We start from the raw sequence: 110,853 nt of genomic DNA on the forward strand, positions 1-110,853 counted from the left end.
CGTGGTGTCGCCATGAACCCGGTCGACCACCCGCACGGTGGTGGTGAGGGCAAGACCTCCGGTGGACGTCACCCGGTCAGCCCCTGGGGTCAGGCAGAGGGCCGCACCCGTCACCCCAACAAGGAAAGCGACAAGCTCATCGTGCGTCGCCGGACCGTCGGCAAGAAGCGTAAGTAGGAGTCTTAGAAAATGCCACGCAGTCTCAAAAAGGGCCCCTTCGTCGACGACCACCTGTACCGCAAGGTCGTCACGGCGAATGAAGCCGGTTCCAAGAACGTCATCAAGACCTGGTCGCGCCGATCCATGATCATCCCCGCGTTCCTCGGTCACACGATCGCCGTCCACGACGGTCGCAAGCACATCCCGGTGTTCATCACCGAGACCATGGTGGGTCACAAGCTGGGCGAGTTCGCCCCGACCCGCACCTTCCGTGGCCACGTGAAGGACGACAAGAAGGGCCGTCGCCGCTAACCGCGGCGACGTGAAGGAGGAAGAGAAATGGTGGAGTCGATCGCACGCGTGCGTCACATCCGCGTCACCCCCATGAAGGCCCGTCGTGTCGTCAACCTGATTCGCGGTCGTCAGGCCGTCGAGGCCCTGGCCATCCTGAAGTTCGCCCCCCAGGGCGCTTCGGAGCCGGTGTACAAGCTGGTCGCCTCGGCGATCGCGAACGCCCGGGTCAAGGCAGACGCCGCGAACAGCTACCTGGACGAGCAGGACCTCGTCGTGGCGAAGGCTTTCGTCGACGAGGGCACCACGCTCAAGCGCTTCCAGCCCCGTGCTCAGGGACGCGCGTTCCGCATCAACAAGCGCACGAGCCACATCACGATCGTGCTGGCGACCCCTGACGAGGTCGCTTCGATCGAGGGCGCGAGCAAGAAGGCGAGCAAGTAATGGGCCAGAAAGTCAATCCGTACGGCTTCCGCCTCGGAATCACCACCGACCACGTGTCGCGCTGGTTCTCGGACAGCACGAAGAAGGGTCAGCGTTACAGCGACTATGTCGCCGAAGACGTGAAGATCCGCAACCTGCTGAAGACCAGCCTCGACCGTGCGGGCGTCGCCCGCATCGAGATCGAGCGCACCCGTGACCGAGTCCGCGTCGACATCCACACCGCCCGTCCGGGCATCGTGATCGGTCGTCGTGGCGCCGAGGCCGAGCGCATCCGCTCCGACCTCGAGAAGCTCACCGGCAAGCAGATCCAGCTGAACATCCTCGAGGTCAAGAACCCCGAGGCCGAGGCTCAGCTCGTCGCGCAGGGCATCGCCGAGCAGCTCACTGCTCGTGTGGCGTTCCGCCGTGCGATGCGCAAGGGTCTGCAGGGCGCTCAGCGCGCCGGCGCCAAGGGTGTCCGCATCCAGGTGTCGGGCCGTCTGGGCGGCGCCGAGATGAGCCGTTCCGAGTTCTACCGCGAGGGCCGCGTGCCGCTGCACACCCTCCGCGCCAACATCGACTACGGCTTCTACGAGGCCAAGACGACGTTCGGCCGCATCGGCGTGAAGGTCTGGATCTACAAGGGCGACATCACCAACAAGGAGCTCGCCCGCGAGCAGGCCAACCAGAAGTCGTCGCGCCCCGAGCGTGGCGACCGTGACCGTCCGCGCCGTAACTCCGCCCCCAAGGCGGACGCTCCGGTCGCAGCAGGAGTTGAGGCGTAACAATGCTTATCCCCCGTCGAGTCAAGCACCGCAAGCAGCACCACCCGGGTCGCAGTGGCCACGCCACCGGTGGCACCAAGGTGAGCTTCGGTGAGTACGGCATCCAGGCCATCACCCCCGCGTACGTGACCAACCGTCAGATCGAGTCCGCTCGTATCGCGATGACCCGTCACATCAAGCGTGGTGGAAAGGTGTGGATCAACATCTACCCCGACCGCCCGCTCACCAAGAAGCCGGCTGAAACCCGCATGGGTTCCGGTAAGGGCTCGCCCGAGTGGTGGGTCGCGAACGTCAAGCCGGGTCGCGTGCTGTTCGAGCTGAGCGGGGTCCCCGAGACCGTCGCTCGCGAGGCACTCACCCGTGCAATCCACAAGCTGCCTCTCAAGGCACGCATCATCAAGCGCGAGGAGGGCGACGCGTAATGGCGATCGGTTCCAAGGAGCTCGCCCCGGCGGAGCTCGACACATTCGAAGATTCTCGACTTCTCGAGGAGCTTCGCAAGGCCAAGGAAGAGCTGTTCAACCTGCGCTTCCAGTCCGCGACCGGGCAGCTCGAAAGCCACGGCCGCCTGCGTGCCGTGAAGCGCGACATCTCGCGCATCTACACGGTCATCCGCGAGCGGGAGCTGGGCATCCGTGCCACTCCCGCCCCCGTCGAGGCTCCGGCCAAGACGACCAAGAAGTCCAAGAAGGCAGCCGAGGCCGAGGCCCCCGTTGCAGACGCTGAGGAGGCGAAGTAATGGCTAAGACCGAAGAGAAGGTCGTCGCGGCCGGCCACGAGTCGTCCTCGCACGATGTCAAGGACGAGGCGGCCCGGGGTTATCGCAAGGCTCGTCGCGGCTACGTCGTCAGCGACAAGATGGACAAGACCATCGTCGTCGAGGTCGAGGACCGCGTGAAGCACCCCCTGTACGGCAAGGTCATCCGCCGCACCTCCAAGGTGAAGGCGCACGACGAGACGAACAGCGCCGGCATCGGCGACCTCGTGCTCATCAACGAGACCCGTCCGCTGAGCGCCACCAAGCGCTGGCGTCTGGTCGAGATCCTGGAGAAGGCGAAGTAACATGCTGCAGCAAGAATCACGAGTCAAGGTCGCCGACAACACCGGCGCCAAGGAGCTCCTGACGATTCGTGTGCTCGGTGGATCCGGCCGTCGCTACGCCGGTCTCGGCGATGTCATCGTCGCGACCGTCAAGGACGCCATCCCCGGCGGCAACGTCAAGAAGGGCGATGTGGTCAAGGCCGTCATCGTGCGCACCGTCAAGTCGACCCGTCGTCCCGACGGCTCCTACATCAAGTTCGACGAGAACGCCGCCGTCATCCTGAAGAACGACGGAGACCCCCGTGGTACCCGCATCTTCGGACCGGTCGGCCGTGAGCTTCGTGACAAGAAGTTCATGAAGATCATCTCGCTGGCCCCGGAGGTCATTTAGTCATGGCAAAGATCAAGAAGGGTGACCTGGTTCAGGTCATCTCAGGCGCAACTCAGGCCCGCGGCGGAGACCGCGGCAAGCAGGGGCGTGTCATCGAGGTGTTCGTCGAGCGCAACCGCGTCGTCGTCGAGGGTGTGAACCTGGTCACCAAGCACGTTCGCGTCGGTCAGACGCAGCGGGGCACGAAGACCGGTGGCATCGAGACCATGGAGGCGCCGATCCACGTGTCGAACGTCGCCCTGGTCGACCCCGAGACCAAGAAGCCGACCCGCGTCGGCCACCGCAACGAAGAAGTCACGAAGGACGGCGTCACCAAGACGGTCCGCGTTCGTTACGCGAAGAAGTCAGGAAAAGACCTCTGATGAGCACCGAGACTGCCGCGCCCGCTGGCAAAATCCAGCCGCGCCTGAAGCAGAAGTACAAGAGCGAGATCGTCGATCAGCTCACCAAGGACTTCGGTTTCACGAATGTCCACCAGGTCCCCGGCCTGGTGAAGATCGTCGTGAACACCGGTGTCGGCGAGGCCGCCCGTGACGGCAAGGTCATCGACGGCGCCGTGAAGGACCTCACCGCGATCACCGGTCAGAAGCCGCAGGTCACGAAGGCTCGCAAGTCGATCGCGCAGTTCAAGCTGCGTGAGGGCCAGCCCATCGGCGCCCACGTCACCCTCCGTGGTGACCGCGCCTGGGAGTTCCTGGACCGCCTGCTCTCGCTCGCGCTTCCCCGTATCCGCGACTTCCGCGGCCTGTCGGACAAGCAGTTCGACGGCCGTGGGAACTACACCTTCGGTCTCGAGGAGCAGTCGATGTTCCACGAGATCGACCAGGACAAGATCGATCGCGTGCGTGGCTTCGACATCACCGTCGTCACGACCGCGAAGACCGACGACGAGGGTCGCGCGCTGCTCAAGGCGCTCGGGTTCCCGTTCAAGTCGAACGACTCGGCCTCCAACTAAGCACCATCAACCCACGACGACCCAGGTCGGCATCCTCGTAAAGGGTGTCGAAACCAGGCGCGAAAGGCAACACATAATGACAATGACAGATCCGGTCGCAGACATGCTGACCAGACTGCGCAACGCGAACTCGGCACACCACGACACCGTGTCGATGCCGCATTCGAAGCTCAAGTCGCACATCGCCGAGATCCTCAAGTCCGAGGGTTACATCGCGAGCTGGGACGTCTCGGACGCCAAGGTGGGCCAGACGCTCACCCTGGGTCTGAAGTTCGGCCCCAACCGCGAGCGCTCCATCGCGGGCATCAAGCGCGTGTCGAAGCCCGGCCTCCGTGTCTACGCGAAGTCGACCGAGATCCCCACCGTCCTCGGTGGCCTCGGCGTCGCCATCCTGTCCACCTCCTCGGGACTCCTCACGGACCGCCAGGCGAGCAAGAAGGGCGTGGGTGGGGAAGTCCTCGCCTACGTGTGGTAACCGACAATGTCTCGTATCGGACGTCTTCCCATCGACATCCCCGCCGGCGTCACCGTCTCCATCGACGGCCAGCAGGTTGCAGTCAAGGGCCCCAAGGGTGAGCTCGCGCTCACCATCAAGGCCCCCATCGCGGCCACGGTCGAGGAGAACCAGGTTCTCGTCACCCGTCCGGATGACGAGCGCGAGTCGCGCTCGCTCCACGGCCTCACCCGTACCCTCATCGCGAACCAGATCATCGGCGTCACCACGGGCTACACCAAGAGCCTCGAGGTCGTCGGAACCGGTTACCGCGTCGCCGCCAAGGGCAGCGGCGTCGAGTTCGCCCTCGGGTACTCGCACCCCATCGCCGTCGAGCCGCCCGCGGGCATCACGTTCACGGTCGAGGGCAACAACAAGCTCACGGTGAACGGCATCGACAAGCAGGCCGTCGGTGAGGTCGCCGCCAACATTCGCAAGCTGCGCAAGCCCGAGCCCTACAAGGGCAAGGGTGTGCGTTACGCCGGCGAGGTCGTTCGCCGCAAGGCCGGAAAGAGTGGTAAGTAGACCATGGCTACTGTCATCAGAGGAAAGTCGAAGTCCGCAGCACGCGCACGTCGTCACACCCGCCTTCGCAAGAAGGTGGAGGGTACGCTCGCGCGTCCCCGCCTGGTCGTCACCCGTTCGGCCCGTCACGTCTTCGTGCAGGTTGTCGACGACAGCCAGGGTCACACCCTCGCATCGGCCTCGACTCTCGAGACCGACCTGCGTTCGTTCGACGGCGACAAGACCGCCAAGGCCCGCAAGGTCGGCGAGCTCGTCGCCGAGCGCGCGAAGCTCGCCGGTGTCGAAGCCGTCGTGTTCGACCGCGGTGGCAACCGCTACGCGGGTCGTGTCGCGGCCGTCGCCGATGGAGCACGAGAGGGTGGTCTGAGCCTGTGAGCACCGAAACCAACAAGGAGCAGGACGTGGCAGCAGTTGCCGAAGCCCCCGTGGAGACCGCCGCGTCTTCGGGGTCGAACCAGAGCGAGCCTCGCGAGGCTCGTCGTGGCGGTCGCGAGCGCAGCCCGAGCCGTGGCGACCGTGGAGGACGTGACTCCGACAAGAGCAACTTCCTCGAGCGCGTCGTCACCATCAACCGCGTCTCCAAGGTCGTGAAGGGTGGTCGTCGCTTCAGCTTCACCGCCCTCGTGGTCGTCGGAGACGGCAACGGGCTGGTGGGCGTCGGCTACGGCAAGGCCCGCGAGGTCCCCACCGCCATCTCGAAGGGCGTCGAGGAGGCGAAGAAGAACTTCTTCCGCGTTCCTCGTGTCGGCAACACCATCCCGCACCCCGTGCAGGGTGAGGCGGCCGCCGGTGTGGTCCTCCTTCGTCCGGCTGCCGCCGGTACCGGTGTTATCGCCGGTGGCCCGGTGCGCGCCGTCCTCGAGTGCGCCGGCATCCACGACATCCTGTCGAAGTCGCTCGGCTCGTCGAACACGATCAACATCGTGCACGCCACCGTCGAGGCACTGCAGCAGCTCGAAGAGCCGCGCGCCGTCGCCGCCCGTCGTGGCCTCGCCTTCGACGAGGTCGCTCCGGCCCGCCTCGTGCGCGCCGAGCAGGACGCACTAGCAGCGAAGGCAGGTGCATGATGGCCTCGCGCCTGAAGGTGACCCAGATCAAGTCCAAGATCAGCGAGAAGCAGAACCAGCGGGACACGCTGCGCAGCCTCGGACTGAAGCGCATAAATGACGTCGTCGTGCGCGAAGACAACGCCCAGAACCGTGGATACGTGCGTACCGTCGCACACCTGGTGAAGGTCGAGGAGATTGACTAATGGCTGAAGAAGAAGCCAAGGAGACCGCCAAGGCGGCTCCGAAGAAGGCTGCGGCCCCCAAGGCCGCCGCTCCCAAGAAGGCTGCTGCCCCCAAGGCCGCCGCGTCGACGGAGAAGGCCGAGAAGGCTGAGAAGGCTCCCGCCAAGGCTGCTGCCCCCAAGAAGGCCGCAGCTCCCAAGGCCGGCGCCGCCGAGACGACGGCTCCGGCCGCCGCCAAGGCTCCCGCGGCGAAGGCGGCCCCCAAGGCCGACGAGACCGCCGCCGCCCGTGAGCACGTGCTCAAGGTGCACCACCTCCGTCCCGCTCCCGGCTCCAAGAAGGCGCGTACCCGCGTCGGCCGCGGTGAGGGCTCGAAGGGTAAGACGGCCGGCCGTGGCACCAAGGGCACCAAGGCCCGCTACACGGTGCGGATCGGCTTCGAGGGTGGCCAGATGCCGCTGCACATGCGCACCCCGAAGCTGCGCGGCTTCAAGAACCCGTTCCGCGTCGAGTACCAGGTCGTGAACCTGGACAAGCTCGCGGAGCTCTACCCGGCCGGTGGAGATGTCACCATCTCCGACCTGGTCGCCAAGGGCGCGGTTCGCAAGAACGAGAAGGTCAAGGTTCTGGGCGATGGCGACATCGCTGTGAAGCTGACCGTCGCGGTCGACAAGGTCTCCGGCTCCGCTGAGCAGAAGATCGTCGCCGCGGGTGGGTCCGTCAAGTAACGAGAACCACCGACCGGTGACCCGATTCACGGCCCCGACACAGATGCGACTTCAGAATGAGGTAGCCTGTCGAGGCCACGAATCGGGTCACCGGCTTTCTTGGCATTGAGCCACACGAACGCAGGAGGCCCTTTTTGTTCAAAGCCGTCGCGAGGATCTTCCGTACGCCGGATCTCCGCAGAAAGATTGGCTTCACGCTCGGCATCGTCGCGCTGTTCCGTCTCGGATCGTTCATCCCCGCCCCCTTCGTGGACTTCGGGAACGTCCAGACTTGTTTGGCCGCGAACCAGGGCACCTCGGGCCTCTACGAGCTCGTCAACCTCTTCTCGGGTGGCGCGCTCCTCCAGCTGTCGATCTTCGCGCTGGGGATCATGCCGTACATCACGGCCTCGATCATCGTGCAGCTGCTGCGCGTGGTCATCCCTCACTTCGAGACCCTCTACAAGGAGGGCCAGGCCGGCCAGAGCCGCCTGACGCAGTACACGCGCTACCTCACCATCGCGCTCGGCGTGCTGCAGTCCACCACGCTCATCACCGTCGCCCGGTCGGGTGCCCTCTTCGGCACCTCCACGGTCGCGGAGTGCGGCCAGCTCATCACCAACGACGCCTGGTACGCCATCCTGCTCATGGTCATCACCATGACGGCCGGTACCGGCGTGATCATGTGGATGGGCGAGCTCGTCACCGAGCGCGGCATCGGCAACGGCATGTCGCTGCTGATCTTCACCTCGATCGCCGCCCGCTTCCCCGAGTCGCTCTGGCTCATCGCGCAGACCAAGGGCTTCGAGACCTTCCTTCTCGTGCTGGTGGTCGGGCTCGTGGTCGTGGGCCTCGTGGTGTTCGTCGAGCTCTCGCAACGGCGGATCCCGGTGCAGTACGCCAAGCGGGTCGTCGGCAGGCGAACGTACGGCGGCAACAACACCTACATCCCGATCAAGGTGAACATGGCGGGCGTGGTGCCGGTGATCTTCGCGTCATCGCTGCTCTACCTGCCCGCGCTGATCGCGCAGTTCAACCAGCCCGCAGCCGGGCAGGCCCCGGCCGGCTGGGTGACCTGGATCAACAACTACCTGGTGCGCGGCGATCACCCGCTGTACATGCTGCTGTACTTCCTGCTCATCGTGGGCTTCACCTACTTCTACGTCGCGATCACCTTCAACCCCGAAGAGGTCGCCGACAACATGAAGAAGTTCGGTGGATTCATCCCCGGCATCCGTGCCGGTCGCCCCACGGCCGAGTACCTCGACTACGTGCTCACCCGCATCACGCTGCCGGGCTCGATCTACCTCGGTTTGATCGCTCTCCTACCGCTGATAGCGCTGGTGGCGGTGGGGGCCAACCAGAACTTCCCGTTCGGTGGCGCCTCCATCCTCATCATCGTGGGTGTCGGCCTCGAGACCGTGAAGCAGATCGACTCGCAGCTGCAGCAGCGCCACTACGAGGGCCTGCTGCGATGACGGATGGCGCGAGTAGCGAGACCGGTTCGCTGCGGCTGCTGCTGATCGGTCCACCCGGGGCCGGCAAGGGCACCCAGGCAGCCCGTCTGTCGGCGGCCTACGCCATCCCGGCCATCTCGACGGGTGACATCTTCCGTGAGAACGTGAAGAACGGCACCGAGCTGGGTGTGAAGGCGAAGACCTACATGGATGCCGGTCAGTACGTGCCGGATGCGCTCACCAACGACCTGGTGCGCGACCGGCTCCAGCAGCCAGACACGGTCGACGGATTCCTGCTCGACGGATACCCGCGAACCCTGCAGCAGGTGGAAGAGCTCGACGACATCCTCGGCGTCTCGGGAGCCTCGCTCGACGCGGTGGTGGTGTTGACCGCCGACAACGACGAGGTGGTGCGTCGTCTGCTCAAGCGCTCCGCGGAGCAGGGGCGTAGCGACGACACCGAAGAGGTCATCCGCAAGCGGCTCGACGTCTACACCGAGCAGACGGCTCCGCTCGTCGAGGTATACAGCTCGCGCGACCTCGTGGTGACGGTCGACGGCCTCGGCGAGATCGACGAGGTCACCGGCCGCATCATCGCCGCCCTCGCCGACCGCTGAGCGGTCGATCGATGATCGGACGCAACAAGGGCATCTACAAGACCCCGGCTGAACTGCGCCTCATGGTGGAGCCGGGGCTGGTGACGGCGGCGTCTCTTCGCGCGGTGCGCGAGGCCATCCGCCCGGGTGTCTCGACGCTCGAGCTCGACGCCATCGCCGATCGCACCATCCGCTCGCTCGGGGGAGTGTCCAACTTCCAGATGGTGCCCGGGTACCGCCACACCGTGTGCACCTCGGTGAACGACGACATCGTGCACGGCATCCCGGGCGGTCGCATCCTGCAGCCGGGCGACATCGTCTCGATCGACTCCGGCGCCGACGTGGGCGGCTGGAACGGCGACTCCGCCATCACCGTGGTTCTCGACGATCCCGCCCGCCCCGACGTGGTGGCGGCCCGGCGGCTGCTCTCCGACGTCACCGAGCAGTCGCTCTGGCACGGCATCGCGCGGCTGGCCACCGCCCGCCACCTGAACGAGGTGGGCGAGGCCATCGAAGAGTTCGTCGAGGAGCATCCGTCGACGGCCGACGGGGCCGTCTACGGCATCCTCACCGACTACATCGGGCACGGCATCGGCCGCAGCATGCACGAGGCGCCGCCGGTGTTCAACTACCGCGTGCGTCAGCGCGGGCCCGAGGTGAAACCAGGGCTCGTGGTGGCGATCGAGCCGATGATCACCGCCGGCACCACCGAGACCTACGTGCGCGACGACGAGTGGACGGTGGCTTCGGCCGACGGCAGCATGGCGAGCCACTGGGAGCACTCGGTGGCGGTGCACGCGGGCGGCATCTGGGTGCTGACCGCCGAAGACGGCGGCGCGGCGGCCCTCGCGCCGTTGGGCGTCACGCCCGTGCCGATTCCCTGACACTGGCTGTTTCGAGGCGGGTCAGGTGTCCATGACGTGCACGAGCTCGTCGATGAACGAGGCGAAGTCGGTGGCGCGTCGCACGATGCGCTGCACGTCGTCGCGTTCGGAGAACACCTCGACGAGCTGATCGAACACGGTCTGGAAGGCCTTGCGGCCGCTCGCGCTGAACGCGAAGAGGGCGATCACGTTCACCCGGTTCTCGCCCCAGGTCATCGGTGTCTCGTTGACCACGATGGCGATCGCCGTGCGGCTCGCGCTCATCGCCATGGCGTGCGGCACGGCGATGGTGTCGGTGAAGGCCGTCGACGACATGCGCTCGCGCTCGATCGCGCCATCCACGTATGACTCGTCGATGATGCCGAGCGACACCATCGAGGCCCCGAGCGTGCGGATCATGGCGGCCTCGTCGCCGGCGTGCAGGTTGCGGTGGAAGAGCCGCTCGTCGAAGTACTGCAGCAGCTCGTCCTTCAGCTGCATGCGGCGACGGTGCCGGCGCACGGTGGTGATGGCGCGGCGCACCGCCTCGAAGTCGGCGTCGGTGATGAACGGCTGGATGACCACGACGTTGTCGCGCGGCGCCGGCACCGTGATGGTGGTCACCACGATGTCGGAGGACAGGGCGGCCCAGTCGACGTCGGACCGGGTGATGACGACGTCGACCTGCAGTTCCGACCCGAGCTCGGCCTCGAGCCGCTGGCGCAGGATGAGGTGCATGTCGTAGTAGTTCGGGCACACGATGGCGCAGGTCACCCGCTCCTCGCGCAGGTTCTGGCGCTCGAGGTGCGAGCCGACGTGCAACGCGATGTAGGCGATCTCGTCGTCGTTGATGACGATGCCCTCCCGGCGCTGGATCTGGCTGGCGATGAACACCGCGAGCTCATAGATCATCGGGAACGTGCTCTTGATCGACCGCGTCATCGGGTTGCGTGAGAACGAGTTGCCCTGCGCCCGGGCCACCAGGTTGCGGATGTGCAGGCTCAACCGCACGATGAAGTCGTCGTCGTCGAGGTCGACGAGGTACTCCTGGCTGGCCAGGCGCACGATCTCGCGCATGGCGGTGAGGTCGTCGGGTTCGAGGTAGTTGTCGGCGACGGATGCGGTGGGCTCGTCGTGCCCCGGCGTGAGCACCCGGGTGGTCAGGAGCACCGAGAGATAGGCGAGCTCACGCACGCTCAGCTCCGCGTCGAAGTGGGCGCGCACGAGGCCGTCGAGCTGCGCGGCGATCTCGCGGATGGCATCGGTGACCCCTCGTTCCGCCTCCTCCTCGGCCGGGCCGATCGACTGCTTCTTCGCCACCCGGTCGACCGCGATCGCGATGTGCAGCAGCACGTTGTTGATGGAGTACTCGTTGACGAAGAAGCCGTTGCCGTCGAGCATCCGCACGAGATCGGCCTTGAACGCCGAGAGGTCGCCCGACAGGAATTCGCGCTGGATGTTCTGCAGGTCGAGGAAGCCCTGGGCGCTCTCGTCGCGGAAGATGCGGCTGAGCAGTCGGCGTCGGTTCAGCTCGGAACCGACGAGCGTCGCAACGCTGCCCCGCCGGCCGAGCCGGAGTCCGGCCTCCTCGACGAGCAGCTTGGCCTTGCGGAGATCGGCCTCGACGGTCGACTCCGACACGAACATGCGGGCGGCGAGGTCATAGACGTCGAGGCCGTCGGGGGCGTCGCCGAGACCGCGGATGATGGCGTGCACCCGCTCGCGGGGGCTGCCCGGCTCGGCATCTCGTGACCGCAGATCGGTGACGAACGCGGCGTAGGCATCCCGATTCAATCGATAGCCGCTCGTCGACGACGCGATGACCTCGAGCGGCCGGGCAGCGTTCTTCACGCTCGTGACGTAGCTGCGCACGCTGCGGGTGGTCACCCCGAGACGGTCGGCGAGCTCGCCGGCGGTGACCCAGTCACCGGCTTCGGCGAGGTGCTCCAGCAGTCGCTCGTACTTCGCAGTCATCACCAATCACCCTAGGCGTTCCGCACCGGGCGGGGTCTTCCTAGGGGCAGGAAGGAAAGCTGCTGGATACCGCGACGGCGGTGGCGCAGACTTGCCGGAGATCGAAGCAGGACGCGAGGAGGCGTGCGTGGACAGGGTGCTGATCGTCTGCGGTGCAGGAGCATCGAGCACTTTTCTGGCGGTCCGGCTGCGCCGTGCCGTGCGCGCCCGTGGCCTCGATCTGGTCGTCGAAGCGGGCACGGTGCTCGATCTGGACGCCCAGCTCCCGGCGACGCGCATCCTGCTGGTCGGCCCCCACCTCAGCGCTCGTTTCGACGACGTGCACGAGCGTGCCGCCGAGGCGGGAGCGGTCGCCGCACTCCTTCCCGACAGCGTGTTCGGGGCGGATGGCGCCGAGATCGCCGCCGACATCGTGACCGGGCTGCTCGCAGCCCCGCCCACCCCGATCGTGCCGCTCGCGGCCGAGCAGACACAGGAGAACCACCATGGCTGAACGAACCGTCGAACTGGCATCCAAGCACGGGCTGCACGCCCGGCCGGCCACCATCTTCACGCAGACCGTCGCGAAGTCGGGCCTGCCCGTGCAGATCGCGAAGAACGGCAAGGCCGTGAACGCCGCGAGCATCCTGGGCGTCATCTCGCTCGGCATCGAGCACGGCGACACCGTGACCCTGGTCTCCGAAGCCCCCGAGTCCGACGCCCTGCTCGACGAGCTGGCGACGCTGCTGGGCACCGACCTGGACGCCGAGTGATGGCCGCCTCGACGCTCACCGGCACCGGTATCGGCCGCGGCATCGCTGTGGGCCCCGTGCTCCGGATGCCCGACCCGCTGCCCGAGCCCGACGAGACGCCCTCGGCGCTGACCCCCGACGCCGAGAAGGAGCGCGCCCGCGCCTCGCTCGCGGCCACCGCCGCCATCATCCGCCACCGCGGGGAACGCGCCGGCGGTTCGGCCAAGGACGTGCTCGAAGCGCAGGCCTTCATGGCCGAGGACCCGACGCTCATCGACGACATCGGCGTGCGGCTCGACTCGGGCAAGACGGCCGAGCGCGCCGTGTTCGAAGCGTTCGCCTCGTTCCGCGACCTGCTCGTGAGCATGGGCGGCTACATGGGGGAGCGCGCCACCGACCTCGACGACGTGTCGCAGCGCGTGGTGGCCCACCTCCGCGGTGTCTCCGCTCCCGGCGTGCCCGATCCCGACTATCCCTTCGTGCTGGTCGCCCGCGACCTGGCTCCGGCCGACACCGCGCTGCTGGACCTCTCGAAGGTGCTCGCGCTCGTGACGAGCGACGGCGGACCCACCTCGCACACCGCCATCCTGGCCCGCGAGAAGTCGATCGTCGCCGTGGTGGGCGTGGCCGACGCGCTGTCGCTGGCCGACGGCACCGAGATCGTGGTCGATGCCTCGACCGGCGCCGTGTCGGTCGAGCCGAGTGCCGAGGAGCGGTCTGCTGCTCTCGCGAAGGCGGCGGAGCTGAAGGCGGCCCGCAATGCGGCCACCGGCCCCGGCGCCCTCGCCGACGGCACCCCCGTGCCCCTCCTGGCCAACCTCGGTTCGGCCGACGGTGCCGCCGACGCCCTGGAGAAGGGTGCCGAGGGTGTCGGCCTGTTCCGCACCGAGTTCCTCTTCCTCGACTCGGCCAGCGCGCCCACCGTCGAGGACCAGACGGCGCAGTACACCCGCCTGCTCGAGGCCTTCGCCGGCAAGAAGGTGGTCGTGCGTGCTCTGGATGCGGGGGCCGACAAGCCCCTCAGCTTCTTGAACGACGCACCCGAGGAGAACCCCGCGCTGGGCCTCAGAGGCCTGCGTGCCCTTCGGGCCAACGAGCCCATCCTGCGCGACCAGCTCGCGGCCCTCGCCGCCGCCGACGCGGCGACCGACGCCGACGTCTGGGTGATGGCCCCGATGGTGTCGACGGTCGAGGAGACCCGCTACTTCACCGCCCTCGCCCGCGAGGCCGGGCTGAAGACGGCCGGCGTGATGGTGGAGGTGCCGTCGTCGGCGCTGCTCGCCGACCGCATCCTGACCGATGCTGACTTCGCCTCGATCGGCACGAACGACCTCACCCAGTACACCCTCGCGGCCGACCGGCTGCTCGGCTCGGTCGCCTCGTTCCAGGACCCGTGGCATCCGGCGGTGCTCAAGCTCGTCGGCGAGGTCGGCAAGGCCGGGCGGATCACCGGGAAGCCCGTGGGCATCTGCGGTGAGGCCGCCGCCGATCCTCTTCTCGCCGTGGTGCTCGTGGGCCTCGGCGCCACCACGCTCTCCATGTCGCCGTCGGCCCTCGCTGACGTGCGCGCGGAGCTCGCCCGCTTCACGCTCGCCGAAGCCCAGCACTTCGCCGAGCTGGCCCTCTCGGCGAACAGCGCCGTCGAGGCCCGTGGAGCGGTCACCACCGCAGCAGCAACCAAGTAACACCCTCCCTACACCCACACGAATGGAGCAGTCGTCATGACAACGACGTCAGAAGCAAAGACCGGAGGGGGAGCGCGCGTTCGCGTGCAGCGCTTCGGCACCTTCCTCTCGGGCATGGTCATGCCCAACATCCCGGCGTTCATCGCCTGGGGTCTCATCACCGCCCTGTTCATCGCCACCGGCTGGCTGCCGAACGGCATCCTCGGCGGATTCGGCAATGCCGACGTGATCGGCTGGTCGGGAGCGGCCACCGCGCTCGCCCAGGCGGACGACGGTACGACCTTCCCGCAGTACGTCGGGCTCGTCAGCCCGATGATCACGTACCTGCTGCCGCTGCTGATCGCCAACACCGGTGGCCGCATGGTCTACGGCGCGCGCGGCGGCGTGGTGGGCACCATCGCCACGATGGGTGTGATCGTCGGTGCCGACATCCCGATGTTCATCGGCGCGATGATCATGGGGCCGCTCGGCGCGTACCTGATCAAGCAGATCGACAAGATCTGGGCCGGCAAGATCAAGGCCGGCTTCGAGATGCTGGTCGACAACTTCTCCTCGGGCATCCTCGGCGCCCTCCTCGCCGTCGCGGGCTTCTTCGGCATCGCCCCGGTCATCCAGGGCCTGTCGAAGGCCCTCGAGACCGGTGTGGACTGGCTCATCTCCGCCGGTCTGCTGCCGCTGGCCTCGATCCTGGTCGAGCCGGGCAAGGTGCTGTTCCTGAACAACGCCATCAACCACGGCGTCTTCACCCCGCTGGGCGTGCAGCAGGTGGCGGAGCAGGGCAAGTCGGTGCTGTTCCTGATCGAGGCGAACCCCGGCCCCGGCCTCGGCATCCTGCTCGCCTTCTCCATCTTCGGCATCGGTCTCGCCAAGGCGAGCGCCCCCGGTGCGATCATCATCCAGTTCTTCGGCGGCATCCACGAGATCTACTTCCCGTACGTGCTGTCGAAGCCCATGGTCATCCTGGGCGCCATCGCCGGTGGCGCCACCGGCGTGGCCGTGAACGTGCTCTTCCAGACCGGTCTGCGTGCGCCGGCATCGCCCGGCAGCATCTTCGCGGTGCTGCTGCAGACGGCGCCGGACAGCTACATCGGCGTCATCCTCTCGGTGATCGCCGCGGCGGCGGTGTCGTTCCTGGTGACCGCGGTCATCCTGCGGGCCAGCCGCAAGCGCGACCTCGAGAGCGAGAACGCCGGCGACCTGTCGGCCGCGGTCGCCAAGACCCAGGCCAACAAGGGCAAGGAGAGCTCGGTGCTCGGAACCCTGGGCGCCGAGGGTGTTCCGGCCCGCGACGCCGAGGCGGTGGCCGAGGAGACCTCGCTGCTCACCGACGCCCGTCCGATCTCGAACATCGTGTTCGCCTGCGACGCGGGCATGGGATCGAGCGCCATGGGCGCATCCGTTCTCCGGAATAAGATCAAGAAGGCCGGCATCGAGGGCGTGACCGTGGTCAACAAGGCCATCGCGAACCTCGAGGACGACGTCGATCTCGTGATCACGCAGCGCGAGCTCACGCCGCGCGCCCAGCAGCGCACCCCGAGTGCGGAGCACGTGTCGGTCGACAACTTCATGAACAGCCCTCGTTACGACGAGGTCATCGAGAAGCTGAAGAACCAGCACGCCGCCAACTAGGCGACGCGCACGACGAAGGAGGAGCCCATGTCCGTCATCGAAGCCTCGCAGATCCGTCTCGACGGCACCGCGCGCACCAAGGAAGAGGCCATCCGAGAGGCCGCCGACATCCTGGTGGCCGCCGGTGCGGTGGAGGCCGGCTACCTGGACTACATGCTCCAGCGTGAGGCGACGGTCTCGACGTACATGGGCAACTTCCTCGCCATCCCGCACGGCACGAACGAGGGGAAGGACACGATCCTCGACTCCGCGCTCTCGTTCGTACGGTACGACGAGCCGTTGGACTGGGGTGGCGAGCAGGTGCGGTTCGTCGTGGGCATCGCCGGCAAGGACGGCGGGCACATGGACATCCTCACCAAGATCGCCATCGTGTTCAGCGACGAGGACGAGGTGGCGAAACTGCTCGCCGCCTCCAGCGCCGATGAGGTCCTCCAGATCCTCGGCGACGTGAACGACTAACAGACCTAGGAGCACCAGATGAAGGCCGTTCACTTCGGCGCAGGAAACATCGGCCGCGGATTCGTGGGGCTGATCCTCCACGACGCGGGCTACGAGCTCGTCTTCGCCGACGTGAACGCCGAGCTGATCGACGCTCTCGCCGCCTCGACGAGCTACGACGTGCACGCGGTGGGCGAGAACTCGTCCGTCAAGACGGTGACCGACTACCGTGCGCTGAACAGCGCCGCCGACGAGGATGCGGTGGTCGCGGAGATCGCGACCGCCGACGTGGTGACCACCGCGGTGGGCCCGAACATCCTGAGGTTCGTGGCTCCCGTGATCGCCAAGGCTCTCCAGGCCCGCGACGACGCGCTCGCGCCGCTGACCGTGATGGCGTGCGAGAACGCCATCAACGCCACCGACGTGCTGAAGGGCGAGATCGTGGGCCGGCTCGACGGGGGAGAGGCGTCGGACGCCTTCGCGCGCGCCGTGTTCGCCAACACCGCCGTCGACCGCATCGTGCCCAACCAGGAGCCAGGCCACGGCCTCGACGTGACCGTGGAGGACTTCTTCGAGTGGGCCATCGAGTCCGGCCCGTTCGGCGACCGTCTGCCGACGATCCCGGATGCGCACTTCGTCGCCGATCTGGCCCCCTACATCGAGCGGAAACTGTTCACCGTCAACACGGGCCACGCCACGACGGCCTACCACGGCTGGGTGGAGGGGGCCACGACGCTGGCCGACGCCCTCGCGATCCCCGCGGTGTTCACCGAGGTGAAGGCCGTGCTGGAGGAGACCAAGACGCTCCTCGTGGCCAAGCACGAGTTCGACCCGGCGACCCAGGAGGCGTACCTGGAGAAGAACCTGGTGCGCTTCGCCAACCCGGCGCTCACCGACACCCCGGAGCGGGTGGGGCGCCAGCCGCTGCGCAAGATCAGCCGGCACGAGCGCTTCATCGGGCCCGCGGCCGAGCTCGCCGAGCGGGGCCTGCCGTACGTGGCCCTGCTGCGTGCGGTGCGCGCCGCCCTGCGCTTCGACGCTCCGAGCGACCCTCAGGTGGCTGAGCTCGCCGAGCTGCTGGCGTCGTCGACTCCGGAGGAGTTCGCCGAGCGGGCCTGCGGGATCACACCCGCGCATCCGCTCTTCGCCGACCTCGTCGGTACTATCCGATCGGTCGACGCATTTCGTTGATTGATCGACGGCGATTCGTAGTGTAAGCTCGATCTTTGGTGTTTTCGGCCCATTTTCAGTGGGCTGAACCTCCGCACGACCAGCAGAATCTATTTTTAGTGACAGTGAGGCTATGGCCAAAAAAGACGGTGTTATCGAGATCGAGGGCGCAGTCGTCGAGGCTCTCCCGAACGCAATGTTCCGGGTGGAATTGACGAACGGCCACAAGGTGCTTGCCCATATCTCGGGCAAGATGCGTCAGCACTACATCCGCATCCTTCCTGAGGACCGCGTGATCGTGGAGTTGAGCCCTTACGACCTCACCCGTGGCCGGATCGTCTACCGCTACAAGTAATGCCCACTTCGGTGGCGGCTGGAAAGTAACGGCCCGACGGCACTCCGACGGGTACGAGGACAGCGAAGAAAGAAATCACAATGAAGGTCAACCCCAGCGTCAAGCCCATCTGCGAGCACTGCCGCATCATCCGCCGTAACGGCCGAGTGATGAACATCTGCAAGAGCAACCCGCGCCACAAGCAGCGCCAGGGCTGAACACCCCGCCGTCATCCGTGACGGCGACAACTAATGGCAGTGTCAGATGCCGCCCGGTGAGAACCGGGCGGCGGACACCTTCGGTCGGAGGCCGGAGCACATTCACTGTCACAGACCTCCACTCATCAACAGGAGATAGCCACAATGGCACGTCTAGCAGGAGTTGACATTCCCCGCGACAAGCGCGTGGAAGTTGCCCTCACGTACATCTACGGGGTCGGCCGCACGCGCGCGCTGAAGACCCTCGCCGACACCGAGATCTCGGGCGACATCCGCGTCAAGGATCTCTCCGACGACCAGCTGGTCGCTCTCCGCGACTACATCGAGGGCAACTACAAGGTGGAGGGTGACCTCCGCCGCGAGGTCGCCGCCGACATCCGCCGCAAGGTCGAGATCGGCTCCTACGAGGGTGTTCGCCACCGCAAGGGACTCCCCGTGCGCGGACAGCGCACCAAGACCAACGCTCGCACCCGTAAGGGCCCGAAGCGCACCGTCGCCGGCAAGAAGAAGGCCGGCCGCTAAGCGCGCCGACTGACCAGGATTCCAGGAGATATACATGGCAACCCCCAAGTCGGCCGTTCGCAAGCCGCGCAAGAAAGAGAAGAAGAACGTCGCCGTGGGCCAGGCCCACATCAAGTCGACCTTCAACAACACCATCGTGTCGATCACCGACACCACCGGTGCCGTCATCAGCTGGGCTTCCTCGGGTGGCGTCGGCTTCAAGGGCTCGCGCAAGTCGACCCCGTTCGCCGCGCAGCTCGCTGCCGAGTCGGCCGCCCGCCAGGCTCAGGAGCACGGCATGAAGAAGGTCGACGTCTTCGTCAAGGGCCCGGGTTCCGGTCGCGAGACCGCGATCCGTTCGCTCCAGGCCGCCGGCCTCGAGGTCGGTTCGATCAACGACGTCACCCCCCAGGCGCACAACGGATGCCGTCCGCCCAAGCGCCGCCGCGTGTGATCCTTTCGCACTGAACCACCGACGGGGTGCCCCAGGGCGCCCCGTCGGTGAGGTCGTTCTCCACAACTCAATACCTCTGCACATGAGCGTCATATAGCGGACGCTCAGCCGAAAGGAATAACAGTGCTCATTGCACAGCGCCCAACTCTCACCGAAGAGAACATCTCGGAGTTCCGCTCGCGGTTCATCATCGAGCCGCTCGAGCCCGGCTTCGGCTACACCCTCGGCAACTCGCTCCGCCGCACCCTGCTGTCCTCCATCCCCGGCGCTGCTGTCACGAGCATCCGCCTGGACGGCGTGCTGCACGAGTTCAGCACCATCCCCGGTGTGAAGGAAGACGTCACCGAGATCATCCTGAACGTGAAGGGCCTCGTCGTCTCGAGCGAGCACGACGAGCCGATCACCGCGTACCTGCGCAAGCACGCCTCCGGTGAGGTCACCGCGGCCGACATCTCGGCTCCGGCCGGTGTCGAGATCCACAACCCCGACCTCGTCATCGCGACCCTGAACGACAAGGCGAAGTTCGAGCTGGAGCTCATCATCGAGCGCGGCCGCGGCTACGTCTCGGCGACCCAGAACCGCAGCGAGTTCTCCGAGGCCGGTCAGATCCCGATCGACTCGATCTACTCGCCCGTGCTCAAGGTCACCTACCGCGTCGAGGCCACCCGTGCCGGCGAGCGCACCGACTTCGACCGCCTCGTGGTCGACGTCGAGACCAAGCCGGCCATCTCGCCGCGCGACGCGATCGCTTCGGCCGGCCGCACGCTGACCGAGCTGTTCGGCCTCGCCCGCGAGCTGAACACCCAGGCCGAGGGCATCGAGATCGGCCCCGCGCCGGTCGACGCCGTTCTCTCCTCGGAGCTCTCGGTTCCGATCGAGGACCTCGACCTGTCGGTGCGTTCGTACAACTGCCTGAAGCGCGAAGGCATCAACACGGTGTCGGAGCTCGTCGCCCTCTCGGAGACGCAGCTCATGAACATCCGCAACTTCGGCCAGAAGTCGGTCGATGAGGTGAAGGACAAGCTCGTCGAGCTCGGCCTGTCACTGAAGGACACCGTTCCCGGTTTCGACGGCGCCCACTTCTACGGCGGCTACGACGAAGAGAACGTCTGAGACGTTCTCCCGCCTGCCCCGACTCACCTGATCAACTGACTCACTTCTGGAGATAAGAAATGCCCAAGCCAACCAAGGGACCCCGTCTCGGCGGCGGACCGGCACACGAGCGCCTGCTCCTCGCCAACCTGGCTGCCGCCCTGTTCACACACAAGAGCATCAAGACCACCGAGACCAAGGCCAAGCGCCTGCGTCCGGTCGCTGAGCGCCTGATCACCTTCGCGAAGCGTGGAGACCTCCACGCCCGTCGTCGCGTGCTCGGCGTCATCGGCGACAAGTCGGTCGTCCACGAGCTCTTCACCGAGATCGCTCCGCTCGTCGCGGAGCGTGACGGCGGCTACACCCGCATCACGAAGCTCGGCTTCCGCAAGGGCGACAACGCCTCGATGGTGCAGATCGAGCTCGTGCTCGAGCCGGTGACCCCGAAGCGCAAGTCGGCCAAGCCGGCTGCCGCTGCGGCCCCCGTGGCGGCCGAGCCCGAGGCCGAGGTCGTCGAGGAGGCTCCGGCCGACGAGACCGCCGAGGCGCCCGAGGCGGAGGAGACCGCCGAGGCTGCCGACGCCGAGGCTCCCGCCGAGAAGACCGCGTCGGAGTCCGACGCCAAGTAGTCCTCCGGCTGCCGTACGAAGGCCCCGCACCCGCAAGGGTGGCGGGGCCTTCGTCGTCTAGTCCGGATCGCCTCGACCCAGGATGCTGGTCAGCTCACCCCGGGCGAACAGATCCGCGAGCGCCCGAATCATCCCGTGCAATCCCGCAGACCGGACGATCACGGAGTCCGCGCAGGCGAAGTACCCGCCGTCGTTCGCGTCGCCGGACTCGGCCCAGAGCTGCATCAGCCGCCCGACTTCGTCGTACGTGAACATGGTGGCCGTCCACACGGTGTCATCGGGCAGACGCACCTCGATGTCGACGTTGTCGAGGGTCGTGAGATCCGTATCGGCTCCCGCGATGACTGCGAAGTCCAGTCCCGCCGCGTGGATGCGATAAACCGGCCCATCCCAGACACCGAGCTGCTGAGGAATCGTCATGTGAGCATGGTAGTCGGCCGCGACGTCCAGCCGCGTAAAATACCTCACGTGGTCGAGAACGGAACGGGGCAGTGGCGGCTCCGCCTCGACATCGCGTACGACGGCACCGATTTCGTGGGCTGGGCGAAGCAGCCGGGCCTGCGTACGGTGCAGGGCGTGCTCGAGGAGGTGCTGGCGACGCTGTTCCGTCGCTATCCGCCGGCACCGCAGCTCTTCGTGGCCGGCCGCACGGATGCGGGGGTGCACGCCACCGGGCAGGTCGCGCACCTCGACCTCCACGACGCGCAGCTGCGCAGCCTCCGCCGGCGTGGCGACGACGCCACGACCATGGCGCCCGACGCCCTCGCGCGACTGCTCGGCCAGCGGGTCAACGGCATCCTCGGCGCCGACTCCGACGTGCTCGTGCAGGCCTCCAGCATCGCCCCGCCCGGTTTCGACGCCCGTTTCTCGGCCGTCTGGCGGCGCTACCGCTACCGGGTCAGCGACCCGACGGGGGCCCGCGACCCGCTGTTGCGGCGAACGACCGTGCGGCATCCGGCCGTTCTCGATCTCGACGCGATGGATGCGGCGGCCCAGGCGCTGCTCGGGCTGCACGACTACGCCACGTTCTGCAAGCCACGGGCCTTCTCGACCACGGTGCGCACCCTCCAGTCGTTCGACTGGCGGCGGGACGACGACGGGGTGCTCGTGGCCTCGCTGCAAGCCGACGCCTTCTGTCACAGCATGGTGCGCTCGCTGGTGGGTGGCACGGTGTCGGTGGGCGACGGCTCGTTGTCGGGCGCCGACCTGGTGCGGTTGCGCGACGAACGGATGCGCACGGGGGAGTTCCTGGTGATGCCCGCGAAGGGCCTGGTACTCACCGAGGTGGGGTATCCGGCCGACGACGAGCTGCAGACGCGGGCGCTCCAGACCAGGGCGCGTCGCGAGCTCATTTGACCGCTCGGGTGGTATCGCCTATCCTTGATCTTTGGTGTCCGTGCCTCGTGCCGTTCGCCCGTAGTTGAGCCCTCCATCGGCTGCCTTGCGACTGATCCAGTTCGCAAGACCCACCGGAGCGGGATTCACGAACTCCTCACTCGAACAAGAAAGCAGCACTACTGTGACGCGTACTTACACTCCCAAGGCCAGCGAGGTCCAGCGCGGCTGGGTCGTCATCGACGCCACCGACGTGGTTCTCGGCCGTCTGGCCAGCCACGCCGCAGCGATCCTCCGCGGCAAGAACAAGGCGACCTTCACGCCTCACATGGACATGGGCGACTTCGTCATCATCGTGAACGCCGACAAGGTCGCGCTCACCGGTTCGAAGCTGGCTCAGAAGAAGGCCTACCGCCACTCCGGCTACCCGGGCGGCCTGCGCGCCGTCGGCTACGCCGAGCTGCTCGAGAAGAACCCCGAGCGCGCCGTCGAGAAGGCCATCCGCGGCATGCTGCCGAAGACCTCCCTCGGTCGCGACCAGTTCCGCAAGCTGAAGGTCTACGCAGGTGGAGAGCACCCCCACGCTGCCCAGCAGCCCACCACGTACACCATCGACCAGGTCGCCCAGTAGCGTCCCGCGTTCGTTCAGCAGACTCAGACAAAGGACTCATCACTACCGTGGCGAAAATCGCAGATCAGATCGACGTGGCTCCCGAGAGCTACTCCACCGAGACCCCGGCCGACGAGGCGCCCCGCGCGCCCCGTGCCGTTCTCAACGTCTCCGGCGCAGCCGTGGGCCGTCGCAAGCAGGCCATCGCCCGCGTGCGTCTGGTTCCCGGTGCCGGCACCCTCACGGTCAACGGCCGTGAGTTCGCGCACTACTTCCCGAACAAGCTGCACCAGCAGCTGATCACCGACCCCTTCAAGGTGCTCGACCTGATCGGCTCCTACGACGTGGTCGCCAAGATCACCGGTGGTGGCCCCTCGGGCCAGGCCGGTGCGCTGCGCCTCGCCATCGCCCGTGCGCTGAACGAGATCGACCGCGAGAACAACCGCGCTCAGCTCAAGAAGGCCGGCTTCCTCACCCGTGACGCCCGCGTCATCGAGCGCAAGAAGGCCGGTCTCAAGAAGGCCCGTAAGGCGTCGCAGTTCTCGAAGCGCTAGTCGCTCTTCGGCTCTACGCTTAGCCTATGGCTCGCCTTTTCGGCACCGATGGGGTGCGTGGGCTCGCGAACCAAGACGTCACGGCCGACCTCGCCCTGCGCATCGCGCAGGCGGGCGCCCGCGTTCTTGGTTCCGCGGCCCGGGCCGCCGGTCGACGACCGGTTGCCGTGGTCGCCCGCGACCCCCGTCAGTCAGGTGACTTCATCGCAGCGGCTGTCTCAGCCGGTTTCGCCAGCTCCGGCGTCGACGTTCTCGACGCCGGAGTGCTGCCGACTCCCGCTGCTGCTTTTCTGATCGCCGACATCGGCGCGGACTTCGGCGTCGTGATCTCGGCGTCGCACAATCCGGCGCCCGACAACGGCATCAAGTTCTTCGCCGCGGGTGGCAAGAAGCTCCCCGACGACGTCGAGATCGCCATCGAGGCGGCGCTGGAGCATCCGCAGCTCACGCCGCTCGGTGCCGACATCGGGCGCATCAAGCGCTTCGCCGACGCCGAAGACCGCTACGTGGTGCATCTGCTCACCACGCTGCCGCACCGTCTCGACGGGCTGCACGTGGTGCTCGACTGCGCCCACGGTGCGGCTGCCGGGGTGTCGCCGGAGGCGTTCAACCAGGCGGGCGCCCGCATCACCGTGATCGGCAACGACCCCGACGGCATGAACATCAACGACGGCGTCGGGTCGACCCACCTGGAGCAGCTCGCCGAGGCCGTCGTGGCCGCGGGAGCCGACGCCGGCATCGCCCACGACGGCGATGCCGACCGCTGTCTCGCCGTCGACGCCGACGGCAACATCATCGACGGCGACCAGATCATGGCCATCCTCGCCCTCGCCCAGGCCGACCGAGGAGAACTACGCGAGAACACCCTCGTGGCCACGGTGATGTCGAATCTCGGCCTCAAGGTGGCGATGGCCAAGCACGGCATCTCCATGCTCGAGACCAAGGTGGGCGACCGCTACGTGCTCGAGGCCATCAACGACCGCAACCTCAGCCTCGGCGGAGAGCAGTCAGGGCACATCATCTTCGCCGACCACGCCACGACGGGAGACGGCATCCTCACCGGTCTGCAGCTGCTCAGCCGCATGGCGGCCACCGGGCAGACCCTCGCCCAGCTCGCGAGCGTGATGAAGGTGTACCCGCAGACGCTGGTGAACGTGCGCGGCGTCGACCGCGACGGCGTGGCCACCGATTCCGTGCTGGCCACCGCTGTCGCCGAGGCCGAGGCCGACCTCGGCGAGACCGGGCGGGTGCTGCTGCGCCCCTCGGGCACCGAGCCGCTCGTGCGCGTGATGGTGGAGGCCGGAGACCAGGCCACCGCCGACCGGATCGCCGAGTCGCTCGCCGAAGTGGTGCGTCAGCGCCTGTCGACCGGGGTCGAGCGCCGCATCTGACGGGGCGCTCTACAGCTTGCGGAGCAGCACCTTGCTGACCGTGTGGTCGGCGTCCTTCCGCAGCACGAGGGTGGCGCGCGACCGGGTGGGCCGCACGTTCTCCATCAGGTTCGGCAGGTTGATCGACTTCCAGATGGTGCGCGCCGTCTCGCGGGCCTCGCCCTCCGACAGGCTCGCGTAGCGGTGGAAGTACGACTTCGGGTTCGTGAACGCGCCGCGCTGCAGGTCGAGGAAGCGGCTCTCGTACCAGCTCGCGATGTCAGTGGTGCGCGCATCCACGTACACCGAGAAGTCGAACAGGTCGCTCACCGCCAGCCGGTTGCTCGCGGGCGGCTGCAGCACGTTCAAGCCCTCCACGATCAGGATGTCGGGCTGCCGCACGACGATCTGGGCTTCGGGCACGATGTCGTAGCTGAGGTGGGAGTAGAACGGCGCCCGCACCTCGGGATTGCCGCTCTTCACCGCGGTGACGAAGCGCAGCAGGGCGCGCCGGTCGTACGACTCGGGAAATCCCTTGCGCGACATCAGGCCGCGCCGCTCGAGCTCGCGGTTGGGCAGGAGGAAGCCATCGGTGGTGACGAGCTCGACCCGGGGGGTGTCCGACCAGCGGGCCAAAAGCTCGCGCAGCAGCCTGGCGGTGGTCGACTTGCCCACGGCGACCGACCCGGCCACGCCGATCACGAACGGGGTCGACTTCGCGGTCTCGCCGAGGAAGTCGGTGGTGGAGCGGTGGAGCTGCTTCGCGCTGGCCGCATAGAGGTTGATCAGCCGGGCCAGCGGCAGGTAGACCTCGGTGACCTCACGGAGATCGAGGGGGTTGCCGAGACCGCGCAGCTGCACGATCTCGGTCTCGAGCAGGGGGAGCGGGGTCGTCGGTGCGAGGGCCGCCCAGTGCGCCCGGTCGAACTCGACGAAGGGGCTGAACTGCGCGCTTCCGGATGACGCTGCGGAATCGGGCATAGGGCCCTATTCTGCCCGATCGACGGATGCGGCCGGCACCGGACGCCACGGACCCGGCCGGTCCGGCCTCCTGCCGGGTGCCAGGAACCCTCGGCTAAACTCGGGACCATGTGTGGAATCGTGGGTTATGTCGGCAGCAACAGCAGCATCGAGGTGCTCCTCGGCGGGCTGCGCCGGCTGGAGTACCGCGGTTACGACTCCGCCGGAGTGGCCGTGATCGGTGCCGACGGCACGCTGTCCACCCGCAAGCGCGCGGGCAAGCTGGCGGTTCTCGCCGGCGACCTCGAGGCGAACCCGATCGCCGACGGCCAGACCGGCATCGGGCACACGCGCTGGGCGACGCACGGCGGCCCCACCGACGTGAACGCCCATCCGCATCTCTCGGCCGACGGCCGGATCGCGCTGATCCACAACGGCATCATCGAGAACTTCGCCGGGCTCAAGCAGGAGCTGCTCGACGACGGCTTCGAGTTCGAGAGCGAGACCGACACCGAGGTGGCCGCCAAGATGCTCGGTGCCGAGTACGAGGTGGGAGACGGCCTCGCCGCCGCGCTCGGCCGGGTCGTGTCGCGCCTCGAGGGAGCGTTCACCCTGCTCGCCGTGCACCAGGACGAGCCGAACGTGGTGGTCGGTGCGCGCCGCAACTCGCCGCTCGTGATCGGCCTGGGCGACGGCGAGAACTTCCTCGGCAGCGACGTGGCCGCCTTCGTGGAGCACACCCACCGTGCGCTCGCCATCGGGCAGGACCAGATCGTGGTGATCACTCCCGACGAGGTGACCGTCACCGACTTCGACGGTGAGCCCGTGGAGACCCAGGAGTTCGAGGTGTCGTGGGACGCCTCGGCCGCGGAGAAGGGCGGCTGGTCGAGCTTCATGGCGAAGGAGATCAGCGAGGAGCCCGAAGCGGTGGCCAACACCATCCTCGGCCGCGTGGTCGACGGCGCCGTCGTGCTGCCGGAGCTCGAGGGTCTCGACGAGATGCTCGCCGGCATCGACCGCGTGATCGTGATCGCCTGCGGAACGGCCAGCTACTCCGGCCTCGTGGGCAAGTACGCCATCGAGAAGTGGGCCCGCGTGCCCGTGGAGGTCGAGCTGTCGCACGAGTTCCGCTACCGCGAGCCCGTGCTCAACGAGCGCACGCTGGTGGTGTCGATCAGCCAGTCGGGCGAGACCATGGACACGCTGATGGCCGTGAAGTACGCCATCGCCAATGGCGCCCGCACCCTCTCGATCTGCAACACCCAGGGCGCCACCATCGCCCGCGAATCGGATGCCGTGGTCTACACGCACGCCGGCCCCGAGGTGGCCGTCGCGTCGACCAAGGCCTTCGTGGCCCAGATCACCGCGCTGTACCTGTTCGGCCTGCACCTGGCCCGCGTGCGCGGTGCGCTCGACCCGGAGACCGCGGCGAACCAGCTCGCCGAGCTGCAGAGCATCCCCGACAAGATCGCCCAGGTGCTCACCAACGGCGAGGAGATCACCCAGCTCGCCAAGTGGATGTCGGACAGCCGGGCCGTTCTCTTCCTCGGCCGCCACGTGGGCTACCCCATCGCGCTCGAGGGCGCCTTGAAGCTCAAGGAGCTCGCCTACATCCACGCCGAGGGCTTCGCCGCGGGCGAGCTCAAGCACGGGCCGATCGCCCTGATCGAGCCGGGCCAGCCCGTGTTCGTGATCGTGCCGAGCCCGCGCGACCCGAACTCGCTGCACGCGAAGGTCGTGTCGAACATCCAGGAGATCCGGGCGCGTGGCGCCCGCATCCTGGCCATCGCCGAGGAAGGCGACGTGGCCGTGCTGCCGTTCGCCGACGAGGTCATCCGCATCCCCCTCGCCGCCCCCCTGTTCGAGCCGCTGCTCACGGTCATCCCGCTGCAGCTGTTCGCGATGGAGTTGGCCACGGCGAAGGGGCTCGACGTCGACCAGCCGCGCAACCTCGCCAAGTCGGTCACGGTCGAGTAGGCCGCGGTGATCGTCGGAGTCGGAGTCGATCTGGTCGACGTCGCCCGGTTCGAGCGCGCGCTGGTGAAGACCCCGCGCCTTCGCGACCGGTTGTTCACGCCGGGCGAGCGCGACCTGCCGGTTCGTTCGCTCGCGGCGCGGTTCGCCGCGAAGGAGGCCCTGATCAAGGCCGTGGGGCACTCGACCGCCTTCCGCTGGCACGACATGGAGGTCGTCTCGAACGACGACCGAAACCCGTCGCTCGAGGTGGCGGGCGGCGTGGCCTCGGCCCTCGCCGAGATCGGCGCCGAGCGGCTGCACCTGAGCATGACCCACGACGGCGGCAATGCCATCGCCTTCGTGGTGGCCGAGAGCAGCGGGGCATGACCGCGCCCGCGCTCCGCCGGGCGCACATCGACACGGATGCGCTGCGCCGCAACGCCGCCGCCGTGATCGAGCGGGTCGCCCCGGCCGCCGTGATGGCCGTGGTGAAGGCCGACGGCTACGGTCACGGAGCGGAACGCACAGCCCGGGCCGCGCTCGAGGGCTGCGCGAGCTGGCTCGGCGTCGCCGACGTCGACGAAGCCCTGACGCTGCGGGATGCCGGCATCACCGCCCCGGTGCTCGCCTGGTTGCATGCGCCCGATCCCGACTTCGGCGAGGCGGTGGCCGCCGACGTGACCCTCGGGGTCAGCACCCTCCGGCAGCTCGAGCGGGCGGCCGAGGCCGGCAGCCGGCGTGTGCCGGCGCGACTGCACCTCAAGATCGACACCGGCCTCGGCCGGAACGGTGCCGGACGCGCCGACTGGGCGGAGTTCTTCGCCACCGCGAAGCGGGCCGAGGACTCCGGTGCCGTCGTGGTGGAGGGCCTCTTCAGTCACCTCTCGAACGCGTCCGACGACGACGACCGCGCCCAGCTGACCGCCTTCGAGGAGGCGACCGGCCTGGCGCGAGACGCCGGCCTCTCGCCGTCGCTGCGGCACCTCGCGTCGACCGCGGGCGCCCTGCGGCTGCCGGAGACCCGGCTCGACCTGGTGCGGCTGGGCATCGGGCTCTACGGACTCTCGCCCTACGACGACCGGGCCTCATCCGACCTCGGGCTCGTGCCCGCGATGCGCGTGGAGACGCGACTCATCTCGGTGAAGCGGGTGGCGGCCGGAACAGGGGTGTCGTACGGCTACACCTACCGGCCCGGCTCCGACTCGTGGTTGGGACTGGTTCCGCTGGGGTACGCCGACGGCATCCCGCGGCATGTGTCCAACCGGGGGAACGTGTGGATCGACGGCCAGGTGCACCGCATCGTGGGGCGGGTGGCGATGGACCAGTTCGTGGTCGACCTGGGAGACCACGAGGCGGCCGTGGGTGACCGCGTGGTGCTGTTCGGCGACCCGGCCGCAGGGTACCCGGGCGCCGACGACTGGGCCGAGGCCGCCTCGACCATCAACTACGAGATCGTGACGCGGCTGGGCCGCCGGGTGCAGCGGGTGGAGTCATGAGCGACGACGTGGAGGGCGTGAGCGGCGCCGGGCGCCGGGAGGCTGCTCCACTGCGGCGCGCGCTGATCGATCTCGACGCCTTCCGGCACAATGTGCGCACGCTCTCCGAGCTCGCGCGGCCCGCCGAGACGATGCTCGCGGTGAAGGCGGACGCCTACGGCCACGGCATGGTGCCGCTCGCCCGCGCCGCACTCGAGTCGGGGGCGACCTCGCTCGCCGTGCTCGACATCCCGGCCGCCCTGGTGCTGCGCGAGGCGGGCATCACCGCTCCGATCTTTGCCTGGATGCACGACCCCGACGCCCGGTTCGGCGAGGCCGCCGAGGCCGACATCGACCTCGGCATCTCGGCAGTCTGGCAGCTGGACGCGATCGCCGCGGCCGGGGCGTCGAACGCGCCGCGGGTGCACCTCAAGATCGATACCGGCCTGAGCCGGAACGGTGCCACCGAGGCCGACTGGCCCGACCTGGTGCGCTCGGCGCTGGCGCACCACGAGGCGGGCGCCGTTCGGTTGCACGCCGCGTGGTCGCACCTCGCCGACGCCTCGGCCGCCGACGACGCCGCCGCTCTCGCCCGGCTGCACCGTGCCGTGGCCGTGGCCGAAGAACTCGGCGCGCGCTTCGAGCGGCTGCATCTCGCGGCCAGCTCCGCGGGCATCCGTGAGCCGGAGGCGCGGCTGGACATCGTGCGCTTCGGCATCGCCGCCTACGGCATCTCGCCCTTCGACGACCAGAGCGCGCGCGACCTCGGCCTCCGTCCGGTGATGACGCTCACCGCGCCGGTCGTCTCGACCAAGCGCGTGCCCGCCGAGCACGGGGTGTCGTACGGGCTCACCTACCGCACGGGCGGCGAGTCGACCCTGGCCCTGGTTCCGCTCGGCTACGCCGACGGCATCCCGCGCATCGCCGGGGGCCGCGCCTCGGTGTGGGTGAACGGCCGCCGCTATCCGATCGCCGGGCGCATCGCGATGGACCAGTTCGTGATCGACGTGGGCGACGACGAGGTCGCCCCGGGCGACGAGGTGGTGGTGTTCGGCGAGGGCGATCGCGGCGAGCCGACGGCCGAGGAGTGGGCCGGGTTCGCCGACACCATCGGCGACGAGATCGTGGCCCGGGTGGGCGCACGGGTGCAGCGCGTCTATCTGGAGGGTGACCGGCAAGGAGGCGGGGCGTGAGCGCGGAAGCGGGCGTCGGGTCGTCGCCGGATGCCGTGGCGGACCGCCTCACCGCCCTCGCCGGGTCGCTCGGCGCCGAGGTGCAGGCAGGGGCGATCGAGCTCGCGATCGACGACCCCGAGCGGATGCACGCGTTCGGCATGACCGTCGGCGGCCGGCTCGCCGCGGGTGACGTGGTGCTGCTCACGGGAGACCTCGGGGCGGGCAAGACCACGTTCACGCGCGGTCTCGGCGAAGGGCTCGGCGTGCGGGGGCCCGTGACGAGCCCCACGTTCGTGCTGGCACGCACGCATCCGTCGCTCGTGGGCGGCCCGCCGCTCGTGCACGTCGACGCGTACCGCCTCGGCAGCGCGCTGGAGCTCGACGACCTCGACATCGACTTCGCGCGCTCGGTGGTGGTGGTGGAGTGGGGCGCCGGGATGATCGAGGCGCTCGCGGAGTCGTGGCTGTCGATCACCATCGACCGGCCGCACGGGGCGGGGGAGCCCGGCGACGGTGGTGCCGGCGAGCCCACGGAGGCCGAGGAGGGCGCGGAGCCGATCGAGCCGCGCCAGGTGCGGTTGACGGGAGTGGGGCCTCGCTGGAGCTGAGCCGGGCGGCCCGGTGACGCGGCGAGGGCCGGGGTCGCCGGAGCTGAGCCGGCCACCGTGCCGGCGGCGCGCATCCGTCGCCCGCCGGTCGATGCGCCACGGGCGTTAGGCTCGTCAGGTGCTTCTCGCCATCGACACCTCCGCCGGAACCTCGGTCGCCGTGGTGCGCGGCGACCTCGTGCTCGCCGAGCGGTCGACGGAGGACACGATGCGGCACGCCGAGGTGATCGGCGACCTGATCAGCGGTGTGCTGGCCGATGCCGGGGTCGCCCCGGCCGAGCTCGACGAGGTGGTGGCCGGCATGGGCCCCGGGCCCTTCACGGGCCTGCGCGTGGGCATCGCCGCGGCACGGGCCTTCGCCTTCGGCATCGGCCGGCCGCTCACCCCCGCGGTGAGCCACGACGCCGTGGCGCTCGAGGAGTGGTCGGCCGGAACGCGCGGTGCCCTGCTCGTGGTGACCGACGCGCGTCGCCGGGAGGTGTACTGGTCGGCCTACGACCTCGGTGAGCTCGGCCCGGCCCGCCTCGACGGCCCCGGGCTCTGCAAGCCCGACGAGCTGCCCTACCCCGAGTTCGAGCGCGTCGACGCCACACAGGTGTCGGCCGGTGCGCTGGGGCGGGCTGCTCTGCTGCACCGGGCGCAGGGAACGGCCGTGGAGTACACCGAGCCGCTGTACCTGCGCTCGCCCGACGTGACCGTGCCGGGAGCCCGCAAGCGGGTGACCCGATGAGCGACATCGGCAGCGCCGCTCCCGGTTACCGCCTCCGCCGGGCCGTCGCCACCGACCTCGACGCCGTCATGGCGCTCGAGCGGTCGTCGTTCACCACCGATGCCTGGTCGCAGGAATCGATGGCGAGCGAGCTCGGCAACCCGAACTGCTTCTACCTGGTGGCCGTGGCCGACGAGAGTCCGGATGCGGTGGCCGGCTACGCGGGCCTGCTCTGCCCGCCGGGTTCCGGTGACGGCGACATCCAGACCATCGCCGTGAGCCCGGCCGACCGGGGCAAGGGCCTCGGCCGGGCTCTGATGGCCGCCCTGATGGCGGAGGCGGTGCGTCGCGACGCCCGCCAGATCTTCTTGGAGGTGCGGGCCGACAACCCCGTCGCCCACTCCCTCTACCTCTCGCTCGGCTTCGAAGACCTGGCCGTGCGACCGAACTACTACCAGCCCGACGGCGTCGACGCCGTGGTGATGCGGGCGATGCCCGCGAGGAGGCCGTCGTGACGCGCGAACCCGTGGTGCTCGGCATCGAGACGTCCTGCGACGAGACGGGCGTGGGCATCGTGCGCGGTTCCACGTTGCTGGCCAACGTGATCGCCTCGTCGATGGACGAGCACGCCCGCTACGGCGGAGTGGTGCCCGAGGTGGCGGCGCGCGCGCACCTCGAGGCGATGAACCCCACGCTTCAGGCGGCGCTCGCCGAGGCCGGACTCGGGCTCGACGAGATCGACGCCATCGCCGTGACGAGCGGCCCCGGCCTCTCGGGCGCGCTGATGGTGGGAGTCGGTGCCGCAAAGGCGCTCGCCGTGGCCACCGGCAGGCCGCTCTACGCGGTGAACCACCTGGTGGGGCACGTGGGCGCCGACGTGCTGACCGACGAACCGCTCGAATTCCCCACGATCGCGCTGCTCGTCTCCGGTGGGCACACCTCGCTCCTGCTCGTGCGCGACCTCACCGGAGACGTGGAACTGCTCGGCGAGACCATCGACGACGCTGCGGGCGAGGCCTTCGACAAGGTCGCGCGCATCCTGGGACTGCCCTACCCGGGAGGCCCGCAGATCGACCGGGCCGCAGTGGGCGGCGACCCCGCGGCCATCCGGTTCCCGCGCGGGTTGATGCTGCCGAAAGACCTCGAGAAGCACCGGTACGACTTCTCGTTCTCGGGACTGAAGACGGCGGTCGCCCGCTGGGTGGAGAAGACGACGGATGCCGGCGAGGAGGTGCCGGTTGCCGACGTGGCGGCGAGCTTCCGGGAGGCAGTGGTCGACGTGCTGCTGACGAAAGCGTTCCGCGCCTGCGCCGAGCTCGGGGTGCCGCGGCTGCTGCTCGGAGGCGGCGTGGTGGCGAACGCGCGGGTGCGGGAGGCGGCCGCCGAGCGGGCGGCGACGCAGGGCGTGACCCTGCGCATCCCGCCGTTGTCGCTGTGCACCGACAACGGCGCGATGATCGCGGCTCTCGGCGCCCAGCTGGTGGCCTCCGGTCATCGGCCGAGCGATCTCTCGTTCGGGGCCGACTCCACCCTTCCGGTCACGGAGATCCAGGTCGGGGAGCTGCCGGGTCGCGTCATCTGACGAGCTCGACGTTGACAGATACTCAGAGCCACGCCACGATGGGTGCCGATACTGTCAATCCGCACATCGGAGACCCATGACGAACTACAACCCCACCCCCGCCTATTCGGCCGCCCCCGTCGAGCAGAAGTACAACGTGCTGGCCATCGTCGCCTTCGTGATCTCGCTGCTCTCGTTCAACGTGATCGCGATCGTGCTGGGTGCCATCGCGCTCAACCAGATCAAGAAGACGGGGGAGAAGGGCCGCGGCCTGGCGCTCGCCGGCGTCATCATCGGCGCGGTCAGCATCGTGCTGTACATCGTGCTCTTCATCGTCATCTTCGCCGTCGCGGCAGGGCAGGGCACCGTCACCACCTACTGAGGCTCCGGCGCAGTCGGCATCGGGCCGGCTGCGCCTACTCTGTTGTTACAAGGCTTGTTTGCACAAGATCTGGCAGCTCCGATCGGGCCCTGCCATCGACACGAAAGGGTCAGTCCGTGAGCGACACCAACAACCTCAACCTCGACAAGGGCTCAGGCGAGCCGAGCGTTCCGCCCGTCACTCCGCCGGCCGCGGGCCAGCCGCAGTCTCCGGTCGGCGGGTACCAGTCCGCGCCGCCGCCCCCCGCGCCCGGCTACACGCAGAACCAGCCGCCCGCGGGCTACCCGTCGCAGCCGCCGGCTCCCGGCTACGGCCAGCAGCCCCAGCAGGGTTACCAGCAGCCGCAGCAGCAGCCTTACTACGGCGGCTACCAAGGCCCGGTCGCCCCGCCCATGAACACCCTGGCCATCATCACGATCATCCTGGCGTTCGTGTTCTCGGTGGCCGGCATCGTCACGGGCCACATATCGCTGAAGCAGATCGACCGCACCGGTGAGTCGGGCCGGGGGCTGGCGAAGGCGGGCCTCATCCTGTCGTACGTGTTCACCGGGCTCTGGGTGCTCGGCATCATCGCCTACGTGGTGTTCATCGTGCTGGCCATCGCGTTCGCCGGCACCGCCGCGTACGGGTCGTACAGCACGTACTAGCCGCCAGGGGGCACGAGTCGTTCCGGTTCGTGCCCGCCGGGCGAGGCCGCCGGCCTCAGCCCACCCGGTCGACCAGGAGCGCCTCGTGCGCCCCGCCGACCCGGGTGAGGATGAGGGTGGCGGCCTCGCTGCCTTTCAGTGCCAGCCGGGTGCGCAGCGCGGCCGGGTCGACGTCGGCGCCGCGCTTCTTGATCTCGAGCGTGCCGATGCGCCGCTCCCGCAGCGCTCGCTTCAGCGCGGTCTCGCTCGCCGGGAGCCGCTCCCGCACCCGGAACGCCGACGCGAACGGCGACTCGACGAGGCTGTCGCCGGTGAGGTAGGCGATGCCGGCCGAGAGCATGCCGGTGTCGAGGCGGGCCGCGAGGGCACCGATCAGCCGGGCGCGGATGACCGCGCCATCCGGTTCGTACACGTACTCGCCGAGCTCGCGCACCTCGGCGTCGGGGCTGTCGCCCACCGCCGTGAGCTCGGCCGAACCGTTCGGGCCCACCACCAGAGCCGAACGCCGGATACCGGGGCGGGCCAGTTCGCGCGACCACAGCCCCATCTCGACCAGCTGTCCGTCGACCGACACCCACTGGGCCTCGGCGGCGGCGGGGATGAGGTCGCGGTCGAACCCGGGGCCGAGCTTGACCCCCACGGGCAGCCGCTCGGCGAGGCCGAAGGCGAAGTCGATGGAGGGCGAGTAGTCGTCGGGCCGGGTGAGCCGGGAGGTCTCGCCGGTGCCGGCCGTACGGCGGGCCGGGTCGAGGTAGACGGCGTCGATGCCGTCGAGGGAGAATGTCTCGGCGTCGGCGTGCACCACCTCGGCATCGGGGAACGAGGCGAGGTTGTAGGCGGCGAGGGCGGCCGTGATCTCGTCGCGTTCCACGGCCACCACGGGGATGCCGAGGGCCGCGATGGCGAGGGCATCGGTGCCCAGGCCGCAGCCGAGGTCGGCCACGCGGGTGGCGCCGGCGTCGCGGAAGCGCCCGGCGTGCAGCGCGGCGACCTTCAGCCGGGTGGCCTGCTCGAGCCCGGCCTGGGAGTACAGCAGCCGGTCGGCGAACGCGCCGAACTTGCCGCGGGCCTTCTGGCGCAGGCGTGACTGGGTGAGGGCGGCCGCCACGAGCTCGGGGGAGTGGCCCGCCTTCCGGAGGGCGGCCACCTGCTGCACGGCGTTCTTGGCGGAGTACTCGGGCAGGGAGTCGACCAGTCGAAGGCCCTCGGCGGTCAGCAGCAGCGAGAGCTCGGCGGAATCCATCCGGCAACGCTATCAAGCGCCCTGCCATTGTTGGCACTCGCGTTGCGGGAGTGCCAACGAAGCCTCTAAACTCGATTTAGCACTCTCGTCGTGAGGGTGCTAACCAGACGTTTTGTAACTGAGAAAGAAGAGGTCAACCGTGTCGGTCTCCATCAAGCCGCTCGAGGATCGCATCGTCATCAAGCAGGTCGAAGCTGAGCAGACCACTGCTTCCGGTCTCGTCATTCCTGACACCGCCAAGGAGAAGCCCCAGGAGGGCGAGGTCGTCGCGGTGGGCCCCGGCCGCATCGACGACAACGGCAACCGCATCCCGCTCGACGTCGCCGTCGGCGACAAGGTCATCTACTCCAAGTACGGCGGAACCGAGGTGAAGTACGGCGGAGAAGACCTGCTCGTGCTCTCGGCCCGCGACGTGCTCGCCGTGGTCGTTCGCTGACGCGATCTTCTCGGCGTCGAATCCTCCGCGCTGACTTACGGCGCTGAATCTCGGCGCGTGAACCCCGGGTGGCCTGGCCGCCCGGGGTTTCGTCGTCTCAAGGCGGTCCGCCCGCGGCGGTAGGCTGCTCCGGTGCCCGACCGTCTCTCGCCCTCCCAGCCCCACGGCTCCGCGTCGGAGCGGTTCCGTTCTGGCATCCTCTACGCGGTCGGCGCCTATATCTTGTGGGGGGTCTTCCCGCTCTATTTCCTGCTGATGCAGCCGGCCGGGGCGTTCGAGATCGTGGCCTGGCGCATCCTGTTCTCGCTCGTCTTCTGCGCGCTGCTGCTCACCGTCACCCGGGGGTGGCGGGCGCTCGGCGCCATCGCCCGCCAACCGCGACTGCTGCTGCTGATGGGCCTCGCCGGTGTGCTCATCTACGTGAACTGGCAGACGTACATCCTCGGCACGCTCTCCGGGCAGGTCGTCGAGACGTCGCTGGGCTACTTCATCAACCCGATCGTCACGGTGCTGCTCAGTGTGCTCGTGCTGCGCGAGCGACTCCGGATGCTGCAGTGGGTCGCGATCGCCATCAGCGCCGTCGCCGTGCTGGTGCTGGCCATCGGGCACGGCACGGTGCCGTGGCTCGCCCTCGTCCTGGCCGGCTCCTTCGGTACCTACGGCCTGGTGAAGAAGCATGTCGGGCCTCGCATCGACGCCGTGAGCGGGCTGTCGCTGGAGACCGCATGGCTCACACCGGTGGCGGTGGTGCAGCTCGTCGTCATCTCGGTGCTGCCCGGCGGCATCGTGTTCGGCACGGTGAGCCCACTGCACACGGGATTGATGCTGTTCGCCGGTGTGGCCACGGCGGTGCCGCTGCTGATGTTCGCGTCGGCCACGCGACGGCTGCCACTGGCCTACGTGGGCTTCATCCAGTTCGTCGCGCCCATCCTGCAGTTCGCCATCGGGGTGTTCGTGCTGCACGAGCCGATGCCGCCCGAGCGGTGGGCGGGCTTCGCGGTGGTGTGGGTGGCGGTCGTCGTGCTCATCGTCGACATGGCCCGAGGAGCCCGTTCCGCGCGCCCCGGCGCGTGATCGTCGCCGTCCTGTCGAGTTGGAGTCGGCGTAGGCACCCGGAAATCGGGCCTGAGAGCGCTCCCCAGGTCACTGCGAGGTAACGATTGGCCCGTGTTACACGGCTGTAACACGGGCGTATTGTTCCTGAGTCCTCCACGCCATAGCGTGAATGCACGGCCGATTCTTCGAGTCTGCCGAGAAACTGCACACATTCACATAAGGAGCACCATGAGCGTATTTGCGAAGGCTACGGCCTCGCGCTCGAAGCCCCTCTCGATCGTTGCCGGCATCGCCGCGTTCAGCGCCACGGCACTGCTGCTGGCCTCGTGCGCATCGACGCCTGCGAGCGACGGCGGAGAGACCACCGCTGCGGCAGCCCTCTGCGGGCCCGACGCAGCGACCGCGGCAGCCGACATCACGCCGGCCGCGCCCGAAGCGGCGCAGTCCCGCGCGACGACCCTGAAGCTCGGCTCGATCCTGCCGACCACCGGTTCGCTCGCCTACCTCGGCCCGCCCGAGATCGCCGGTGTCGACCTCGCCATCGACGAGATCAACGCGTCCGCCTCGGGCGTCCTCGGCGGCAACGCCGAGGTCATCCACCGCGACTCGGGTGACACCACCACCGACATCGCCACCCAGTCGGCTACCGACCTGCTCAGCCAGGGCGTCGCAGGCATCGTCGGCGCTGCATCGTCGGGTGTGTCGTTCACCTTCATCGACCAGGTGACCGGTGCGCAGGTCGTCCAGGTGTCGCCGGCCAACACCTCGCCCGACTTCTCCACCTACGCCGATGGCGGGTACTACTTCCGTACCGCTCCCTCCGACGTGCTGCAGGGCCGTGTGCTCGGCAACCTGATGGTGGGCGACGGCGCCACGAACATCGGCATCATCTACCTCAACGACGCGTACGGCTCGGGCCTGACCGAGAACGTCACCAAGTCGGTCGAGGCCGCCGGTGGAACCATCGTGGCCTCCGAGGCCTTCAACGAGGGTGACAGCCAGTTCAGCGCTCAGATCGACGCCGTCGTGGCCGAAGACCCCGACGCCATCGCGCTGATCGCCTTCGACCAGACCAAGGTCATCATCCCCGAGCTCGTGGGCACCAAGGGCTTCGACGGCAGCAAGGTGTACTTCGTCGACGGCAACCTGGCCGACTACTCGGCCGACTTCGACAAGGGCACGCTGAACTGCGCCAAGGGCACGCTGCCCGGCGTTCTGGCTGACGACTCGTTCAAGGCCAAGCTGCTCGGTGTGAACCCCGACCTGAAGGACTTCAGCTACGGCGCGGAGTCGTACGACGCAGTCAACCTGATGGCCCTCGCGGCTGTCGCGGGCGGCTCCGCCACCGGTCCGGTCATCCAGGCGAACATGAAGGCCGTCTCGGAGGGTGGCACCAAGTGCACCAGCTTCTCCGAGTGTGCCGACCTGCTGGCTGCGGGCACCGACATCGACTACGACGGAGTCTCCGGACCCATCACGTTCGATGACAACGGCGACCCGACCGAGGCGTACATCGGTATCTACCAGTACGGTTCCGACAACACCTACGCGCCGCTGAACGTCGAGTTCGGCTCGCTCGCGGAGTAGTCTCCACCGCACGCTCAAGGCCCGGCCCCTCCTCGGAGGGTGCCGGGCCTTCTGCGTTGCGCCGCCTCCGGCGGACGGGGCGCATGCGAAAGGCCCGGACCCCCTGAGGGATCCGGGCCTTTCAGAAGCGCGGCTAGTGGCCCTGGTCGGCGGCCAGGGTGCCCAGGTAGAGCTCGATGACCTTCGGGTCCTTCATGAGCTCACGGCCGGTGCCCGTGTAGGCGTCCCGGCCCTGGTCGAGCACGTAGGCGCGATCGCAGATCTGCAGGCAGCGGCGGGCGTTCTGCTCCACCATGATGACGGAGACGCCGGCGCGGTTGATCTGGTGCACGCGCATGAACGTCTCGTCCTGCCGCACGGGCGACAGGCCCGCCGAGGGCTCGTCGAGCAGCAGCACCGAGGGCTCCATCATCAGTGCGCGGCCCATCGCCACCATCTGGCGTTCACCACCCGAGAGCGAGCCGGCGCGCTGCTTGCGGCGCTTGCCGAGCTCGGGGAAGAGCGTGGTGACGAAGTCGAACCGTTCCGAGAAGATCGTCGGGTTCTGGAACAGACCCATCTCGAGGTTCTCCTCGATGGTGAGGCTGGGGAACACGTTGTTGTTCTGCGGCACCATGCCGACGCCCTTGGAGACGAGCTTGTTGGCTTTGAGGCCCGTGATGTCCTCGCCCTTCAGCACCACCCGGCCACCACGGATCTTGATCTGGCCGAAGATGGCCTTCAGCACCGTGGACTTGCCGGCGCCGTTCGGGCCGATGATGCCGATCAGCTCGCCCGGGAAGGCCTCGATCGTGCAGCCGTTCAGGATGTTCACGCCCGGCAGGTAGCCGCCCACGAGGTCTTCGGTGCGCAGCACCGCCTCGCCGCGGTCGGTCGGGGCCGCGGTACGTGCCGCGGCGCGCTCGGCCGCGAGTTCGTTGGTCTCCTCGTTGATCTCGTTCGGGTTCAGGTCGCTCATCGCTTCGTCTCCTCGGCTCCGGTCGCGGGCGGGGTCGCGTCGCCGTAACCCGCCGCAGCGGCCTCGGGATGCGCCTCGTGCGCCTTGCGCTCGGCCTCGATCACCGGGTTCGGGCCGTCTTCCATCAGGTCACCCAGGTCGGTGTCGTGGTGGGCGCCGAGGTAGGCGTCGATCACGGCCGGGTCTTTCATCACGGACTCGGGCGGCCCCTCGGCCACCACGCGGCCCTCGGCCATCACCACCACCCAGTCGGAGATGTGCATGACCATGTGCATGTCGTGCTCGACGAAGAGCACCGTGGTGCCGTCGGCCTTGAGGTTCTTGATGTGCCCGAGCAGCGACTGCGTCAGCGCCGGGTTCACCCCGGCCATCGGCTCGTCGAGCATGATCAGTTGCGGGTTCGACATCAGTGCGCGCGCCATCTCCAGCAGCTTGCGCTGGCCGCCCGAGAGCGAGGCGGCGTAGTCCTCGCGCTTCGCGTCGAGCTTGAAGCGGGCGAGCAGCTCATCGGCCTTGACCGTGTTCTCCTCCTCCTGCTTCTGCCAGATGGGGCGGATGAGCGAGGCGAAGAGCTTCTCGCCCTTCTGGCCCGTCGCGCCGAGCAGCATGTTCTGCAGCACCGACAGCCGGCCGAGCGACTTCGTCAGCTGGAAGGTGCGCACCATGCCTGCCCGCGCCACCTTGAACGCCGGAACGCCCGCGAGCGACTTGCCGTCGAACTCCCACGTGCCGGTGTTGGGCTTGTCGAAGCCGGTGAGCAGGTTGAACATCGTGGTCTTGCCGGCTCCGTTGGGGCCGATCAGCGCCGTGATCTTGCCACGCGGGATCTCGAGGTGATCGACGTCGACCGCCTTGAGGCCGCCGAACTGACGCGTCACATGGTCGGCGATGACGATGGGGTCGACCTTCGCGCATCCGGGGCCGACCTCGCCCTTGACGAGCTCGTGGGTGGCTGGGGAGACGACCGGGGTGCCGGTCTCGGGGAGGTTAGACACTGAAGGACAGCTCCTTCTTGTTTCCGAAAATACCTTGCGGTCTGAAGATGACGAGCAGCATCAGGGCGACACCCACGAGGATGAAGCGAACCTGGCCCGCCTGGGTGGTCGTGAGGAACCCGAGGGCGCCCGACTCGATGGCGCCGTACAGGATGCCCTGCGTGAGCGAGAGCACGACCCAGAAGATCATCGAACCGATGATCGGGCCGAAGATGGTGGCCGCGCCACCGAGCAGCATGATCGTCCAGATGAAGAACGTGAGGCCGGTGGTGTAGTTCGCCGGCTGCACCGCCCGGGGCAGGATGAAGATGATTCCGGCCACCGAACCGAACACGCCACCGAGCACCAGAGCCTGCATCTTGTAGGAGTAGACGTTCTTGCCGAGGCTGCGCACCGCATCCTCGTCTTCACGGATGCCCTTGACCACACGGCCCCAGGGGCTGCGCATGAGCAGGAACACCAGCACGCTGGCCAGGATCACGATGACCCAGCCGACGATGCGAACCCACCAGTCGTACTCGTTGTAGGTGAACGGGCCGAAGCCGTAGGTGCCCTGCGGGATCGGGTTGATCGCCGCGAAGGTGCCCTTGAAGCCCGAGAGGCCGTTCGCCGCGCCGGTGACATCGGTGAGCCCCGTGGTGGTGACCACGAAGCGCACGACTTCTGCGGCCGCAATCGTGACGATGGCCAGATAGTCGGCCCTCAGTCGCAGCGTCGGTATGCCCAGGATGAACGCGAAGATCACCGAGCAGAGGATGGCCGACAGCACAGCCACCACCAACGGGGCGCCGGCCAGGGTCGGGATCGCGAAGCCGTAGGCCCCGATCAGGAGGAAGGCTGCCTGACCGAAGTTCAGGAGGCCCGTGTAGCCGAAGTGAATGCCCAGGCCGATGGCCGCCAGCGCGTAAGCGGCGGTCGTCGGGCTGATCAGCTCGCCGAGGGCGTTGCCGAAGATGTTTCCCCAGTCCATGAGTCTCTCCTTCCTTAACCGATTCGTTCTTTGCGCCCGAGGATGCCCTGGGGTCGCACGAGCAGCACGACGATGAGCACCACCAGGGCGGCGGCGTATTTGAGGTCCGGCGGGATGAAGAGCGTCGAGAGCTCGACGAACAGACCGACGACGATGGAACCCACGAGGGCTCCGTAGGCGGAACCGAGCCCGCCGAGGGTGACCGCGGCGAACATCAGCAGCAGCACCTGGAAGCCCATGTCCCACGAGACCTGGCGGTACAGCGCCAGCATCACGCCGGCCAAGGCGGCGAGGGATCCGGCGATGACCCAGACCGTGCGGATGATGCGGTCGACGTCGATTCCGGATGCGGCCGCGAGCGACGGGTTGTCGGACACCGCCCGGGTCGCCTTGCCGATGCGGGTGCGGGTGAGGAACAGGCCGACCAGCACCAGAACCACGACCGAGATGACCATGCTGAGAAGCGAGCCGGTGGTGATGCGCACGGGGCCGAGCACGACCGCATCCGAGAGCCCGACGTTCATGGTCTTCGTGTCGCCGCCGATGTTCATCAGGTAGAAGTAACGCAGCGCGATGGCGAGACCGATCGACACGATCATGGCCTGCACGAGCTTGACGCCCTTGCGCCTCAAGGGCTTCCAGAGCAGCCAGTCGTTGAGATAGCCGAACACCCCGCCGAGAACCAGGGCGATCGCCATGGCCACGAAGATGTTGAGGCCGAGCAGCACTGCGAACACCCAGGCCACGATGGCGCCGAAGGTCACCATCTCGCCGTGGGCGAAGTTGTTCAAGCCGGTCGTGCCGAAGATGAGCGTGATGCCGATGGCCGCGAGAGCGATCAGCAGGCCGAAGTTCAGGCCGGCCGCGAGGCGCTGCAGGAACTGTTCGAAGAACCCGGTGGTCTGGCGGGTGTCGGCACCGAGTGGGAACGACCGGGTGATGGTGTTGGTCTGCCACTCGCCGGCGGTCACGACCGCCTCGGCCTTGTCGGCGTCACGCAGCTCCACACCGTCGGGAAGCGTGTCGGGATCGAGGGTGACGGTGTAGTCGCCCTTCTCCGGCACGGCGACCGACCAGCGGCCGGTGTCGTCGGTGGTGGCCACTTCTTCGAAGCCGCCCTCGCCCGCCACGGTGATCTCGGCGCCGGAGACGAGGTTGTCGCCGTCGCGGAGGATGCCTCCGATGGTCAGAGTCGACGTGAAGTCGCTCGTGGGTGTGGGTGTGGGCGCCGGGGCGGTCGCCGCCGACGCCGAGAGGGCGCCGGAGCCCAGCACGATGCCGAGACAGAGGGATACCACCGCCAACAGCATGGTGGCCAGACGTATCCCGTGTCCGGTACGAATTCCTGCGATCAAGACAGCACCTCCTGAAGGAGAACCCCATGTGCAGTGGTGGATTCTCCGCGTCTATGGTCGTAGCGACTCTGCTAGACCATACAGACGATTTGTGTCCACGGTGTTTCATGTGGACTTTCGAATCGTCGGTTATTTCTACACGGAATACCGCCCGGTGCCTAACAGTTACGATTGACCTACACTGCGCGCGAGGGAGAACGATGGACCAGCCGGATCCGTTCGGATTTGTCGGATTGACGTATGACGACGTGATGCTGCTGCCGGGTCACACCGATGTGATCCCGAGCGAGGCCGACACCTCGTCGCGGCTGACGAAGCGCATCGAGGTGGCCACCCCGCTGCTCTCTGCGGCGATGGACACCGTGACCGAGTCGCGTATGGCCGTGGCCATGGCCCGCCAGGGCGGCCTCGGGGTTCTGCACCGCAACCTGTCGATCATCGATCAGGCCGAGCAGGTCGACCGCGTGAAGCGCAGCGAGTCGGGCATGGTCACCGATCCGGTCACCACGACTCCGGATGCGACGGTCGCCGAGGTCGACGCGCTCTGCGGCGTCTACCGGGTGAGCGGGCTCCCCGTGGTCGACGGGCAGGGCGTGCTCGTGGGCATCGTGACCAACCGCGACATGCGGTTCGTGTCGCCGTTCGAGAAGCAGACCACGTTCGTGCGCGACGTGATGACCAAGATGCCGCTGATCACGGCGCGGGTGGGGGTCGACCCGGATGACGCGGTCGCCATCTTCGCGCAGCACAAGATCGAGAAGCTGCCGATCGTCGACGACGCCGGGCGGCTCTCCGGTCTCATCACGGTGAAGGACTTCGACAAGAGCGAGAAGTACCCGAACGCCACGAAGGACGAAGCGGGAAGGCTGCGTGTCGGAGCCGCCATCGGCTTCTTCGGCGATGCCTGGCAGCGCGCCACGAACCTGCTCGACGCGGGCGTCGACGTGATCGTGGTCGACACCGCGAACGGCGACAGCGCGGGCGTGCTCGACATCATCCGTCGGCTGAAGAGCGACTCGGCGTTCGCCGGGGTCGACGTGATCGGCGGCAACGTCGCCACGCGCTCGGGGGCGCAGGCGCTGGTGGATGCCGGCGCCGACGCCATCAAGGTGGGCGTGGGGCCGGGCTCCATCTGCACCACGCGCGTTGTGGCGGGAGTCGGCGTGCCTCAGGTGACCGCGGTGTACGAGGCCTCACTGGCCGCCCGCGAGTCCGGGGTGCCGGTGATCGCCGACGGCGGCCTGCAGTACTCGGGCGACATCGCCAAGGCCCTCGTGGCCGGCGCCGACACGGTGATGCTCGGCTCGCTGCTCGCCGGCTGCGACGAGAGCCCTGGCGATCTGGTGTTCGTCAACGGCAAGCAGTTCAAGAACTACCGGGGCATGGGGTCGCTCGGTGCATTGCAGACCCGCGGAGAGAAGACCTCGTACTCGAAGGACCGTTACTTCCAGTCTGATGTGCCGTCGGACGACAAGCTGATCGCCGAGGGCATCGAGGGTCAGGTGCCCTACCGCGGCCCGCTGCAGAACGTGGCGTACCAGCTGGCCGGCGGGCTGCGGCAGTCGATGTTCTATGTGGGCGCGCGCACAATCCCGGAGCTGAAGCAGAAGGGCAAGTTCGTGCGCATCACGGCGGCAGGGCTCAAGGAGTCGCACCCGCACGATGTGCAGATGGTGGTGGAGGCGCCTAACTACCGGCGGTAGTTCTGGGGTTGCCGCTACGCGCCCCGGTGGGGGTTTCGGTTTCCGTCTTCGGTTGAGCTTCGCCCAAAGGCGACGGAAACCGAAACCCCCACCGGGGCGATTCGCTTCGCATCAGAGGGGGCGCCGCCAGTTCGGCTGGTGGCGTGGGTTACTGGTTGAGGGTGGCGAAGAGGTAGGCGAGGGCGACTCCGATGGATGCTACGGGAGCGGTGATCGCGAGGGCGAGGGCGATCGTGGAGGGCCGGGGAGCGACGAAGGAACCGTCGTGAGTGATGAGCATAGCTCAGCATAACCGGTGGGACGGGGTGTCGGTAGGATGGGGCGTTATGGAAATTGAGATTGGGCGCGCCAAGCGGGGGCGCCGCGTGTATTCGTTCGACGACATCGCGGTGGTGCCGTCGCGGCGCACGCGAGACCCCGAGGACGTGTCGGTCGCGTGGTCGATCGACGCGTACCGCTTCGACATCCCGGTGCTCGCCGCGCCCATGGACTCGGTGGTCTCGCCGCAGACCGCCATCATGATCGGCCAGCTCGGCGGCGTCGGCGTGCTCGACCTCGAAGGGCTCTGGACGCGGTACGAGAACCCCGAGCCCCTGCTCGAGGAGATCCGCAACCTCCCCGAGGGGCGTTCCACGGAGCGCATGCAGGAGATCTATGCCGAGCCGCTGAAGCCGGAGCTGGTGACCGCCCGCCTCGCCGAGATCCGCGCATCCGGAGTCACCGTCGCCGGTGCCCTCTCTCCCCAGCGCACGCAGGAGCTCTACGAGACCGTGGTCGCCGCCGGCGTCGACCTGTTCGTCATCCGCGGCACCACGGTGTCGGCCGAGCACGTGTCGAAGAACACCGAACCGCTCAACCTGAAGAAGTTCATCTACGAGCTCGACGTTCCCGTGATCGTGGGCGGCGCGGCAACCTACACCGCGGCCCTGCACCTCATGCGCACCGGCGCGGCCGGCGTGCTCGTGGGCTTCGGCGGCGGCGCCGCCTCGACCACGCGCGCGACTCTCGGCATCCATGCCCCGATGGCCACCGCGGTGGCCGACGTGGCCGGAGCCCGCCGCGACTACATGGACGAGTCGGGCGGCCGCTACGTGCACGTGATCGCCGACGGCGGCCTCGGCACCAGCGGCGACATCGTGAAGGCCATCTCGGTCGGTGCCGACGCCGTGATGCTCGGCAGCGCCCTCGCGCGAGCCACCGACGCCCCGGGTGCCGGCTGGCACTGGGGAGCCGAGGCGCACCACTCGCAGCTGCCCCGCGGCCAGCGGATGCACGTGGGCCAGGTCGCCTCGCTCGAGCAGATCCTCTACGGCCCCTCGCCGGTCTCCGACGGCACCGCGAACCTCATCGGCGCCCTGCGGCGCTCGATGGCGACCACCGGATACAGCGACCTCAAGGAATTCCAGCGGGTCGAAGTGGTTGTCGCTCCCTACCGGGTTGACTAGCGTGGGCAGGGACGCCGAGAGCGCCTAGCTCCGGCACCGAGGAGGGTTCCATGGCCACGACGACGTCGGTTTCGCACTCCACCAAGATCGGACCGGACGAACGTCGGGCCGCGATCGAGACCCTCAAGGAGAAAGAGCTCGACGTGCTCGTCGTCGGCGGCGGCATCGTCGGCACGGGAAGCGCGCTCGACGCGGTGACTCGCGGTCTCCGGGTGGGCATGGTCGAGGCCAGGGACTGGGCATCCGGAACCTCGAGCCGCTCCTCGAAACTCGTGCACGGCGGCATCCGGTACCTCGAGCAGCTCGACTTCCGGCTCGTGCGCGAGGCGCTGATCGAACGGGGGCTCCTGCTGCAGCGCCTCGCGCCGCACCTCGTGAAGCCGGTGCGGTTCCTGTATCCGCTGAACAAGCGCATCTGGGAGCGCGCCTACATCGGCGCCGGGATGCTGCTGTACGACATCTTCAGCTACTCCGGTGGTCGCCCTCCCGGAGTGCCGCATCACCGCCACCTGTCCCGCCGACAGGTGCAGCAGCTGATGCCGAGCCTGGCGAAAGATGCGCTGATCGGTGGCATCACCTACTACGACGCTCAGGTCGACGACGCCCGCTACGTGTCGACCCTCGCCCGAACCGCCGCCTCCTACGGGGCGCACATCGCCAGCCGCGTGCAGGTCGACGGGTTCATGAAGGTGGGCGAGCGCGTCGTGGGCGTGCACGCCCACGACCTCGAGACCGGCGAGAAGTTCGACATCCGCGCCAAGCAGGTCGTGAACGCCACCGGAGTGTGGACCGACGAGACCCAGGCGATGGTGGGGGAGCGCGGCCAGTTCAAGGTGCGGGCGTCGAAGGGCATTCACCTCGTGGTGCCGCGCGACCGCTTCCAGGGCCATTCAGGGCTGTTGCTGCGCACAGAGAAGAGCGTGCTCTTCGTCATCCCGTGGGGCCGGCACTGGCTCATCGGAACCACCGACACCGACTGGAACCTCGACAAGGCGCATCCCGCGGCCACGGCGGCCGACATCGACTACCTGCTGGAGCACGTGAACAAGGTGCTCGCGGTGCCGCTCACCCGCGAAGACGTCGAGGGCGTGTTCGCCGGGCTCCGGCCTCTGCTCGCCGGTGAGAGCGACCAGACGTCGAAGCTCTCCCGGGAACACCTCGTGGCGCACTCGGTGCCCGGCCTCGTGGTGATCGCGGGAGGCAAGTGGACGACGTACCGCGTGATGGCCAAGGACGCCATCGACGCGGCCGTCTCGGCGCTGGACGGCCGCATCTCTCCGTCGGTGACGCAGGACATCGCCCTGCTCGGGGCCGAGGGGTACCAGGCCGCCTGGAACAAGCGCCACAAGATCGCGCGGAAGTTCGGCGTGCATCCGGTTCGCGTGGAGCACTTGCTGAACCGCTACGGCACACTCACGGACGAGCTGCTCGGCCTGATCATCGACGACCCGTCGCTCGCCGACCCGCTGCCCGGCGCTGACGACTACATCGGCGCCGAGGTGGTCTACGCGGCCTCGCACGAGAGTGCGCTGCACCTCGACGACGTGCTCGCCCGCCGCACACGCATCTCCATCGAGGCCTGGGACCGCGGGGTCTCGGCGGCCCCGGTCGCGGCGCGCCTGATGGCCGGTGTGCTCGGGTGGGATGAGGAGCAGATCGAGCGCGAGGTCGCGGTCTACCTGCAACGGGTCGAGGCGGAACGGGCCAGCCAGTTGCAGCCCGACGACGCCTCGGCCGAGCGCATCCGCTTGGAGGCCCCCGACATCGTGAAGACCGACGTGGTCTGAGTCGGTCGCACGCCGTCCTCTCCTGCACGGGTGCGCCCTGTGCGAACAGTCTCCCCAGGCGGCAGGCCCCGGATGCCCGGCGACTAAACTGGACTCACCCGGCGGTCGACTGCCCGCTCTGAGGTCAGTGCCCCGCGAGGGCAGGAGGAGACGGCAATGGTCGACGTGAAGCGCGTGAAGCTTCCCGGAGTGGGGGTGCTGCACACCTTCAAGACGAGCGACGGCGGCAAGGTGGGTGTGATCGCGCACCGATCCGGCCACAGCGACCTGATCAGCTTCTCCGACGACGAAGACGGCGACGCCACGAAGGTGTCCCTTCGGCTGAGCGACGACGAGGCGCACACGCTCGCCGAACTGCTCGGCGGCACCCAGATCACCGAGTCGCTCACCGCGCTCGACCAGATTCCGGGCCTCAGCATCGACTGGTTCACGGTCGACTACGAAGACCACATCGCCGGCCAGGCGCTCGGGAGCCCGGCCGATCGCGGAATCGCCGGTCTCACGGTCGTCGCCGTGGTGCGCGGCGACTCGGCGAACCCGGCTCCCGCGCCCGACTTCAAGGTCTTCCCCGGCGACACCCTCGTGGTGGCCGGCTCGCCGGAGAAGGTCGCCAAGGCGTTCACCTTCTTCCGCACCGGTGAGCTGAAGGCGAAAGCAGGAGTCGTCGACGGTCCGCCCGGAAGCTGAGGCGGGCGCGTGCATCTCGGCCCCGACCTCCTCGTTCTCGGCGTCCTCTTCGTCATCGCCTACGCCCTCGGCCGTCTCGGCAAGTCCATCGGCCTACCGGCCATCCCGATCTACATGGTCGTGGGGCTTCTGGCGAGCCCGTACTTCGGCTGGTTCCCCATCGACTTCGTGCACGGGGAGTACATCGAGCTGATCGCCGTGTTCGGCCTCATCCTGCTGCTGTTCAACCTGGGGTTGGAGTTCGATCAGGACGAGTTCATCGGCAACGCCGGCAAGCTCATCATCTCGGGCGGTTCGTACATCGCCATCAACATGGTGGTGGGATTCGCCTTCGGTTTCCTGGTGGGCTGGGGCACGCGCGAGGCGCTCATCATCGCCGGCATCACCGCCACGTCGTCGAGTGCCATCGTCACCAAGCTGTTGATCGAGCTGAACCGGCTGGCCAATCGCGAGACGCCCATGATCCTGGGCGTCACGGTGGTCGAAGACGTGTTCATCGCCATCTACCTGGCCATCGTGTCGGTGGTGCTCTCGGGCGAGACCGAGATCTGGCCGGTGGTGGGCAAGCTCGCCGTGTCGTTCCTCTTCCTCGTGGTGATGTTCGCGATCGCCCGGTGGGGCGGCCGATTCGTCTCGCGACTGTTCCGCACCAAAGACGACGAGCTGTTCACCATCCTGTTCTTCGGCCTGGCCATCATGTTCGGCGGCCTCGGCGAGATCCTCGGCGTGACGGATGCGATCGGTGCGTTCCTGATCGGGCTGGTGCTGGGTGCGACCCGGTATCGCAACCGCATCGAGCACATCGCCATCCCGTTGCGCGATGTGTTCGGGGCGTTCTTCTTCTTGAACTTCGGACTGGGGCTCGACCCCTCGAAGTTCCCCGAGGTGATCGTGCCCGTGCTCGCGGCCGTGGGGATGACGGTGGGGCTCAACATCGTGGCCGGGCAATTCGTGGCCTGGCTGAACGGGCTCGGGCCGCAGGCGGGCATCAACACCACGGCCATCCTGCAGAACCGCGGCGAGTTCGCGCTGATCCTGGCCACGCTGGCGTTGGGGGCGGGGCTCGATGAACGCATCCAGCCGTTCGCCGGCCTCTACGTGCTGGTGATGGCCATCATGGGGCCGGTGCTCGCCGTGAACTCGGAGCGCATCGGTGCGGTGGTGCTGGGCACGAAGCGCAAGAAGGCGCGGGCCGCGGCTCTTGCGGCGGCCGCGGCGGGTACGGAAAGCGTGGGCGCGGGGGGTGCCGTAACGGTCGGGGCGGACGGGTTCCGGGCAACGGGGGCCGCGGCCGCGGGTGCCGCGTCAGGTGCCGCGTTGCCGGGCTCCGGCGGTTCGCGAGCCGACCTCGAACGCGCCGAGGCCATCGCCCTGATGGAGGCCGCGACGGCCGCGCCGGGGCCGAGCGGCTCCGGGCGCGGTGCCGCATCCGTCGGGGTGGACGGGGTGGACGAGCTGGGCGAGGTGGACGGCCACGACGTCGCGTCGGAGTTCGACACCGACCGAGCTGCCGCCAACGCGCTCGACAGCGACTACGACGACTACGATCGCTCGAGCCGACTGCCCGCCGCCGGGCGAGGCGACGTCGCCGATCCCTCGGTGGAGCGGCTGATCGAGCAGGCGATGCAGCAGTCCGACGACGAGGGCCCCCGAGTGAGAGACGACGACTATTGAGCACCGCCACCCCCACCTCCCCGCCCACGCTCGGTGGAATCATGCGCCGACCGCGCTGGATCGCGACGCTCCTTCTGGCGCTCGCCGTGGCGGGCGGGTTCGCCGCGCTCGGGCAGTGGCAGCTCGAGCGGGCCGTGTCGACGGGCACCTCGGTGAACACCCAGACCGAGACGATGCGGCCGCTGGCCGAGGTGGCGACACCTCAGCAGGCCGTGATCGAGAAGCAGGCCGCCCAGCGCGTGTCGGTGTCGGGGCGATTCGTGGCGTCGGGCTTCGACTATCTCGGCGGCCGGCTGAACGACGGCGCGCAGGGCTACTGGGTGATCGGGCAGCTCGCTGTGGCCGATGCCCCCGACACGTACCTCGCGGTAGCGCTCGGCTGGACCGACTCGGAAGACCAGGCGCGGGCGACCGCTGAGAGTCTCGCCGGGGCATCCGCCGCGAACCCGGAGTCGCTCGAGGGGCGCTACCTGCCGACCGAGGGCCCGGTGGCGCCGAGCACCGGCTCGACGGCCACCTCGCTCGACGGCGGGCCGCTGTCGACCACCATGTCGGTGGCGGAGCTGATCAACCGGTGGCCGCAGTTCGACGCCGCCGCCGAGGTGTACGGCGGCTACCTGGTGCTCGATTCCGCACCACCCGGTCTCACGGTGATCGACTCGCCGGAACCCGACAGCTCGGTGCAGCTGAACTGGCTGAACATCTTCTACGCGGCCGAGTGGGTGGTGTTCGCCGGTTTCGCCATCTACCTCTGGTACCGCCTGGTGCGAGACGCCTGGGAACGCGAGCTCGAGGAGCTCGAGGAATCGACCGCTCCGGATGCGCGGGTAGGCTAGATCCATGGCTCTCGCACCGAAACCGAAGGACTTCCCGCGCATCCGCGGAGCCCTGAAGTTCTACCAGGTCGCCTCGATCATCACGGGTGTGCTGTTGCTCCTGCTCTGCGTGGAGATGCTGCTGAAGTACACCCCGCTCGCCCTCGAGGTGGAGCTCGGCGGCTCGCGCGGGCTCATCGCGCTGGTGCCGGAGGGAACGGTGACGGCCGTGAACCTCAGCACGGGCATCCTGATCATCCACGGCTGGTTCTACGTCGTGTACCTGTTCAGCGACTTCCGGCTGTGGAGCCTGATGCGGTGGCCGTTCCTGCGGTTCATCCTGATCGCGCTCGGTGGCGTCATCCCGTTCCTGTCGTTCTTCCTCGAGGGGCGCGTCGCCCGCGAGGTCACCACCTATCTGGCCGCCCGCGAAGCGGAGGCCTCGACCACCCGACCTGTGGAGGCATCCCATTAGCGGAGCAGAGACCCCGAACCACGAGGAGTTGACCCGGCCCGTGCTGGTGGTCGACTTCGGTGCCCAGTACGCGCAGCTGATCGCGCGACGTGTACGCGAGGCGAACGTGTACTCCGAGATCGTGCCGCACACCATCACGGCGGCCGAGGTGGCGGCGAAGAACCCGTCGGGCATCGTGCTGAGTGGGGGACCGTCGAGCGTCTACGAAGACGGGGCTCCTGCCTTCGATCCGGCCATCTTCGAGCTCGGGGTGCCCACGATGGGCATCTGCTACGGCTTCCAGGTGATGGCCAAGGCCCTGGGTGGCGAGGTGGCCAAGACCGGCGCCCGCGAGTACGGCTCCACCGACATGTCGATCGACGGCGAGGGTGGCGAACTGCTCGGCGCTCAGCCATCGGCTCAGACGGTGTGGATGAGCCACGGCGACTCCGTGGTGCAGGCGCCGGAGGGCTTCGAGGTTCTGGCGCGCACCTCGTCGACCCCGGTGGCCGCCTTCGCGAACAAGGAGCGCGGGCTCTACGGCGTGCAGTGGCACCCCGAGGTGAAGCACACCGAGTTCGGCCAGGAAGTGATCGTGAACTTCCTGCACCGAGCCGCGGGCATTCCCGCCGACTGGAACCCGGGCAACGTGATCGCCGACCAGGTGGCCGCCATCCAGGCGCAGGTCGGAACCGGCCGTGTGATCTGCGCCCTCTCGGGCGGGGTCGACTCGGCCGTCGCCGGGGCACTCGTGCACAAAGCGGTGGGGGACCAGCTCGTCTGCGTGTTCGTCGACCACGGTCTGCTGCGCCAGGATGAGCGTCGCCAGGTCGAGGAGGACTACGTCAAGTCGACCGGTGTCCGGCTCGTGACCATCGACGCTCGCGAGCAGTTCATGACCGCGCTCGCCGGCGTGAGCGACCCGGAGCAGAAGCGCAAGATCATCGGGCGGGAGTTCATCCGCACCTTCGAGCAGGCCCAGGCCGACCTGCTCGCCGAGGCCGCGGCCGACGGCGACCCGATCCGCTTCCTGGTGCAGGGCACGCTCTACCCCGACGTGGTGGAGTCGGGCGGCGGAAGCGGCACCGCGAACATCAAGAGCCACCACAACGTGGGCGGGCTGCCGGAGGACATGCAGTTCGAGCTCGTCGAGCCGCTGCGCGCCCTGTTCAAAGACGAGGTGCGCGCCATCGGGCGCCAGCTCGGTCTGCCGGAGGAGATCGTCTCCCGTCAGCCGTTCCCCGGCCCCGGCCTCGGCATCCGGATCGTGGGCGAGGTGACCTTCGAGCGGCTCGAGCTGCTGCGCCAGGCCGATGCCATCGTTCGAGCGGAACTGACTTCGGCCGGTCTCGACGCCGAGATCTGGCAGTGCCCGGTGGTGCTGCTGGCCGACGTGAGGTCGGTGGGTGTGCAGGGCGACGGCCGCACCTACGGGCATCCGATCGTGCTCCGGCCGGTCTCCAGCGAAGACGCCATGACGGCCGACTGGACGCGGTTGCCCTACGACGTGCTGGCCCGCATCTCGAACCGCATCACCAACGAGGTCAGCGGCGTGAACCGTGTCGTGCTCGACGTGACATCGAAGCCGCCGGGAACCATCGAGTGGGAGTAGCTTCCCTGCTGTGAGCCGACGCTCGGTCAGTCTGCGTCGTGCCGCCTCCGGCGGGGCCACGGGCGCTGGGTGGTGATGCGGCTGAGCAGCCACTCCAGCGGGCCCTGGGTGAACCGCCGACGGTAGACCCAGGCCAGCGCCAGCGAGGGGATCGCGAGGGCGAAGAACAGCGGCACCGTCTGCCAGCCGAGCCATCCGCCGGCGTAGTCGACGGTCTCGACGACGACGAAGATCACCAGGATCTGAATCGTGTAGAGGGTGAGCGGCAGCGACCCGGCGGCGGCCAGCGGTGACAGCACCAGGCGAGCAGCACGCTGCACGGGCGACCGCACGGTGGGGCTGTCGCAGAGCCAGAGCAGCAGGCCGATCACAGCCGCGGCGACGCCACCGGAGGCGATGACCTCGGCTGTGCTGTCGTCGTGGGCCAGTACGGGCGTCGCGACTGCGGCCGCCAGCGTGTAGCCGAGCACTGCGGCGAGACCTCCGACCCCGACGAGGGCGAACTGGGTGTGCCGGCGACGCACGTCGGAGCGGGCGATCAGGATGCCGATCGCCAGGTAGGCGAGCCAGACGGGCGCCGGGTACGCGTCGATGAGCCAGCGCACCGGGAAGTAGGCCCACGGGCCGTCGAGCGCGGTCTCCACCGGCCCCGTGGCGTTGTCGATCGCCGTGCTGATGGCGTCGACCGCCCAGGGGCCGCCGAACGTCGCGAGCGCGGCGACCGCTGCGACCACCCATCGTGGGGCGTAGAGCAGGGGGAGCGCTACGACGAAGAGGAAGCCGTAGGTGTCGAGGATGATCGCGATCGGAGTCTGGAGGAAGGTGAGCAGCATGCCGAGCAGCACCAGCGCCACGCCCCGCAGCGCGACGATGCGTGCCACCCGGCCGCGATCCCCACGCCGAGGGCGACGGGCCCCGGCGGAGAGGAGCCCCAGCGAGACACCGGCGATGGTGGCGAAGAGGATGGATGACCGGCCGTCCCACACCGCTTCGGCGTCGCCCTCGGGCACGGTGTGGGCGGCGAGCATGCCGAGGAGCGCGAGGCCGCGGGCCGCGTCGAGGCCGACCAGACGACGAACGGGGCCATCCGTCTGGATGACCCCGTTCGTGTGCTGCACCCGATGCGCTGGAGAGCGCGTCAGTTTCGGAAGATGGCGATGATGCGCAGCAGCTCGAGGTAGAGCCACACGAGCGTGAGCACGAGGCCGAACGCCGCCGACCAGCCGTACTTGCGGGGGGCGCCGGCCTTGACGCCGCGCTGGATGGAGTCGAAGTCGAGCACCAGCGAGTAGGCCGCGAGCAGAACCGCGATGAGGCCGATGGCGATGCCGATCCAACCGCTGCGCAGGCCGAACGGGTCGGTGACGACACCGGTGACCATGAGCACGAGGTTGAGCAGCGAGAAGACGCCGTAGCCGACCATGGCGATCAGGAAGACCTTGGTGGCGCGCTTGGAGGCGCGGATCTTGCCGTTCGCGAACAGGGCCAGGGTGACGCCGAACACCGCGAGGGTGGCGAGCACGGCCTGCAGCACGATGCCCGACCAGCGGGCCTCGAAGATGCCCGAGATGCCGCCGATGGCGAGACCCTCGAGGGCGGCGTAGGCCAGGATGAGCGGAACCGACGGCTCGCGCTTGAAGGCGTTGACCAGGCCCAGCACGAAGGCGCCGAGTGCTCCGACGACCACGAGACCGAGGCCGAGCACCGTGGGGATGGGGTACATCGTGAGGAAGGCGACGACAGCCGTGGCCAGCAGGATGACGAACATGCCCGCGGTCTTGATGATGACGTCGTCGTAGCTCATCCGGTCGGTCTGCGAGGGCCCGGCGGCGGGGCGCTCGTACATCTGCTGCAGACCGTCAGCGGAGATGGTGGGCGTCTGAGGCGTCACCTCCTTGCCGTTGAACACCGGATTCCGGGCGAAGGCGGGGTTACTGGAGGACGCTGCCATGTCAGTCTCTATCTGTGAAGTGAGGGTGATCGTGGTTGCTACAAACGTAGTGCACCATTCACATGAAATTGCTGGGCACAGGCCTCATTCCGGCCGGAAGCGGCTCCGGTTCGCTCACGGCGCACGGTCGCTCGGCGTACCGTGAGCAGGTGACCTCTGCTGCCGACGCCCGCCCCCTCGTGATCGGCCATCGGGGTGCCAGCGGCTATCGCCCCGAGCACACCGCTTCGGCCTACGAACTCGCCTTCGCCCTCGGCGCGGATGCCGTGGAGCCCGACGTCGTGCTCTCGAAAGACGGGGTCGCCGTCGTGCGGCACGAGAACGAGATCTCGGGCACCACGGATGTGGCCGCGCACACGGAGTTCGCCGACCGCCGGGCCACCAAGTGGATCGACGGCCAGGAGACCACCGGGTGGTTCACGGAGGACTTCACCTGGGCCGAGCTCAGCACGCTGAAGGCCCGGGAGCGCCTGCCCGGAGTGAGACCGGCCAGCGCGACCTTCGACGGCCGGTTCGCGCTGCTGCGCCTGACGGACGTGCTGGGCATCGTGGAGCGGGCCGGCACGGATGCGGGGCGTGCGCTGTCGGCCGTGGTGGAGCTGAAGCACGCCGCTTACTTCGACTCGATCGGGATGTCGCTCGCCGAGCACGTGGGCGCGGCGCTCGCCGACGCCGGGTGGGCCGACCGGCCGGAGCAGCTCGTGGTGGAGTCGTTCGAGAAGTCGGCCCTGGGAGCGCTTCGCGACCGGGGCGTTGCGGCGCGGTGGATCTACCTGCTCGAGGCTGCTGGTGCGCCACCCGACCTGGTGGCCCGCGACGGGGACCGGGCCCGGGACTATGCCTCCTACCTCACAGACGACGGACTCGCCGAGCTGGCTGCCGAGGTCGACGGCATCAGCCTCGACAAGGCGAGCATCATGCCGCGCGACCTCACCAACGCTGCGCACCGGGTGAGCGACGTCGTGGCTCGAGCCCATGCCGCGGGGCTCTCGGTCTTCACGTGGACGCTCCGGGCCGAGAACCGCTTTCTGCCTCGCAACTACCGGATCGGGCGCGACGCCGGCTCGTTCGGGGAGTGGGAGAAGGAGTTCGCGGCCGTGCTCTCCTCGGGCGTCGACGGGGTGTTCGCCGACCAGCCCGATCTCGCTGTGCGGGCGAGGGAGAGCGTCGGTGGCGCGACCTAGAATTGCCTGAGCATGAGCGACATCACCGATTCGACCACTCCGGGGCTGAAGCCCGTCATCGTCGACGGTGCCGGCCCGTCGGGCTCCTCCGCCGGTGCTCCTGAGGAAGACGAGCTGCTCGAGGGGCTGAACCCCGAGCAGCGGGAGGCCGTGGTCTATCGGGGCCCGGCGCTCCTGATCGTGGCGGGCGCCGGCAGTGGCAAGACCCGGGTGCTCACCCATCGAATCGCCGGCCTGATCCGCAGCGGCGAGGCCTGGCCGAGCCAGATCCTGGCCATCACGTTCACCAACAAGGCCGCCGCCGAGATGCGGGAGCGGGTGGCGCACCTGCTCGGGCGGGTGGCCGAGGGAATGTGGATCTCGACCTTCCACTCCGCCTGCGTGCGCATCCTCCGGCGCGAAGCCGAGAACTTCGGGTTCACCAAGAGCTTCACCATCTACGACTCGCAGGATTCGCGCGCGCTGGTGAAGCGCATCATCAAGGAGCTGCAGGCCGACACCTACGGCTTCACGGTGGCCCAGGTGCTGGGCAAGATCTCCAAGCTCAAGAACGAGCTCTCCGACGCCGACAGCTACGCCCGCCAGGCGAACTTCAACGACCCGGCCGAGGCGATGTTCGTCGAGTGCTTCCGCGCCTATTCGCGCGCACTGCGCGAGGCGAACGCCTTCGACTTCGACGATCTGATCAGCCAGACGGTGTTCCTGTTCCGCGCGTTCCCGCAGGTGGCCGAGAAGTACCAGCGCCGGTTCCGGCACATCCTGGTGGACGAGTACCAGGACACCAACCACGCGCAGTACGCCCTCATCCGCGAGCTCACCCGGCCGCCGGAGTCGAACGAGCTCACGGGAATCGCCGGCTTCGGCGGAGGCGGGGCGTCGCTCACCGTGGTCGGCGACTCCGACCAGTCGATCTATGCCTTCCGCGGCGCCGACATCCGAAACATCGTGGAGTTCGAGCGCGACTTCCCCGGGGCACGGGTGGTGCTGCTCGAGCAGAACTACCGATCGACCCAGAACATCCTGTCCGCGGCCAATGCCGTGATCTCGAACAACTTCGACCGCAAAGACAAGAAGCTCTGGACGGCGGTGGGCGACGGCGACAAGATCATCGGCTTCACCGGGTACTCCGGGCACGACGAGGCCCAGTTCGTGGCCGACGAGATCGCGAAGCTCCGAGACGGCGGTATGCCGTACAACCAGATGGCCGTGTTCTACCGCACCAACTCGCAGACGAGGGCGCTGGAGGAGATCTTCATCCGCTCGGCGCTGCCGTACCGGGTGCTGGGCGGCACGAAGTTCTACGAGCGCGCCGAGATCAAGGACGCCATGGCGTACCTGACGGCCGTCGCCAACCCGCTCGACCAGCTTGCTCTGCGGCGCATCCTGAACACGCCGAAGCGCGGCATCGGGCCGGCCACCGAGACGGCGCTCGCCGCCTTCGCCGAGCGCGAGGGCGTGACGTACCGGGAGTCGATGCGCCGTGCGAAGGAGCTGAGTCTCGGGCCGAAGGTGACCGGCGCGATCCTGCAGCTGGCAGCGCTGCTCGATGAGGCGGGCGAGCTCGTCGACCCCGAGCGCGCCGGAGGAGAGGCCACCGTCAGCGAGGTGCTGCAGCTGCTGATGGAGAAGAGCGGGTACGTCACCGCGCTGCGGGCCAGCCGCGACCCTCAAGACGAGGCACGCGCCGAGAACGTGGAAGAGCTGCTGGCGGTGACGAAGGAGTTCAACCGCAACAACCCCGACGGCACGCTGCTCGACTTCCTCACCGAGGTGTCGCTCGTGGCGGCGGTCGACGACCTCGACGACACCAGCGGCACGGTGTCGCTGATGACGCTGCACACCGCGAAGGGCCTGGAGTACGACGCGGTGTTCCTCACGGGTGTGGAGGAGGATCTGCTGCCTCACCGCATGTCGGCCGGCGAGCCCGGTGGGCCCGCGGAGGAGAGACGACTCTTCTACGTGGGCATCACCCGCGCGAGGAAGCGACTGTTCATCTCGCTGGCGATGACCAGGGCGCAGTTCGGTGAGACCGCCGTGGCCATGCCGAGCCGGTACTTGCAGGAGATCCCCGCCGAGCTGGTGGAGTGGATCCAGTCGCCGGGCATGGCCACCTCGCGGAACGGAACCGAGCCGCGAGCCCTGAACGCGTCTCGTGGCGGGTACGGATCGCGCAGCAGCTCGAACTCGCGCTGGAGCACCGACGGAGGCTTCGGGCTGCCGCCGGCGCCCCCGAAGCCGAAGACGGAGTGGGCCAACCGGGTCACCGGCCAGGTGCGCGACAACGGCGACCTCGAACTCGTGCCGGGTGATCGCATCCGCCACACCGACTTCGGCGAGGGCCGGGTGAACCAGGTGACGGGCACCGGCCCGAAGCGCGTGGCCCACGTGACGTTCGATTCGCCCGCGGGAGCGAAGAAGCTGCTGATCAAGATCGCGCCGATCGAGAAGCTCTGAACCGACCGGTCGCCGCGCCGGCGAGGTCATCGGCGGCGGCGCGACGTGAGGTGCGAGCCCGCCAGGCCGGCGATCGCGAGACCCACGGCGACCATGGACACTTCCGCGGCGATCGCGACCGCACCGGAACCTGACCGGCCCGTCTGGGCGAGAGCGGCCGCCACCGGCGGCGCGGACGGCACGGACGTCGCCGGAGGCGTGGGCGTGGGCGTCGGAGTCGGCGTCGGCGGAGGCGGTGACGCCGCCGGAGGCGTGAGGACGACCGACTCCGCCTCGTGCACCCGGAGGTCGCTGAACGGCGGTACGAGCTGTTGTCCGCCGTCTGCAGTCGTGCCGGCCGCGGCGAAGGTGCCGTCGCCGTCGACGGTCGGGCTGCCGTCGGAGGAGACCGTGAAGTAGTAGTGGCCAGGTTTGGTGACCTCGATGCACGGCGACCGGTGCTCGCCGTCGGCGGCCACCTCGGTGACGACGCTTCCGGCTTCGGGGAAGCTCTGCCAGTCGTCGGGTACCGAGCCGGGTTCGGGCAGCCGGGGCAGGGGACCCAGCAGCGTCGACTGAACCTGGATCGGCTCCGAACCCGGCGGGAGCCCGGTGACCGACAATCGATCGAAGACGCATCCCGGTGCGGCGAGCAGATCACTCGACGCCACTGTCTCGATGAGGACGGTCGCGGGCACCAGCGTGGTCTCGGTCGCCACCCCGAACCGCGACTGCCAGGCCTGCAAGCGATCGCCGCCCTGCTCCGGCGGGGTGCGGTGGGGATCGATCGAATCCGTCCACACGTAGTGGCCGGCCGCCGGCAGCACGCATTCCGGCGTCTCGTACCGGCCTGGCCCGGCCTCGACGAGCGTCTCCACCCGGCAGACGACCGGCCCATCGGCGGGAGCGACCTCGCTCTCGAGGGGCCGCACCGGGAAGGGGCCGTGGAGCACGCTCTCGATGACGACCGGGATGGGTGCTTCCGCCCCGGTGTCGGTGCGGTACACACCCCACTCCGTGCCCGTCGCGGATTCGGGGTGCGTGTCGACGATGAGGTCGTCGCCGAGGAGGGCTCCTGCCTCGGCGACCGCAGCGCTCGTCTGGGTCTCCACCCGGGGACGGAAAGGCAGCTCGTTCGGGCCGCTCCGGCTGGCCGAGGCGTGCGCATCGCGGGTGTACGGGTGATCGACGAGGAGGTCCTGGCTGGCGCCGGTGTTGCGCCCGAACCGGAACCCTGGCCCGAACGGCAGGTCACGGAAGTCGACCTGCACCGAGACGGTCTCGGTGGCTCCCTGCTGGTCGGGGGCGATGCGCAGGGTCTCCCCGTTGCGCACGGTGCGCGATCTCGAACCGTCGTCGAAGGCCGCGCCCTCGAGCGTCATCGTGCCGGCGAACGATCCGGCGGGAACCGTCTGGCTGCCGGCCAGGTAGTCGACCGCGAGGTCGGAGTGCACGCTCCCACCGGCACCGGCGAGCTCGAGGTTCACCGAGGCCGACACCCCCGTTGAGGCACCACCCGGAGCGCTAGCCCAGCCCAGGATGCGGTTGGCGGCGGCGAGCACATCACCGGCGGCGGCGTTCGCCCGGCGGGCGAAGTAGGCCTGGTCGTGGCCGCCGAGGCCGGTCACCGTCCACGTGGCCAGCTGCGCCGAGGCGGCGGTGAGCGGGTCGGTCGGCGACCCGAAGTTGCGCGAGATGAATGCCAGCAGCGCCGAGTCGTGCAGGGAGTACCGCCCGGTGGTCGACCCGTCGACGTACTCGAGCTCGGTGCCGGACGGCTGTGGTCGCTCGACGTCGGTGCAATAGCCGGAGTTGCCGTCGTCGAGCGCGTACGAGCCGATCCAGGAGGTGCGGTCGCCCGACCAGAGCACGCCGTGGCCGTGCGAGACGGCGCGGACGGCCAGCGCGGGCCCCGCGCTCGCGAGGGTGACGATGCCCGCCACGACGGCGGCGAGGAGGGCGGAGAGGATGCGGATGCGTCGGTTCATGCCCACAGCGTGCAGGCCGGGCATCCGGGATCTCGCCCTCGGCCGGGATCTGTGGACAGTTGGGCGCGAACGCCGCCTGGGGAGGAGTGGTTCTGCCGTGAGCGTGCGCAGGAGCGCGTCGCCGGGCGGGGGTAAGGTGCTAATGGTGTCCGGAGCGACGAAGCGGAACATGCCCTCCGTCGCGCCGTGAGTCATGTCCTGAGTGACTGCCAGGACGACGAGTTGAAAGCGGATTGGAAGACCAGCGTGGATCTATTCGAGTACCAAGCCCGAGACCTGTTCGAGAGCTACGGCGTGCCGGTTCTGCCGGGCATCGTCGCCGACACCCCGGAAGAGGTGCGCGCGGCGGCCGAGAAGCTCGGCGGTGTGACGGTCGTCAAGGCCCAGGTTAAGGTCGGCGGCCGCGGCAAGGCCGGCGGCGTGAAGGTGGCCAAGGACGCCGATGCGGCGGAGGAGGCAGCCAAGGCCATCCTCGGTCTCGACATCAAGGGTCACGTGGTCAAGCGCGTCATGGTCGCCGGTGGCGCCCGTATCGCCCAGGAGTTCTACTTCTCCGTGCTCCTGGACCGGGCCAACCGCTCGTACCTCTCGCTCACCAGCTACGAGGGCGGCATGGAGATCGAGCAGCTCGCCGTGGAGCGCCCCGAGGCCCTCGCCCGCATCGAGGTCGACCCCATCGCGGGCATCGACCTCGAGACCGCGAAGCAGATCGCCGTCGACGCGAAGTTCCCGGCGGAGCTGATCGAGAAGGTCGCTCCCGTGTTCGTGAAGCTCTGGGAGGTCTACAAAGGCGAGGACGCCACTCTCGTGGAGGTGAACCCCCTCGTGCTCACCGAGGAGGGCGACATCATCGCCCTGGACGGCAAGGTCTCGCTCGACGAGAACGCCGACTTCCGTCACCCGGGCCACGAGGCCCTCGAAGACGCGGAGGCGGCCGACCCGCTCGAGGCCAAGGCCAAGAAGCTCGGCCTCAACTACGTGAAGCTCGACGGCCAGGTGGGCGTGATCGGCAACGGAGCGGGCCTGGTGATGTCGACGCTCGACGTGGTGTCGTACGCCGGCGAGAGCCATGACGGCGTGAAGCCGGCCAACTTCCTCGACATCGGGGGCGGAGCATCCGCTCAGGTGATGGCGAACGGGCTCGACGTGATCCTCGGCGACGAGCAGGTGAAGAGCGTGTTCGTGAACGTGTTCGGCGGAATCACCGCCTGCGACGCCGTGGCCAACGGCATCGTCGGCGCGCTCGAGGTGCTCGGCGACACCGCCACCAAGCCGCTCGTGGTGCGCCTGGACGGCAACAAGGTGGAGGAGGGCCGTCGCATCCTGCAGGAGGCCGCCCACCCGCTGGTGACCCTGGCCCTCACGATGGACGAGGGCGCCGACAAGGCCGCCGAGCTCGCCGCGGCAGCGAAGTAAGTAAGGACGAGAGAGCATGTCGATTTTTCTGAACAAGGATTCCAAGGTCATCGTCCAGGGCATCACCGGAGGCGAGGGCACCAAGCACACGGCCCTGATGCTGAAGGCCGGCACGCAGGTGGTGGGCGGCGTCAACGCCCGCAAGGCCGGCACCGTCGTGAGCCACACGGACAAAGACGGCAACGCCGTCGAGTTGCCGGTGTTCGGCACGGTGAAGGAGGCCATCGAGGCCACCGGCGCCGACGTGTCGATCGCCTTCGTGCCGCCGGCATTCTCGAAGGACGCCATCATCGAGGCCATCGACGCCGAGATCCCGCTGCTCGTCGTGATCACCGAGGGCATCCCCGTGCAGGACTCGGCCGAGGCCTGGGCCTACGCCAAGTCGAAGGGCAACACGACCCGCATCATCGGGCCGAACTGCCCGGGCATCATCACCCCCGGCGAGGCGCTCGTGGGCATCACGCCGGCGAACATCACCGGCAAGGGCCCCATCGGCCTCGTGTCGAAGTCGGGTACCCTCACCTACCAGATGATGTACGAGCTGCGTGATCTGGGCTTCTCGACCGCAATCGGCATCGGCGGCGACCCCATCATCGGCACCACGCACATCGATGCGCTCGCCGCGTTCGAGGCCGACCCGGAGACGAAGGCGATCGTCATGATCGGCGAGATCGGCGGCGACGCCGAGGAGCGTGCCGCCGACTTCATCAAGGCCAACGTCACCAAGCCCGTCGTCGGTTACGTGGCGGGCTTCACCGCGCCCGAAGGCAAGACCATGGGCCACGCCGGTGCCATCGTCTCCGGCTCGGCCGGCACCGCTCAGGCGAAGAAGGAGGCCCTCGAGGCCGCCGGCGTGCGCGTGGGCAAGACCCCGAGCGAGACCGCCGCTCTGCTGCGCGAGGTGTTCGCCGCCCTGTGATGTTCGCGGGGAGGCCGTGCTCCACGGCCTCCCCGGCTGGCACACTGCTGGGAGGAGGGTGCGATGGGTGAAGGTGCGCAGGGCGTGGCGGCGGATGCGCGCGGCGGGGTGCTGCCCCTGCATCGACGGCTGCGGGCCGAGCTGGTCACCCCCGAGTCGATCTACGGCACCATCATCGCCGCCGCACTGATCGTGGTGCTGGAGGACGACAACGACTTCGACCTCCTCGTGAGCGTCGGCACCACCACCTTCGTGTTCTGGATCGCCCACGTGTTCGCCTTCACGGTCGCGCACCACGGCAAGTCGGGCACCACCGAGATCACGCTCACCGACGCCCTCGGCCGGGCGCTCACCCACTCCTCGGGCCTGCTGCTCGCCGCGGTGCCGCCGATGCTCGTGCTCGGGCTCGGAGCCGCCGGGGTTCTCGACGAGGGCGTGGCCTACCTTCTCTCGCTCGCGATCGGTGTGATCGTGCTGTTCCTGCTCGGGGTGATGGCCTTCGCGGAGCGCGAGGCCGCCTGGTACGCCCGCCTGGCCGGCGGCATCGTCACCGCGCTGCTCGGCCTCGCCGTGATCGCCCTCAAAGCCGTCTTCCACTAGACGGCAGCCACCAGCCGTAGCCGCCGCGCGCACCGAGCGCGGCGTCAGCCGATGCCCCGCCCCGGCCGGTACGCTGGGCACCGCATGAACCGCCCAGCCACCGCCCTCCTCGCCGCGCTCGACGCCGTCATCGTCGTAGCCATCGGAGTGGGGATCCCCCTCATCCCGCTCACCGTGCTCTGGGCCACCCAGTTCGGGCTGGCGATCGACTGGCTCGTGTTCTGGCGGGCATCGGCCGACATCTGGCTGGCCGGCAACGGCGTCGACCTGCTCCTCACGATCGACCCGGCGCTGGCGCTGCGGCTCGGCCTGGCCGGCGCCGACCAGCCCTTCGAACTGGGGCTCGCGCCGCTCGGCTTCGCCCTCGTGACGGTTCTGCTCGGCCTGCGCAGCGGCCGGCGACTCGGCCAGACCCGCTACCCGATCACGGGCGGCGCCGTGGGTGTGCTCGTCTTCGCGCTGCTCGCGCTCGCCGTGTCGCTGAGCGCCCGCGATGCCGCGGCTCTCCCCTCGATCGCGCAGAGCATCCTCTTTCCGGCGGCCGTCTACGCCCTGGGTCTGCTGCTGGGCTACGGATGGGCGCAGCGCCGCGTCGAACCGGTCGAGCTCGGCCGCACGAGTCGTGCCCGCCAGGCTCTCGCCCGGCTCGTCGACCGGGTCGACCAGGGGGACCGCGGGCTGGTGGCGCTGGCATTGCGGGCGGGCGCGATCTCGGCCGCGGGCATCGTGGGGTTCGCCGCGGTGGCGATGGCTCTCGTGCTCGTGTTCAACTTCAGCTCGATCGTCGGGCTCTACGAGAGCCTCCAGGCCGGCGTTCTGGGCGGCATCACCCTCACCCTGGGGCAGCTCGCCCTGCTGCCGAACATCGTGCTCTGGACGGTCGGCTGGTTCGTCGGACCGGGATTCGCGCTGGGCACCGGCTCGTCGGTGTCACCCCTCGGCACGCAGCTCGGGCTCGTGCCGTCGCTGCCGATCTTCGGGGCCCTGCCCGACGGCACCCCCGCGTTCGGGTTCGTGGGTCTTCTCGTGCCGATCGTGGTGGGGTTCGGCACGGCGGCCCTGCTGCGGCCCGCCTATCTCGACCGCATCCGCGGCACCGGATCGCGCGGGCGCATCGTCCGTCTGCTCGCCACTGCGATCGGCGGCGCGGCGGTCGGCTCGAGCATCCTGGCGTTGCTCACCGTCTGGGCGGGCGGCGCCGCCGGCCCGGGCCGCCTCGCCGACGTGGGCGCAGACCCGGGGCTCGTGTGGCTCTGGTCGTTCATCGAACTGGCCGTCGCGATGCTGCTCGGCCTGGTGGGCGGAGCAACCTGGCGCACGAGCACCGTCACGGTCGCCAGCGCCCGCCGTCCCCCGGCCGATACACTGTGACGGTGCTCTCGCTCCTGGTTCTGATCTCCGGGGGTGGCTCCAACCTCCGGGCGCTCCTGGAGGCATCGCGAGACGCCCGCTACCCCGCTCACGTGATCGCCGTCGGATCGGACACCGATGCCGCGGGGCTCGCCCACGCCGAGGAATTCGACATCCCCACCTTCACCGTCGTGCCCTCGGCCTTCGCCGACCGCGAGGCCTGGGGAACAGAGCTGCTCGAGCAGATCGACCGCTGGTCGCCCGACCTGGTGGTGTGCGCCGGCTTCATGCGCATCCTGCCGCCCGTGGTGGTGTCGGCGCTCACCCCGCGACTCATCAACACGCATCCCGCCCTGCTGCCCGCCTTCCCGGGTGCGCATGCCGTGCGCGACGCGCTCGCCGCCGGGGCTCTCACCACCGGCGTGACCGTGCACGTGATCGACGAGGGCGTCGACACGGGCCCGGTGATCGTGCAGCGCGAGGTGGCCATACGGCCGGGCGACACCGAGCACGACCTGCACGAGCGCATCAAAGTCGTCGAACGCGAGCTGCTGGTGCAGGCCGTGCGCGACATCGCCACCGGAGAAGTCGATCTCGAGGAGACAGCAGCACGATGAGTGGTCCGCAGCACGATCCGAACCTCTACAGCCACCGCGACACCGTGCCGGTGCGCCGTGCCCTCATCTCGGTGAGCGACAAGACCGGCCTGCTCGACCTCGTGGGGGCGCTCGCCGCCTCCGGGGTCGAGATCGTGTCGACCGGGTCGACCGCCAAGACCATCGCAGAGTCAGGCGTCGCCGTGACCGAGGTCTCGTCGGTCACCGGCTTCCCCGAGTCGCTCGACGGTCGTGTGAAGACCTTGCATCCGGGAGTGCACGCGGGCATCCTCGCCGACCTGCGGCTGGAGTCGCATCGCCGCCAGCTCGACGAGCTCGGCATCCGCCCGTTCGATCTCGTGGTGGTGAACCTCTACCCGTTCCGAGAGACCGTGGCCTCCGGAGCCGCTCCCGACACGGTGATCGAGCAGATCGACATCGGCGGCCCGGCCCTGGTGCGCGCCTCGGCCAAGAACTTCGCGAACGTCGCCATCGTGGTGTCGCCCGACCGCTACGACGACGTGATCGCCGCCGCAGCCACCGACGGCACCACCCTCGACCTGCGCCGCGCGCTGGCCGCCGACGCCTTCACCCACACGGCCTCCTACGACACCGCCGTCGCCGGCTGGTTCGCCGAGCAGCTCGGCGGCGGTCAGAGCGAGGCGCTCGCCGACGCAGAGGCGAGCGAGGCGGTGCAGGCGGCCGAGGCGGCACCGGATGCGCGCCCCGCCTTCCCCGACACCCTGCAGGTCTCCGCCGCGCTGGCCGCGACCCTGCGCTACGGCGAGAACTCGCACCAGCAGGCTGCCGTGTACGCCCGCGCCGACGGACACGGCATCGCCCAGGCCGTGCAGCTGCACGGCAAGGAGATGTCGTTCAACAACTACGTCGACGCCGATGCCGCCGTGCGGGCGGCCTACGACTTCACCGAGCCCGCCGTCGCCATCATCAAGCACGCGAACCCCTGCGGCATCGCGGTGGCCGACCCGAGTGCCCCCGACGCCATCGCCAACGCCCACGCGAAGGCCCACGCCTGCGACCCGCTCTCGGCGTTCGGCGGCGTGATCGCGGCCAACCGCACGGTCACCCTCGCGATGGCCGAGGCCGTGAAGGACATCTTCACGGAGGTGCTGATCGCCCCGGGCTTCGAGGGCGAGGCGCTCGAAGTGCTGAAGACCAAGAAGAACCTGCGCCTGCTCACGCTGCCAGAGGGCTACGGCCGCGAGGCGCTGGAGCTGCGGCAGATCTCCGGCGGTCTGCTCGCCCAGACCCCCGACGGCTTCGACGGCCTCGACACCGCCGGCTGGACGCTCGCGGCCGGTGCGGCCGCCGACGACGCCACCCTCGCCGACCTCGAGTTCGCCTGGAAGGCGTGCCGGTCGGTGAAGTCCAACGCCATCCTGCTCGCCTCCGGCGGCGCCTCGGTGGGCGTGGGCATGGGCCAGGTGAACCGGGTCGACTCGTGTCGGCTGGCCGTCACCCGGGCCGGTGACCGGGCCGCGGGCTCCGTCGCCGCATCCGACGCCTTCTTCCCGTTCGCCGACGGGGCCGAGATCCTGATCGCGGCGGGCGTGAAGGCCATCGTGCAGCCGGGCGGGTCGGTGCGGGACGCCGAGGTCATCGAGGCGGCCGAGAAGGCCGGGGTCACCATGTACTTCACGGGAGAGCGGCACTTCTTCCACTAGTCCGACACGTCGCACGGCGATCGGGCATCCAGGTCGCTCGCCGAAAGCGCCCAGGAAACCTGCCTTAAGGTCGTCTCTATGTCTTCGTTCCGCCTCCGGTCGCTCACCGCGTCGGTGGTCGCCGCTGCCGCCGTCGCCCTGGTGGCGATCGCCTCCGCCGACCTCGCCTATTTCGTGGCGAACCAGCAGAACCCGCAGGTCTTCCCGGTCTACAGCGAGTACTTCCTCAACGCGACGCTGCTGCTGTTCGTGTTCACCGCGGTGTTCGGGCTCGTGGGGGCGTACCGCCGGTGGTACACGGCCCTGATCGCCGGCGTCGTCTCGGGTGCGGTGGCCGCCCTGGTCGGAACCGGCCTGTCGGCCCTGGTGGCCGGCATCGCCTTCGACGCCATGCTCGCGCCCCTGTTCGGCACCCTCGTGGGCAACAATCTCGTGTTCGTGATCGCCGCTGTTCTGGCCTCGGTCACGATCGCCCCGCGCATCCATTCGCGCATCGCCATCACCGAGCAGCAGGAGGTGCTGCGCAAGAAGTACGTGCTGGTGCGCCGCCCGCCGTCGACGATGGACGATGGCATCGTGACGCACATCGAGCGCGAGAGCGTCGACGTCGAGCTTGCCGAAGATCAGTGGGAGGCCTACCTCGCCGCGCTCACGGGTGCCGGCTGGGTGCCGGTGGAGGTTCCCGCGGCCGACGACCTGCCCGACTCGGTCTTCGTCGAGGATGCCGTGGTGATGTTCGGCGCACTGGCCGTGTTGGCGAGCCCCGGTGCCGAGTCGCGCGAAGGCGAGATCGCGGGCGTCGAGGAGAGCGTGCGCTCGCTCGGCCTCGAGGTGCTGCGCATCGAGAAGCCGGGAACCCTCGACGGTGGCGATGTGCTGAAGGTGGGCATGACCGTGTTCGTCGGCAAGGGCGGGCGCACCAACTCCGAGGGAATCCGGCAGCTGCGCAAGATCCTCGCGCCCCGCGGCTACTCCGTGGTGGCCGTGCCCGTCACGAAGGCGCTGCACCTGAAGAGCACCGTCACCGCCCTGCCCGACGGCACGGTGATCGGCTACCGCCCGCTCGTCGACGACCCGTTCGTGTACGACCGCTTCCTCGAGATGCCCGAGCCGAGCGGCGCCCATGTGGTGGTGCTCGCCGACGACACCGTGCTCGTGGCGGCTTCGGCGCCCGAGTCGGTGCGCGCGATCGAGGGTCTCGGCTACCGTGTGATCTCGGTCGACATCTCCGAGTTCGAGAAGCTCGAAGGCTGCGTGACCTGTCTGTCGGTACGGGTTCGCTGACCGGGTTCCGGATGCCTGTTCCACCGTCTTGCGCGTCGCCGACCCGCGCGGCTAGTCTGTAAGGCTGCCGCGACACCGGCGCCCTGATCGGGCGGCCGACCTCTCCCCACCACTCCCCGGGGGAATCCCTGCGAGCAGCGTCACGTTGTGCCACGAGCACGACGCTCAGCACGTGAGGACAGACATGCAGAACCCGCAGAACGACGGCCCCGCCACCGGCACGGTGGCCACGCTCGCGCGCCTGCGCCCCTATGCCGCAGCGGCGCTTCCGCGCATCTACACGGCCATGGCCGTCTCGCTGCTGGCGAGCCTCGTGGCGCTCGCCATCCCGCAGGTGCTGCAGTGGATGGTCGACGGGCCGCTCGCCGACGGCGACGCCTCGCAGATCTGGGTGGCGGCCGGAATCGTGCTGGGTCTCGGCGTGCTCGAAGCCGTGCTGATCGGCCTGCGGCGTGCGCTCGTGCTCACGCCCGGCACCCACGTCGAAGCCCGGATGCGAAACGCTCTCTACGCCAAGCTGCAAGACCTGCCGGTGAGCTTCCACGACCGCTGGCCGAGCGGGCAGCTGCTCTCGCGGGCGGTGAGCGACCTCAACCTCATCCGGCGCTGGCTCTCGTTCGGGCTGGTGCTGCTGATCGTGAACGTTCTCACCCTGGTGGGCGGCCTCGTCATCCTGATCGTGATGAATTGGGTGCTCGGCCTCATCTTCGCGGCCGCCGCCATCCCGGTCATCGCGTACGGGTTCTCGTTCGAGCGCAAGTACTCCTCCGTGGCCCGGCGCAGCCAGGACCAGGCCGGCGACCTCGCGACGAGCGTGGAGGAGTCGGTGCACGGCATCCGGGTTCTGAAGGCCTTCGGGCGGTCGCGTTACGCGCTCAAGCGCTTCGAGTCGCAGGCCGAGGAGCTGCGGGGCACCGAGATCGAGAAGGCCAAGGCCATCGCCGGCATCTGGCTGTACCTCACGCTCATCCCCGACCTCGCGTTCGGGGTGTGCCTGGTGGTGGGCGTGTGGCTCGCCTCGGTGGGTCAGTCGTCGGTGGGCGAGCTCGTCGCGTTCTTCGCCACGGGCACGGTGCTGCTCTTCCCGATCTGGTCGATGGGGTACTTCCTCGCCATGACGCTCGACGCCAAGACGGCGACGCTGCGCTTCTTCGAAGTGATGGATGCGCCCAACACCATCGTCGACCCCGAATCGCCGGCGAGTATCGCGGGCGGGCGCGGCGAGCTGGTGTTCGACGACGTGCACTTCCGCTACCAGGATGCGCCGGAGTCGTTCCCCGACCTGATCGACGGCGTCACGCTCACCGTGCGCCCCGGCGAGACGATGGCGCTCGTGGGCCTGACGGGCTCGGGCAAGTCGACGCTCACCGCGCTCACCACCCGGCTGTACGACGTCACCGGGGGAGCGGTGCGGGTCGACGGTGTCGACGTGCGCGATCTGACCAGGGAAGATCTCCGGTCTCGCGTGGCGATGGCCTTCGAGGAGGCCACCCTGTTCAGCAAGACGGTTCGCGAGAACGTGCTGCTCGGGCGGCCCGACGGCACCGAGGCCGAGCTGCTCGAGGCGCTGGAGATCGCTCAGGCGGCCTTCGTCGACGACCTCCCGCAGGGCCTGGACACCAAGGTGGGTGAAGAGGGCCTCAGCCTCTCGGGCGGTCAGCGCCAGCGACTCGCTTTGGCCAGGGCCATCGCGGCGAAGCCGAGCATCCTGGTGCTGGACGACCCGCTCTCGGCCCTCGACGTCGACACCGAGGCGCTGGTGGAGGCGGCCCTCCGGCGCGTGCTCGCCACCACGACCGCGTTGATCGTGGCCCATCGGCCCTCGACCGTGGCGCTGGCCGACCGGGTGGCGCTGCTGGAGAACGGGCGGGTCACCGCCGTGGGCACCCACTCCGAGCTGCTCGCCACGAGCGAGCACTACCGATTCGTGATCTCCAGCCTCGAGGCCGAGGTACGCGAACTGACAGCCGAGGAGCTGAACTCATGACCGATTCCTCCGTGCGGGGCGTCGAGGGCGAGGAGCGCGACGACCTCAACCGTGCCGAGAGCACGCAGATCCGCGCGCGCTCGCTGCGACTGCTGGGGTCACTCGTGCGGCCCCTGCGCGGCCGGCTCGTGGTGGCCGTGGTGGCGGTGATCATCAGCACCATCTCGCAGGTGGCGGGCCCGTCGATCATCGCCTACGGCATCGACACCGGTCTGCCCGCGCTGCTCGACCAGAACTGGATGCCGGTGGCGCTGGCCGGTGCGGCGTACCTGCTCGCCGGGGTCACCGGCGCGCTGCTGATCGCGTGGTTCACGGTGCTCTCGGCCCGGATCAGCCAGGAGATCCTCTTCGACCTGCGTCGACGGGTGTTCCTGCACACGCAGAAACTGAGCCTGGAGTTCCACGAGAGCTACACCTCGGGGCGCATCATCTCGCGACAGACCAGCGATCTCGACGCCATCCGGGAGCTGCTGGACTCGGGCATCAACCAGCTCGTGCAGGGTGTGCTGTACATGGCGTTCACCGCGGTGGCGCTGTTCCTGCTCGACGTGGAGTCGGGCTTCATCCTGCTCGCCGCCCTCGTACCGCTCGGCGTGCTCACCCGGTGGTTCCAGGTGCGGTCGCAGCGGCTGTTCCGCCGCACGCGGGTGGCTTCCGCGCGGCTGATCGTGCAGTTCGTCGAGACCATGACGGGCATCAGAGCGGTGAAGGCATTCCGCACCGAGAAGCGCAACGAGGGCGAGTTCGGCGCCGTGGTCGAGGACTACCGGGAGTCCAACGCGAAGGCCATCCGGCTGTTCGGCATCTACGACCCGGGGCTCGTGCTGATCGGCAACGTGGCGGTGGCGGTGGTGCTGCTCGTCGGCGCCTTCCGGGCGCTGGACGGGAGTCTCGAGATCGGTGTGCTGCTGGCGGCGGTGCTCTACACGCGGCGCTTCTTCGACCCGATGGAGGACATGGCGATGTTCTACAACGGTTACCAGAGCGCCACCGCTGCCCTCGAGAAGATCTCGGGTGTGCTCGAGGAGCGCCCGAGCGTTCCCGACCCGGAGAAGCCGGTCGACCTCTGGCACTCGTCGGGCAACGTGGCGTTCGAGGGCGTGGAGTTCGGCTACACGGCCGACCGTCCCATCCTGCCCCGCTTCGACCTCGACATCCCGGCCGGGCAGACCATCGCGCTGGTGGGCTCGACCGGGGCCGGCAAGTCGACGCTCGCCAAACTGATCTCGCGGTTCTACGACCCGACGGCCGGCCGGGTGACGCTCGACGGCATCGACCTGCGCGACCTGCACCCCAAAGACCTGCGCCGCGCCATCGTGATGGTGACGCAGGAGGCGTACCTCTTCTCCGGTACTGTCGCCGACAACATCGCCATCGGCAAGCCGGAGGCGAGCCGCGACGAGATCATCGCGGCGGCTGCCGCGGTGGGGGCGGACTCGTTCATCCGAGGGCTGCCGAACGGGTACGAGACCGATGTGAACAAGCGCGGCGGACGGGTGTCAGCCGGCCAGCGACAGCTCATCTCGTTCGCGCGCGCATTCCTGGCCGACCCCGCCGTGCTCATCCTCGACGAGGCGACCGCCTCGCTCGACATCCCGAGCGAACGCCTGGTTCAGGATGCGCTGCAGACCCTGCTCGCCGACCGGACAGCCGTGATCATCGCGCACCGCCTCTCGACGGTGTCGATCGCCGACCGGGTGCTCGTGATGGAGCAGGGGCGCATCGTCGAGGACGGCACGCCCGCGGAGCTCATCGCCGGCGACGGGCGGTTCTCGCAGCTGCACGCGTCGTGGCGCAGCTCGCTGGTGTGAGGGCAGCGGCGCTCGCGTCGCTACCGAACCGCGGTCGCGGCGTGGTTCCTACTTCTCTTCGGCGTCGGTCGCGTTCTTCCACGCGAAGTACTGGATTCCCCCGGCCACGAAGATGTGCCAGTCGCCATCGCAGACCACCTGGTCCATCGGGATGGAGCGGGGCCACCAGGTGTCGATCATGGTCGACTGCTGGTCGGCCATGGATGCATCGCAGGGAGCTCCGATGGGAGTCGGCGGGGGAGTCGGCTGACCGAACTGCATGATGCTCTCGCCCGTGGCCTGGTTCTCTTTGATCTGGATGTTGAGGGCATCGGCCGGCACCCAATCGGGGATGGCGATCGTGGCGTCAGGTGCGTCGGCGTCGGCGACGGTGGGGTAGATCTCGGCCACGATCGGCGGAGTGATCGCATCGGCCAGTGTGCAGCCCGACAGCGACATCGCGAGGCCGGCTGCGGTGACCACCGTGAGGATTGCGCGTCTGTTCATCTGCTGTGGGTGGTCCTTCCGAGTCAGGCGGCCGGGTGCGGCGGCCGCCACCGAGCTACAGCGTACTCGACGGCGTATCCCGGATCCCGCGAGATCGCTCGGAGAGGCGTGCCCTCGGCCTCGTAGCGGATGCGCGCCGCGACCTCGTGCCCGGAGGGCGGAAGACCGCCCGCCCGAACCACCCGCCACCACGGATGCCCGCTGCCGTAGAGCCGCATCACCGTACCCACCGCGCGGGCGGCGCGGGAGCCCAGCAGGGCCGCGACGTCGCCGTAGGTCAGCACCTGTCCGGGAGGTATGGAGTCGACCACCTCGAGCACGTCGTCGACGAAGCCGCGTGGAGCGGGGTCGTTCAGGGCGGGGTCGTTCAGAGCCGGGTCGTTCAGAGTTCGAGCGCCGCGACGGTCTCGCCGTAGGGCGTCTCGCTGTACGGGGTGAAGCCGAGCTTCTCGAAGAAGGCGGCCGGGCCGGCCTCTCCCGGCTCGTAGATCACGGTGATGCGTTCGAGGCCGCGGCGGCGGGCCTCGTCGGCCACCGACAGCACGGCGAAACGGCCGACACCGTGGCCCTGCGCGTCGGCGTCGACGTTGATGCGCCAGATGCAGGCCTTGAACTCCTCCTCCTGCGCTTCGGGGTCGAAGTTGCCCATGATGAAGCCGACGACCTCGCCGTCTTCACGCACGACACGAGGCCAGGCGGTGGCCGGGTTCACGTAGGCCTCGGCGATGGAGTGCGACACCGGGGCGACGAACTGCTCCTGCCCCGGCTTCAACGTCAGGGTGTTGGCCGCGACGATGTTCGACGCCGACAGCTCCTCGAGGCTCAGTTCGCTCATGGCCCCAGGCTAATGGCTCGGGGGAGCGGTGCGCCAGCGCCCCGACGAGCGCAACTATCTCGACGTCGAGATATCTGCCGCAAAGGGTAAACTGGTCAGCGGCCCGATTTCCGGCGGCTGATGAGGAGCTGAATTGTCAAAGATCAAGGTTGAAGGCACGGTCGTCGAACTCGACGGCGACGAGATGACCCGCATCATCTGGCAGGCCATCAAAGACACGCTGATCCACCCCTATCTCGATGTGAACCTCGAGTACTACGACCTCGGCATCGAGCACCGCGACGCGACCGACGACCAGGTCACCATCGACGCGGCCCACGCCATCCAGAAGCACGGTGTCGGCGTGAAGTGCGCCACCATCACGCCCGATGAGGCGCGGGTGGAGGAGTTCGGCCTGAAGAAGATGTGGAAGTCGCCCAACGGCACCATCCGCAACATCCTCGGCGGCGTCATCTTCCGCGAGCCCATCATCATCTCGAACATCCCTCGCCTGGTGCCGGGCTGGAACAAGCCGATCATCATCGGCCGTCACGCCTTCGGCGACCAGTACCGCGCCACCGACTTCGTGTTCAAGGGCAAGGGCAAGCTCACGGTCGAGTTCACCCCCGAAGACGGCTCCGAGCCGATGAAGTTCGACGTCTATGACGCTCCGGATGACGGCATCGCCCAGGTGCAGTACAACCAGGACGCGTCGATCCGCGACTTCGCGCGTGCCTCGCTGAACTACGGCCTCACCCGCAACTACCCGGTGTACCTCTCCACGAAGAACACGATCCTGAAGGCCTACGACGGCCGCTTCAAGGACATCTTCCAGGAGATCTTCGACACCGAGTTCAAGGAGCAGTTCGACGCCGCCGGTCTCACCTACGAGCACCGCCTCATCGACGACATGGTCGCCTCGGCGATGAAGTGGGAGGGCGGCTACGTCTGGGCCTGCAAGAACTACGACGGCGACGTGCAGAGTGACACCGTGGCCCAGGGCTTCGGCTCGCTCGGCCTGATGACGAGCGTGCTCGCGACTCCGGATGGCAAGGTCGTCGAGGCGGAGGCCGCGCACGGCACCGTCACCCGGCACTACCGCCAGCATCAGGCCGGCAAGCCCACGTCGACCAACCCGATCGCCTCGATCTTCGCCTGGACCCGAGGGCTCGCCCACCGCGGCAAGCTCGACGGCAACCAGGAGCTGATCGACTTCTCGCTCGCCCTCGAAGACGTCGTGATCAAGACGGTCGAGTCGGGCAAGATGACGAAAGACCTGGCACTCCTGGTCGGCCCCGACCAGCCGTACCAGACCACCGAGGAGTTCCTGGCGACGCTGGACGCCAACCTCCAGGAGCGCATGGCGGCCTGACCCGCCCGCTCCACCCGAAGGCCCCCGACCGCCCAGCGGCCGGGGGCCTTCGGCGTCCCACCCGCGCGCGGCTGGGGCGGGGCGAAAACGACGGAGGCCCGGCCGAACGACGGGCCCGGCCTCCGTCGTTCCCCGGCCGCCCACCCATACCCCGTCGTCACCGGCCGCCCCGAAGGGTGGGTCAGGGCGGGTCAGGGGAGGGGTCGGCCGGCCGCCCAGACGTGGCGCACGTGGAAGGTGTGGGTGAGGAGCACCAGGTCGGCAGCCAGGCCCGGGCGGAGACGGCCGAGGTCGGGCCGGCCGAGAACGCGGGCGGGTGTGGCGGTGAGGGCGGTGACCGCCGCGACCGGGTCGACACCCGCGGCCACGATGGCGCGGAGGGCCGCGTCCTGCGTGAGTGTCGAACCGGCGATGGTGTCGGTGCCCGTGAGGGTGGCGACACCGTCGGCCACCGTGACGTCGAGTGTGCCGAGTCGGTATGCGCCGTCGGGGGCGCCGGCGGCGGCCATCGCGTCGGTGACCAGCGCGATGCGGTCGGGGGCGGCAGCGAACGCGAGTGCGAGCACGGCGGGGTGCACGTGCACCCCGTCGGCGATGAGCTCGAGCGTAACCCGAGGGTCGTCGAGGGCTGCCGTCACCGGCCCGGGGTGGCGGTGGTGGATGCCCGGCATCGCGTTGAAGGCGTGGGTGAGCAGGGTGGCGCCCCGGTCGAACGCCCGGCGGGTGAGCGCGTAGTCCGCATCCGTGTGGCCGATCGCCACCACGGCACCCGAGGCGGCGAACGTGTCGATCGCCTCGAGCGCGCCCGGCAGCTCGGGCGCGATGGTGACCTGGGCGAGTCGCCCCTCCGACGCCTCGAGCAGCTGCTTCAGAACGTGATGGGTGGGCACGCCGAGGAAGTCGACGTTGTGCGCGCCCTTGCGAGCCGGCGCGAGGAACGGCCCTTCGAGGTGCGAACCGAGCACGAGCGGGTCGTGGGCGGCAAGGCGGGCGATGGCGTCCAGGGACGCGGCCAGTACGTGCGGAGGGTTGGCCACGAGCGAGATCACCGAGCGGGTGGTTCCGTGCGTGCGGTGCACGGCGAGGGCCGAGCGGATGGCGTCGGTGCCGTCGTCGAACGAGAAGCCGCCGCCGCCGTGCGCGTGCAGGTCGATGAATCCCGGGGTGAGCCAGTCGCCGCCGGCGTCGACCACGATCGGGTCGGCCTCGGGCGACGGCGTTTCAGGGCCGGACGAGGGAACGTCGGAGCGAGCCTCCGTCGTCGCCCCGAAACTCCGTCGTTCGCCGACGTGCGTGCGCCAGCCGTCGCCGGTGCCGGTCGCCACGACGGTGCCGCCGTGGGTGAGGAGCCAGAAGTCGTCCAGCACGCCGTCGGCGTCGAGTTTGCGGGCGCCGTGCACCAGCAGCGGATGCGCGGAGCCCGCCGGGTTCATGCGAGCTCCCGGCGCCCCGCGATGACACCGCTCACCGCGGCCACGACTCCGAACACCAGGGCCACGATCGGCTGCTCGAGCATCAGCCAGGCCAGCGCCGCCGACCCCAGCAGCACGATCTCGACCAGGGCGCGCCCGAAGGAGTCGAGGTGGATGACCGAGCGCGGTGACAGGAACAGCGCCCAGACGAGGATGGCGAACAGTGGCGTCACGATGCCGAGCGCGATGTTCCAGGGGAAGGGCCAGGCCACGATGCCCCAGAAGGCGAAGGTGAACACGGCGAACAGCTCCACGAGGAGCCGGACGACGTCGTTCACCTGGAGGCGGGGCGGGGTTGTGCTCACACAGCAATGCTAGACGCCCGTGTTTCGAGTTTGTAAAGATCGCAAACGAATACCCCGCAACCCTTGATGCGAGTTAGTTCGTACGCTTTACTAACCCCATGACAGCGCTCCGTCCCCTCCGCCCTTCATCGAAGGTGCTGCCGGTCGACGCCCGCGGGCACAACCGCTCGCTGGTGCTGCAGACCCTCTACCGCGACGGGCGGCGCAGTCGCGCCGACATCGCCCGGGAGACCGGCCTGACCCGCGTGACGGTGAGCGCTCTCGTGGCCGACCTGATGGCCGACGGACTGGTGGTGGAGCTCGGGCAGCGCGAGGAGATCCGGCCCGGAAAACCCGCCACCCTGCTCGACCTCGACCGATCGGCCTTCGTGATCGTGGGGCTCGACCTCTCCGAGCACTCCGGCTTCACCGGGGCGCTGCTCGACCTCGACGGCGCCATCAGCGCCCGGGCCGAGGTGCCCCTCGACGGCAGCACCGGCGACGCGGCGGTGCAGAAGGTCGTCGCCCTCGCCCATGACCTGATCGGGCAGGCCACGGCTCCGGTGCTCGGCATCGGGGTGGGCTCGCCCGGTGTGGTCGACCTCGGCGGAACCGTGCTCTCCGCGCCCAACCTCGGCTGGAACGGGATGCCTCTGCAGAGCATCCTCGCCGAGCGCTTCGGCGTGCCCGTGCTCGTCGCGAACGACGCCAACGCCGCAGTGCTCGCCGAGCACAGCTTCGGCGGTGCCGACAGCGACGCGATGCTCATCACTGTCGGTCACGGTGTCGGCGCGGGCCTCCTGCTCAACGGCACCCCGCTCTACGGCAGCCGCTTCGCCGCCGGCGAGATCGGCCACGTGGTGGTGGGCACCGACGGGGGCGCGGTCTGCGCCTGCGGAAAGCGGGGGTGTCTCGAGACGTGGCTCAGCATCCCGAACCTGATCGTCCGGCTCGAGGGGGAGGAGGGCGCCGCGCGAACGGCCGTCCTCCGGGAGGCGGGCCAGCGGCTCGGCATCGCCCTCGCGCCGGTGGTGGGAGCGCTCGACCTCAGCGAGGTCATCCTGAGCGGCCCCACCGACCTGCTCGGCGGGCCGCTGATGACAGCGACCCTCGAGACCCTGCGCAGCCGCACGATGGCCGAGTTCCACGGCTCACTCACGCTGCGCATGACGACGCTCGGGCAGGACATCGTTCTGCGCGGCGCCGCCGTGATGGTTCTCTCGGGCCAGCTCGGCGTGTCATAACCCACCACCAGAGAAGCACTCCATCGCCCTAGGAAAGGCAGAACACCATGAGGAAGACGACACTCGCGGTCACCGCGCTCAGCGTCACCGCAGCCCTCGCGCTCGCCGGTTGCGCCGGAGGCTCGTCGGGAGACAGCGCCGGCGGCAGCGACGAGGCAGCCGACATCCGGGTCTGGCTGAACGGCACCGACACCCCGCAGGATGCCCGTGACTACCTGGTCAGCACGTTCGAGAAAGACCACCCCGGCTCCACCCTCACCATCGAGGAGCAGTCGTGGACGGGGCTCGTCGACAAGCTGACGACGAACCTCTCGGGCTCCGACAGCCCCGACGTGGTGGAGGTGGGCAACACCCAAGCGGCGGCCTTCACCTCGGCGGGCGCCTTCGCCGACCTCTCCGGCGTCGAGGACGAGCTCGGCGGCGACGACCTCCTCCCCGGGTTCGTCGAGGCGGGCAGCTACGACGGGAAGCTCTTCGCAGCCCCGTACTACTCGGGCGCGCGACTGGTGTTCTACAAGAAGGACCTGCTCGCGAACGCGGGCCTCACGGTTCCCACCACGCTCGACCAGTACGTCTCGAACGGTGTGGCGCTCGCCGCGGCCAATCCCGGCGTCTCGGGCATCTACTTCCCGGGCCAGGACTGGTACAACGCGCTGCCCTACATCTGGGAGGCCGGTGGCGAGATCGCCACGCAGAGCGGCGACACCTGGACGTCGAGCTTCTCCAGCCCCGAGTCGATCGCGGGCCTGAAGCAGGTGCAGGAGGTCATGACGAAGGCGAGCGTCGCCCCGAAGGACGGCAACGAGACCGACCCGCAGGTACCGTTCTGCGAGGGGACGGTCGCGAACCTCAGCGCCCCCAGCTGGGTGAAGGGCTCCATCCTGGCCCCGGCCGACGCGGATGCGCCCGGCTGCCCCGATCAGGAGGCCAACCTCGGCGTCTACGCGCTCCCGGGTGCGGACGGCGGCGCGGCGCACGTGTTCGCGGGTGGCTCGAACATCGCGGTGTCGGCGAACTCGGCCCATCCGGAGCTCGCCACCGATGCCCTGGAGATCATGCTGAGCGACGAGTACCAGACGATCCTCGGCGAGAACGGGCTCGTGCCGGCCAAGATCTCGCTCGCCTCGACGCTCGGCACCGACGAGGTGGCCACGGCCATCGCGGAGGCCGCGGCCAACGCCAAGCTCACCCCGGCCTCGCCGAAGTGGGCCGACGTGGAGGCCTCGGGCGCCCTGCAGGACTTCTTCGTCAGCATCGCCCAGGGCGGTGACGTGGAGGAGCTCGCGAAGGCCCTCGACGAGAAGATCGACGGCATCCTGAACTCCTAGAGCTCGAGCCGTCGAACCAGACGGTGGCCGGGGCGGCGCGCGAACACCGCCATCGGCCACCGTCGGCCCCGTGCCCATCGCCCTAGGAAGGTGATTGGCGCATCCGCAATCGTAGTAGGAGTACCGTCTGATGACCTCGCCAGTGCTGCTCGTGCGCGAGCACGAGTCCGGGGGTGTGCAGGAGCTGCCGCCCGATCCCGGAACCGCGAAGCGCCCACGCGCCCGGTTCACCCCGATCCTGCTGCTCGTCCCCGCCCTGATCGTGCTCGCCGCGGTGATCGGCTGGCCTCTGGTGCAGCTGTTCGTGATGTCGTTCCAGGAGTTCGGACGCGCCCAGGTGTTCGGGGCGCCGGCTCCGTTCATCGGGCTCGACAACTACACGCGGGTGCTCGGCGATCCGCAGTTCTGGGCGGTGCTCGGCCGGAGCCTGCTGTTCTGCGTCGCCAACGTGGTCACGGCGATGGTGCTCGGCACCTCGGTGGCGCTGCTGATGAAGCGCACCAATCGCTTCTTCACCGTGCTGGTCTCGGTGGGCCTGCTGCTCGCCTGGGCGATGCCGGCGCTCACCGCCACGATCGTGTGGGGCTGGATGTTCGACACCCAGTACGGCGTGGTGAACTACCTGATGGAAGCCGTGTCGGGCCAGGACTTCACGAACCACTCCTGGCTGATCGACCCGTTCTCGTTCTTCGTGGTGGCCACCATCATCGTCACCTGGGGTGCCGTGCCGTTCGTGGCGTTCACGATCTACGCCGGACTCACCCAGGTGCCCGACGAGGTGCTCGAGGCGTCTCAGCTCGACGGCGCCGGGGCGTGGCAGCGGTTCCGCCTGATCGTGTTCCCGTACCTGCGGTCGATCTTCGTGGTGGTGGTGATCCTGCAGGTCATCTGGGACCTGCGGGTGTTCACCCAGATCTTCGCGTTGCAGGGCATCGGCGGCATCAAGGAGCAGACCTCGACGCTCGGCGTCTACATCTACCAGACCTCCATCGGCGGCGGCGATTACGGCACCGGCGGTGCCATCGCGGTGATCATGGTCGTCCTGATGGTGGCCATCTCGCTGTTCTACGTGCGCCGGAGCCTCAGGGAGGAGGAGCAATGACCAAGAAGCGACTCACGGGCGTCCTGCTCGGCACCGCCTCGATCGTGGTGTTCGCCTGTTCGGTGTTCCCCGTGTACTGGATGGTGAACACCTCGCTGCAGCCCAACAACGAGATCCGCGGCAGCGTGCCGAACTTCTGGCCCCAGCACCTCACCACGGCCAACTACGAGACGGTGATCTTCGATCCGGGTCGGGCGCCGTTCCTGCCGGCCCTCGGCAACTCGCTGCTCGTGACGGTGTCGACTGTGGTGATCGCGCTGGTGTTCGCCTTCCTCGCGTCGCTCGCCGTCACCCGTTACCGGTTCCGCAGCCGTAAGGCGTTCATCTTCGCCATCCTGATCATCCAGATGATCCCGGCCGAGGCCATGATCGTCTCCACCTACCGTGTGCTCGACGGCTGGAACCTGCTCAACACCATCGCCGGGCTCACCCTGGTCTACGTGGCGACCGTGCTGCCGTTCACCATCTGGACCCTGCGCGGTTTCGTGAACGGTGTTCCCATCGAGCTCGAGGAAGCCGCCATGATCGACGGCTGCTCGCGCACCGGCGCCTTCTGGCACATCACCTTCCCCCCTGCTCGCGCCCGGGCTCGTGGCCACCGGTGTGTTCGGCTTCATCCAGGCCTGGAACGAGTTCTTGCTGGCCCTGGTCGTGAACTCGCGCCCCGAGATGATGACGCTGCCGGTGTGGCTGCGCACCTTCCAGCAGGTCACCGGCACCACGAACTGGGCGGCCATCATGGCGGGCTCGACGCTCATGGCCATCCCGGTGATCGTGTTCTTCCTGCTCGTGCAGGGGCGCATGACGTCGGGTCTCGTGAGCGGGGCGGTGAAGGGATGAGCCGCTCCGCCGTGCTCGGCACCCTGCTGCCCGGTTTCGAGGGCACCACCCTGCCGGCCTGGGTCGAACGGATGCTCGGCGAAGGCCTCGCCGGGGTGTGCCTCTTCGGCGAGAACGTCGAGTCGCCGGAGCAGCTCCGCGCCCTCACCGCCGCCGTTCTGGCTGCGAACCCCGAAGCTCTGATCGCCATCGACGAGGAGGGCGGCGACGTCACCCGGCTGTTCTACGACCGCGGGGCCCCGTATCCCGGCAACGCGGTGCTCGGCCGGCTCGACGACGTCGAGATCACGCGGTCCGTCGGGTCTGCGGTCGGCGCAGCCCTCCGCGACGTGGGAGTGAACCTCGACTTCGCCCCCGACGCCGACGTCAACTCCAACCCGCTGAACCCCGTGATCGGTGTGCGGAGCTTCGGTGCCGATCCCGCGCTCGCGGCCCGGCACACCGTCGCGTGGACCGAGGGACTCCAGTCGCGCGGTGTCGCGGCGTGCCTGAAGCACTTCCCGGGGCACGGCGACACCGCGCAGGACTCGCACCTCGCCCTCCCTCACGTCGATGCGCCGGCCGAGGTGCTGCGCGAGCGCGAGCTGGTGCCGTTCGCCGCCGGAATCGCCGCCGGGGCCCGCACGGTCATGACGAGCCACATCGTCCTCGACCGCCTCGATCCCACGCGGCCCGCCACGTTCTCGCCGGACATCCTCACGGGCATCCTGCGCGGCGAGCTCGGCTTCGACGGCGTCGTGGTGAGCGACGCGCTCGACATGGCCGGCGCGAGCGGCAGCATCGGCATCCCGGCAGCGGCGGTGGCGGCGCTCGCCGCGGGCTGCGACCTGCTCTGCCTCGGCACCGGGAACACGGCCGCGCAGCTCGACGGCATCGTCGACGCCGTCGAGGCCGCACTCGAGAGCGGCTCGCTAGACCCCCGGCGTCTCGACGGCGCGCAAGCTCGCAACCGGCAGCTCGCCGGCTGGTTGCGCTCGGCTGCCGTCGACGACTCGTCTCCCGCCACGGTTCCGGATGCCCGTACCGTCGCCACCGCGTTCTCCTGGACGCCCGAGGCCGCCGACCTCCTGACCGGCCCCGGCTGGCACGTGGTGCGCATCGACACCGCTGCGAACAGCGCCATCGGTGTGGTGCCCTGGGGGCCGTTCCGCTCCCTCGGAGATCGGGGCGTGCACCTCCTCGGGCAGGAGATGCTGGAGGACGACTGGCGCACTTGGGTCGGTGACATACCCCGTGAGGCATATGTCCTGGTGATCGGCAAGGACAACGAGCGACGGCCCGAGGTGGTGGCCCTCGTCGACGAGCTGCGGCGACGGCAGCCGCGTGTGGTCACCGTCGACATGGGGTGGCCGGGATCCGACGAACGCTACGCGGGTGTGGCCACCTACGGCGCCTCGGCGCTGGTGGGGGAGGCGCTCGCCGAGGTTCTCGTCGAACGGGCGGTGCGCACATGAGGCTCGGTCTCGACATCGGCGGCACCAAGACGGATGCGGTGGCCGTGGACGACCAGGGCGACGTGGTCGAACGCGTGCGCCTGGCCACCGGCTTCGGCGCCGAAGCCGTGGTGGACACCGCCCTGGAGGGCATCGCCCGGGTGGCGCGCCTGACCGGACGCGACCCGGCGGAGTTCGACTCGATCGGCATCGGCATCCCGGGGCAGGTGGACGCCCGGGCCGGCGTGGTCTCGCACGCCGTGAATCTCGGTTTCGACGAACTCGAGCTCGGTCGCATCGTCACCGACCGCATCGGCTGTCCGGTGAAGGTGGAGAACGACGTCAAGGCGGCGGCGCTCGGCGCCTATCACCTGATGACGGCCCAGCCCTCGCTCACGGCCCGGTCGATGGCCTACCTCAACCTCGGCACGGGCCTCGCCGCCGGACTCGTGATCGACGGCGAGCTCTGGCGGGGCGCCCGCGGAGCGGCCGGCGAGATCGGCCACATCCCCGTCGACCCGAACGGAGTGCTCTGCCCCTGCGGCCAGCGGGGCTGCCTCGAGACGCTCGCCTCGGGCACCGCCATCGCGCGCCGCTGGTCACCCCACGACGCCACCGGCGACGAGATCCCGGCGCGCTCGCTGATGGCCGCTGCGGATGCCGGAGACCCGGAGGCCGTGGCCATCCGGGGGCTGCTGGTCGACAACGTGGCCGCCGCGGTGCGCGTGCTCGTGCTCACCGTCGACGTGGAGGTGGTGATGATCGGCGGCGGTCTCAGCAACCTCGGGCAGTGGCTGCTCGACGAGGTGCGTCGGGTTCTGGCATCCTGGGCCGAGGAGTCGCCGTTCTTGGCGTCGCTCGGGCTCGAGAGCCGGGTTCTGCTCGTACCGGCCGGCTTTCCCGCCGCTGCGGTGGGGGCGGCGCTCGTGGGAGCGCCGGCCGGCCGAGGCGGCCGGAGCGAGAGGGTCGGCGCATGGCAGAAGTGATCGTGGTGGGCTCGCGAACGGCCGCGGGCGCTCTCGTGGCCGAGGCCGTCGAGCGCCTGGTGCTGCAGAAGCCGGATGCGGTGCTCGGCCTGGCCACGGGCGACACCCCGCTGCCGGTGTACCGCGCCCTCGCCGAACGGGTGCGGGCCGGGCTCGACCTCTCCGGCGTGCGGGGCTTCGCGCTGGACGAATACGTCGCTCTCCCGGCCGACCACCCGCAGAGCTACCGCACGGTGATCACCCGTCAGGTGGTGAAGCCGCTCGGGCTCGACCCGGCGGCCGTGCACGTGCCCGACGGGCGCCCGCTCGGCATCGAGACCGCGGGCGAACGCTACGAAGACGCGATCCTGGCCTCGGGCGGGGTCGACCTGCAGCTGCTCGGCATCGGCACCGACGGGCACATCGGGTTCAACGAACCCGGCTCGTCGTTCGCCTCGCTCACGCGGGTGAAGACGCTCACCCGGCAGACCCGGGAGGACAACGCGCGCTTCTTCGACTCGATCGACGACGTGCCGGTGCACAGCATCACCGAAGGGCTCGGCACCATCCTGCGGGCGCGGCGACTGGTGCTGCTCGCGTTCGGGCGCGGCAAGGCGCGGGCCGTGGCGGCGGCGGTGGAGGGCCCGCTGTCGGCGAGCGTGCCGGCGTCGGCCATCCAGCTGCACGCCCGCGCCACGGTGGTGGTCGACGAGGAGGCGGCTTCCGAGCTCGCCGAGCTGGAGTACTACCGCGACGCCTTCGCGCAGAAGCCCATCTGGGACCCGGTCATCCTCTAGCCGAGGTGGCCGGGCGGGTCAGCGGAAGATGATGGTGCGGGCCCCGTCGAGCAGCACGCGGTCCTCCGCGAACCACTTCACCGCGGTGGTGAGTGTGCGGCTCTCCTCGTCTTGCCCGATGGCCACGAGCTCGGCCGGAGTGCGGGTGTGGTCGACCCGCACCACGTTCTGCTCGATGATCGGCCCCTCGTCGAGGTCGCTCGTGACGAAGTGGGCGGTGGCGCCGATGAGCTTGACACCTCGCGCGTGCGCCTGCTTGTAGGGGTTCGCACCCTTGAAACCGGGGAGGAAGGAGTGGTGGATGTTGATCATCCGGCCGGCCAGCCGCTCGCACAGCTCGGGCGAGACGATCTGCATGTACCGGGCGAGCACCACGAGCTCGATGTCGTACTCGTCGACCGCCTCGATCACGCGACGCTCGAACGCGGCCTTCGACTCCGCATCCGTCACCGGCAGCGACTCGAACGGCACGTCGTAGAAGCCGGCGAGGTCGCGGAGCGATCCGTGGTTGGAGAGCACGAGCGGGATCTCGACCGGCAGCTGCCCGGCCCGGCGGCGGAACAGCAGGTCGTTCACGCAGTGCGCGGCCGTGGAGGCGAGCACGAGGGTGCGCAGCGGCCGGCCCACCGTGTCGAGCCGCCACTGCATGCCGTAGCGCTCCACCACGGGCGCGAGCGCCGCCTCGAACACCTCGCGGCCGGCCTCCGACTCCACCTGCAGGCGCATGAAGAACCGGCCGGTGTCGGAGGAGGAGAACTGCTGGCTCTCGGTGATGTTTCCGCCCGACTCCACCACCGCTCCGCTCACCGCGTGCACGATTCCGGGCAGGTCGGCGCAGACGAACGTGAGCACCCAGTGATTCCGCGGCAACGACATGTTCTCTCCTCTTGCCTGTCTCAGGCTCTCCGCTAGAATAGTCAGTGGTCGCGCGGTCATCGTTCGGCCACGGGCATGTACGAAGTCGTCGCCGTCTGCGAGACGCTTTTTTCGCCACGGTGCTTCAGGTCGTCAGGAACCGGCACTCGAGCCTCCTCTGTCCGCCGAATTTCGAGATGTCTTCGAATGGTGCGCACTGCTGTGACCACATTTCTGCCTCAGACCGGGTCGGTGCCGGTCGTGAAACGCTTCCCCTGGGGCGGCCTGATCGTTCTGGCGACGGCCGTCTTCCTCTCGGTGACCGCCGAGATGATCCCCACCGGCCTCCTGCCCGAGATGAGCTCCGGCCTCGGCGTCACCGAGTCGCAGACCGGTCTGCTGATCAGCTTCTTCGCCTTCGCCGTGGTGCTCACCAGCGTGCCGCTCAGTCTGCTGTTCAAGCGCATCCCGCGTCACCTGCTGCTGGTGGGCGTGCTGATCGTGGTGGCCGTCACGAGCGTTCTGGCCTCCCAGGCCCCGAGCTACGAGTTCCTCGTGGTGGTGCGCATCATCGGCGGCATGGCGCACGGCGTGTTCTGGGGCGTGGTGGGCGCCTACTCGGCGCACCTCGTTCCGAAGGAGCAGATCGGCCGGGCCGTGGCGCTCACCACCGGCGGCGGAACGCTCGCGTTCGTGCTGGGCGTGCCGCTGGCCACCACCGTGGGCCACGCGTTCGGCTGGCGCATCCCGTTTCTCGCCGTGGGCCTGCTGGCGCTGCTCGGCGCGGTGCTGCTGTGGTTCATGCTGCCCCGGGTCGACCACCTCCAGCACACCGCTCCGGATGCGGGGCTCACCGCGAGCGGTCGCCGTCGCCGCTTCGTGTGGAACGACAGCATCCCGGCCGTCGCCCTGGTGTGCATCTTCGCCGCCGTGGTGACGGTGGGCCACTACAGCTTCTACACCTACATCGCCCCCTTCATGATCGACCGCATGGGGGTGGCCGAGGGTGAGGTGGGTCTGCTCCTGCTGGTCTACGGCGTCGCCGGCGCCGTCGGCCTCGTGATCGCCGGAGCGCTCTTCGGCAAGCGCCCGTCGACGGGGCTGGTGCTCGCGCTCGTCACCACGGCCGTCTCCGTGCTGCTGCTGGCGGTGTTCACGGCGAACCCCGTGGTCGCGGTGGGGGCCTTCGCGCTGTGGGGCGTGGTGTTCGGCATCATCCCGACGCTCATGGCCACGCGGTTGATGCACGTGGCCGACCCCGCCATCCGTGACTCGGCCAGCGCGTTCTACTCCACGGCCTTCAACGTGGGCATCGGCCTGGGAGCCGTCGTGGGTGCCTTCTTCCTCGACACCTTCGGCCTCGAGGCGCTGCCCTGGGTCGATCTCGTGGCCATCGCGATCTCGGGTGCGCTCCTGCTCGCGACGCCGGCTCTCACTCGCCGTGGCCGCCGCTCCTGAGGTAGGCTGACGGCGTCGCAACTGGCGTTCAGATGGTCACCATCGGGAAGCGACGGACAGGGATTCGGCCGCGCGCCTGGGTCGATACAGATCCCGACACTCTGTCCGTCATGCCGAAAAGGAGCCACCCGTGTCCGACACCTTCAACTCGCCCCTCAGTGAAGTCGATCCCGAGATCGCGGAGGTGCTGAAGCTCGAGCTCGGCCGCCAGCGCGGCACGCTCGAGATGATCGCCTCCGAGAACTTCGTGCCTCGCGCCGTGCTCGAGTCGCAGGGCTCCGTGCTCACCAACAAGTACGCCGAAGGCTACCCGGGCCGCCGCTACTACGGCGGCTGCGAGTTCGTCGACATCGCCGAGGAGCTGGCCATCGCCCGCGCCAAGTCGCTGTTCGGCGCCGAGTACGCCAACGTGCAGCCGCACTCGGGAGCCACGGCCAACGCGGCCGTGCTCTCGGCCATCGCGACGCCCGGCGACACCATCCTGGGCCTCGAGCTCGCGCACGGCGGGCACCTCACCCACGGCATGAAGCTCAACTTCTCGGGCAAGCTCTACAACGCGGTGTCCTACGGCGTCGACCCCGAGACCTTCCTCGTCGACATGAACGTGGTGCGCGACAAGGCGCTCGAGCACAAGCCGCAGGTCATCATCGCCGGTTGGTCGGCCTACCCGCGTCAGCTCGACTTCGCCGCCTTCCGTGCCATCGCCGACGAGGTGGGCGCCAAGCTCTGGGTCGACATGGCGCACTTCGCCGGCCTCGTGGCCGCGGGTCTGCATCCCTCGCCCGTTCCCTTCGCCGACGTCGTCTCGTCCACGGTGCACAAGACCATCGGTGGCCCCCGCTCCGGCTTCATCCTGAGCCGCGACACGGCGCTGGCGAAGAAGCTCAACTCCAACGTCTTCCCCGGCCAGCAGGGCGGCCCGTTGATGCACGTCATCGCGGCCAAGGCCACCGCCTTCAAGCTCGCCGCCACCGATGAGTTCAAAGACCGCCAGGTTCGTACGCTGAGCGGCGCCCGTCTGCTCGCCGAACGCCTGGTGGCCGACGACACCCGTGCCGCCGGCGTCGACGTGCTCACCGGCGGCACCGACGTGCACCTCGTGCTCGCCGACCTGCGCACCAGCGAGCTCGACGGCCAGCAGGCCGAAGACATCCTGCACGAGGTGGGCATCACGGTGAACCGCAACTCGGTGCCGTTCGACCCGCGCCCGCCGATGGTCACCTCCGGCCTCCGCATCGGCACGCCGGCGCTCGCCACCCGCGGCTTCGGCGACGTCGAGTTCACCGAGGTGGCCGACATCATCGCCACCGCCCTCAAGCCGGCTCCGGATGTCGAGGCGCTCCGCGCCCGCGTTCTGACTCTCACCGACGGCTTCCCGCTCTACCCGGGCCTCGAGCAGTGGTAGCCGTTCGGCTCGACGGCGTCGCGACAGCGTCGGCGCTGAAGGCGGAGATCGCCACGCGCGTCGAGGCGCTGCGGGCGCGCGGCATCCGCCCCGGGCTCGGCACGCTGCTCGTCGGCAGCGACCCCGGGTCGATCTCCTACGTGGCCGGCAAGCACCGCGACTGCGCCGAGGTGGGCATCGAGTCGGTTCGGGTCGATCTGCCCGACACCGCCACCGAGGGCGAGGTGCGCGCCGCGATCGAGCAGCTCAACGCCGACGACTCGGTGACCGGCTACATCGTGCAGCTGCCGCTGCCGAACGGCATCGACGAGAACGCGATGCTCGAGCTGATCGACCCGGCGAAGGACGCCGACGGCCTGCACCCCACCAACCTCGGGCGTCTCGTGCTCGGGGTGGCCGGCGAACTGAACTCGCCGCTGCCCTGCACTCCGGCGGGCATCGTCGAGATGCTGCGGCGCTACGACGTGCCGCTCGCGGGCAAGCACGTGGTGGTGGTGGGCCGCGGCCTCACCGTGGGCCGCCCGCTCGGGCTGCTGCTCACCCGCAAGGGAATCGACGCCACCGTCACGCTCACGCACTCCCGCACGGCCGATCTGGCCGCCGAGGTGCGCCGGGCCGACGTGGTGGTGGCTGCAGTCGGCGTGCCCGGTCTCATCCAGCCCGACTGGGTGAAGCCAGGAGCGGCGGTGCTCGACGTGGGCATCACCCGCGTGGTGATCGAGGAGACCGGCAAGGCGCGCCTCATCGGCGACGTCGACCCCGGAGTCGCCGAGGTCGCCGGCCACCTCTCACCGGTTCCCGGGGGAGTGGGCCCGATGACCCGCGCGATGCTCCTGGCCAACGTGGTCGACGAGGCCGAGCGCCGCGCCCGCTGACCCGTTCGGCCCCGCCGAGTTGCGCCGAATCGCCCCTTCCTGCCCCGCCAGAGGGCGATTCGGCGCAACTCGGCGGGGGCGATTTAGGGTGGAGTCATGAGTGCTCCCACCGGTGACCAGTACCCGCTCGCCCTCGAGTCCGAAGGGCGTTCGGTGGCCGCCGTGGTCACCGAGGTGGCGGCGGGCATCCGGTCGCTCTCGGTCGACGGGGTCGACCTCGTGGAGCCGTTCGCCGAGTCGTCGACGCCGCCCGGGGCAGCGGGCATCGTCCTGATGCCCTGGCCCAACCGGGTGGCGGGCGGCCGCTGGATGCTCGACGGCGCCGTGCAGCAGCTCGACATCACCGAGCCGAAGTACGGCAACGCCAGCCACGGGCTGCTGCGGTACACGGCCTATCGGGTGGTGGCTCAGGAGCCCTCGCGGCTGCTGCAATCCGCATCCGTCTTTCCGCAGCACGGTTACCCGTTCCGCCTCGACACCACCGTCGAGCACGCGCTCACCGCCGAGGGCATGACCGTCACGCACACGGTGCTGAACGCGTCGGCTGAGCCGGCTCCGGTGGCCGTCGGCGCGCATCCGTATCTCCGCATCGGCGACGTGCCGGTGGAGGAGCTCACGGTCACCGTCGATGCGACGACCCGTTTCGTCACCGACGAGCGCCAGATCCCCGTGGCCGAGGAGCCCGTGGTCGGCACGGAGTACGATCTCGCCCACGGTCGCCGCATCGGCGATCTGGCCATCGACGACTGCTACGGCGGGGTGGCGATGACGGATGGCCGCAGCCGGCAGCGGGTGCAGGCCCCCGACGGCCGTGCGGTCGAGCTCTGGGCCGACGCCGACTTCGGCTTCGTGCAGGTGTTCACTCCGCCGGCGTTCGCCTCGATCGACGGTCCGCGGAAAGCGATCGCCATCGAGCCGATGACGGCTCCCGCCGACGCCTTCAACTCGGGCCGGGGACTGCGCTGGCTGCAACCGGGGGAGCGCTGGGAACTGCGGTGGGGCATCCGATTCCTGGCCGAACCGTCTGGCCGCTGAGCCGGGATCTCGGCGGGCGCGGCGCACCCGCGCATCGTCATCTGCACCACGATCGGGCCGGCCGGCCGCATCCGCTCATCGGTATGCTCGCCTCATGACTGACGCGCGGCCCGTTCCTCGACCGCGGCGGCGCTGGCTGGTACCCGTGGCCGTGCTCGTGGCGGTGGCGGTGTACGCGGTGGTCGTGCTGCTCTACGCGGGCAGCTACCGGGTGTCGAGCGATGCGTGCCATACGGTCGTCGAAGGAACCGACGGCGCGACGGTGGTACTGCAGCCTTCGGCGGTGCACGCGACCAATCAGCGCATCGAGTTCCAGCTCACGCCGCAGCTGTCCGGCGCACTTCTGTCCAACGACAACTTCACCCCGAAGAACGACCTTTCGGTGTTGATCTCCCCGGTGGACGGGTCGCAAGTTCTGACGTTCAAGGGCGGGGACGCCCTCGCGGGGTCGACTCAGTCGGTCTACGCCGAGGGAGTCGTCGAGGAATGGCCGTTCGACACCTACCGTGCCGAGGTGACCGCGGTGGCGTTCACGGGGCAGGGCGACGACAAGGTGACCATCCCTACGACAGTGTGCCTGCACGACAGTGTGCCAGGGTGGCAGTTGAGCACCGAGATGGTCTCGGACACCGACAATACCGTCGAGACGACGGCGGGCACGGTGCCCCTGCCGAGTGTGGCCATCACGGCCACACGAACCGCCAGTACGGTGGCGTTCGGCATCGTGCTGCTTGCCTTGATGGCGCTGATTCCGGCGCTCGTGCTGTTCGTGGCGATCAGCACCTACACCGGCCGCCGCAAGGTCGAGGCCACTCTCACGAGCTGGATGGGGGCGATGCTCTTCGCCACCATTCCGCTCCGCAACTTCTTGCCGGGATCGCCGCCCGTGGGGTCGTGGATCGACTACCTGATCGTGCTGTGGGTGATCGTAGGGCTCGTCGCCGGGCTGACCATCTACGTCCTGGCGTGGAACCGATGGGGAACGCGGGTGGCACCGCGAGGCTCTGCGCCGCCGCCCGATCCGCTCGACTGACCCGACTGCTGACCCGCCGGGTTGATCCTGTCGATCGGCCGCCGACCTGGAGCTCAGCGGAGTGTGGGCAGGATCCCCAGCAGCACGGCTGCGGTCACGGCGCAGGCGGCGGTGACGGCCACGAAGGCCGCCACCCACACGACCGCGGGGATGTGCGTGAGCCGGGCGAGCGCATCCGCGTCTGAGGTGCCCCGGCGACTGTGGCGCCGGGTGAACCCGAGTTCGACGGCCGAGCGCACCGACCCGGCGACGAGCACCAGGCAGAGCAGCAGCGGCAGGGCCGATCCCACGCCGCTCGGCAGCAAAAGGATGCCCGCCACCAGCACCGCGCCCACAGCCAGCACCACGGCGCCGCCCACCACGTTGCGCACGAGCACCAGTGCCAGCAGGAGCAGCACCACGAGCCCGATCACCACCGCGACGGCCTGACCCGCTACGGTGGCCCACACCCCCGCCAGCCCGATCAGGGCGGGGCCCGGATAGCCGGCGGCGAACGTGAGCACCACGCCGAGGCCGGTGGGCCGCCCGCGCGACACCGTGAGACCGCTGGTGTCGGAGTGCACCCGGATGCCGCCCAGCCGCCTCCCGGCCAGCGTCGCCACGATGGCATGCCCGCCCTCGTGCGCCAGCGTCACCGCGAACCGCGCGACGCGCCACACGGGAGTCACGGCCACGATCACGAGCGCCACCCCCACGGCGACGAGTGCCGACACCACCGACGGTGCGGCCGCCCGCTCGATCAGCAGCGCCCACGTCTCCGAAACCCACTCCACCCCAGCACGCTACCGGCTCCGCCTCCGAGCCCGCCCGGCGACCGGCCACCCGGCGCCGGATGCCAGGCGCCGCGAGGTCTTGTCCTGCACAGGGATGCCATACAAAGCTCGCCGACTCGTGCCGTGCAGTGAGCCCTCGGCGGTCGTCCGACAGGTAGTCTTGTGTCAAGTGGATCGGGAATGCTCGATCGGCGTCAGGCCTCTGGGAATCCCGGAGGCTTTTCGCTTGTCACGGATAGACCTTCAATCCGAAACCTGCCGTCTTGCCACTCGGTGACCGCACTATCTTCGACGCGATGATCGACCAGGAGCGGTTCGACTGTTCGCCTCTCACCACGGAGAGACCGATCGGCCGCGCGATCATGTCGGCCAGCTGTAGGCCGGTGCTGTTCGCGGACTTCGGAGCGCACTTGAAGGCCAAGGTCTGGGCCAGACCGCGAATGCGCGTGGTGTCGAGCACGCGCCGGAACTCGAGTTCCAGCAGCCGGTCCTCCTGCTTGCCACGGCTCTCGAAGACGACGTGGGTCGTGCGTCCGACCTGTTTCCTCGCCTGCAGTTGGAAGAAGACGCGCTCCAACCCGTACTCGAGCGCCACGTGGTAGGGATTCTCCTGCAGACCGCGCCGTGCGATGAACTCGTGCTTGTTGATCACACAGGACACGACCCCGAACCGAGCGCGATCGATGATGCCGCTCAGTTCGTCCATGAAGCGGGCACGCACGTCCGCACGGAGAAGGATGTCGAAGGGCGGGAGAGACTTCCGGATCTCACGTTCGTGCAGCACGACCATGTCATGGCCGAAGTGACGGAACTTGAGGCGTTGTACCGCCGGGACGATCTGGTCGACGTAGTCCTGGACGGGGAAGATGCAGAAGGCCAGAACAAAGACCGGAAACTCGGGGTTGACCTTCCTGAGCTCATGGTCGCCGCTCTCATCTACGTAGACGACGTAATCTCCGAACCGCATCGCACTCCTTCTTGCATGAGAATAGCTCAGGTAAGAGTGTGGTGGGATGCAGAGGAGCGGCTACCCCTCGATGTCGTCGAAGTCGCTCGCCGAGCAGGTGACGAACGCGAACTCGCCGGTCGCCGTCTGAGTGGAGACGACCTCGCCGTCGACCGTGATGGTGCAGGTGATGGTGGCCGACTCTGAGCCCGAGTTACCGCTGAGGAAGAACGTGTTGAAGTCGAACGTGCCGCCGGTCTCGACGGTGAAGTCCTTCACGAAGGGGGCCGCGACCGCCGTGCTGGACTCCGTGCCGGAGTTGCCGCTGGTGTACGTCGAGTACGTGACGTCGACCGTGGGGAGCGTGCTGGTGACTTCGTACGTCACGTCGACGGGCGCCGCAGCCGCGGCGGAGTTCGACGCCTGTACGTCCTTGATGCCGTCGCTGACCGCGCTGGCGAACCCGGCGGTGTACACGATCGCCAGGATGATCGACAGGATCGCGGCCACGACGCTCACGATGAGGCCCGCGATCGCGATTCCCTTGGCCTTGCCTTTCAGCACGAGCCCGATGACGCCCAGCACGATGCCGATGAACGCGAGGAAGCCGGTGCCGTAGTTCAGGAACGGGACGAACGCGCCGAGAAGGGCGAGCCCACCCACGATGAGCGAGGCGATGCCGACGCCATTCGTTCGGGATGCAGCCGGAGGTGCCGGCTGGTACGGGGCCTGCGGCGGGTAGTAGGGAGGCTGCTGTGAGTTAGTCATGTGTCGATCATGACAGAGGAGGCCCGCTTACCGACGCCGATGTCTCACGCGAGGTGGGCCCGGAGGGGCTCGAACCCTCGACCCGCGGATTAAAAGTCCGATGCTCTGCCAACTGAGCTACAGGCCCTCGGGTCAAGGCTATCGCGAATTGGAGGCGGCCCGCGGCCTGCCGGGTGTTCCCTGTGCGCAGAAGAGGTGCGGGAACGGATGGGGGATGCGTAGCGTTGGACTCCTCGAATGCCCGCACCCCGGCAGAACGGCAGGTTCCCCACCGCATGGCTGACGACTTCCATCGCCCCGCCCTCTTCGACAACTCGGCCTTCGAGGCCTTCCAGGGCGGAGACGACCCCGCCACCATCAATCGCGTCGCCCACGAGACGGCCGGTGCCCTGCTCAGCCGGGTGCGCGACGACCCGCAGCCCGACGTGATCGAGCGCCTGCTCGCCTTCACCGACGACCACGGTATCGACGCGATCGCCGAACTCTGGGCCCGCGCCTCCGCCCACAGCCTGCCGGGGAGCCTCTGGCGCATCTATCTGCTGCGCGTGCTCATCCGGCAGGACCCGGAGCTCGCGAGCTATTTCTTCGAGCGCGGCTCCAACCTCATCCAGAGCATCGACCCCGTGGTGGCCGGCGCGGAGTCGCCGACCGGCCCGAAGGAGATCACCGAACTCGCCGACCGCATCCTCACCGGACTGTTCACCGGCGATTTCGCGGTGGCGCTCGACCGGGCGGCATCCTTCTGCCGGATCATGGCGCAGGGCTGCGTGAGCATCGCGGATGACGCCGAGATCGGCGCACCCGAGACGGCCACCACCCTCACCACCCGGGCCCTGCGGTTCGAGACCATCGGCGGCGACCTGGCGGAGTCGGCGTCGCTCTGGCGGCACGACAGCCTCGAATGACCGGCTAAAATAGGAGAGTCGGGCCGCAGTAACCCCGGGCTCCAAAATTCGCCGCTCCGAGCGGCCTTCCGCCGAGAGGCGTTTCTGCGGCCCGGCACCTCCCACGAAGCTCCCCGGCGAACCGGCAGAATGCCCCCGATCGCAAACCGGATGCCGCCGTGTTCCGAATAACGATTGTGGACATCGACCGAGGCACCCAGGCTCTCCTCCAGCCGCGAGGTGTCATGCTAGAACTCGTGACCACCGATCGAGACCGCCGAGACGACGACGGCGGTGACCCGGCCAGCACGCTCGACCAGCTCCTCGTGCAGGTGGCCCAGGGTGACCAGCAGTCGTTCTCCGAGCTCTACGACCGCGTCGCACCACGCATCCTCGGCCTCGTGCGCCGCGTTCTCGTCGACCACGCCCAGAGCGAGGAGGTCACCCAGGAGGTGATGCTCGAGATCTGGCGCACCGCCACCCGCTTCGAGGCCGGCCGGGGCAGCGCGATGGCGTGGATGCTCACCATGGCCCACCGCCGTGCGGTCGACCGAGTGCGTTCCTCGCAGGCCGGTCACGACCGCGACGAGCGCATCGGTCTCCGCGACATCGAGCCCGACTACGACCACGTGAGCGAGTCGGTCGAGATCCGCATCGAGCACGAGCGGGTCAAACGCGCCATGACGCAGCTCACCGACCTGCAACGCGAAGCCATCTCGTTGGCCTACTACGGCGGCTACAGTCACAGCGAGGTGGCCGCTCTCCTCTCTATCCCGGTGGGCACGGTCAAGACGCGATTGCGCGACGGGATGATCAGACTTCGAGACGCCCTGGGGGTGACGGCATGACGAACGACAACAGCACCACGGACGGTGGCGACGACTTCGACGCCCGCCTGCTCACGGGCTCCTTCGCTCTCGACGCACTGAGTGCCGAGGAGGCCTCGGCGCTCGAGAGCCTGCTCGGCAGTTCCGACTCGCTCCGTGAGGAGACCGACGAGCTCGTCGAGACCGCTGCGCTTCTGGGGTTGTCGATCGCTCCCATCGAGCCCTCGGCGCGGCTGAAGAGCGAACTCATGGCGAAGCTCTCCCTCACTCCGCAGCTTCCGGCGCTGCCGCATCAGATTCCGGATGCGCCGGCAGCCGCCGAGCCGGTCGCCGCCGAGCCGGCAGCGGCCGAGCCGGCAGCAGCGGCGCCTTCATCCGCCGAGTCCCGCGCCCGGACACGGTGGTTCGCCCGTCCGGCCGGCGCGCTGGCCGCGGTCGCGGCGGCGGCGGCCTTGTTCGTGGGCGGCGGCTTCGTGGGCAGCGCCATCGTGAACGGTACCGGCAGCTCGAACGTGGCCGATTCGTCGGCGGCCGAGCTCGCTCGCATCACGGCCGCGGCGGACGTGCAGCGCGCATCCGTCGACGTCGCGGGGGGCGGAACCGCCACCGTGGTGTGGTCGAACGAGCTGGGCCGCTCGGCGGTGCTCGCGGAGGACCTGCCCGAGCTGCCCGAGGGCAAGGTCTACGAGGCCTGGTACATCGATTCGAAGGGCCCGGTTCCGGCCGGCACGTTCGACGCGGCGGCCTCGGGAACCTCGTGGCACGTGCTCGACGGCTCGTTGACGGCCGGCGACGTGGTGGGCGTGACGGTGGAGCCGGCCGGAGGCTCCCAGCAGCCCACCACCGAGCCCATCTTCGCGGTGCAGTCGGCCTAGCCCGACAATCCCAAAAGGCCCGAAAAGCGGCGGCGTGTACGTCGCTTTTCGGACCTCGGGGCGGCCGAATCGGTCAGGGCCTCTAACCGGTCGCACCGTGCGCCGCAGGGGCGGCGGCGCACCAGAAAATCAGCGGCTTTCGATCAACCGAAGCGGCCCGAGACGTAGTCTTCGGTGTCTTTCACGGTGGGGTTCGAGAAGATCGTGGTGGTGTCGTCGTACTCGATGAGCTTGCCCGGCTTGCCGGTGCCCGCGATGTTGAAGAACGCGGTGCGGTCGCTCACTCGCGACGCCTGCTGCATGTTGTGCGTCACGATCACGACCGTGTACTCCGCCTTGAGCTCCTCGATCAGGTCTTCGATGGCGAGGGTGGAGATGGGGTCCAGCGCCGAGCAGGGCTCGTCCATCAGGATGACGTCGGGCTGCACCGCGATGGCACGGGCGATGCAGAGGCGCTGCTGCTGGCCGCCCGAGAGGCCGGAGCCGGGGAGGCCCAGGCGGTCCTTCACCTCGTTCCAGAGGTTGGCGCCGCGCAGCGACTTCTCGATCAGCGCGTCGGAGTCGGACTTCGACATGCGCTTGTTGTTGAGCTTCACGCCGGCGAGCACATTCTCACCGATCGACATGGTGGGGAACGGGTTCGGTCGCTGGAACACCATGCCCACCTGGCGGCGCACGAGCACGGGGTCGACACCCTGGCCGTAGAGGTTGTTGCCGTCGATCAGCACCTCACCCTCGACGTGGGCGCCGGGGATGACCTCGTGCATGCGGTTGAGCGTGCGGAGGAAGGTGGACTTGCCGCAGCCCGACGGGCCGATGAAGGCGGTGACCGTGCGGGGCTCGATCTTCAGGGACACGCCTTCGACGGCGAGGAAGTTGCCGTAGTAGACGTTGAGGTCGTTGACTTCGATGCTCTTGGACAAGCGAGTTCCTTCGGTTTCAGAGTCCGCGGTCAGCGGCCGAGTTTGGGAGAGAAGACTTTGGCGACCACGCGGGCCACCAGGTTCAGCGCCATGACGATCAGGACGAGGGTGAGCGCACCGGCCCAGGCGCGGTCGATGTAGGCCTGCGCATCCGTGCCCTGGTTCGCGTACTGGGTGTACACGAACACCGGCAGCGTCATCATGCGCTCGTTGAAGAGGTTGTAGTTCATGCTCTGGGTGTAGCCCGCGATGATCAGCAGCGGAGCGGTCTCGCCGATCACCCGCGAGATGGCGAGCATCACGCCGGTGGTGACGCCGGCGATCGAGGTGGGCAGCACAACCTTCACGATGGTGAGCCACTTCGGCACACCGAGGGCGTAGGCGGCCTCGCGCAGCTCGTTCGGCACGAGCTTGAGCATTTCTTCGCTCGAGCGCACGACCACGGGGATCATGAGGACCGAGAGTGCCACTGCGCCACCGAAGCCGAACCGGATGCCCGGCTGGTTGAGGATGAGCGCGAAGAACGCGAACGCGAACAGACCGGCGACGATCGACGGGATGCCGGTCATCACGTCGACCAGGAAGGTGATGGCCCGAGCCAGGTGACCGCGGCCGTACTCCACCAGGTAGATGGCGGTGAGCAGACCCACCGGCACCGAGATGAGCGTCGCCATTCCGGTGATCTCGAGGGTTCCCACGATGGCGTGCAGGGCGCCGCCGCCCTCGCCCACCACGTTGCGCATCGACTCGGCGAAGAACGAGAGGTCGAAGCGCGGGATGCCGTTGGAGATCACGGTGTAGAGCAGCGAGATCAGCGGCAGCAGGGCCACCAAGAAGGCCAGCGACACCAGCGAGGTGACGAACCGGTTCATGGCGGGGCGAGAGCCCTCGTAGGAGCGGGAGACCACGTAGTTCACGATCACCCAGAGCACGGTTCCGAAGAACGCGGCACCGACGACGTTGAAGTTCTCGTTCACGCCGGCGGCCATCAGGATGACGAAGACGGAGCCGACGATCACCCAGCAGGTGACGAGCAGCAGCCACGGCACGTACTTGGGCAGGATGCCGGTGGTGAGGGTGTTGGCGATGGGCGCCGCGGGCTTCGTGGGAGGAGTGGTGATCGTCGTCATGACTAGTTGGCTCCCGAGAAGGCCTTGCGGCGGTTGACGATGGCACGGGCGATGAAGTTCACCGCGAAGGTGATGACGAACAGGATGAGCCCGGTCGCGATCAGCACGTTAACGCCGACTCCGTGCGCCTCGGGGAAGTTGAGGGCGATGTTCGCGGCGATGGTGGTGGGGTTCGTCGACTGCAGCAGCGCGAACGAGATGAGTACCTGGGGCGAGAGCACCATGGCCACGGCCATCGTCTCGCCGAGCGCGCGGCCGAGGCCGAGCATCGAGGCCGACACGATGCCGGGGCGACCGAACGGCAGCACCGCCGTGCGGATCATCTCCCAGCGGGTGGCGCCGAGGGCGAGAGCGGCCTCCTCGTGCAGCTTCGGCGTCTGCAGGAAGATCTCCCGGCAGAGGGCGGTGATGATCGGCAGGATCATCACCGCGAGCACGATGGCCACGGTGAGGATGGTGCGTCCGGTGCCCGACACGGGCCCGGCGAAGAGCGGGAACCAGCCGAACAGGTCGACCAGGGTCGACCAGAACGGCTGCACGAAGGGGGCCAGCACGGTGATGCCCCAGAGCCCGAACACCACACTGGGAACGGCGGCGAGCAGGTCGATCACGTAGCCTAGGCCCTGGGCCAGCCGGCGCGGTGCGTAGTGCGAGATGAAGAGTGCGATGCCGATGGCCAGCGGAACGGCGATCAGCAGGGCGAGGAACGCGGCCCAGATGGTTCCGAACACCAGGGGGCCGACGTACATCCAGAAGTTCTCGGCACCGCCCTTGAGGTCGCTGGGCTGGGCGCTGAAGGCCGGGATGCTCTGGGCGATCAGGAAGATGGTGACGGCTGCGAGCGTGACGAGGATCAGCGATCCCGCCACGACGGTGGCCGTGGAGAAGATCCGGTCACCCGGCCGTTGCTTGGCCTTCAGCCGCGGCGGTGCGGCGGGCTTGGCGGGAGCGGTGGTCATGGAGCTCGTCTCCTGTCGTCCTGGTGAGGAGTCTTCGTCGGGTCGGTCCGGGTGTCCCCGAACCCGGCTCTGTCCGGTTCCCGCTCCGCGAGGGAGCCGGAACCGGACAGAGAGGGTGGAGCGGTGTTACTTGATGGTCTCGATCGCCGCGGCGACCTTCGACGACAGGTCGGCCGACAGCGGCGCGGCACCGGCCGACTCGGCGGCGACCGTCTGGCCGTCCTCCGAGGCGATGTAGCCGATGTAGGCCTTCACGAGCTCGGCCTGAGCGGCGTCGGCGTACTCCTGGCACACGATGGCGTAGGAGACGAGCACCAGCGGGTAGTGGCTCGGGTCGGTGGTCTTGCGGTCGAGGGCGATCGCGATGTCGTTGGCCTCGCGACCCTCGACCAGCGGCGACTCCTCGACGACGGCGGCAGCGCCCTCGGCGGTGTAGGCCACGAACTCCTCGCCGACCTTGATCTTGGCGACGCCCAGGTCGCCGGCCTTCGACGCGTCGGCGTAGCCGATGGTGTTCGAGCCGTTGGTCACGGCCTGGATGACGCCGGAGGTGCCCTGCGCGCCCTCACCGGTCTGGAAGGGGAAGGCGTCAGCGGCCTTCTCGGTCCAGGCCTCAGGAGCGACCTTGCCGAGGTAGTCGGTGAAGTTCTTGGTGGTGCCCGAGTCGTCGGAGCGGTGAACGGCGGTGATCGGAGCCGAGGGCAGCGTGGCGTCGGCGTTCAGCGCGGCGATGGCCGGGTCGTTCCAGGTGGTGATCTTGCCGCTGAAGATGTTGGCCAGCGTGGCAGCGTCGAGGTTGAGCTCGGTGACGCCCTCGACGTTGAACACGACGGCGATCGGGGAGATGTACACCGGCAGGTCGATGGCCTTGGTGTCGGGAGCGCAGCTGGCGAAGGTGCCGGCGAGCTCGTCGTCGCTGAGGGCCGAGTCGGAGCCGGCGAAGGCGGCGGCACCCGAGATGAAGCTCTCGCGGCCGGCGCCGGAGCCCTGCGGGTCGTAGTTGACGGTCACGCCGTCGTTCGCGGTCTGGAACGCAGCGATCCAGGCCTCCTGGGCCGAGCCCTGCGAGGAGGCGCCGATGCCGGTGAGCGTGCCGGTGAGCGTCGAAGCTGCAGCGGTGCTGTCGTCGGCGGCGGGGGTGCCGCCTTCGTTCGAGGCGCACGCGCTCAGGGCGAGGGCGGCGGTGATGGCGATGACCGCGGGGGCGGCATAGCGCTTGAGCTTCACGAGGAATCCCTTTCGGAGTGATTGCAGATCGGGCCGGTGCGGGCCCGTCCTAGACGCTAAGCGCCACTCCTTAAGAGCCTGCCGCCCGGGGGTGAACGGAAGGTGAACAGCGGGGGCTACAGCGGAACGTGGGTCTCGATGGCGATGATTCCGGAGCCCGGCCGGTCGACCGAGAGGTGCAGCACCGAGAACCCGGCCACGGGCAGGTCGCCGGCGCGCGACGCGCTCACCCTCGTGGCGGTGCCTGTCGCGAGCGCGACCTCCCGCACGATCTCCGGCAGCACGGGGCCGTGACTGCAGAGCACAGTGGTGACCCGCTTGCGTACGCGCTTGCCCACCAGATCACGGATGCCCGTTCGGTCCTCGCCGGCTTCGAAGGAGTCCTGACTGATCGCATCCGTCGTCTTCACCGTGAGGTCGAGGGCCTTGGAGAGCGGCTCGACGGTCTGCCGGCATCTCTTGGCCGTCGAGCTGACCACCCGCGCCGGGCCGAAGCTCCGCAGGGCGGGCACGATCGAACGCGCCTCGCCCCGTCCGCGCTCCGTGAGGGGGCGCGAGGCGTCGGGGCCGTCGAACTGGTAGGGCGGGGTGGCTTTGGCGTGACGGAGCGCGATCAAGGCGAAGGTGCGGGTGACGCCCTCGTCGACGAGCATCCGGAATCGTTCGACGATCTCGGCGTCGCGTTCGTAGGTGAGGGCCGAGAGCGCCTTGCGCATCGGGAGCCACTCGAGGGCGGCCACCTCGCCGTTGGGCAGGAACGATGAGGCCAGCGCCGCCTCGTCGGTGACCTCGGCGGCCCAGTAGTGCACGACCTTCTCGCGGCCGTTCGGCATGGTGTAGTTCGTCATGCCGAGCGGCACGCCGAGGGTCACCGCGAGGCCGGTCTCCTCCGCCACCTCGCGCACCGCGGTCTCCGGCAGGGTCTCGCCGGGGTCGACCTTGCCCTTGGGCAGCGACACGTCGCGGTGCGCGGTGCGGTGGATGACCAGCACCTTCACCTTGCCGTCCACCATCCGCCAGCACACCGCCCCCGCGGCGAAGACCGTCACCGCGTGGTGCCCGGTCGTTTGCGCTTGCTCACGATGTGCATGAGCTCGTCCTGCAGATCGATCAGGGGCTCGCCCTCGGCGTCGACGTCGTTCCTCGTCCACGCGCCCTCGGCGTCGAGCGACCACGACGAGGTCCCGTCGCTCATGGCCATGTCGAACAGGCTGTCGATCTCCTTGAGGTGTCCGGGATCGACCAGACGCACCAGGGCCTCGACGCGGCGGTCGAGGTTGCGGTGCATCATGTCGGCGCTGCCGATGTACACCTGCGGATCGCCGTCGTTCAGGAACGAGAAGATGCGGGAGTGCTCGAGGTAGCGGCCGAGGATGGACCGCACGCGGATGGTCTCGCTCAGCCCCTCCTGGCCCGGCTTCAACGAGCAGATGCCGCGCACCCACAGGTCGATCGGCACCCCCGCCTGGCTGGCGCGGTACAGCTCGTCGATGATGGCCTCGTCGACGATGGAGTTCAGCTTGATGCGGATGCCGGACGGCAGACCCTTTCGGGCGTTCTCGGCCTCGATGGCGATGCGCTTGAGCAGCCCCTTGCGCAGGTGCAGCGGAGCGACCAGCAGGCGCTTGAACTTCTTCTCGATGGCGTAGCCCGAGAGCTCGTTGAACAGCCGTGTCAGGTCTTTGCCCACCTGGTCGTCGGCGGTCAGCAGCCCCAGGTCTTCGTAGATGCGCGAGGTCTTGGGGTTGTAGTTGCCGGTGCCGATGTGGCTGTAGCTCTTCAGCCGGCCCTTCTCCTGGCGGATCACGAGCGCGAGCTTGCAGTGCGTCTTCAAGCCCACCAGGCCGTACACCACGTGCACGCCGGCCTTCTCGAGCTTGCGGGCCCAGGAGATGTTGGCCTGCTCGTCGAACCGGGCCTTGATCTCCACCAGGGCGAGCACCTGCTTGCCGGCCTCGGCCGCGTCGATCAGCGCCTCGACGATGGGGCTGTCGCCCGACGTGCGGTAGAGCGTCTGCTTGATCGCGAGCACGTGCGGGTCGGCGGCGGCCTGCTCCAGGAAGGCCTGCACGCTCGTGGCGAAGGACTCGTAGGGGTGGTGCAGCAGGATGTCGCCGCGCGAGATGGCCTTGAAGATGTCGGGCTTGGCGTTCGGCTCCGGCGGCAGCAGCGCGGCGGCCGTGGTGGGCACGTGCTTGGGGTACTTCAGGTCGGGGCGGGCGATGCGCGTGAGGTCGAACAGTCCGCCGAGATCCAGCGGCGAGGGCAGGCTGTAGACCTCCTGGTCGGTGATGTCGAGCTCGCGCACGATCAGCTCGAGGGTCACCTGATCCATGTCGTCGCTCACCTCGAGCCGGATGGGCGGCCCGAAGCGCCGCCGCAGCAGCTCCTTCTCCAGCGCCTGGAGCAGGTTCTCGGTCTCGTCCTCCTCGACCTCGACGTCTTCGTTGCGGGTGACGCGGAACACATGGTGCTCCACGATCTCCATGCCCGGGAAGAGGTCGCCGAGGTGGTTGGCGATCAGGTCTTCCAGGGTGATGAAGCGCACCTCGTTGGCGCTCTCGCGCTGATCCACCCGGATGAAGCGGTCGAGCACCTGCGGCACCTTGAGTCGCGCGAACTCCTCTTTGCCGGTCTTGGCGTTGCGCACGCGCACCGAGAGGTTGAGCGAGAGGCCGGAGATGTACGGGAACGGATGCGCCGGGTCGACTGCCAGCGGCATCAGCACGGGGAAGATCTGGTTCGAGAAGATGTCGCGCAGGTTCACGCGGTCGGCCTCGTCGAGCTCGTCGTAGGTGGCGATGCGGATGCCGGCCTCGGCCAGTGCGGGGCGCACCAGGTCTTGGTAGGCGGCCGCGTGCCTGGCCTGCAGCTCGTGGGCCTTCACCGAGATGTCGTCGAGCACATCCATCGGCCGGCGGCCCACGTTGGTGGGAACCGCGAGGTCGGTGAGGATGCGCCGCTTCAGTCCGGCGACGCGCACCATGAAGAACTCGTCGAGGTTCGAGGCGAAGATGGCGAGGAAGTTCGCCCGCTCGAGCACCGGGACGGTGGGGTCTTCGGCGAGCTCGAGCACGCGGGTGTTGAAGGCCAGCCAGCTGAGCTCACGGTCGAGATAGCGGCCCTCGGGCAGCGGTGTGCCGGGGAGCTGCGTCACGGCTTCGTCGTAGTCGTCGTCGAAGTCGGTGACGACCCCGGCGTCGAGCGAGATGATGTCGTCGTTCATGCAGCCATCATGTCACCCGCGGTGTGTCCGGCGGGTGAACGAGCTTCCGCCGGCGACCACGATCACCCCGGGGCGACCACGAAGCCCCGCAGCGCCTGCTCGGTGGCCGCGGAAACCGAGGCGGTGCCGCCGAGCAGAACGATTCGGGCGGGCCGGAGGCGCGAGAGCTCGGCCGCGATCGCCGCCGGCACGGTGTCACGCGTGACCAGGAGTATCGGGGCCGAACCGCTGATCGCGGCGGCTCCGCCGGAGAGCGCGTCGGGGAAGGTGGCTCCGGATGCCACATACACCGTCGTGGTGCCGGGCGAGGGGAAGGTGCGGGCCGAGACCGCGGCGGCCACCGCGAAACGGTCGACCCCCGCGACACGGGTGACCGGGGCGATGCCGCCCAGGGCGCTCGCCGTGCTCTCCGAGACCGAGTTCGGGCCGCCGAGCAGCACGATGGATGCCGGTTGCAGCCGGCGCAGCTCGTCGGCGATCACCTCGGGCACCCCGTCGCGGCGCACCAGCAGCACGGGGCCGCCGTCGTGACCGGCCGCGGCCGACCCCGACAGCGCATCCGGGAACACCTCGCCGGAGGCGACGTAGACCACAGCCCGGCCCGGCTCGAAGGCTCTGCGGGAGACCGCGGCCGAGACGGCGAAGCGGTCGGAGCCGGCGAGGCGTTCGACGGTGTCGGCGTAGCCGCCGAGCGCCGTCTCCACGGAGGCGCTCACCGTGGCCGGGCCGCCGAGCAGCACGATGCGCGCCGGTGCCAGCCGGGTGAGCTCGGCCGCGACCGTGACCGGGATCGCGTTCTTCTGCACCAGCAGCACCGGTGCGCCCTCGGCCCCGGCCGCCGCGGAGGCCGAGAGTGCGTCGGGGAACACCTCGCCGCTGGCGACGTAGACGGTGGGCACCCCCGAGGCGAACGTCGTGGCCGAGACCGCCGCCGAGACCGCGAACCGATCGGCGCCGGCGATGCGCTGCACGCCGGTGTCGGCGTGGGTGGTGGGCGGCCAGCTGTTGTTCGACAGCAGCAGCATCACCTGCAGCCGCAGCGAGTCGGAGTAGTACCCCGCCCTGGGCCCGGTGCGCAGGGCGGTCCACGCGGCGTCGACGAAGCCCTGCCGGCTGGATCGCACTGCGGCACCCGCGGCGAGCGGCGCCAGGAACGCCGGGTCGGAGTACGACACGAGCGGGCTGCCGTCGAGCTGGTAACCGGCCCGGATGCCCGCGGGGTCGCCTTTGGTCGACGACACCGCCCAGGCGCCCATCCGGTCGGCGGCCGACCGGGCCGCGTCGTCATCGGAGAGCAGCCCGCCGGCGGCGAGCCGCCACGGTGTGCGGCAGGCGTTCCAGGAGAACCGGCCGTCGTTCGCCGACTCGAGAAAGCCGGGCGACGCCGGACGGGGCGCGGTGGTCTGGGTGTCGACGGCGAAGTCGGGCAGCAACCCCGTATCCGGGGCCGCGGTGCTCTGCAGGGCGGTGACGAGAGCGGTCGACGCGGTGGAGACCTCGCCCCAGAACGGGTCGCCGGTGGCCGTCTCGAAGGCGTCGAAGTGGTCGACCATCAGGTCGGAGGTGCGCACGCCGTACCGGTGGCTGTCGCCTGTCCCCACCCAGTCGCCGAGCTTCGGAAGGCGGGTGTCGGGCTCGATCTCGCTGCGCTTGACGGCCGCGATCACGCGGAGCGCCTCGGTGGCGTAGTCGATGGCGCCCGTCGAGCCCCACTGCGTGTCGGCCAGCAACAGGCCGAAGGCGATGTCGAGATCACCGTCGGTGGCCGAGCTGGCGCTGCCCGGGGTGCTGGAGCAGGTGGCGTCCTGGCGCCACGACATGAGCTGTGGGTCGGTCTCGCTGGGGTGATCGAGCACGTAGCGGTAGAGGCCGTCGAACACGGTGCGTGCCGCCGGATCGTGGCCCGCCATGAGCGCCGTGATCACCATGCCGTAGCCCTGGCCCTCCGACACCACCATCGAGGAGGTGGAGCTCGAGGCGTCGACGTAGTACCGGCCGGTTCCGCAGCCGGCCCTCACGTAGTCGGCCTTCCAGCGGTCGTAGACGGCGGCCGTGGCGGCGTCGGCGGATGCCATGCCGCCGGGCGGGGTGGCGGCTCCGGCGGCGGGCGCGACCGGGTGCGACCCGAACGGCCGCGCGACGCCGGCCGCCGCGGCCGTGGCGTCGACGGGTGTCGGGGCCACGGCGGTCGCGGGGGAGGCTCCGGTGGCCACCGAGGCGACGAGGGCCGCCGTCAGCGCCCAGCCGACCTGCCGGTGCGGGCGCATCCGTCGCTCACCGGCAGGCACCGGGATGCCCGATCTCACGCAGAGTGCCGACGTCGTCCACCATGCAGCCATCATGGCACCGGGCGCCGACTTCGCCGCCGGGTCCCGATGCCATGGTGTTCGAGCCACTGGCACAGATGCCACTGGTGTGCGCACTCTGTCCTCCAAGACATGCGGCCGGTAAGCATGAGGCGTGAATCCGACCGTGTCCGAGGCTGCGCGCCTGCTGGGCTCCCGCATCCGGATCGAACGCCAACGATTCGCGCTCAGTCAGATGGAGCTCGCCGAGCTCTCGGCCGTGCACTTCACGAACCTGGGCCGCATCGAGCGCGGTCAGGCGAATCCGTCGCTGCACACCATCGTCCGCATCGCGGGGGCGCTCAACCTCGACCCGTCGGTGCTCGTCGCCGGTCTGACGCCCGACCTCGTCCCGGCGCCGACCCACCGCGTCACGGTCGCCGACCTCATCCGCGCCCGCGAGGCCCAAAACGGCGCCTGAGCGTCAGCGGGAGATGCTCTGGGCGGTGCGCTGGGCGTACTGCACGTCGATGGTGTGATCGGTGAAGCCCAGGGAGCGGTAGAGCGCCACAGCGCGGGTGTTGTCGGCGTCGACGTAGAGCGCCGCGTGCGTGCAGCCGCGTTCGGCGAGCCGCTCGAGACCGAGGTTCATCAGGTGCCGGCCGAGGCCCTGGCCCGCGTGGCCCTCCTCGACACCAACCACGTAGATCTCGCCCACCGAGTCGCCGGGCTCGACCTTCAGCCAGTTGTAGCCGACGAGGCGGCCGTCGGAGTCGCGCAGCAGGAGGAAGTCGTCGGGGTCGAACCACGCCTCCGAGAGTCGGAAGCTCAGGTCTTCCGCGGTGATCGAGCCCTGCTCGTCGTGCTCGGCGAACACCCGGGCGTTCAGGTCGACCCAGTCGTCGGCGTCGCGCCCGCCGCGGAAGGTCGACACCGCGAAGCCGGCCGGGAGAGCGGAGGCGGCCGGGGCCGAATCGGGGGCTGAGGCATCCGTGGCGGGGGAGAGCTCGCGGCGCAGCTGCAGCAGCGTGCGCACGGCGTCGAACCGGTGCGTGGCGGCGAGGCGGCGGCTGGCCGGGTGGTCGCCGTGCGCCCAGGCGAGCAGCGGCCCCTCCCCGTTGTTTCGCAGCACGATCTCCAGCAGCTGCCGCCCGAGACCCTCCTGGCGCCATTCGGGGTCGATCACGAACTCGAGCTCACCCTGGCCCACGATCGCCGCGCCCACCACCGAGGCGTTGCGCTCGGCCAGCAGCAGCGACCGCGTGCCCTTGCCCGCGTCGATCTGGGCCTGGTCGTTGAACGGGTGCTGGCCGTCGACCAGTGCCGCGCGCGCCACCAGCCTCAGAAAAGGCTCGCGCGCCTCATCGGGGCTACTGACCGAGAGTGTGAGCGAGTCGCTCATTGTCGTCCTCGAAGAAGTTGAAGCGGTACCCCACGTTGCGAACGGTGCCGATCAACGACTCGAGGTCGCCGAGCTTCGCGCGCAGCCGCCGCACGTGCACGTCGACTGTGCGGGTGCCACCGAAGTAGTCGTAGCCCCACACCTCGCTGAGCAGCTGCTCGCGAGTGAACACCCGGGAGGGGTGCATGGCGAAGAAACGCAGAAGCTCGAACTCCTTGAAGGTGAGGTCGAGCGGCCGGCCGTGAACGCGGGCCGAGTAGCTCGCCTCGTCGATCACCACGCCCGAGGCCTGGATCTTCGACGACGACTGGTCCTGCACCTGCCGGCCGATGGCGAGACGGATGCGCGTGTCGACCTCGGCGGGCCCGGCCGATTCGAGCACCACGTCGGCTGCACCCCATTCGGCGCTGACGGCCGTGAGCCCGCCCTCGGTGAGGATGAGCACGACCGGCACACCGATGCCGGTGGTGCTGAGGATCTTGCAGAGCGAGCGGGCCGAGGCCAGGTCGTGGCGGGCGTCGACGAAGATGAGGTCGCTGTTGGGGGTGTTCACCAGCTGCGAGGGCTCGGCAGGGATCTGGCGGGTGCGGTGACTGAGGAGCGAGAGTGCCGGAAGCACCTCGCGGTCGACCGCAGAGGTCAGGATCAACAACTGCGCCACGTAAGATCCTCCAGAGAAAGCCTGCGCTTCATACTACTCGGGCAGAATGGCGGGTATGAGTCTGCTGATGAGAAGCGTAGTGCCGGTCTGGATCCTGTCCGCGCTCGCGGTCGTCGCCGTTGGTCTGTTCGTGCCCGCGTCGAGCTACCTGGTCTTCCTGCCGGTGGTGCTGGGGCTCGCCCTCGTGGTCACCTTCGGCATCCAGCTCATCGTGCCCGTGCGCAAGGGCTTCGTCGACCGGGTCTCCGCCAGCCTCGGTGGGGCGGTGGTGGTGCTCGCCCTCGCGACCGCCGTGCTCGCGCCCCTCGCCTTCGTGGCGGGGGCTAAGATCTAGTCATGTCCTACGTAGCGCTCGAACTCCTGTTCATCGGCCTTCTCGGGCTTGCGAGCCTCGCAATCGCCTGGACCTCCGGGGTCGTCATCTACAAGCTCTTCCGCGGTCAGCGCTGACCTCGAGCTCGAGATGATCGAGATCCCCACGGGCCTGCCCTCCGAACTCGTCCCTCTGTCCTGGCTCATCGGGGTCTGGGAGGGCACCGGAGTCATCGACTACGCGCTCGACCCGGCGAACGAGGGCGACGAGCCCCAGCGGGTCTCTCGCGAGTTCGGGCAGCGCATCAGCTTCAGCCACGACGGCCTGCCCTACCTGAACTACAGCTCCTACACCTGGTTGCTGCCCGAGGTCGACGGCGGCTCCGTGTCCGAGGCCCCGAAGCTCTCCACCGACGAGCCCACAGCACCGGATGCGCCTGACGCCCCCGATTCCACCGATGGCGAAGCGGCCCCGGTCGTCACCCCCCTCACCGCCGAGACCGGTTACTGGCGCCTCAGCCGTCTGCACATCGAGGGCGATGTCGGCCCCGGCATGCTGCCCGGCGTCGGCCCGCGCCCCTTCAACACCGCCCAGTCGGTCGAGACCCTGCGCAACTCCGCCGAGGGCTTCGACATCGAGGTGTCGATCGTGCACCCCTCCGGTGTGAACGAGCTCTACCTCGGGCAGGTCAAGGGCCCGCGCATCGACCTCGCCACCGACGCGGTGGTGCGCAGCCGCTCGGCCAAGGAGTACACGGCAGCCACCCGCATCTACGGCCTGGTCGATAACCACCTGCTCTGGGCCTGGGACATCGCGGCCCTCGGCCAAGACCTGCGCACCCACGCCTCGGCGCGGCTGGCCAAGGTCGACTGACGGCCGCCGACGTGACGGCCCGCGAACCCTCTCCCTTCCTCACCCTCCCCGGCGCAGTCGCCACCACCGGGGCCGATTCCGGAGTCGCCGCCCATTACGGCAACCCGGTGGCCGAACAGCGGATGCTGGACGCCCCGCGTTCGGGCCGGCCGAACGCCCTCCCCACCGTCGTCGATCTCTCGGGCCGCGGTGTCATCTCGGTGACCGGCCCCGATCGGCTGAGCTGGCTCGACTCCGTCACCAGCCAGCGCCTCACGGGCCTGGCTCCCGGAGACTCGGCCGAAACCCTGCTGCTCTCGGCCAATGGCCGCATCGAGCACGCCATCCGGGTGGTCGACGACGGCAGCACCGCCTGGCTGCTCGTCGATGCGGCCGAGACCACCGAGCTCGAGCAGTGGCTGCAACGGATGCGCTTCATGCTGCGCGTGGAGATCGCCGACCGCAGCGACGAGTTCGCCACGATCGGCTGGCTGGCGTCGGGGCGTGGCGTGCTCGACGCGGTGGCGCCCGCACTGGAGCCGGCCCTCGCGCGCGTCGACGGCCATCCGCTCGTCTGGGCCGACCCGTGGCCGGAGATCGTGGCCGGGGGCGTGCAGTACGCGGCGGTCGACGAGCATCCGGGTGCCGACTGGTTCTGGCGCGAAGGGCTGGTGCCGCGGGCGGCGCTCATGCAGCTCGCCGACGCCGCGCTCCGCGGCGAGCTCGCGCCCGCCGGCGTGCTCGCGGCCGAGGCCCTGCGCATCGCCGCCTGGCGGCCGAGGCTCTCGACCGAGGTGGACGAGAAGAGCATCCCGCACGAACTCGACTGGATGCGGTCGGCCGTGCACCTCGCGAAGGGGTGCTACCGAGGCCAGGAGACCGTGGCCAAGGTGCACAACCTCGGGCACCCGCCGCGGCGCCTGGTGCAGCTGCAGCTCGACGGCTCCGACTCGGTGCTGCCGGCGCCGGGAGACGGTGTGTTCCTCGCCACGACCGAAGCGTCCGACGACGCCGAGCCGCTCGGGGTCGTGACCTCGGCGGGCATCCACCACGAGTGGGGCCCCATCGCCCTCGCGGTGCTGCGCCGTCAGACGCCCCAGGGCGTCGATCTCGTGGTGCGCACCGAGGCGGGCGACGTGGCGGCGTCGGCCGAGACGATCGTCGCTCCGGATGCCGGCGCCGCCGTCGGCCGGGTGCGCCTGCCCCGTCTCGGCGCCCGCTCCCGCTGACCCCGCGTCGTCGCCACGACCGGTCTCCGGATTGGGTAACTTAGTCCCATGCAGATGCGAAAGCTCGTTCCCCTCACCATCTCCGCCGCGGCCTTCGCACTCGTGCTGACCGGCTGCACCATGACGGGCCCCACCCAGAACTTCAACGGCCTCCCCGACGAAGAGGAGATCGTCACCGAGTCGGAGGGCGGCGCCGACCAGGGCCTCCAGGCCTTCTGGCTACAGGAGGGCTCACAGATCGCCGTCGCCATCTCGGGCAGTTCGGTCTGCCCGGTCGTGGGCTCCGACATCAAGGTCATCGAGCCCCGGGGCGAGGGAAACGTGGTCGAGATCACCACCCGCCCGGTCTCCGACGGCCCGTGCACGATGGACTTCGTGCCGCACACCTCCGTGTTCTGGACGCCGCAGAACGTCACCACCTCCGAGCCGCTGGTGGTGCGCGTAGGCGACCAGGAGGTCGAGCTGCCGATCAAGTAGCGGCGAGCGGAGCCACGTCGGCCCAGTCGACCGTGAGCTCGCCGAGCCGCCTCCGTCGCAGCGGCGTGCGCACCGACCAGCCGGCGTCGGCCATGGCGGCCACGGTGGCGAGCCACCGTTGCACCGGGCCGTAGATGCCGAGACCGGCGTTGTGCTGCCAGAACCGGTCGAGGTCGGCGAGGAACCGGTGCACGTTCTCGCCC

At 69.0% G+C, this 110,853-nt stretch carries 118 protein-coding genes, 1 tRNA gene and 1 riboswitch (2 of these 120 running past the window's edge); of the genes, 87 read left to right on the top strand and 32 right to left on the bottom strand.

Annotation, left to right across the window (positions count from 1 at the left end; all coding sequences use genetic code 11):
• The 19 genes from rplB to map all read left to right on the top strand — a co-directional run.
• Positions 1-177: the final stretch of a 50S ribosomal protein L2 gene (rplB, locus tag ACEXOR_RS03100; RefSeq protein WP_092547978.1), read on the top strand. 663 nt of this gene lie to the left of the window's left edge; the window shows 177 of its 840 coding nt (coding positions 664-840); its start codon lies beyond the left edge, outside the window; the stop codon is at positions 175-177.
• Positions 178-189: 12 nt separating this feature from the next.
• On the top strand, positions 190-471 hold the full coding sequence (gene rpsS, locus ACEXOR_RS03105; RefSeq protein WP_137837176.1) for a 30S ribosomal protein S19: 282 nt from the start codon (positions 190-192) through the stop codon (positions 469-471).
• A gap of 27 nt (positions 472-498) precedes the next feature.
• Positions 499-894, top strand: a complete 396-nt coding sequence (gene rplV / locus ACEXOR_RS03110) for a 50S ribosomal protein L22 (RefSeq protein WP_374847929.1) — start codon at positions 499-501, stop codon at positions 892-894.
• Positions 894-1,658, top strand: a complete 765-nt coding sequence (gene rpsC, locus ACEXOR_RS03115) for a 30S ribosomal protein S3 (protein ID WP_290806346.1) — start codon at positions 894-896, stop codon at positions 1,656-1,658. The genes rplV and rpsC overlap by 1 nt, the downstream gene beginning before the upstream one ends.
• 2 nt (positions 1,659-1,660) lie before the next feature.
• Positions 1,661-2,080, top strand: a complete 420-nt coding sequence (rplP, locus tag ACEXOR_RS03120) for a 50S ribosomal protein L16 (protein ID WP_374847930.1) — start codon at positions 1,661-1,663, stop codon at positions 2,078-2,080.
• Positions 2,080-2,397 carry a 50S ribosomal protein L29 gene (gene rpmC / locus ACEXOR_RS03125; protein WP_374847931.1) on the top strand — a complete coding sequence of 106 codons (318 nt, stop codon included), beginning with the start codon at positions 2,080-2,082 and terminating at the stop codon, positions 2,395-2,397. The genes rplP and rpmC overlap by 1 nt, the downstream gene beginning before the upstream one ends.
• A complete protein-coding gene (gene rpsQ, locus ACEXOR_RS03130; RefSeq protein ID WP_374847932.1) occupies positions 2,397-2,720 on the top strand; it encodes a 30S ribosomal protein S17 in 324 nt (107 codons plus the stop codon). Before rpmC ends, rpsQ begins: the two co-directional genes overlap by 1 nt.
• Before the next feature lies 1 nt (position 2,721).
• Positions 2,722-3,090, top strand: a complete 369-nt coding sequence (gene rplN / locus ACEXOR_RS03135; RefSeq protein ID WP_137837171.1) for a 50S ribosomal protein L14 — start codon at positions 2,722-2,724, stop codon at positions 3,088-3,090.
• A gap of 2 nt (positions 3,091-3,092) precedes the next feature.
• Positions 3,093-3,452 (top strand): 50S ribosomal protein L24, encoded by a 360-nt coding sequence (gene rplX / locus ACEXOR_RS03140; RefSeq protein WP_374847933.1) that lies wholly within the window; start codon positions 3,093-3,095, stop codon positions 3,450-3,452.
• A complete protein-coding gene (gene rplE, locus ACEXOR_RS03145; RefSeq protein WP_374847934.1) occupies positions 3,452-4,045 on the top strand; it encodes a 50S ribosomal protein L5 in 594 nt (197 codons plus the stop codon). Before rplX ends, rplE begins: the two co-directional genes overlap by 1 nt.
• Positions 4,046-4,121: 76 nt before the next feature.
• Positions 4,122-4,520, top strand: coding sequence for a 30S ribosomal protein S8 (gene rpsH, locus ACEXOR_RS03150; RefSeq protein WP_374847935.1), 399 nt, complete (start codon positions 4,122-4,124; stop codon positions 4,518-4,520).
• Positions 4,521-4,526: 6 nt separating this feature from the next.
• Positions 4,527-5,063, top strand: coding sequence for a 50S ribosomal protein L6 (rplF, locus tag ACEXOR_RS03155; RefSeq protein WP_374847936.1), 537 nt, complete (start codon positions 4,527-4,529; stop codon positions 5,061-5,063).
• A gap of 3 nt (positions 5,064-5,066) precedes the next feature.
• The gene (gene rplR / locus ACEXOR_RS03160; protein WP_374847937.1) at positions 5,067-5,438 is read left to right on the top strand and encodes a 50S ribosomal protein L18; all 372 of its coding nucleotides are present in this window, start codon (positions 5,067-5,069) and stop codon (positions 5,436-5,438) included.
• Complete coding sequence (rpsE, locus tag ACEXOR_RS03165; RefSeq protein ID WP_374847938.1) at positions 5,435-6,130, top strand: 30S ribosomal protein S5; 696 nt, start codon at positions 5,435-5,437, stop codon at positions 6,128-6,130. The genes rplR and rpsE overlap by 4 nt, the downstream gene beginning before the upstream one ends.
• On the top strand, positions 6,130-6,315 hold the full coding sequence (gene rpmD / locus ACEXOR_RS03170; RefSeq protein ID WP_374848048.1) for a 50S ribosomal protein L30: 186 nt from the start codon (positions 6,130-6,132) through the stop codon (positions 6,313-6,315). Before rpsE ends, rpmD begins: the two co-directional genes overlap by 1 nt.
• Positions 6,315-7,022, top strand: coding sequence for a 50S ribosomal protein L15 (rplO, locus tag ACEXOR_RS03175; protein ID WP_374847939.1), 708 nt, complete (start codon positions 6,315-6,317; stop codon positions 7,020-7,022). The genes rpmD and rplO overlap by 1 nt, the downstream gene beginning before the upstream one ends.
• A 134-nt stretch (positions 7,023-7,156) precedes the next feature.
• Positions 7,157-8,479 (top strand): preprotein translocase subunit SecY, encoded by a 1,323-nt coding sequence (secY, locus tag ACEXOR_RS03180; RefSeq protein WP_374847940.1) that lies wholly within the window; start codon positions 7,157-7,159, stop codon positions 8,477-8,479.
• Positions 8,476-9,075 carry an adenylate kinase gene (locus ACEXOR_RS03185; protein WP_374847941.1) on the top strand — a complete coding sequence of 200 codons (600 nt, stop codon included), beginning with the start codon at positions 8,476-8,478 and terminating at the stop codon, positions 9,073-9,075. Before secY ends, ACEXOR_RS03185 begins: the two co-directional genes overlap by 4 nt.
• Positions 9,076-9,086: 11 nt before the next feature.
• Positions 9,087-9,938, top strand: a complete 852-nt coding sequence (gene map / locus ACEXOR_RS03190; RefSeq protein ID WP_374847942.1) for a type I methionyl aminopeptidase — start codon at positions 9,087-9,089, stop codon at positions 9,936-9,938.
• A 21-nt stretch (positions 9,939-9,959) separates the two neighbouring features.
• On the opposite strand, the gene ACEXOR_RS03195 is transcribed toward map, so the two are convergent.
• The gene (locus tag ACEXOR_RS03195; protein ID WP_374847943.1) at positions 9,960-11,891 is read right to left on the bottom strand and encodes a BglG family transcription antiterminator; all 1,932 of its coding nucleotides are present in this window, start codon (positions 11,889-11,891) and stop codon (positions 9,960-9,962) included.
• A 127-nt stretch (positions 11,892-12,018) separates the two neighbouring features.
• On the opposite strand from ACEXOR_RS03195, the gene ACEXOR_RS03200 reads away from it, so the two are divergent.
• From ACEXOR_RS03200 to rplQ, 12 genes are all read left to right on the top strand, one after another.
• On the top strand, positions 12,019-12,384 hold the full coding sequence (locus tag ACEXOR_RS03200) for a PTS sugar transporter (RefSeq protein WP_374847944.1): 366 nt from the start codon (positions 12,019-12,021) through the stop codon (positions 12,382-12,384).
• On the top strand, positions 12,377-12,643 hold the full coding sequence (locus ACEXOR_RS03205) for an HPr family phosphocarrier protein (protein ID WP_374847945.1): 267 nt from the start codon (positions 12,377-12,379) through the stop codon (positions 12,641-12,643). The genes ACEXOR_RS03200 and ACEXOR_RS03205 overlap by 8 nt, the downstream gene beginning before the upstream one ends.
• Entirely contained in the window at positions 12,643-14,307 is a 1,665-nt protein-coding gene (ptsP, locus tag ACEXOR_RS03210; RefSeq protein ID WP_374847946.1) for a phosphoenolpyruvate--protein phosphotransferase, read from the top strand. Before ACEXOR_RS03205 ends, ptsP begins: the two co-directional genes overlap by 1 nt.
• Before the next feature lie 36 nt (positions 14,308-14,343).
• Entirely contained in the window at positions 14,344-15,936 is a 1,593-nt protein-coding gene (locus ACEXOR_RS03215; RefSeq protein ID WP_374847947.1) for a PTS mannitol transporter subunit IIBC, read from the top strand.
• A gap of 27 nt (positions 15,937-15,963) precedes the next feature.
• Positions 15,964-16,395, top strand: a complete 432-nt coding sequence (locus ACEXOR_RS03220; RefSeq protein WP_374847948.1) for a PTS mannitol transporter subunit IIA — start codon at positions 15,964-15,966, stop codon at positions 16,393-16,395.
• 18 nt (positions 16,396-16,413) lie between these two features.
• Positions 16,414-17,565 (top strand): mannitol-1-phosphate 5-dehydrogenase, encoded by a 1,152-nt coding sequence (locus tag ACEXOR_RS03225; protein ID WP_374847949.1) that lies wholly within the window; start codon positions 16,414-16,416, stop codon positions 17,563-17,565.
• A gap of 112 nt (positions 17,566-17,677) precedes the next feature.
• Positions 17,678-17,899: a translation initiation factor IF-1 gene (infA, locus tag ACEXOR_RS03230; RefSeq protein ID WP_022883252.1), complete on the top strand. Its 222-nt coding sequence runs from the start codon at positions 17,678-17,680 to the stop codon at positions 17,897-17,899.
• 80 nt (positions 17,900-17,979) lie between these two features.
• Positions 17,980-18,096 (top strand): 50S ribosomal protein L36, encoded by a 117-nt coding sequence (gene rpmJ, locus ACEXOR_RS03235; protein WP_066041129.1) that lies wholly within the window; start codon positions 17,980-17,982, stop codon positions 18,094-18,096.
• 144 nt (positions 18,097-18,240) lie between these two features.
• A complete protein-coding gene (gene rpsM / locus ACEXOR_RS03240; protein WP_066041126.1) occupies positions 18,241-18,618 on the top strand; it encodes a 30S ribosomal protein S13 in 378 nt (125 codons plus the stop codon).
• A 34-nt stretch (positions 18,619-18,652) separates the two neighbouring features.
• Complete coding sequence (gene rpsK / locus ACEXOR_RS03245; protein WP_022896808.1) at positions 18,653-19,051, top strand: 30S ribosomal protein S11; 399 nt, start codon at positions 18,653-18,655, stop codon at positions 19,049-19,051.
• 123 nt (positions 19,052-19,174) lie between these two features.
• Positions 19,175-20,164, top strand: a complete 990-nt coding sequence (locus ACEXOR_RS03250; RefSeq protein WP_374847950.1) for a DNA-directed RNA polymerase subunit alpha — start codon at positions 19,175-19,177, stop codon at positions 20,162-20,164.
• Between the two features lie 59 nt (positions 20,165-20,223).
• Positions 20,224-20,772, top strand: a complete 549-nt coding sequence (gene rplQ / locus ACEXOR_RS03255; RefSeq protein WP_374847951.1) for a 50S ribosomal protein L17 — start codon at positions 20,224-20,226, stop codon at positions 20,770-20,772.
• A gap of 57 nt (positions 20,773-20,829) precedes the next feature.
• On the opposite strand, the gene ACEXOR_RS03260 is transcribed toward rplQ, so the two are convergent.
• Positions 20,830-21,192: a hypothetical protein gene (locus tag ACEXOR_RS03260; protein ID WP_374847952.1), complete on the bottom strand. Its 363-nt coding sequence runs from the start codon at positions 21,190-21,192 to the stop codon at positions 20,830-20,832.
• 48 nt (positions 21,193-21,240) lie between these two features.
• On the opposite strand from ACEXOR_RS03260, the gene ACEXOR_RS03265 reads away from it, so the two are divergent.
• The 4 genes from ACEXOR_RS03265 to glmM all read left to right on the top strand — a co-directional run bounded on the left by ACEXOR_RS03265 (position 21,241) and on the right by glmM (position 24,662).
• Positions 21,241-22,128: a tRNA pseudouridine synthase A gene (locus ACEXOR_RS03265; protein ID WP_374847953.1), complete on the top strand. Its 888-nt coding sequence runs from the start codon at positions 21,241-21,243 to the stop codon at positions 22,126-22,128.
• Positions 22,129-22,291: 163 nt separating this feature from the next.
• Positions 22,292-22,738 carry a 50S ribosomal protein L13 gene (gene rplM / locus ACEXOR_RS03270; protein ID WP_374847954.1) on the top strand — a complete coding sequence of 149 codons (447 nt, stop codon included), beginning with the start codon at positions 22,292-22,294 and terminating at the stop codon, positions 22,736-22,738.
• Positions 22,739-22,785: 47 nt separating this feature from the next.
• The gene (gene rpsI / locus ACEXOR_RS03275; RefSeq protein ID WP_374847955.1) at positions 22,786-23,271 is read left to right on the top strand and encodes a 30S ribosomal protein S9; all 486 of its coding nucleotides are present in this window, start codon (positions 22,786-22,788) and stop codon (positions 23,269-23,271) included.
• Positions 23,272-23,297: 26 nt separating this feature from the next.
• On the top strand, positions 23,298-24,662 hold the full coding sequence (gene glmM, locus ACEXOR_RS03280) for a phosphoglucosamine mutase (protein WP_374847956.1): 1,365 nt from the start codon (positions 23,298-23,300) through the stop codon (positions 24,660-24,662).
• 9 nt (positions 24,663-24,671) lie between these two features.
• Here the strand turns inward: glmM and coaA are convergent, their stop codons facing one another.
• Positions 24,672-25,622: a type I pantothenate kinase gene (gene coaA, locus ACEXOR_RS03285; RefSeq protein WP_374847957.1), complete on the bottom strand. Its 951-nt coding sequence runs from the start codon at positions 25,620-25,622 to the stop codon at positions 24,672-24,674.
• 108 nt (positions 25,623-25,730) lie between these two features.
• On the opposite strand from coaA, the gene glmS reads away from it, so the two are divergent.
• From glmS to ACEXOR_RS03335, 10 genes are all read left to right on the top strand, one after another.
• Positions 25,731-27,578: a glutamine--fructose-6-phosphate transaminase (isomerizing) gene (gene glmS, locus ACEXOR_RS03290; protein ID WP_374847958.1), complete on the top strand. Its 1,848-nt coding sequence runs from the start codon at positions 25,731-25,733 to the stop codon at positions 27,576-27,578.
• Positions 27,579-27,584: 6 nt separating this feature from the next.
• A complete protein-coding gene (locus ACEXOR_RS03295; RefSeq protein WP_374847959.1) occupies positions 27,585-27,944 on the top strand; it encodes a holo-ACP synthase in 360 nt (119 codons plus the stop codon).
• The gene (gene alr, locus ACEXOR_RS03300) at positions 27,941-29,053 is read left to right on the top strand and encodes an alanine racemase (RefSeq protein ID WP_374847960.1); all 1,113 of its coding nucleotides are present in this window, start codon (positions 27,941-27,943) and stop codon (positions 29,051-29,053) included. Before ACEXOR_RS03295 ends, alr (ACEXOR_RS03300) begins: the two co-directional genes overlap by 4 nt.
• On the top strand, positions 29,050-30,225 hold the full coding sequence (gene alr / locus ACEXOR_RS03305; RefSeq protein WP_374847961.1) for an alanine racemase: 1,176 nt from the start codon (positions 29,050-29,052) through the stop codon (positions 30,223-30,225). Before alr (ACEXOR_RS03300) ends, alr (ACEXOR_RS03305) begins: the two co-directional genes overlap by 4 nt.
• A 125-nt stretch (positions 30,226-30,350) precedes the next feature.
• Entirely contained in the window at positions 30,351-30,815 is a 465-nt protein-coding gene (gene tsaE / locus ACEXOR_RS03310; RefSeq protein WP_374848049.1) for a tRNA (adenosine(37)-N6)-threonylcarbamoyltransferase complex ATPase subunit type 1 TsaE, read from the top strand.
• A gap of 118 nt (positions 30,816-30,933) precedes the next feature.
• Entirely contained in the window at positions 30,934-31,545 is a 612-nt protein-coding gene (tsaB, locus tag ACEXOR_RS03315; RefSeq protein ID WP_374847962.1) for a tRNA (adenosine(37)-N6)-threonylcarbamoyltransferase complex dimerization subunit type 1 TsaB, read from the top strand.
• Complete coding sequence (rimI, locus tag ACEXOR_RS03320) at positions 31,542-32,039, top strand: ribosomal protein S18-alanine N-acetyltransferase (protein ID WP_374847963.1); 498 nt, start codon at positions 31,542-31,544, stop codon at positions 32,037-32,039. The genes tsaB and rimI overlap by 4 nt, the downstream gene beginning before the upstream one ends.
• Positions 32,036-33,106: a tRNA (adenosine(37)-N6)-threonylcarbamoyltransferase complex transferase subunit TsaD gene (gene tsaD / locus ACEXOR_RS03325; RefSeq protein ID WP_374847964.1), complete on the top strand. Its 1,071-nt coding sequence runs from the start codon at positions 32,036-32,038 to the stop codon at positions 33,104-33,106. Before rimI ends, tsaD begins: the two co-directional genes overlap by 4 nt.
• Before the next feature lie 76 nt (positions 33,107-33,182).
• Positions 33,183-33,467, top strand: coding sequence for a DUF4190 domain-containing protein (locus tag ACEXOR_RS03330; protein WP_374847965.1), 285 nt, complete (start codon positions 33,183-33,185; stop codon positions 33,465-33,467).
• 116 nt (positions 33,468-33,583) lie between these two features.
• Complete coding sequence (locus ACEXOR_RS03335) at positions 33,584-34,114, top strand: DUF4190 domain-containing protein (protein ID WP_374847966.1); 531 nt, start codon at positions 33,584-33,586, stop codon at positions 34,112-34,114.
• 55 nt (positions 34,115-34,169) lie between these two features.
• Here the strand turns inward: ACEXOR_RS03335 and ACEXOR_RS03340 are convergent, their stop codons facing one another.
• Positions 34,170-35,357: a THUMP-like domain-containing protein gene (locus ACEXOR_RS03340; RefSeq protein WP_374847967.1), complete on the bottom strand. Its 1,188-nt coding sequence runs from the start codon at positions 35,355-35,357 to the stop codon at positions 34,170-34,172.
• A 139-nt stretch (positions 35,358-35,496) separates the two neighbouring features.
• Here ACEXOR_RS03340 and groES point away from each other — a divergent pair, with 139 nt between their 5' ends.
• The 3 genes from groES (at position 35,497) to ACEXOR_RS03355 (ending at position 38,436) form a co-directional block, all read left to right on the top strand.
• Positions 35,497-35,793, top strand: coding sequence for a co-chaperone GroES (groES, locus tag ACEXOR_RS03345; protein ID WP_173183376.1), 297 nt, complete (start codon positions 35,497-35,499; stop codon positions 35,791-35,793).
• A 132-nt stretch (positions 35,794-35,925) separates the two neighbouring features.
• Positions 35,926-36,867 carry an EamA family transporter RarD gene (gene rarD / locus ACEXOR_RS03350; protein ID WP_374847968.1) on the top strand — a complete coding sequence of 314 codons (942 nt, stop codon included), beginning with the start codon at positions 35,926-35,928 and terminating at the stop codon, positions 36,865-36,867.
• Positions 36,868-37,077: 210 nt separating this feature from the next.
• A complete protein-coding gene (locus ACEXOR_RS03355) occupies positions 37,078-38,436 on the top strand; it encodes an ABC transporter substrate-binding protein (protein ID WP_374847969.1) in 1,359 nt (452 codons plus the stop codon).
• A gap of 133 nt (positions 38,437-38,569) precedes the next feature.
• On the opposite strand, the gene ACEXOR_RS03360 is transcribed toward ACEXOR_RS03355, so the two are convergent.
• From ACEXOR_RS03360 to ACEXOR_RS03375, 4 genes are all read right to left on the bottom strand, one after another.
• The gene (locus ACEXOR_RS03360) at positions 38,570-39,394 is read right to left on the bottom strand and encodes an ABC transporter ATP-binding protein (RefSeq protein ID WP_374847970.1); all 825 of its coding nucleotides are present in this window, start codon (positions 39,392-39,394) and stop codon (positions 38,570-38,572) included.
• On the bottom strand, positions 39,391-40,290 hold the full coding sequence (locus ACEXOR_RS03365; protein WP_374848050.1) for an ABC transporter ATP-binding protein: 900 nt from the start codon (positions 40,288-40,290) through the stop codon (positions 39,391-39,393). Before ACEXOR_RS03365 ends, ACEXOR_RS03360 begins: the two co-directional genes overlap by 4 nt.
• A gap of 91 nt (positions 40,291-40,381) precedes the next feature.
• Entirely contained in the window at positions 40,382-41,359 is a 978-nt protein-coding gene (locus ACEXOR_RS03370) for a branched-chain amino acid ABC transporter permease (RefSeq protein ID WP_374847971.1), read from the bottom strand.
• 14 nt (positions 41,360-41,373) lie between these two features.
• Entirely contained in the window at positions 41,374-42,666 is a 1,293-nt protein-coding gene (locus ACEXOR_RS03375) for a branched-chain amino acid ABC transporter permease (RefSeq protein WP_426983545.1), read from the bottom strand.
• 248 nt (positions 42,667-42,914) lie between these two features.
• Here ACEXOR_RS03375 and guaB point away from each other — a divergent pair, with 248 nt between their 5' ends.
• On the top strand, positions 42,915-44,417 hold the full coding sequence (gene guaB / locus ACEXOR_RS03380; RefSeq protein WP_374847973.1) for an IMP dehydrogenase: 1,503 nt from the start codon (positions 42,915-42,917) through the stop codon (positions 44,415-44,417).
• 148 nt (positions 44,418-44,565) lie between these two features.
• On the opposite strand, the gene ACEXOR_RS03385 is transcribed toward guaB, so the two are convergent.
• Positions 44,566-44,697: a hypothetical protein gene (locus ACEXOR_RS03385; protein WP_374847974.1), complete on the bottom strand. Its 132-nt coding sequence runs from the start codon at positions 44,695-44,697 to the stop codon at positions 44,566-44,568.
• Between the two features lie 46 nt (positions 44,698-44,743).
• Between ACEXOR_RS03385 and ACEXOR_RS03390 the strand changes: the two genes are divergently transcribed.
• The 7 genes from ACEXOR_RS03390 to guaA all read left to right on the top strand — a co-directional run bounded on the left by ACEXOR_RS03390 (position 44,744) and on the right by guaA (position 52,891).
• Positions 44,744-45,862, top strand: a complete 1,119-nt coding sequence (locus tag ACEXOR_RS03390; protein WP_374847975.1) for a GuaB3 family IMP dehydrogenase-related protein — start codon at positions 44,744-44,746, stop codon at positions 45,860-45,862.
• 50 nt (positions 45,863-45,912) lie between these two features.
• On the top strand, positions 45,913-47,649 hold the full coding sequence (locus ACEXOR_RS03395) for a glycerol-3-phosphate dehydrogenase/oxidase (protein ID WP_374847976.1): 1,737 nt from the start codon (positions 45,913-45,915) through the stop codon (positions 47,647-47,649).
• Positions 47,650-47,805: 156 nt separating this feature from the next.
• A complete protein-coding gene (locus ACEXOR_RS03400) occupies positions 47,806-48,336 on the top strand; it encodes a cation:proton antiporter regulatory subunit (RefSeq protein WP_374847977.1) in 531 nt (176 codons plus the stop codon).
• 9 nt (positions 48,337-48,345) lie between these two features.
• A complete protein-coding gene (locus ACEXOR_RS03405) occupies positions 48,346-50,010 on the top strand; it encodes a cation:proton antiporter (RefSeq protein WP_374847978.1) in 1,665 nt (554 codons plus the stop codon).
• Entirely contained in the window at positions 50,007-50,846 is an 840-nt protein-coding gene (locus ACEXOR_RS03410) for an SURF1 family cytochrome oxidase biogenesis protein (RefSeq protein ID WP_374847979.1), read from the top strand. Before ACEXOR_RS03405 ends, ACEXOR_RS03410 begins: the two co-directional genes overlap by 4 nt.
• A 4-nt stretch (positions 50,847-50,850) precedes the next feature.
• Entirely contained in the window at positions 50,851-51,300 is a 450-nt protein-coding gene (locus tag ACEXOR_RS03415; protein WP_374847980.1) for a DUF3817 domain-containing protein, read from the top strand.
• 28 nt (positions 51,301-51,328) lie between these two features.
• Entirely contained in the window at positions 51,329-52,891 is a 1,563-nt protein-coding gene (gene guaA / locus ACEXOR_RS03420; RefSeq protein WP_374847981.1) for a glutamine-hydrolyzing GMP synthase, read from the top strand.
• Positions 52,892-52,917: 26 nt separating this feature from the next.
• On the opposite strand, the gene ACEXOR_RS03425 is transcribed toward guaA, so the two are convergent.
• Together ACEXOR_RS03425 and ACEXOR_RS03430 are read right to left on the bottom strand one after the other, a co-directional pair.
• The gene (locus tag ACEXOR_RS03425; RefSeq protein WP_374847982.1) at positions 52,918-54,009 is read right to left on the bottom strand and encodes a DUF418 domain-containing protein; all 1,092 of its coding nucleotides are present in this window, start codon (positions 54,007-54,009) and stop codon (positions 52,918-52,920) included.
• 20 nt (positions 54,010-54,029) lie between these two features.
• Positions 54,030-54,842, bottom strand: a complete 813-nt coding sequence (locus ACEXOR_RS03430) for a Bax inhibitor-1/YccA family protein (protein WP_374847983.1) — start codon at positions 54,840-54,842, stop codon at positions 54,030-54,032.
• Between the two features lie 149 nt (positions 54,843-54,991).
• On the opposite strand from ACEXOR_RS03430, the gene ACEXOR_RS03435 reads away from it, so the two are divergent.
• Both ACEXOR_RS03435 and ACEXOR_RS03440 read left to right on the top strand, forming a co-directional pair.
• Positions 54,992-56,026 carry a glycerophosphodiester phosphodiesterase family protein gene (locus ACEXOR_RS03435; RefSeq protein ID WP_374847984.1) on the top strand — a complete coding sequence of 345 codons (1,035 nt, stop codon included), beginning with the start codon at positions 54,992-54,994 and terminating at the stop codon, positions 56,024-56,026.
• A 12-nt stretch (positions 56,027-56,038) separates the two neighbouring features.
• Positions 56,039-58,480: an ATP-dependent helicase gene (locus tag ACEXOR_RS03440; RefSeq protein WP_374847985.1), complete on the top strand. Its 2,442-nt coding sequence runs from the start codon at positions 56,039-56,041 to the stop codon at positions 58,478-58,480.
• 26 nt (positions 58,481-58,506) lie between these two features.
• On the opposite strand, the gene ACEXOR_RS03445 is transcribed toward ACEXOR_RS03440, so the two are convergent.
• Positions 58,507-60,447, bottom strand: coding sequence for a hypothetical protein (locus ACEXOR_RS03445; RefSeq protein ID WP_374847986.1), 1,941 nt, complete (start codon positions 60,445-60,447; stop codon positions 58,507-58,509).
• A 246-nt stretch (positions 60,448-60,693) separates the two neighbouring features.
• Here ACEXOR_RS03445 and sucC point away from each other — a divergent pair, with 246 nt between their 5' ends.
• From sucC to ACEXOR_RS03490, 9 genes are all read left to right on the top strand, one after another.
• A complete protein-coding gene (gene sucC, locus ACEXOR_RS03450) occupies positions 60,694-61,863 on the top strand; it encodes an ADP-forming succinate--CoA ligase subunit beta (RefSeq protein WP_374847987.1) in 1,170 nt (389 codons plus the stop codon).
• A gap of 16 nt (positions 61,864-61,879) precedes the next feature.
• Complete coding sequence (sucD, locus tag ACEXOR_RS03455; RefSeq protein WP_374847988.1) at positions 61,880-62,782, top strand: succinate--CoA ligase subunit alpha; 903 nt, start codon at positions 61,880-61,882, stop codon at positions 62,780-62,782.
• Positions 62,783-62,845: 63 nt separating this feature from the next.
• The gene (locus ACEXOR_RS03460) at positions 62,846-63,382 is read left to right on the top strand and encodes a hypothetical protein (RefSeq protein ID WP_374847989.1); all 537 of its coding nucleotides are present in this window, start codon (positions 62,846-62,848) and stop codon (positions 63,380-63,382) included.
• Positions 63,383-63,466: 84 nt separating this feature from the next.
• Positions 63,467-64,753 carry a cell division protein PerM gene (locus ACEXOR_RS03465; protein ID WP_374847990.1) on the top strand — a complete coding sequence of 429 codons (1,287 nt, stop codon included), beginning with the start codon at positions 63,467-63,469 and terminating at the stop codon, positions 64,751-64,753.
• Between the two features lie 2 nt (positions 64,754-64,755).
• Positions 64,756-65,349, top strand: a complete 594-nt coding sequence (purN, locus tag ACEXOR_RS03470) for a phosphoribosylglycinamide formyltransferase (RefSeq protein WP_374847991.1) — start codon at positions 64,756-64,758, stop codon at positions 65,347-65,349.
• Complete coding sequence (gene purH, locus ACEXOR_RS03475) at positions 65,346-67,013, top strand: bifunctional phosphoribosylaminoimidazolecarboxamide formyltransferase/IMP cyclohydrolase (RefSeq protein WP_374847992.1); 1,668 nt, start codon at positions 65,346-65,348, stop codon at positions 67,011-67,013. The genes purN and purH overlap by 4 nt, the downstream gene beginning before the upstream one ends.
• Before the next feature lie 78 nt (positions 67,014-67,091).
• Positions 67,092-68,297 carry a dimethylargininase gene (gene ddaH / locus ACEXOR_RS03480; RefSeq protein ID WP_374847993.1) on the top strand — a complete coding sequence of 402 codons (1,206 nt, stop codon included), beginning with the start codon at positions 67,092-67,094 and terminating at the stop codon, positions 68,295-68,297.
• A 184-nt stretch (positions 68,298-68,481) separates the two neighbouring features.
• Positions 68,482-70,284: an ABC transporter ATP-binding protein gene (locus tag ACEXOR_RS03485; RefSeq protein ID WP_374847994.1), complete on the top strand. Its 1,803-nt coding sequence runs from the start codon at positions 68,482-68,484 to the stop codon at positions 70,282-70,284.
• On the top strand, positions 70,281-72,095 hold the full coding sequence (locus ACEXOR_RS03490) for an ABC transporter ATP-binding protein (RefSeq protein WP_374847995.1): 1,815 nt from the start codon (positions 70,281-70,283) through the stop codon (positions 72,093-72,095). The genes ACEXOR_RS03485 and ACEXOR_RS03490 overlap by 4 nt, the downstream gene beginning before the upstream one ends.
• Positions 72,096-72,143: 48 nt before the next feature.
• Here ACEXOR_RS03490 and ACEXOR_RS03495 read toward each other — a convergent pair whose 3' ends face one another.
• The 3 genes from ACEXOR_RS03495 to ACEXOR_RS03505 form a co-directional block, all read right to left on the bottom strand.
• The gene (locus ACEXOR_RS03495; protein ID WP_374847996.1) at positions 72,144-72,581 is read right to left on the bottom strand and encodes a hypothetical protein; all 438 of its coding nucleotides are present in this window, start codon (positions 72,579-72,581) and stop codon (positions 72,144-72,146) included.
• Between the two features lie 23 nt (positions 72,582-72,604).
• A complete protein-coding gene (locus tag ACEXOR_RS03500) occupies positions 72,605-72,901 on the bottom strand; it encodes an MGMT family protein (protein ID WP_374847997.1) in 297 nt (98 codons plus the stop codon).
• Positions 72,902-72,963: 62 nt separating this feature from the next.
• Complete coding sequence (locus tag ACEXOR_RS03505; protein ID WP_374847998.1) at positions 72,964-73,416, bottom strand: GNAT family N-acetyltransferase; 453 nt, start codon at positions 73,414-73,416, stop codon at positions 72,964-72,966.
• 133 nt (positions 73,417-73,549) lie between these two features.
• On the opposite strand from ACEXOR_RS03505, the gene ACEXOR_RS03510 reads away from it, so the two are divergent.
• Positions 73,550-74,767 (top strand): NADP-dependent isocitrate dehydrogenase, encoded by a 1,218-nt coding sequence (locus tag ACEXOR_RS03510; protein ID WP_374847999.1) that lies wholly within the window; start codon positions 73,550-73,552, stop codon positions 74,765-74,767.
• Positions 74,768-74,958: 191 nt separating this feature from the next.
• Here ACEXOR_RS03510 and nagA read toward each other — a convergent pair whose 3' ends face one another.
• Together nagA and ACEXOR_RS03520 are read right to left on the bottom strand one after the other, a co-directional pair.
• Positions 74,959-76,200, bottom strand: coding sequence for an N-acetylglucosamine-6-phosphate deacetylase (gene nagA, locus ACEXOR_RS03515; RefSeq protein ID WP_374848000.1), 1,242 nt, complete (start codon positions 76,198-76,200; stop codon positions 74,959-74,961).
• Complete coding sequence (locus ACEXOR_RS03520) at positions 76,197-76,544, bottom strand: YrdB family protein (protein ID WP_374848001.1); 348 nt, start codon at positions 76,542-76,544, stop codon at positions 76,197-76,199. Before ACEXOR_RS03520 ends, nagA begins: the two co-directional genes overlap by 4 nt.
• Before the next feature lie 98 nt (positions 76,545-76,642).
• Between ACEXOR_RS03520 and ACEXOR_RS03525 the strand changes: the two genes are divergently transcribed.
• The 6 genes from ACEXOR_RS03525 (at position 76,643) to ACEXOR_RS03550 (ending at position 84,232) form a co-directional block, all read left to right on the top strand.
• Complete coding sequence (locus ACEXOR_RS03525) at positions 76,643-77,767, top strand: ROK family transcriptional regulator (protein WP_374848002.1); 1,125 nt, start codon at positions 76,643-76,645, stop codon at positions 77,765-77,767.
• 47 nt (positions 77,768-77,814) lie between these two features.
• Positions 77,815-79,095, top strand: coding sequence for an extracellular solute-binding protein (locus tag ACEXOR_RS03530; protein ID WP_374848003.1), 1,281 nt, complete (start codon positions 77,815-77,817; stop codon positions 79,093-79,095).
• Between the two features lie 130 nt (positions 79,096-79,225).
• The gene (locus ACEXOR_RS03535) at positions 79,226-80,197 is read left to right on the top strand and encodes a carbohydrate ABC transporter permease (protein ID WP_374848004.1); all 972 of its coding nucleotides are present in this window, start codon (positions 79,226-79,228) and stop codon (positions 80,195-80,197) included.
• Entirely contained in the window at positions 80,194-82,491 is a 2,298-nt protein-coding gene (locus ACEXOR_RS03540) for a glycoside hydrolase family 3 N-terminal domain-containing protein (RefSeq protein ID WP_374848005.1), read from the top strand. Before ACEXOR_RS03535 ends, ACEXOR_RS03540 begins: the two co-directional genes overlap by 4 nt.
• Entirely contained in the window at positions 82,488-83,456 is a 969-nt protein-coding gene (locus ACEXOR_RS03545; RefSeq protein WP_374848006.1) for an ROK family protein, read from the top strand. The genes ACEXOR_RS03540 and ACEXOR_RS03545 overlap by 4 nt, the downstream gene beginning before the upstream one ends.
• Positions 83,444-84,232 (top strand): glucosamine-6-phosphate deaminase, encoded by a 789-nt coding sequence (locus ACEXOR_RS03550; RefSeq protein ID WP_374848007.1) that lies wholly within the window; start codon positions 83,444-83,446, stop codon positions 84,230-84,232. The genes ACEXOR_RS03545 and ACEXOR_RS03550 overlap by 13 nt, the downstream gene beginning before the upstream one ends.
• 18 nt (positions 84,233-84,250) lie before the next feature.
• Here the strand turns inward: ACEXOR_RS03550 and purU are convergent, their stop codons facing one another.
• Complete coding sequence (gene purU, locus ACEXOR_RS03555; protein ID WP_374848008.1) at positions 84,251-85,108, bottom strand: formyltetrahydrofolate deformylase; 858 nt, start codon at positions 85,106-85,108, stop codon at positions 84,251-84,253.
• A 240-nt stretch (positions 85,109-85,348) separates the two neighbouring features.
• On the opposite strand from purU, the gene ACEXOR_RS03560 reads away from it, so the two are divergent.
• From ACEXOR_RS03560 to ACEXOR_RS03580, 5 genes are all read left to right on the top strand, one after another.
• A complete protein-coding gene (locus tag ACEXOR_RS03560) occupies positions 85,349-86,545 on the top strand; it encodes an MFS transporter (protein WP_374848009.1) in 1,197 nt (398 codons plus the stop codon).
• Positions 86,546-86,552: 7 nt separating this feature from the next.
• Positions 86,553-86,634: riboswitch (ZMP/ZTP riboswitch) on the top strand.
• 41 nt (positions 86,635-86,675) lie between these two features.
• Positions 86,676-87,950 (top strand): serine hydroxymethyltransferase, encoded by a 1,275-nt coding sequence (glyA, locus tag ACEXOR_RS03565; RefSeq protein WP_374848010.1) that lies wholly within the window; start codon positions 86,676-86,678, stop codon positions 87,948-87,950.
• Positions 87,944-88,825 (top strand): bifunctional methylenetetrahydrofolate dehydrogenase/methenyltetrahydrofolate cyclohydrolase, encoded by an 882-nt coding sequence (locus ACEXOR_RS03570; protein ID WP_374848011.1) that lies wholly within the window; start codon positions 87,944-87,946, stop codon positions 88,823-88,825. Before glyA ends, ACEXOR_RS03570 begins: the two co-directional genes overlap by 7 nt.
• 96 nt (positions 88,826-88,921) lie before the next feature.
• Positions 88,922-89,860 (top strand): aldose 1-epimerase family protein, encoded by a 939-nt coding sequence (locus ACEXOR_RS03575; protein WP_374848012.1) that lies wholly within the window; start codon positions 88,922-88,924, stop codon positions 89,858-89,860.
• A gap of 94 nt (positions 89,861-89,954) precedes the next feature.
• A complete protein-coding gene (locus ACEXOR_RS03580; protein ID WP_374848013.1) occupies positions 89,955-90,893 on the top strand; it encodes a DUF8686 domain-containing protein in 939 nt (312 codons plus the stop codon).
• 53 nt (positions 90,894-90,946) lie between these two features.
• Here the strand turns inward: ACEXOR_RS03580 and ACEXOR_RS03585 are convergent, their stop codons facing one another.
• The 4 genes from ACEXOR_RS03585 to ACEXOR_RS03600 form a co-directional block, all read right to left on the bottom strand.
• The gene (locus ACEXOR_RS03585; protein ID WP_374848014.1) at positions 90,947-91,666 is read right to left on the bottom strand and encodes a M50 family metallopeptidase; all 720 of its coding nucleotides are present in this window, start codon (positions 91,664-91,666) and stop codon (positions 90,947-90,949) included.
• Positions 91,667-91,895: 229 nt separating this feature from the next.
• Complete coding sequence (locus ACEXOR_RS03590; protein WP_374848015.1) at positions 91,896-92,633, bottom strand: DUF3800 domain-containing protein; 738 nt, start codon at positions 92,631-92,633, stop codon at positions 91,896-91,898.
• A 60-nt stretch (positions 92,634-92,693) separates the two neighbouring features.
• Complete coding sequence (locus ACEXOR_RS03595; RefSeq protein ID WP_374848016.1) at positions 92,694-93,380, bottom strand: MmpS family transport accessory protein; 687 nt, start codon at positions 93,378-93,380, stop codon at positions 92,694-92,696.
• 54 nt (positions 93,381-93,434) lie between these two features.
• Positions 93,435-93,507 (bottom strand) — tRNA-Lys (locus tag ACEXOR_RS03600).
• 148 nt (positions 93,508-93,655) lie between these two features.
• On the opposite strand from ACEXOR_RS03600, the gene ACEXOR_RS03605 reads away from it, so the two are divergent.
• From ACEXOR_RS03605 to ACEXOR_RS03615, 3 genes are all read left to right on the top strand, one after another.
• Positions 93,656-94,285, top strand: coding sequence for a DNA-directed RNA polymerase subunit beta (locus ACEXOR_RS03605; protein ID WP_374848017.1), 630 nt, complete (start codon positions 93,656-93,658; stop codon positions 94,283-94,285).
• A 224-nt stretch (positions 94,286-94,509) separates the two neighbouring features.
• Positions 94,510-95,112: a sigma-70 family RNA polymerase sigma factor gene (locus tag ACEXOR_RS03610; RefSeq protein WP_374848018.1), complete on the top strand. Its 603-nt coding sequence runs from the start codon at positions 94,510-94,512 to the stop codon at positions 95,110-95,112.
• Complete coding sequence (locus ACEXOR_RS03615) at positions 95,109-95,966, top strand: anti-sigma factor (RefSeq protein ID WP_374848019.1); 858 nt, start codon at positions 95,109-95,111, stop codon at positions 95,964-95,966. Before ACEXOR_RS03610 ends, ACEXOR_RS03615 begins: the two co-directional genes overlap by 4 nt.
• A 143-nt stretch (positions 95,967-96,109) precedes the next feature.
• Here the strand turns inward: ACEXOR_RS03615 and pstB are convergent, their stop codons facing one another.
• The 7 genes from pstB to ACEXOR_RS03650 all read right to left on the bottom strand — a co-directional run bounded on the left by pstB (position 96,110) and on the right by ACEXOR_RS03650 (position 105,737).
• Positions 96,110-96,889: a phosphate ABC transporter ATP-binding protein PstB gene (gene pstB / locus ACEXOR_RS03620; protein WP_374848020.1), complete on the bottom strand. Its 780-nt coding sequence runs from the start codon at positions 96,887-96,889 to the stop codon at positions 96,110-96,112.
• Positions 96,890-96,918: 29 nt separating this feature from the next.
• Entirely contained in the window at positions 96,919-98,019 is a 1,101-nt protein-coding gene (pstA, locus tag ACEXOR_RS03625) for a phosphate ABC transporter permease PstA (RefSeq protein WP_374848021.1), read from the bottom strand.
• A 2-nt stretch (positions 98,020-98,021) separates the two neighbouring features.
• Complete coding sequence (gene pstC / locus ACEXOR_RS03630; protein ID WP_374848022.1) at positions 98,022-98,978, bottom strand: phosphate ABC transporter permease subunit PstC; 957 nt, start codon at positions 98,976-98,978, stop codon at positions 98,022-98,024.
• 126 nt (positions 98,979-99,104) lie between these two features.
• A complete protein-coding gene (gene pstS / locus ACEXOR_RS03635; protein ID WP_374848023.1) occupies positions 99,105-100,205 on the bottom strand; it encodes a phosphate ABC transporter substrate-binding protein PstS in 1,101 nt (366 codons plus the stop codon).
• 116 nt (positions 100,206-100,321) lie between these two features.
• Positions 100,322-101,254: an NUDIX hydrolase gene (locus ACEXOR_RS03640; protein ID WP_374848024.1), complete on the bottom strand. Its 933-nt coding sequence runs from the start codon at positions 101,252-101,254 to the stop codon at positions 100,322-100,324.
• Positions 101,251-103,431, bottom strand: coding sequence for an RNA degradosome polyphosphate kinase (locus tag ACEXOR_RS03645; protein WP_374848025.1), 2,181 nt, complete (start codon positions 103,429-103,431; stop codon positions 101,251-101,253). Before ACEXOR_RS03645 ends, ACEXOR_RS03640 begins: the two co-directional genes overlap by 4 nt.
• Positions 103,432-103,493: 62 nt before the next feature.
• Positions 103,494-105,737 (bottom strand): glycosyl hydrolase family 8, encoded by a 2,244-nt coding sequence (locus tag ACEXOR_RS03650; protein ID WP_374848026.1) that lies wholly within the window; start codon positions 105,735-105,737, stop codon positions 103,494-103,496.
• Positions 105,738-105,891: 154 nt separating this feature from the next.
• Here ACEXOR_RS03650 and ACEXOR_RS03655 point away from each other — a divergent pair, with 154 nt between their 5' ends.
• Positions 105,892-106,197, top strand: a complete 306-nt coding sequence (locus ACEXOR_RS03655; RefSeq protein WP_374848027.1) for a helix-turn-helix domain-containing protein — start codon at positions 105,892-105,894, stop codon at positions 106,195-106,197.
• A 3-nt stretch (positions 106,198-106,200) separates the two neighbouring features.
• Here ACEXOR_RS03655 and mshD read toward each other — a convergent pair whose 3' ends face one another.
• A complete protein-coding gene (gene mshD, locus ACEXOR_RS03660) occupies positions 106,201-107,118 on the bottom strand; it encodes a mycothiol synthase (RefSeq protein ID WP_374848028.1) in 918 nt (305 codons plus the stop codon).
• A complete protein-coding gene (locus tag ACEXOR_RS03665) occupies positions 107,087-107,779 on the bottom strand; it encodes a response regulator transcription factor (RefSeq protein ID WP_374848029.1) in 693 nt (230 codons plus the stop codon). Before ACEXOR_RS03665 ends, mshD begins: the two co-directional genes overlap by 32 nt.
• Before the next feature lie 67 nt (positions 107,780-107,846).
• Between ACEXOR_RS03665 and ACEXOR_RS03670 the strand changes: the two genes are divergently transcribed.
• The 4 genes from ACEXOR_RS03670 to ACEXOR_RS03685 all read left to right on the top strand — a co-directional run bounded on the left by ACEXOR_RS03670 (position 107,847) and on the right by ACEXOR_RS03685 (position 110,650).
• The gene (locus ACEXOR_RS03670; protein WP_374848030.1) at positions 107,847-108,113 is read left to right on the top strand and encodes a hypothetical protein; all 267 of its coding nucleotides are present in this window, start codon (positions 107,847-107,849) and stop codon (positions 108,111-108,113) included.
• Positions 108,114-108,242: 129 nt separating this feature from the next.
• On the top strand, positions 108,243-108,965 hold the full coding sequence (locus tag ACEXOR_RS03675; protein ID WP_374848031.1) for a nitrobindin family protein: 723 nt from the start codon (positions 108,243-108,245) through the stop codon (positions 108,963-108,965).
• Between the two features lie 11 nt (positions 108,966-108,976).
• Complete coding sequence (gene ygfZ / locus ACEXOR_RS03680) at positions 108,977-110,173, top strand: CAF17-like 4Fe-4S cluster assembly/insertion protein YgfZ (RefSeq protein ID WP_374848032.1); 1,197 nt, start codon at positions 108,977-108,979, stop codon at positions 110,171-110,173.
• 48 nt (positions 110,174-110,221) lie between these two features.
• Entirely contained in the window at positions 110,222-110,650 is a 429-nt protein-coding gene (locus tag ACEXOR_RS03685) for a hypothetical protein (protein WP_374848033.1), read from the top strand.
• Here the strand turns inward: ACEXOR_RS03685 and ACEXOR_RS03690 are convergent.
• On the bottom strand, positions 110,643-110,853 hold the final stretch of the coding sequence (locus tag ACEXOR_RS03690) for a class I SAM-dependent methyltransferase (RefSeq protein WP_374848034.1). 617 nt of this gene lie beyond the right edge of the window; only the last 211 of its 828 coding nucleotides appear in the window; its start codon lies off the right edge, out of view; it ends in the stop codon at positions 110,643-110,645. The genes ACEXOR_RS03685 and ACEXOR_RS03690 overlap by 8 nt on opposite strands.

It is taken from the genome of Herbiconiux liangxiaofengii (assembly GCF_041927335.1).
Lineage (GTDB): Bacteria > Actinomycetota > Actinomycetes > Actinomycetales > Microbacteriaceae > Herbiconiux > Herbiconiux liangxiaofengii.

Bases quoted from the DNA above. Each gene is read 5' to 3' on its own strand.
- rpsS (WP_137837176.1), top strand. From the start codon at position 190: ATGCCACGCAGTCTCAAAAAGGGCCCCTTCGTCGACGACCACCTGTAC.
- rplV (WP_374847929.1), top strand. From the start codon at position 499: ATGGTGGAGTCGATCGCACGCGTGCGTCACATCCGCGTCACCCCCATG.
- rpsC (WP_290806346.1), top strand. From the start codon at position 894: ATGGGCCAGAAAGTCAATCCGTACGGCTTCCGCCTCGGAATCACCACC.
- rplP (WP_374847930.1), top strand. From the start codon at position 1,661: ATGCTTATCCCCCGTCGAGTCAAGCACCGCAAGCAGCACCACCCGGGT.
- rpmC (WP_374847931.1), top strand. From the start codon at position 2,080: ATGGCGATCGGTTCCAAGGAGCTCGCCCCGGCGGAGCTCGACACATTC.
- rpsQ (WP_374847932.1), top strand. From the start codon at position 2,397: ATGGCTAAGACCGAAGAGAAGGTCGTCGCGGCCGGCCACGAGTCGTCC.
- rplN (WP_137837171.1), top strand. From the start codon at position 2,722: ATGCTGCAGCAAGAATCACGAGTCAAGGTCGCCGACAACACCGGCGCC.
- rplX (WP_374847933.1), top strand. From the start codon at position 3,093: ATGGCAAAGATCAAGAAGGGTGACCTGGTTCAGGTCATCTCAGGCGCA.
- rplE (WP_374847934.1), top strand. From the start codon at position 3,452: ATGAGCACCGAGACTGCCGCGCCCGCTGGCAAAATCCAGCCGCGCCTG.
- rpsH (WP_374847935.1), top strand. From the start codon at position 4,122: ATGACAATGACAGATCCGGTCGCAGACATGCTGACCAGACTGCGCAAC.
- rplF (WP_374847936.1), top strand. From the start codon at position 4,527: ATGTCTCGTATCGGACGTCTTCCCATCGACATCCCCGCCGGCGTCACC.
- rplR (WP_374847937.1), top strand. From the start codon at position 5,067: ATGGCTACTGTCATCAGAGGAAAGTCGAAGTCCGCAGCACGCGCACGT.
- rpmD (WP_374848048.1), top strand. From the start codon at position 6,130: ATGGCCTCGCGCCTGAAGGTGACCCAGATCAAGTCCAAGATCAGCGAG.
- rplO (WP_374847939.1), top strand. From the start codon at position 6,315: ATGGCTGAAGAAGAAGCCAAGGAGACCGCCAAGGCGGCTCCGAAGAAG.
- ACEXOR_RS03185 (WP_374847941.1), top strand. From the start codon at position 8,476: ATGACGGATGGCGCGAGTAGCGAGACCGGTTCGCTGCGGCTGCTGCTG.
- map (WP_374847942.1), top strand. From the start codon at position 9,087: ATGATCGGACGCAACAAGGGCATCTACAAGACCCCGGCTGAACTGCGC.
- ACEXOR_RS03195 (WP_374847943.1), bottom strand. From the start codon at position 11,891: ATGACTGCGAAGTACGAGCGACTGCTGGAGCACCTCGCCGAAGCCGGT.
- ACEXOR_RS03205 (WP_374847945.1), top strand. From the start codon at position 12,377: ATGGCTGAACGAACCGTCGAACTGGCATCCAAGCACGGGCTGCACGCC.
- ptsP (WP_374847946.1), top strand. From the start codon at position 12,643: ATGGCCGCCTCGACGCTCACCGGCACCGGTATCGGCCGCGGCATCGCT.
- ACEXOR_RS03215 (WP_374847947.1), top strand. From the start codon at position 14,344: ATGACAACGACGTCAGAAGCAAAGACCGGAGGGGGAGCGCGCGTTCGC.
- ACEXOR_RS03220 (WP_374847948.1), top strand. From the start codon at position 15,964: ATGTCCGTCATCGAAGCCTCGCAGATCCGTCTCGACGGCACCGCGCGC.
- ACEXOR_RS03225 (WP_374847949.1), top strand. From the start codon at position 16,414: ATGAAGGCCGTTCACTTCGGCGCAGGAAACATCGGCCGCGGATTCGTG.
- infA (WP_022883252.1), top strand. From the start codon at position 17,678: ATGGCCAAAAAAGACGGTGTTATCGAGATCGAGGGCGCAGTCGTCGAG.
- rpmJ (WP_066041129.1), top strand. From the start codon at position 17,980: ATGAAGGTCAACCCCAGCGTCAAGCCCATCTGCGAGCACTGCCGCATC.
- rpsM (WP_066041126.1), top strand. From the start codon at position 18,241: ATGGCACGTCTAGCAGGAGTTGACATTCCCCGCGACAAGCGCGTGGAA.
- rpsK (WP_022896808.1), top strand. From the start codon at position 18,653: ATGGCAACCCCCAAGTCGGCCGTTCGCAAGCCGCGCAAGAAAGAGAAG.
- rplQ (WP_374847951.1), top strand. From the start codon at position 20,224: ATGCCCAAGCCAACCAAGGGACCCCGTCTCGGCGGCGGACCGGCACAC.
- ACEXOR_RS03260 (WP_374847952.1), bottom strand. From the start codon at position 21,192: ATGACGATTCCTCAGCAGCTCGGTGTCTGGGATGGGCCGGTTTATCGC.
- glmM (WP_374847956.1), top strand. From the start codon at position 23,298: ATGGCTCGCCTTTTCGGCACCGATGGGGTGCGTGGGCTCGCGAACCAA.
- coaA (WP_374847957.1), bottom strand. From the start codon at position 25,622: ATGCCCGATTCCGCAGCGTCATCCGGAAGCGCGCAGTTCAGCCCCTTC.
- glmS (WP_374847958.1), top strand. From the start codon at position 25,731: ATGTGTGGAATCGTGGGTTATGTCGGCAGCAACAGCAGCATCGAGGTG.
- alr (WP_374847960.1), top strand. From the start codon at position 27,941: ATGACCGCGCCCGCGCTCCGCCGGGCGCACATCGACACGGATGCGCTG.
- alr (WP_374847961.1), top strand. From the start codon at position 29,050: ATGAGCGACGACGTGGAGGGCGTGAGCGGCGCCGGGCGCCGGGAGGCT.
- tsaE (WP_374848049.1), top strand. From the start codon at position 30,351: ATGCACGCGTTCGGCATGACCGTCGGCGGCCGGCTCGCCGCGGGTGAC.
- rimI (WP_374847963.1), top strand. From the start codon at position 31,542: ATGAGCGACATCGGCAGCGCCGCTCCCGGTTACCGCCTCCGCCGGGCC.
- ACEXOR_RS03330 (WP_374847965.1), top strand. From the start codon at position 33,183: ATGACGAACTACAACCCCACCCCCGCCTATTCGGCCGCCCCCGTCGAG.
- ACEXOR_RS03340 (WP_374847967.1), bottom strand. From the start codon at position 35,357: ATGGATTCCGCCGAGCTCTCGCTGCTGCTGACCGCCGAGGGCCTTCGA.
- ACEXOR_RS03355 (WP_374847969.1), top strand. From the start codon at position 37,078: ATGAGCGTATTTGCGAAGGCTACGGCCTCGCGCTCGAAGCCCCTCTCG.
- ACEXOR_RS03360 (WP_374847970.1), bottom strand. From the start codon at position 39,394: ATGAGCGACCTGAACCCGAACGAGATCAACGAGGAGACCAACGAACTC.
- ACEXOR_RS03370 (WP_374847971.1), bottom strand. From the start codon at position 41,359: ATGGACTGGGGAAACATCTTCGGCAACGCCCTCGGCGAGCTGATCAGC.
- guaB (WP_374847973.1), top strand. From the start codon at position 42,915: ATGGACCAGCCGGATCCGTTCGGATTTGTCGGATTGACGTATGACGAC.
- ACEXOR_RS03385 (WP_374847974.1), bottom strand. From the start codon at position 44,697: ATGCTCATCACTCACGACGGTTCCTTCGTCGCTCCCCGGCCCTCCACG.
- ACEXOR_RS03390 (WP_374847975.1), top strand. From the start codon at position 44,744: ATGGAAATTGAGATTGGGCGCGCCAAGCGGGGGCGCCGCGTGTATTCG.
- ACEXOR_RS03395 (WP_374847976.1), top strand. From the start codon at position 45,913: ATGGCCACGACGACGTCGGTTTCGCACTCCACCAAGATCGGACCGGAC.
- ACEXOR_RS03400 (WP_374847977.1), top strand. From the start codon at position 47,806: ATGGTCGACGTGAAGCGCGTGAAGCTTCCCGGAGTGGGGGTGCTGCAC.
- ACEXOR_RS03415 (WP_374847980.1), top strand. From the start codon at position 50,851: ATGGCTCTCGCACCGAAACCGAAGGACTTCCCGCGCATCCGCGGAGCC.
- ACEXOR_RS03430 (WP_374847983.1), bottom strand. From the start codon at position 54,842: ATGGCAGCGTCCTCCAGTAACCCCGCCTTCGCCCGGAATCCGGTGTTC.
- ACEXOR_RS03440 (WP_374847985.1), top strand. From the start codon at position 56,039: ATGAGCGACATCACCGATTCGACCACTCCGGGGCTGAAGCCCGTCATC.
- ACEXOR_RS03445 (WP_374847986.1), bottom strand. From the start codon at position 60,447: ATGAACCGACGCATCCGCATCCTCTCCGCCCTCCTCGCCGCCGTCGTG.
- sucD (WP_374847988.1), top strand. From the start codon at position 61,880: ATGTCGATTTTTCTGAACAAGGATTCCAAGGTCATCGTCCAGGGCATC.
- ACEXOR_RS03460 (WP_374847989.1), top strand. From the start codon at position 62,846: ATGGGTGAAGGTGCGCAGGGCGTGGCGGCGGATGCGCGCGGCGGGGTG.
- ACEXOR_RS03465 (WP_374847990.1), top strand. From the start codon at position 63,467: ATGAACCGCCCAGCCACCGCCCTCCTCGCCGCGCTCGACGCCGTCATC.
- purH (WP_374847992.1), top strand. From the start codon at position 65,346: ATGAGTGGTCCGCAGCACGATCCGAACCTCTACAGCCACCGCGACACC.
- ddaH (WP_374847993.1), top strand. From the start codon at position 67,092: ATGTCTTCGTTCCGCCTCCGGTCGCTCACCGCGTCGGTGGTCGCCGCT.
- ACEXOR_RS03485 (WP_374847994.1), top strand. From the start codon at position 68,482: ATGCAGAACCCGCAGAACGACGGCCCCGCCACCGGCACGGTGGCCACG.
- ACEXOR_RS03490 (WP_374847995.1), top strand. From the start codon at position 70,281: ATGACCGATTCCTCCGTGCGGGGCGTCGAGGGCGAGGAGCGCGACGAC.
- ACEXOR_RS03495 (WP_374847996.1), bottom strand. From the start codon at position 72,581: ATGAACAGACGCGCAATCCTCACGGTGGTCACCGCAGCCGGCCTCGCG.
- ACEXOR_RS03505 (WP_374847998.1), bottom strand. From the start codon at position 73,416: ATGAGCGAACTGAGCCTCGAGGAGCTGTCGGCGTCGAACATCGTCGCG.
- nagA (WP_374848000.1), bottom strand. From the start codon at position 76,200: ATGAACCCGGCGGGCTCCGCGCATCCGCTGCTGGTGCACGGCGCCCGC.
- ACEXOR_RS03525 (WP_374848002.1), top strand. From the start codon at position 76,643: ATGACAGCGCTCCGTCCCCTCCGCCCTTCATCGAAGGTGCTGCCGGTC.
- ACEXOR_RS03530 (WP_374848003.1), top strand. From the start codon at position 77,815: ATGAGGAAGACGACACTCGCGGTCACCGCGCTCAGCGTCACCGCAGCC.
- ACEXOR_RS03535 (WP_374848004.1), top strand. From the start codon at position 79,226: ATGACCTCGCCAGTGCTGCTCGTGCGCGAGCACGAGTCCGGGGGTGTG.
- ACEXOR_RS03540 (WP_374848005.1), top strand. From the start codon at position 80,194: ATGACCAAGAAGCGACTCACGGGCGTCCTGCTCGGCACCGCCTCGATC.
- ACEXOR_RS03545 (WP_374848006.1), top strand. From the start codon at position 82,488: ATGAGGCTCGGTCTCGACATCGGCGGCACCAAGACGGATGCGGTGGCC.
- ACEXOR_RS03550 (WP_374848007.1), top strand. From the start codon at position 83,444: ATGGCAGAAGTGATCGTGGTGGGCTCGCGAACGGCCGCGGGCGCTCTC.
- purU (WP_374848008.1), bottom strand. From the start codon at position 85,108: ATGTCGTTGCCGCGGAATCACTGGGTGCTCACGTTCGTCTGCGCCGAC.
- ACEXOR_RS03575 (WP_374848012.1), top strand. From the start codon at position 88,922: ATGAGTGCTCCCACCGGTGACCAGTACCCGCTCGCCCTCGAGTCCGAA.
- ACEXOR_RS03580 (WP_374848013.1), top strand. From the start codon at position 89,955: ATGACTGACGCGCGGCCCGTTCCTCGACCGCGGCGGCGCTGGCTGGTA.
- ACEXOR_RS03590 (WP_374848015.1), bottom strand. From the start codon at position 92,633: ATGCGGTTCGGAGATTACGTCGTCTACGTAGATGAGAGCGGCGACCAT.
- ACEXOR_RS03595 (WP_374848016.1), bottom strand. From the start codon at position 93,380: ATGACTAACTCACAGCAGCCTCCCTACTACCCGCCGCAGGCCCCGTAC.
- ACEXOR_RS03605 (WP_374848017.1), top strand. From the start codon at position 93,656: ATGGCTGACGACTTCCATCGCCCCGCCCTCTTCGACAACTCGGCCTTC.
- ACEXOR_RS03610 (WP_374848018.1), top strand. From the start codon at position 94,510: ATGCTAGAACTCGTGACCACCGATCGAGACCGCCGAGACGACGACGGC.
- ACEXOR_RS03615 (WP_374848019.1), top strand. From the start codon at position 95,109: ATGACGAACGACAACAGCACCACGGACGGTGGCGACGACTTCGACGCC.
- pstA (WP_374848021.1), bottom strand. From the start codon at position 98,019: ATGACGACGATCACCACTCCTCCCACGAAGCCCGCGGCGCCCATCGCC.
- pstC (WP_374848022.1), bottom strand. From the start codon at position 98,978: ATGACCACCGCTCCCGCCAAGCCCGCCGCACCGCCGCGGCTGAAGGCC.
- ACEXOR_RS03645 (WP_374848025.1), bottom strand. From the start codon at position 103,431: ATGAACGACGACATCATCTCGCTCGACGCCGGGGTCGTCACCGACTTC.
- mshD (WP_374848028.1), bottom strand. From the start codon at position 107,118: ATGAGCGACTCGCTCACACTCTCGGTCAGTAGCCCCGATGAGGCGCGC.
- ACEXOR_RS03670 (WP_374848030.1), top strand. From the start codon at position 107,847: ATGAGAAGCGTAGTGCCGGTCTGGATCCTGTCCGCGCTCGCGGTCGTC.
- ACEXOR_RS03675 (WP_374848031.1), top strand. From the start codon at position 108,243: ATGATCGAGATCCCCACGGGCCTGCCCTCCGAACTCGTCCCTCTGTCC.
- ACEXOR_RS03685 (WP_374848033.1), top strand. From the start codon at position 110,222: ATGCAGATGCGAAAGCTCGTTCCCCTCACCATCTCCGCCGCGGCCTTC.